At 65.6% G+C, this 115,343-nt stretch carries 92 protein-coding genes and 1 pseudogene; 45 read left to right on the top strand and 48 right to left on the bottom strand.

All coding sequences use genetic code 11. The features are described from left to right. Positions 1-77 precede the first annotated feature (77 nt). The 5 genes from secF to queA form a co-directional block, all read right to left on the bottom strand. The gene (gene secF, locus M3I53_RS02870; protein WP_069268461.1) at positions 78-1,028 is read right to left on the bottom strand and encodes a protein translocase subunit SecF; all 951 of its coding nucleotides are present in this window, start codon (positions 1,026-1,028) and stop codon (positions 78-80) included. 15 nt (positions 1,029-1,043) lie between these two features. Continuing rightward, positions 1,044-3,098 carry a protein translocase subunit SecD gene (secD, locus tag M3I53_RS02865; protein ID WP_254314468.1) on the bottom strand — a complete coding sequence of 685 codons (2,055 nt, stop codon included), beginning with the start codon at positions 3,096-3,098 and terminating at the stop codon, positions 1,044-1,046. A 167-nt stretch (positions 3,099-3,265) separates the two neighbouring features. After that, a complete protein-coding gene (gene yajC, locus M3I53_RS02860) occupies positions 3,266-3,595 on the bottom strand; it encodes a preprotein translocase subunit YajC (protein ID WP_028201984.1) in 330 nt (109 codons plus the stop codon). A gap of 246 nt (positions 3,596-3,841) precedes the next feature. Next, positions 3,842-5,041: a tRNA guanosine(34) transglycosylase Tgt gene (tgt, locus tag M3I53_RS02855; RefSeq protein ID WP_158756992.1), complete on the bottom strand. Its 1,200-nt coding sequence runs from the start codon at positions 5,039-5,041 to the stop codon at positions 3,842-3,844. Between the two features lie 100 nt (positions 5,042-5,141). Then, positions 5,142-6,215, bottom strand: a complete 1,074-nt coding sequence (gene queA, locus M3I53_RS02850) for a tRNA preQ1(34) S-adenosylmethionine ribosyltransferase-isomerase QueA (protein ID WP_254314467.1) — start codon at positions 6,213-6,215, stop codon at positions 5,142-5,144. Positions 6,216-6,374: 159 nt separating this feature from the next. Between queA and recG the strand changes: the two genes are divergently transcribed. The 6 genes from recG (at position 6,375) to ubiA (ending at position 13,640) form a co-directional block, all read left to right on the top strand. Next, positions 6,375-8,744 carry an ATP-dependent DNA helicase RecG gene (gene recG, locus M3I53_RS02845; protein WP_375542461.1) on the top strand — a complete coding sequence of 790 codons (2,370 nt, stop codon included), beginning with the start codon at positions 6,375-6,377 and terminating at the stop codon, positions 8,742-8,744. A 174-nt stretch (positions 8,745-8,918) separates the two neighbouring features. Beyond that, a complete protein-coding gene (locus M3I53_RS02840) occupies positions 8,919-9,878 on the top strand; it encodes a hydrogen peroxide-inducible genes activator (RefSeq protein WP_069268466.1) in 960 nt (319 codons plus the stop codon). A gap of 378 nt (positions 9,879-10,256) precedes the next feature. Continuing rightward, positions 10,257-11,696 (top strand): catalase, encoded by a 1,440-nt coding sequence (locus M3I53_RS02835; RefSeq protein WP_254314465.1) that lies wholly within the window; start codon positions 10,257-10,259, stop codon positions 11,694-11,696. 88 nt (positions 11,697-11,784) lie between these two features. Next, positions 11,785-11,961, top strand: a complete 177-nt coding sequence (locus M3I53_RS02830; protein ID WP_254314464.1) for a hypothetical protein — start codon at positions 11,785-11,787, stop codon at positions 11,959-11,961. Positions 11,962-12,128: 167 nt separating this feature from the next. Then, the gene (locus M3I53_RS02825) at positions 12,129-12,617 is read left to right on the top strand and encodes a Dps family protein (RefSeq protein WP_042262475.1); all 489 of its coding nucleotides are present in this window, start codon (positions 12,129-12,131) and stop codon (positions 12,615-12,617) included. Between the two features lie 159 nt (positions 12,618-12,776). Beyond that, entirely contained in the window at positions 12,777-13,640 is an 864-nt protein-coding gene (gene ubiA / locus M3I53_RS02820) for a 4-hydroxybenzoate octaprenyltransferase (protein ID WP_254314463.1), read from the top strand. Between the two features lie 74 nt (positions 13,641-13,714). Here ubiA and proC read toward each other — a convergent pair whose 3' ends face one another. From proC to M3I53_RS02790, 6 genes are all read right to left on the bottom strand, one after another. Beyond that, positions 13,715-14,530: a pyrroline-5-carboxylate reductase gene (gene proC, locus M3I53_RS02815; RefSeq protein ID WP_254314462.1), complete on the bottom strand. Its 816-nt coding sequence runs from the start codon at positions 14,528-14,530 to the stop codon at positions 13,715-13,717. 22 nt (positions 14,531-14,552) lie between these two features. Then, on the bottom strand, positions 14,553-15,251 hold the full coding sequence (locus M3I53_RS02810) for a YggS family pyridoxal phosphate-dependent enzyme (protein WP_254314461.1): 699 nt from the start codon (positions 15,249-15,251) through the stop codon (positions 14,553-14,555). Between the two features lie 178 nt (positions 15,252-15,429). Continuing rightward, positions 15,430-16,659, bottom strand: coding sequence for a glycolate oxidase subunit GlcF (gene glcF, locus M3I53_RS02805; RefSeq protein ID WP_254314460.1), 1,230 nt, complete (start codon positions 16,657-16,659; stop codon positions 15,430-15,432). A gap of 18 nt (positions 16,660-16,677) precedes the next feature. Next, positions 16,678-17,766 carry a glycolate oxidase subunit GlcE gene (gene glcE / locus M3I53_RS02800; RefSeq protein ID WP_254314459.1) on the bottom strand — a complete coding sequence of 363 codons (1,089 nt, stop codon included), beginning with the start codon at positions 17,764-17,766 and terminating at the stop codon, positions 16,678-16,680. A gap of 141 nt (positions 17,767-17,907) precedes the next feature. Beyond that, positions 17,908-19,413, bottom strand: a complete 1,506-nt coding sequence (locus M3I53_RS02795; protein ID WP_254314458.1) for an FAD-linked oxidase C-terminal domain-containing protein — start codon at positions 19,411-19,413, stop codon at positions 17,908-17,910. 48 nt (positions 19,414-19,461) lie between these two features. Continuing rightward, on the bottom strand, positions 19,462-20,877 hold the full coding sequence (locus M3I53_RS02790; RefSeq protein ID WP_254314457.1) for an FAD-binding oxidoreductase: 1,416 nt from the start codon (positions 20,875-20,877) through the stop codon (positions 19,462-19,464). Positions 20,878-21,071: 194 nt separating this feature from the next. Between M3I53_RS02790 and M3I53_RS02785 the strand changes: the two genes are divergently transcribed. Then, positions 21,072-21,653 carry a cob(I)yrinic acid a,c-diamide adenosyltransferase gene (locus M3I53_RS02785; RefSeq protein WP_254314456.1) on the top strand — a complete coding sequence of 194 codons (582 nt, stop codon included), beginning with the start codon at positions 21,072-21,074 and terminating at the stop codon, positions 21,651-21,653. Positions 21,654-21,913: 260 nt separating this feature from the next. After that, positions 21,914-23,116 carry an NO-inducible flavohemoprotein gene (hmpA, locus tag M3I53_RS02780; protein ID WP_254314455.1) on the top strand — a complete coding sequence of 401 codons (1,203 nt, stop codon included), beginning with the start codon at positions 21,914-21,916 and terminating at the stop codon, positions 23,114-23,116. Positions 23,117-23,233: 117 nt separating this feature from the next. On the opposite strand, the gene M3I53_RS02775 is transcribed toward hmpA, so the two are convergent. The 3 genes from M3I53_RS02775 to M3I53_RS02765 form a co-directional block, all read right to left on the bottom strand. Then, complete coding sequence (locus M3I53_RS02775) at positions 23,234-24,238, bottom strand: GlxA family transcriptional regulator (protein ID WP_254314454.1); 1,005 nt, start codon at positions 24,236-24,238, stop codon at positions 23,234-23,236. Between the two features lie 322 nt (positions 24,239-24,560). Further along, positions 24,561-25,013, bottom strand: coding sequence for a GDP-mannose mannosyl hydrolase (locus M3I53_RS02770; RefSeq protein WP_254314453.1), 453 nt, complete (start codon positions 25,011-25,013; stop codon positions 24,561-24,563). A 190-nt stretch (positions 25,014-25,203) separates the two neighbouring features. Next, positions 25,204-27,162 (bottom strand): hypothetical protein, encoded by a 1,959-nt coding sequence (locus tag M3I53_RS02765; protein WP_254314452.1) that lies wholly within the window; start codon positions 27,160-27,162, stop codon positions 25,204-25,206. A gap of 627 nt (positions 27,163-27,789) precedes the next feature. Between M3I53_RS02765 and M3I53_RS02760 the strand changes: the two genes are divergently transcribed. The 7 genes from M3I53_RS02760 (at position 27,790) to M3I53_RS02730 (ending at position 37,890) form a co-directional block, all read left to right on the top strand. Next, the gene (locus M3I53_RS02760; RefSeq protein WP_254314451.1) at positions 27,790-28,794 is read left to right on the top strand and encodes a GlxA family transcriptional regulator; all 1,005 of its coding nucleotides are present in this window, start codon (positions 27,790-27,792) and stop codon (positions 28,792-28,794) included. A gap of 86 nt (positions 28,795-28,880) precedes the next feature. Next, entirely contained in the window at positions 28,881-30,416 is a 1,536-nt protein-coding gene (locus M3I53_RS02755) for a mannose-1-phosphate guanylyltransferase/mannose-6-phosphate isomerase (RefSeq protein ID WP_375542453.1), read from the top strand. Positions 30,417-30,457: 41 nt separating this feature from the next. Then, a complete protein-coding gene (locus tag M3I53_RS02750; protein WP_254314450.1) occupies positions 30,458-31,849 on the top strand; it encodes an undecaprenyl-phosphate glucose phosphotransferase in 1,392 nt (463 codons plus the stop codon). Positions 31,850-31,911: 62 nt separating this feature from the next. Then, on the top strand, positions 31,912-34,143 hold the full coding sequence (locus M3I53_RS02745) for a polysaccharide biosynthesis tyrosine autokinase (RefSeq protein ID WP_254314449.1): 2,232 nt from the start codon (positions 31,912-31,914) through the stop codon (positions 34,141-34,143). Positions 34,144-34,232: 89 nt separating this feature from the next. Then, positions 34,233-35,351 carry a GDP-mannose 4,6-dehydratase gene (gene gmd, locus M3I53_RS02740; RefSeq protein WP_254314718.1) on the top strand — a complete coding sequence of 373 codons (1,119 nt, stop codon included), beginning with the start codon at positions 34,233-34,235 and terminating at the stop codon, positions 35,349-35,351. A gap of 4 nt (positions 35,352-35,355) precedes the next feature. Next, positions 35,356-36,315 (top strand): GDP-L-fucose synthase, encoded by a 960-nt coding sequence (locus tag M3I53_RS02735; protein WP_254314448.1) that lies wholly within the window; start codon positions 35,356-35,358, stop codon positions 36,313-36,315. Positions 36,316-36,492: 177 nt separating this feature from the next. After that, positions 36,493-37,890 carry a glycosyltransferase WbuB gene (locus tag M3I53_RS02730; RefSeq protein ID WP_254314447.1) on the top strand — a complete coding sequence of 466 codons (1,398 nt, stop codon included), beginning with the start codon at positions 36,493-36,495 and terminating at the stop codon, positions 37,888-37,890. Between the two features lie 58 nt (positions 37,891-37,948). Here the strand turns inward: M3I53_RS02730 and M3I53_RS02725 are convergent, their stop codons facing one another. Further along, the gene (locus tag M3I53_RS02725; protein WP_254314446.1) at positions 37,949-38,602 is read right to left on the bottom strand and encodes a hypothetical protein; all 654 of its coding nucleotides are present in this window, start codon (positions 38,600-38,602) and stop codon (positions 37,949-37,951) included. 227 nt (positions 38,603-38,829) lie between these two features. Between M3I53_RS02725 and M3I53_RS02720 the strand changes: the two genes are divergently transcribed. Then, the gene (locus tag M3I53_RS02720) at positions 38,830-39,549 is read left to right on the top strand and encodes a DapH/DapD/GlmU-related protein (RefSeq protein ID WP_254314445.1); all 720 of its coding nucleotides are present in this window, start codon (positions 38,830-38,832) and stop codon (positions 39,547-39,549) included. Between the two features lie 87 nt (positions 39,550-39,636). On the opposite strand, the gene M3I53_RS02715 is transcribed toward M3I53_RS02720, so the two are convergent. The 3 genes from M3I53_RS02715 to M3I53_RS02705 all read right to left on the bottom strand — a co-directional run bounded on the left by M3I53_RS02715 (position 39,637) and on the right by M3I53_RS02705 (position 43,708). After that, on the bottom strand, positions 39,637-40,773 hold the full coding sequence (locus tag M3I53_RS02715; RefSeq protein WP_254314717.1) for a polysaccharide biosynthesis/export family protein: 1,137 nt from the start codon (positions 40,771-40,773) through the stop codon (positions 39,637-39,639). 311 nt (positions 40,774-41,084) lie between these two features. Next, positions 41,085-42,314, bottom strand: a complete 1,230-nt coding sequence (locus tag M3I53_RS02710; protein ID WP_254314444.1) for a glycosyltransferase — start codon at positions 42,312-42,314, stop codon at positions 41,085-41,087. Then, complete coding sequence (locus M3I53_RS02705; protein WP_254314443.1) at positions 42,311-43,708, bottom strand: sulfite exporter TauE/SafE family protein; 1,398 nt, start codon at positions 43,706-43,708, stop codon at positions 42,311-42,313. The genes M3I53_RS02710 and M3I53_RS02705 overlap by 4 nt, the downstream gene beginning before the upstream one ends. 313 nt (positions 43,709-44,021) lie before the next feature. On the opposite strand from M3I53_RS02705, the gene M3I53_RS02700 reads away from it, so the two are divergent. Further along, on the top strand, positions 44,022-45,185 hold the full coding sequence (locus tag M3I53_RS02700) for an acyltransferase (protein ID WP_254314442.1): 1,164 nt from the start codon (positions 44,022-44,024) through the stop codon (positions 45,183-45,185). A 50-nt stretch (positions 45,186-45,235) separates the two neighbouring features. On the opposite strand, the gene M3I53_RS02695 is transcribed toward M3I53_RS02700, so the two are convergent. Continuing rightward, the gene (locus M3I53_RS02695) at positions 45,236-46,540 is read right to left on the bottom strand and encodes a glycosyltransferase (RefSeq protein ID WP_254314441.1); all 1,305 of its coding nucleotides are present in this window, start codon (positions 46,538-46,540) and stop codon (positions 45,236-45,238) included. Between the two features lie 346 nt (positions 46,541-46,886). Here M3I53_RS02695 and M3I53_RS02690 point away from each other — a divergent pair, with 346 nt between their 5' ends. Then, a complete protein-coding gene (locus tag M3I53_RS02690; RefSeq protein ID WP_254314440.1) occupies positions 46,887-48,134 on the top strand; it encodes an oligosaccharide flippase family protein in 1,248 nt (415 codons plus the stop codon). 41 nt (positions 48,135-48,175) lie between these two features. Here the strand turns inward: M3I53_RS02690 and M3I53_RS02685 are convergent, their stop codons facing one another. Further along, the gene (locus M3I53_RS02685; RefSeq protein WP_254314439.1) at positions 48,176-49,372 is read right to left on the bottom strand and encodes a glycosyltransferase; all 1,197 of its coding nucleotides are present in this window, start codon (positions 49,370-49,372) and stop codon (positions 48,176-48,178) included. A 413-nt stretch (positions 49,373-49,785) separates the two neighbouring features. Here M3I53_RS02685 and M3I53_RS02680 point away from each other — a divergent pair, with 413 nt between their 5' ends. After that, positions 49,786-50,724 carry a glycosyltransferase family 2 protein gene (locus M3I53_RS02680; RefSeq protein ID WP_254314438.1) on the top strand — a complete coding sequence of 313 codons (939 nt, stop codon included), beginning with the start codon at positions 49,786-49,788 and terminating at the stop codon, positions 50,722-50,724. A 57-nt stretch (positions 50,725-50,781) separates the two neighbouring features. Here the strand turns inward: M3I53_RS02680 and aroG are convergent, their stop codons facing one another. From aroG to M3I53_RS02660, 4 genes are all read right to left on the bottom strand, one after another. Beyond that, positions 50,782-51,855 (bottom strand): 3-deoxy-7-phosphoheptulonate synthase AroG, encoded by a 1,074-nt coding sequence (aroG, locus tag M3I53_RS02675; protein WP_254314437.1) that lies wholly within the window; start codon positions 51,853-51,855, stop codon positions 50,782-50,784. Positions 51,856-52,282: 427 nt separating this feature from the next. Next, positions 52,283-53,749 (bottom strand): metalloprotease TldD, encoded by a 1,467-nt coding sequence (gene tldD / locus M3I53_RS02670; protein WP_254314436.1) that lies wholly within the window; start codon positions 53,747-53,749, stop codon positions 52,283-52,285. Positions 53,750-53,908: 159 nt separating this feature from the next. Then, positions 53,909-54,736 carry a carbon-nitrogen hydrolase family protein gene (locus M3I53_RS02665; RefSeq protein ID WP_254314435.1) on the bottom strand — a complete coding sequence of 276 codons (828 nt, stop codon included), beginning with the start codon at positions 54,734-54,736 and terminating at the stop codon, positions 53,909-53,911. A 100-nt stretch (positions 54,737-54,836) separates the two neighbouring features. Then, a complete protein-coding gene (locus M3I53_RS02660) occupies positions 54,837-59,315 on the bottom strand; it encodes a YhdP family protein (protein ID WP_254314434.1) in 4,479 nt (1,492 codons plus the stop codon). A gap of 313 nt (positions 59,316-59,628) precedes the next feature. On the opposite strand from M3I53_RS02660, the gene glnE reads away from it, so the two are divergent. Continuing rightward, positions 59,629-62,448, top strand: coding sequence for a bifunctional [glutamate--ammonia ligase]-adenylyl-L-tyrosine phosphorylase/[glutamate--ammonia-ligase] adenylyltransferase (gene glnE, locus M3I53_RS02655; RefSeq protein ID WP_254314433.1), 2,820 nt, complete (start codon positions 59,629-59,631; stop codon positions 62,446-62,448). Here the strand turns inward: glnE and M3I53_RS02650 are convergent. The 4 genes from M3I53_RS02650 to M3I53_RS02635 form a co-directional block, all read right to left on the bottom strand. Further along, positions 62,445-62,765, bottom strand: coding sequence for a type II toxin-antitoxin system RelE/ParE family toxin (locus M3I53_RS02650; RefSeq protein ID WP_069267793.1), 321 nt, complete (start codon positions 62,763-62,765; stop codon positions 62,445-62,447). The genes glnE and M3I53_RS02650 overlap by 4 nt on opposite strands. Next, positions 62,762-63,043 (bottom strand): type II toxin-antitoxin system Phd/YefM family antitoxin, encoded by a 282-nt coding sequence (locus M3I53_RS02645; protein ID WP_069267792.1) that lies wholly within the window; start codon positions 63,041-63,043, stop codon positions 62,762-62,764. Before M3I53_RS02645 ends, M3I53_RS02650 begins: the two co-directional genes overlap by 4 nt. A 100-nt stretch (positions 63,044-63,143) precedes the next feature. Then, on the bottom strand, positions 63,144-64,823 hold the full coding sequence (gene recN, locus M3I53_RS02640) for a DNA repair protein RecN (RefSeq protein WP_254314432.1): 1,680 nt from the start codon (positions 64,821-64,823) through the stop codon (positions 63,144-63,146). Positions 64,824-64,917: 94 nt separating this feature from the next. Beyond that, positions 64,918-65,829, bottom strand: a complete 912-nt coding sequence (locus M3I53_RS02635; protein ID WP_254314431.1) for an NAD kinase — start codon at positions 65,827-65,829, stop codon at positions 64,918-64,920. A gap of 263 nt (positions 65,830-66,092) precedes the next feature. Here M3I53_RS02635 and hrcA point away from each other — a divergent pair, with 263 nt between their 5' ends. The 7 genes from hrcA (at position 66,093) to pabB (ending at position 75,563) form a co-directional block, all read left to right on the top strand. After that, positions 66,093-67,112: a heat-inducible transcriptional repressor HrcA gene (gene hrcA / locus M3I53_RS02630; RefSeq protein WP_028202023.1), complete on the top strand. Its 1,020-nt coding sequence runs from the start codon at positions 66,093-66,095 to the stop codon at positions 67,110-67,112. 201 nt (positions 67,113-67,313) lie between these two features. Next, positions 67,314-68,381 (top strand): ferrochelatase, encoded by a 1,068-nt coding sequence (gene hemH / locus M3I53_RS02625; RefSeq protein WP_254314430.1) that lies wholly within the window; start codon positions 67,314-67,316, stop codon positions 68,379-68,381. A 47-nt stretch (positions 68,382-68,428) separates the two neighbouring features. Then, complete coding sequence (locus M3I53_RS02620; protein ID WP_254314429.1) at positions 68,429-68,836, top strand: RNA-binding S4 domain-containing protein; 408 nt, start codon at positions 68,429-68,431, stop codon at positions 68,834-68,836. Between the two features lie 548 nt (positions 68,837-69,384). Next, the gene (gene grpE / locus M3I53_RS02615) at positions 69,385-69,987 is read left to right on the top strand and encodes a nucleotide exchange factor GrpE (protein ID WP_254314428.1); all 603 of its coding nucleotides are present in this window, start codon (positions 69,385-69,387) and stop codon (positions 69,985-69,987) included. Between the two features lie 250 nt (positions 69,988-70,237). Continuing rightward, complete coding sequence (gene dnaK, locus M3I53_RS02610; RefSeq protein WP_254314427.1) at positions 70,238-72,196, top strand: molecular chaperone DnaK; 1,959 nt, start codon at positions 70,238-70,240, stop codon at positions 72,194-72,196. 294 nt (positions 72,197-72,490) lie between these two features. Continuing rightward, positions 72,491-73,627, top strand: a complete 1,137-nt coding sequence (gene dnaJ, locus M3I53_RS02605; RefSeq protein WP_254314426.1) for a molecular chaperone DnaJ — start codon at positions 72,491-72,493, stop codon at positions 73,625-73,627. Between the two features lie 52 nt (positions 73,628-73,679). Next, the gene (gene pabB / locus M3I53_RS02600; RefSeq protein WP_254314425.1) at positions 73,680-75,563 is read left to right on the top strand and encodes an aminodeoxychorismate synthase component I; all 1,884 of its coding nucleotides are present in this window, start codon (positions 73,680-73,682) and stop codon (positions 75,561-75,563) included. A gap of 84 nt (positions 75,564-75,647) precedes the next feature. On the opposite strand, the gene panB is transcribed toward pabB, so the two are convergent. The 6 genes and pseudogenes from panB to hda all read right to left on the bottom strand — a co-directional run. After that, positions 75,648-76,463, bottom strand: coding sequence for a 3-methyl-2-oxobutanoate hydroxymethyltransferase (gene panB / locus M3I53_RS02595; RefSeq protein ID WP_254314424.1), 816 nt, complete (start codon positions 76,461-76,463; stop codon positions 75,648-75,650). Positions 76,464-76,530: 67 nt separating this feature from the next. Further along, complete coding sequence (locus M3I53_RS02590) at positions 76,531-77,223, bottom strand: deoxynucleoside kinase (protein WP_254314423.1); 693 nt, start codon at positions 77,221-77,223, stop codon at positions 76,531-76,533. Further along, a complete protein-coding gene (gene folK, locus M3I53_RS02585) occupies positions 77,220-77,759 on the bottom strand; it encodes a 2-amino-4-hydroxy-6-hydroxymethyldihydropteridine diphosphokinase (RefSeq protein WP_254314422.1) in 540 nt (179 codons plus the stop codon). The genes M3I53_RS02590 and folK overlap by 4 nt, the downstream gene beginning before the upstream one ends. 72 nt (positions 77,760-77,831) lie before the next feature. After that, positions 77,832-79,466, bottom strand: a complete 1,635-nt coding sequence (gene pcnB, locus M3I53_RS02580) for a polynucleotide adenylyltransferase PcnB (RefSeq protein WP_254314421.1) — start codon at positions 79,464-79,466, stop codon at positions 77,832-77,834. Then, entirely contained in the window at positions 79,463-80,149 is a 687-nt protein-coding gene (locus M3I53_RS02575; RefSeq protein WP_254314420.1) for an HAD family phosphatase, read from the bottom strand. The genes pcnB and M3I53_RS02575 overlap by 4 nt, the downstream gene beginning before the upstream one ends. 650 nt (positions 80,150-80,799) lie before the next feature. After that, positions 80,800-81,501 (bottom strand): annotated as a pseudogene (hda, locus tag M3I53_RS02570) (DnaA regulatory inactivator Hda); the annotation flags it as partial. Positions 81,502-81,786: 285 nt separating this feature from the next. Between hda and purM the strand changes: the two are divergent. Next, positions 81,787-82,860: a phosphoribosylformylglycinamidine cyclo-ligase gene (gene purM / locus M3I53_RS02565; RefSeq protein WP_069267776.1), complete on the top strand. Its 1,074-nt coding sequence runs from the start codon at positions 81,787-81,789 to the stop codon at positions 82,858-82,860. A gap of 78 nt (positions 82,861-82,938) precedes the next feature. On the opposite strand, the gene kynA is transcribed toward purM, so the two are convergent. Genes kynA through kynB form a run of 3 tightly spaced genes read right to left on the bottom strand, consistent with a single transcriptional unit; the run spans position 82,939 to position 85,841 of the window. Next, on the bottom strand, positions 82,939-83,901 hold the full coding sequence (kynA, locus tag M3I53_RS02560) for a tryptophan 2,3-dioxygenase (RefSeq protein ID WP_254314419.1): 963 nt from the start codon (positions 83,899-83,901) through the stop codon (positions 82,939-82,941). Positions 83,902-83,911: 10 nt separating this feature from the next. Then, positions 83,912-85,162, bottom strand: coding sequence for a kynureninase (kynU, locus tag M3I53_RS02555; protein WP_254314418.1), 1,251 nt, complete (start codon positions 85,160-85,162; stop codon positions 83,912-83,914). A gap of 34 nt (positions 85,163-85,196) precedes the next feature. Further along, complete coding sequence (gene kynB, locus M3I53_RS02550; RefSeq protein WP_254314417.1) at positions 85,197-85,841, bottom strand: arylformamidase; 645 nt, start codon at positions 85,839-85,841, stop codon at positions 85,197-85,199. Positions 85,842-86,015: 174 nt separating this feature from the next. Here kynB and M3I53_RS02545 point away from each other — a divergent pair, with 174 nt between their 5' ends. After that, positions 86,016-86,522 carry an Lrp/AsnC family transcriptional regulator gene (locus M3I53_RS02545; RefSeq protein ID WP_254314416.1) on the top strand — a complete coding sequence of 169 codons (507 nt, stop codon included), beginning with the start codon at positions 86,016-86,018 and terminating at the stop codon, positions 86,520-86,522. 31 nt (positions 86,523-86,553) lie between these two features. Here M3I53_RS02545 and M3I53_RS02540 read toward each other — a convergent pair whose 3' ends face one another. Further along, positions 86,554-87,066 (bottom strand): flavin reductase family protein, encoded by a 513-nt coding sequence (locus M3I53_RS02540; RefSeq protein ID WP_254314415.1) that lies wholly within the window; start codon positions 87,064-87,066, stop codon positions 86,554-86,556. Between the two features lie 192 nt (positions 87,067-87,258). Here M3I53_RS02540 and msrA point away from each other — a divergent pair, with 192 nt between their 5' ends. Then, positions 87,259-87,807, top strand: coding sequence for a peptide-methionine (S)-S-oxide reductase MsrA (msrA, locus tag M3I53_RS02535; protein ID WP_254314414.1), 549 nt, complete (start codon positions 87,259-87,261; stop codon positions 87,805-87,807). 106 nt (positions 87,808-87,913) lie between these two features. Here the strand turns inward: msrA and M3I53_RS02530 are convergent, their stop codons facing one another. The 3 genes from M3I53_RS02530 to pdxH all read right to left on the bottom strand — a co-directional run bounded on the left by M3I53_RS02530 (position 87,914) and on the right by pdxH (position 91,482). Further along, positions 87,914-89,278, bottom strand: a complete 1,365-nt coding sequence (locus M3I53_RS02530; RefSeq protein WP_302057535.1) for a DUF72 domain-containing protein — start codon at positions 89,276-89,278, stop codon at positions 87,914-87,916. 158 nt (positions 89,279-89,436) lie between these two features. After that, entirely contained in the window at positions 89,437-90,651 is a 1,215-nt protein-coding gene (locus M3I53_RS02525; RefSeq protein WP_254314412.1) for a cyclopropane-fatty-acyl-phospholipid synthase family protein, read from the bottom strand. 189 nt (positions 90,652-90,840) lie between these two features. Beyond that, complete coding sequence (pdxH, locus tag M3I53_RS02520; RefSeq protein WP_254314411.1) at positions 90,841-91,482, bottom strand: pyridoxamine 5'-phosphate oxidase; 642 nt, start codon at positions 91,480-91,482, stop codon at positions 90,841-90,843. 209 nt (positions 91,483-91,691) lie between these two features. On the opposite strand from pdxH, the gene tcdA reads away from it, so the two are divergent. After that, a complete protein-coding gene (tcdA, locus tag M3I53_RS02515) occupies positions 91,692-92,564 on the top strand; it encodes a tRNA cyclic N6-threonylcarbamoyladenosine(37) synthase TcdA (RefSeq protein ID WP_254314410.1) in 873 nt (290 codons plus the stop codon). Positions 92,565-92,655: 91 nt separating this feature from the next. Here the strand turns inward: tcdA and M3I53_RS02510 are convergent, their stop codons facing one another. Continuing rightward, on the bottom strand, positions 92,656-93,390 hold the full coding sequence (locus M3I53_RS02510) for a Crp/Fnr family transcriptional regulator (protein WP_254314409.1): 735 nt from the start codon (positions 93,388-93,390) through the stop codon (positions 92,656-92,658). Positions 93,391-94,078: 688 nt separating this feature from the next. Between M3I53_RS02510 and M3I53_RS02505 the strand changes: the two genes are divergently transcribed. Further along, complete coding sequence (locus tag M3I53_RS02505; RefSeq protein ID WP_254314408.1) at positions 94,079-95,617, top strand: mannose-1-phosphate guanylyltransferase/mannose-6-phosphate isomerase; 1,539 nt, start codon at positions 94,079-94,081, stop codon at positions 95,615-95,617. Between the two features lie 45 nt (positions 95,618-95,662). Here M3I53_RS02505 and trxA read toward each other — a convergent pair whose 3' ends face one another. Together trxA and M3I53_RS02495 are read right to left on the bottom strand one after the other, a co-directional pair. Then, a complete protein-coding gene (gene trxA, locus M3I53_RS02500) occupies positions 95,663-96,511 on the bottom strand; it encodes a thioredoxin (RefSeq protein ID WP_254314407.1) in 849 nt (282 codons plus the stop codon). A 93-nt stretch (positions 96,512-96,604) separates the two neighbouring features. Further along, positions 96,605-97,486, bottom strand: coding sequence for a pirin family protein (locus tag M3I53_RS02495; RefSeq protein WP_254314406.1), 882 nt, complete (start codon positions 97,484-97,486; stop codon positions 96,605-96,607). A gap of 223 nt (positions 97,487-97,709) precedes the next feature. On the opposite strand from M3I53_RS02495, the gene M3I53_RS02490 reads away from it, so the two are divergent. After that, a complete protein-coding gene (locus M3I53_RS02490) occupies positions 97,710-98,618 on the top strand; it encodes an EamA family transporter (protein WP_254314405.1) in 909 nt (302 codons plus the stop codon). Positions 98,619-98,700: 82 nt separating this feature from the next. Here the strand turns inward: M3I53_RS02490 and M3I53_RS02485 are convergent, their stop codons facing one another. Then, the gene (locus M3I53_RS02485) at positions 98,701-100,251 is read right to left on the bottom strand and encodes an N-acetylmuramoyl-L-alanine amidase (RefSeq protein ID WP_254314404.1); all 1,551 of its coding nucleotides are present in this window, start codon (positions 100,249-100,251) and stop codon (positions 98,701-98,703) included. After that, on the bottom strand, positions 100,233-100,811 hold the full coding sequence (tsaE, locus tag M3I53_RS02480; RefSeq protein ID WP_254314403.1) for a tRNA (adenosine(37)-N6)-threonylcarbamoyltransferase complex ATPase subunit type 1 TsaE: 579 nt from the start codon (positions 100,809-100,811) through the stop codon (positions 100,233-100,235). Before tsaE ends, M3I53_RS02485 begins: the two co-directional genes overlap by 19 nt. Positions 100,812-100,981: 170 nt before the next feature. Here tsaE and queG point away from each other — a divergent pair, with 170 nt between their 5' ends. The 9 genes from queG (at position 100,982) to M3I53_RS02435 (ending at position 109,374) form a co-directional block, all read left to right on the top strand. Then, on the top strand, positions 100,982-102,238 hold the full coding sequence (gene queG / locus M3I53_RS02475) for a tRNA epoxyqueuosine(34) reductase QueG (RefSeq protein ID WP_309249481.1): 1,257 nt from the start codon (positions 100,982-100,984) through the stop codon (positions 102,236-102,238). A 116-nt stretch (positions 102,239-102,354) separates the two neighbouring features. After that, positions 102,355-102,840, top strand: coding sequence for a methylated-DNA--[protein]-cysteine S-methyltransferase (locus tag M3I53_RS02470; protein ID WP_254314716.1), 486 nt, complete (start codon positions 102,355-102,357; stop codon positions 102,838-102,840). 4 nt (positions 102,841-102,844) lie between these two features. Next, positions 102,845-103,825 carry a site-specific tyrosine recombinase XerD gene (gene xerD / locus M3I53_RS02465; RefSeq protein ID WP_375542452.1) on the top strand — a complete coding sequence of 327 codons (981 nt, stop codon included), beginning with the start codon at positions 102,845-102,847 and terminating at the stop codon, positions 103,823-103,825. A 219-nt stretch (positions 103,826-104,044) separates the two neighbouring features. Continuing rightward, positions 104,045-105,118, top strand: a complete 1,074-nt coding sequence (locus M3I53_RS02460; protein WP_254314400.1) for a transposase — start codon at positions 104,045-104,047, stop codon at positions 105,116-105,118. A 27-nt stretch (positions 105,119-105,145) separates the two neighbouring features. Further along, positions 105,146-105,637, top strand: coding sequence for a Cys-tRNA(Pro) deacylase (gene ybaK, locus M3I53_RS02455; protein WP_254314399.1), 492 nt, complete (start codon positions 105,146-105,148; stop codon positions 105,635-105,637). Between the two features lie 221 nt (positions 105,638-105,858). Beyond that, on the top strand, positions 105,859-106,479 hold the full coding sequence (gene plsY, locus M3I53_RS02450; RefSeq protein WP_254314398.1) for a glycerol-3-phosphate 1-O-acyltransferase PlsY: 621 nt from the start codon (positions 105,859-105,861) through the stop codon (positions 106,477-106,479). Positions 106,480-106,681: 202 nt separating this feature from the next. After that, complete coding sequence (locus M3I53_RS02445; RefSeq protein ID WP_254314397.1) at positions 106,682-108,481, top strand: methyl-accepting chemotaxis protein; 1,800 nt, start codon at positions 106,682-106,684, stop codon at positions 108,479-108,481. Positions 108,482-108,568: 87 nt separating this feature from the next. Then, positions 108,569-108,889, top strand: coding sequence for a helix-turn-helix transcriptional regulator (locus M3I53_RS02440; protein ID WP_254314396.1), 321 nt, complete (start codon positions 108,569-108,571; stop codon positions 108,887-108,889). Further along, positions 108,886-109,374 carry an SRPBCC family protein gene (locus M3I53_RS02435; protein ID WP_254314395.1) on the top strand — a complete coding sequence of 163 codons (489 nt, stop codon included), beginning with the start codon at positions 108,886-108,888 and terminating at the stop codon, positions 109,372-109,374. The genes M3I53_RS02440 and M3I53_RS02435 overlap by 4 nt, the downstream gene beginning before the upstream one ends. Positions 109,375-109,458: 84 nt before the next feature. On the opposite strand, the gene M3I53_RS02430 is transcribed toward M3I53_RS02435, so the two are convergent. Further along, positions 109,459-109,944: a YajQ family cyclic di-GMP-binding protein gene (locus tag M3I53_RS02430; RefSeq protein ID WP_028209548.1), complete on the bottom strand. Its 486-nt coding sequence runs from the start codon at positions 109,942-109,944 to the stop codon at positions 109,459-109,461. A gap of 273 nt (positions 109,945-110,217) precedes the next feature. Here M3I53_RS02430 and murB point away from each other — a divergent pair, with 273 nt between their 5' ends. After that, entirely contained in the window at positions 110,218-111,264 is a 1,047-nt protein-coding gene (gene murB / locus M3I53_RS02425) for a UDP-N-acetylmuramate dehydrogenase (RefSeq protein WP_254314394.1), read from the top strand. Between the two features lie 44 nt (positions 111,265-111,308). Here the strand turns inward: murB and M3I53_RS02420 are convergent, their stop codons facing one another. Next, a complete protein-coding gene (locus tag M3I53_RS02420) occupies positions 111,309-112,136 on the bottom strand; it encodes an EAL domain-containing protein (RefSeq protein WP_254314393.1) in 828 nt (275 codons plus the stop codon). Between the two features lie 254 nt (positions 112,137-112,390). On the opposite strand from M3I53_RS02420, the gene hmgA reads away from it, so the two are divergent. Then, the gene (gene hmgA, locus M3I53_RS02415) at positions 112,391-113,740 is read left to right on the top strand and encodes a homogentisate 1,2-dioxygenase (RefSeq protein ID WP_254314392.1); all 1,350 of its coding nucleotides are present in this window, start codon (positions 112,391-112,393) and stop codon (positions 113,738-113,740) included. After that, complete coding sequence (fahA, locus tag M3I53_RS02410; protein ID WP_254314391.1) at positions 113,740-115,053, top strand: fumarylacetoacetase; 1,314 nt, start codon at positions 113,740-113,742, stop codon at positions 115,051-115,053. The genes hmgA and fahA overlap by 1 nt, the downstream gene beginning before the upstream one ends. Positions 115,054-115,343 lie beyond the last annotated feature (290 nt).

Genomic DNA, 115,343 nt, shown 5'->3' with positions numbered 1-115,343 from the left:
CAGCGCGGCGAAGGCCGTTGCGCAGGCACGAAAAAAAAGCCGGTTCGCAAGAACCGGCTTTTTTGCTGGTGCGCCGCTTAAACCTGCGCGCCCGCGTTCGGATCGTTCGGATCGAACTTTTCCTTCTTGTCCTTGATGAGGTCTTCGCGCTTCACGCCGAGCCACATCGCGAGCGCCGCCGCGACGAACACCGACGAGTAGATGCCGAAGAGAATACCCACCGTCAGCGCCAGCGCGAAGTAGTGCAGCGTCGGGCCGCCGAAGAAGAACATCGAGAGCACCATCATCTGCGTACAGCCGTGGGTGATGATGGTTCGCGACATCGTGCTGGTGATCGCGTGGTTGATGACTTCGGTCACGCTCATCTTGCGCTCGCGCCGGAAGGTCTCGCGAATCCGGTCGAAGATAACGACCGATTCGTTCACCGAGTAGCCGAGCACGGCTAGCACGGCCGCGAGCACCGAGAGCGAAAACTCCCACTGGAAGAACGCGAAGAAGCCCAGGATGATCACGACGTCGTGCAAGTTCGCGATCACGCCGGCCACGGCGTACTTCCATTCGAAGCGGAACGACAGGTAGATGACGATGCCCGCCACCACGCAGGCAAGCGCAAGCAGGCCGTCGGTCGCGAGTTCCTTGCCGACTTGCGGGCCGACGAACTCCACGCGCTGCAGCTGCACCTGCGGTTCAGCCGCCTTGAGCGTGGACATCACCTGGTCGCTCTGCTGCGCCGAGCTCAGGCCCTGCTTGAGCGGCAGGCGGATCAGCACGTCGCGCGAGGTGCCGAAGTTCTGCACCTGAGCGTCGCCGTAGCCGATCTTCGTGAGCGAGTCGCGCAGCGGCTCGAGCGGCACCGCCTGCGGATACTGCACTTCAATGACCGTGCCGCCCGTGAATTCGATCGACAGGTGCAGGCCGCGGTGGAAGAGGAAGAACACCGCCGCGATGAAGGTCAGGAGCGAGATCGCGTTGAAGATCAACGCGTGCTTCATGAACGGGATGTCTTTGCGGATGCGGAAAAATTCCATGGTCTTGACTCCGTATCAGCGGGACGAGCCGGTGTTGTTGCCGGAGCCGCCCTGGGGATCGCGGCGGCGTACGACCGGTTTGGCGCGTGCGGCGCCCTTCGCGCCGGCCTTGGCCGGTTCGCGCCGGGCGGTGCCGGTGGTGGCCGCAACGGCGCGGCCCGTGTCCGTGCCGGCATCGGCGCCGGCGAGCGCGGGCGTGCCTTCATCGGGCTCCGGACGCCACACCTGACCCACCGCGAGCGACTTGAGCTTCTTCTTGCCGCCGTACCAGAGGTTCACGAGACCGCGCGAGAAGAACACGGCCGAGAACATCGACGTGAGAATGCCGATACAGTGCACGATCGCGAAGCCCCGCACCGGGCCCGAACCGAACGCGAGCAGCGCGAGACCGGCGATGAGCGTGGTCACGTTCGAGTCGAGAATCGTCGCCCAGGCGTGTGCGTAGCCGTTCTGGATGGCCAGCTGCGGCGGCGCGCCGTTGCGCAGTTCTTCGCGCACGCGCTCGTTGATCAGCACGTTCGCGTCGATCGCCATACCGAGCGCCAGCGCAATAGCCGCGATACCCGGCAGCGTGAGCGTGGCCTGCAGCATGGAGAGCACGGCCACGAGCAGCAGCAGGTTCACCGACAGGCCGATCATCGAGATCGCGCCGAACAGCATGTAGTACGCGATCATGAACACGGCGATGGCGGCGAAGCCGTAGATCACCGAGTCGAAACCCTTGCGGATGTTGTCCGCGCCAAGGCTCGGGCCAACCGTGCGTTCCTCGATGATGTCCATCGGCGCGGCGAGCGACCCTGCGCGCAGCAGCAGCGCGAGGTCGGCGGCGGCCTGCGGCGTGGGCTGGCCCGTGATCTGGAAGCGGTCGCCCAGTTCCGACTGGATGGTCGCCACCGTCAGCACTTCGCCCTTGCCCTTTTCGAACAGCACCATCGCCATCGGCTTGCCGATGTTGTCGCGCGAGACCGCGCGCACGGCGCGGCCGCCCGCCGAATCGAGGCGGATGTTGACCGACGGACGCTGATGCTCGTCAAAGCCCGCCGAGGCGTCGATGATGCGGTCGCCGGTGAAGATCACCTGCTTGCGCAGCAGCACCGGCGCGGCGTTGCCTTGCGTGAAGAGCTCGTCGCCCGGCGGCACCGGCGCGTTCACGTCCGGATGCAGACCCATCGGGTCGGCGAGGCGCGCTTCGAGCGTCGCCGTGCGGCCGATGATGTCCTTCGCCTTGGCGGTGTCCTGCACGCCCGGCAGCTCGACCACGATGCGGTCGTCGCCTTGCTGCTGGATCACGGGCTCGGCCACGCCAAGCTCGTTCACGCGGTTGTGCAGCGTCTGGATGTTCTGCTTGAGCGCGGCTTGCTGAACCGCCGTCTTCACCGCCGGCGTGAACGTGCCGACGAGCTGCACGCCGCCTTCGGGGTTGTTCTGCGAGGTCCAATGCAGTTCGGTGATGCCGCCCGAGCCCGCGAGGACGTTGCGCGCCTGCTCGGCCGTATCGGCGTCGGCGAAATTGACGACCACCGACTGGTTGACGCGGTTCACGCCGCCGTCGCGGATGTTCTTGTCGCGCAGGAGCGTGCGCACGTCCGAAGCGTCGGAGTCGAGCTTCTTGTTGAGCGCGCCGTTCATGTCGACCTGGAGCAGGAAGTGCACGCCGCCGCGCAGGTCGAGGCCGAGGTACATCGGCAGCGCGTGCAGCGACGTGAGCCAGCGCGGCGAAGCGCTCTGCAGGTTCAGGGCGACGATGTACTGCGGGTCGTTCAGGTCGGCGTTCAGCGCCTTGTTCAGCGCATCTTTCAGGCGCAGCTGCGTGTCCGTGTCGGCGACGCGCACGCGGATATTCGCGTTCATCGACGAGTTGTCGAACGTCACGTCGGTCGCGCGGATATTGTTCGCGGCGACTGCGGCTTCGACCTGGGCGAGCGTGCCCGAGTCGAGCTTGACGGTGGCTTTACCGCTCGACACCTGGACGGCAGGCGCTTCGCCGAAGAAATTGGGCAATGTGTACACGAAGCCGATGACGAGCGCCACCAGCATCACGACATATTTCCAGAGGGGATAACGGTTCATTGGTTGACCCAACGGGGGAGGGGAATGGCCTTAAGCGCTGCGTGCGCGTCCGGCGTTGCCTTCGGGGCGTACCTGCATTGATGTTTGCTGGTCAGTGGCTGCGAGGGCGGGCCGGAGGCGCGAGGCCGTTCTTTCGGAGGCAACGGCCTCGGGGAAACCGTGAAGCTTTACAGCGACTTGATCGTGCCCTTCGGCAGGATGGTCGAGACCGACGACTTCTGCACGGTGATTTCCGTGCCATCCGCGATTTCGACGCCGACGTAGGCTTCGCTGACCTTGGTCACCTTGCCGACGATGCCGCCGCTCGTGATCACTTCGTCGCCCTTGGCCATGGCCGAGAGCATGTTGCGATGTTCCTTCTGGCGCTTCATCTGCGGACGGATCATGATGAAGTACAGCACGGCGAACATCAGAATGAGCGGCAGGAAGCTCATGAGGCTCGATTCGGCACCACCTGCTGCACTGCCTTGCGCGAAGGCATTGGAAATGAACGACACGTTGGTCTCTCCGTTTTTTACGATCAAAAAGCGAGCCGGTTATTCTACCACCGGCATTCATCGCGACGATGACGCAACTTTGGCTTTGCGATCAAGTGCTTATCGCGGATCCGCCCCGACGCGACATGCGTGCGCGTGAAAACCGGGCGGCGCGCGCGGACTGCCTGCGTTGTCGGTGTCATTGTCGCGAAAGGTCATTGTAATGTTTCGCGGCCGGTACGGGACGCACCGTCGTGAGACGCCCTCTCAGTCCACGCCGCGTGCGCGCTGCTCGGCGAAGCGCTGGCGGAACGCCGCGAACGTCTTCGTCTCGATCGCCGCGCGCATCTCGCTCATCAGCTCCAGGTAGTAGTGCAGATTGTGGATCGTGTTGAGCTGCGCGCCGAGGATCTCGCCCACGCGGTGCAGGTGGTGCAGGTAGCCGCGCGTGAAGTTGCGGCAGGTATAGCAGCCGCATTGTTCGTCGAGCGGGCGCAGCGAGTTGCGGTGCACGGCGTTGCGGATCTTGATGTCGCCAAAGCGCGTGAAGATCCAGCCGTTGCGCGCGTTGCGCGTGGGCATCACGCAATCGAACATGTCGACACCCGAGGCCACGCCCGCCACCAGGTCTTCCGGCGTGCCGACGCCCATCAGGTAGTGCGGCTTGTCGGCGGGCAGCTTCGGCGCGATGTGTTCCAGCACGCGCATCATGTCTTCCTTCGGTTCGCCCACCGAAAGACCGCCGATCGCGTAGCCGTGGAACGGCATCTGCGAGAGGCCGGCGAGCGATTCGTCGCGCAGGTCCTCGAACATGCCGCCCTGCACGATGCCGAAGAGTGCATTCGGATTGCCGAGACGGTTGAACTCGTCGATCGAGCGCTGCGCCCAGCGCATCGACATGCGCATCGAATCCGCGGCTTCCTTGTGCGTGGTGGGCACGCCGTTGGTCGCGTAGGGCGTGCACTCGTCGAACTGCATGACGATGTCGGAGTTCAGCACCTTCTGGATCTGCATCGACACTTCGGGCGAGAGGAACAGCTTGTCGCCGTTCACGGGCGAGGCGAAGCGCACGCCATCTTCCGAGATCTTGCGCAGGTCGCCGAGTGAGAACACCTGGAAGCCGCCCGAATCCGTGAGGATCGGCCGATTCCACCCCATGAAGCGATGCAGGCCGCCGTGCGCCTCGATCGTTTCGAGGCCCGGGCGCAGCCAGAGGTGGAAGGTGTTGCCGAGGATGATCTGCGCCTTCATCTCTTCGAGCTCGCGCGGCTGCGTGGCCTTCACGGTGCCGTAGGTGCCCACCGGCATGAAGATCGGCGTTTCGACTACGCCGTGATTGAGCGTGACGCGGCCGCGGCGGGCGAGGCCGTCGGTGCCGAGCAGTTCGAATTTCAGGCCATTTTGCGGGCGTTCGCCCAGATAGGCGCCGTGTTCGGCGCGTGCGTTGTTTTGATGACCGTCGGTCATACGGTTGACTCCTGTGCCACCGGAAAACAGTCCGGCGCAATTGGTGAAACGCCGCCGCGCGTTGCTGGTAGGTCGCGCGACGGCCGGGAAAGCGTGTGTGCTACTTGTTGAGCGCGTCGTCGGTTTTCGTCAACAGCATCGCGTCACCGTAACTGAAGAAGCGATAGCGTTCGGCGATCGCGTGACGGTACGCCGCGCGTATCGTTTCGATACCGGCGAACGCGGAAACGAGCATCAGCAGCGTGGATTTCGGCAGGTGGAAGTTCGTCACGAGCCGGTCGACCACGCGGAATTTGTAGCCAGGCGTGATGAAGATATCGGTTTCCGCCTGCGTTGCCGCGAGCGCGCGGTTCTCGTTCGCGGCGTCGCGCGCAGCGGCTTCGAGCGCGCGCATCGAGGTCGTGCCCACCGCGATCACGCGGCCACCGCGCGCACGCGTGGCCGCGATCTTGTCGACGAGCGATTGCGGCAGCTCATACCACTCGCTATGCATCTTGTGCTCGGAGATGTTCTCCACGCGCACCGGCTGGAACGTGCCCGCACCCACGTGCAGCGTGAGCGTGGCGCGCTCGACGCCTTGCGCGTCGAGTTGCGCGAGCAGGGCGTCGTCGAAGTGCAGGCCCGCCGTGGGCGCGGCCACCGCGCCCGGATTCTGCGCGAACACCGTTTGATAGCGCGTTTCGTCGCTCGCGTCGGCGTCGTGCGTGATGTAGGGCGGCAGCGGCAGACGCCCGTGCTGCTCGATCAGCGTGAGGCAGTCGTCCGGAAAGTGCAGCGTGTAGAACTGATCGACGCGCTCGCCCACCGTCACGTCGAACGCATCGGCAAGGCGCAGCACCGTGCCCGGGCCCGGGCTCTTGCTTGCGCGGATCTGCGCGAGCGCCGTACGCGAGCCGGTCAGGCGCTCCACGAGCACCTCGATCTTGCCGCCGCTGGCCTTCTGGCCGAAGAAACGCGCCTTCAGCACCTTGGTATCGTTGAAGACGAGCAAGTCGCCCGGCGCGATGCACGCGGGCAGGTCGGAAAAGCGGCGGTCGGTCAGACGCGCGGGTTGGCCCGGCAACTGCGTCGTGTTATCGACCTCGAGCAGACGGCTCGCGCTGCGCTCGGGCAGGGCGGTCTGCGCGATCAGTTCTTCGGGGAGGTCGAAATCGAAATCGGAAAGCTTGAACATGCGGCCTGAAGTAACGGAAATGCGCCGGAGGCCCGGCGTGCGGCGGCTTCATGGAGCCGAACCGTCAAGCGGTTGTGCCCCAAAAAGCGGCTGCAATGGCCGATCGTGCGTGACGAAAGGCTATGATTGCGGGACGTGCGCGATAGCGATGCGCGCGGCGTGCCCGATGGCAGAGGCCGTCGCGCTGCACGCGCCGCGCCATGCCGGAAAGCCGATATTGTACTTGCGAAGCTGCCCATGCCCCAATCCGTTAGCCGATTGATGTCCGAAGCCGATTCCGCGAGCGAGGCGCCCGACAACGTGCGCACGCCCGAGGACGGCGAGCGCAAGCGGCAAGCGGACGCGACGCAAGGGGCCGCACCGCCGGCGCGCAAACGCGCCGCGAAGAAGTCGGCGGACCCAGCCGCCGAAAAAGCCGTGGAAAAAGCCGCGGCCAAAGACAAGCCCAAGCTCACCAAAACCGCCGACCGGCTCGCCAAACTCGGTCTGCGCAGCGAGATCGATCTCGTCTTGCATCTGCCGATGCGCTACGAGGACGAAACCACGCTCACGCCCATCGGCGAACTGCTGCCGGGCGGCATCGCGCAAACCGAAGGTGTGGTGTTCGACAACGAGATCGCCTACCGCCCGCGCCGCCAGCTCGTCGTGAAGCTCGAGGATCACAACGGCGATCAGCTGCATTTGCGCTTCCTGAACTTCTACGGCTCGCAGGTCACGCAGATGGCGATCGGCAAGCGCCTGCGCGTGCGCGGCGACGTGCGCGGCGGCTTCTTCGGCATGGAGATGGTGCATCCGGCGGTGAAGGTCGTGGAGGGCGACGCGCCGCTGCCGCAGGCGCTTACGCCCGTGTATCCGTCCACGGCGGGCGTGAGCCAGGCCTATCTGCGCAAGGCGATCGACAACGCGCTTTCGCGCGCGCATCTGCCCGAACTGCTGCCCGATGCGGTCGCGCACGAGTTCATGGAGCCGCTGAACCTGCCGCCGTTGATGGACGCCGTAAAGACGCTGCACCACCCGCCCGTGAACGCCGACGAGCACGAGCTGATCGACGGCACGCATCCCGCCTGGACGCGTATCAAGTTCGAGGAGTTGCTCGCGCAGCAATTGTCGCTCAAGCGCGCGCACGAAGAGCGCCGCACGCGCGCTGCGCCCGCGATGGCTCGCCACATCGCGGGCCGCAAGAGCGATGAGACGCTGCTTGCGCGTCTGCGCGCCGCGCTGCCCTTCAAGCTCACCGGCGCGCAGGAGCGCGTGGTGGCGGAGATCGCCAACGATCTCGAACAGCCGCATCCCATGCAGCGTCTGCTGCAAGGCGACGTGGGCAGCGGCAAGACCGTGGTCGCGGCGCTCGCGGCGGCGCAGGCCATCGACGCCGGCTACCAGGCCGCGCTCATGGCGCCCACCGAAATCCTCGCGGAACAGCACGCGCGCAAGCTGCGCGGCTGGCTCGAGCCGCTCGGCGTGCAGGTGGCGTGGCTCGCGGGCAGCCTCAAGGCCAAGGAAAAGCGCGCGGCGCTCGAAGCTGCGGCGCTCGGCACGGCGCAACTCGTGATCGGCACGCACGCGATCATTCAGGAGGCCGTGGAATTCGCGCGGCTTGGCCTCGTGATCGTCGACGAACAGCATCGCTTCGGCGTCGAGCAGCGGCTCGCGCTGCGCGCCAAGGCGCAGAATGCGAAAGCGCCTGGCGAGACGCATCGCGAGTTCCAGCCGCATCAGTTGATGATGTCGGCCACGCCGATCCCGCGTACGCTCGCCATGACCTACTACGCGGATCTCGACGTCTCTACCATCGACGAATTGCCGCCCGGCCGCACGCCAATCCTCACGAAACTCATTTCCGACGCGCGCCGCGAGGAAGTGATCGCGCGCGTGCGCGCGGCGGCGCTCACGGGTCGTCAGGTGTACTGGGTATGTCCGCTGATCGAGGAGAGCGAGACGTTGCAGCTGCAAACGGCCGTCGAGACTTACGAAACGCTGGTAGCCGCGCTGCCGGAGCTCACCGTCGGGCTCGTGCACGGCCGCCTCGCTTCCACGGACAAGGCCGCCGTCATGGATGCGTTCTCACGCAACGAGGTGCAGCTGCTCGTGGCGACGACGGTGATCGAAGTAGGCGTGGACGTGCCCAACGCCTCGCTGATGGTGATCGAGCACGCCGAGCGTTTCGGCCTCGCGCAATTGCACCAGTTGCGCGGGCGCGTGGGGCGGGGCAGCGCCGCTTCGGTGTGCGTGCTGCTGTACACCGGGCCGTTGTCGCTCACGGGCCGCGCGCGCCTGCAAACCATGCGCGAGACCACCGACGGCTTCGAAATCGCGCGCAAGGACCTCGAAATCCGCGGCCCCGGCGAATTCCTGGGCGCGCGTCAATCTGGCGCGGCGATGCTGCGCTTCGCGAACCTCGAGACGGACGCCTGGCTGATCGAGCCCGCGCGCGGCGCAGCCGATCGTCTGCTGCACGAGTTTCCGCTCGTCGTCACGCAGCACCTGAACCGTTGGCTCGGCGCCCGCGAGCAGTACTTGAAAGCGTGAATAGTCCGACTGCGATTCCAACTGTTAGTCCCTTGCGCGGAACCTGCGCGCGCCTACGCCGTCTGACCCTTTTGCGTTGATCACGCCCCGCATAGGGGTGTTGATTATTGGCGAATCACCGCCATAGGTGTATAACTACAAGCTATTGATTCACCTTTTTTGATTGGTCCCCGAATGACGCTCACTGAATTGAAATACATTGTCGCGGTAGCCCGAGAGCGCCACTTCGGACGGGCTGCGGAAGCCTGCTTCGTGAGCCAGCCGACCCTTTCGGTCGCCATCAAGAAGCTCGAAGACGAACTGAACGTGCAGATCTTCGAGCGCGGTACGAGCGAGGTGAGCGTCACGCCCATCGGCGAGCAGATCGTCACGCAAGCGCAGCGCGTGCTCGAACAGACGCTCGCGATCAAGGAAATCGCCAAGCAGGGCAAGGACCCGCTCGTCGGGCCGCTGCGCCTGGGCGTGATCTATACGATCGGGCCCTACCTGCTGCCCACGCTCGTCAAGCAGATGATCAAGCGCGTGCCGCAAATGCCGCTGATGCTGCAGGAGAACTACACGCTCAAGCTCATCGAATTGCTCAAGCAGGGCGAGATCGACGTGGCGATCATGGCGCTGCCGTTCCCCGAAACCGGCCTCACGCTGCGGCCGCTCTACGACGAGCCGTTCGTCGTGGCGCTGCCGTCGGGCCATGCGTGGGAACAGCGTCCGAAGATCGATCCGGATGATCTCAAGCAGGAAACCATGCTGCTGCTCGGCAGCGGCCATTGCTTCCGCGACCACGTGCTGGGCGTGTGCCCCGAGCTGATGCGTTTCTCGCAGAACGCCGACGGCATCCAGAAGACATTCGAAGGCTCGTCGCTGGAGACCATTCGTCATATGGTCGCGAGCGGCGTGGGCATTACCGTGCTGCCGCGCATGTCGGTGACCGAGGTGAAGCCGCACGCGGGCGGCGTGGATTCCGGGCTGCTTTCCTACGTGCCATTCGACGAACCCGTGCCGGACCGCCGTGTGGTGCTCGCGTGGCGCAAGAGCTTCACGCGCATGCCGGCGATCGAGGCGATCGTCGACGCCATTCACGCCTGCGAGCTGCCCGGCGTGAAGAAGATCGAGGCGCCTGCAGAGGCGGCCTGACGCAAATCGCGCCGTGCGCTTCCGGGTGCGCGGCGCTTTCCTCGCGCGCGCGGCAATCGCCCGCGTCGCCATTCCCCGTCTTACGTTTCTTGCGACCCCAATAACCTGCGTCTATCCGATAGATTTAGTAAATCAAATTACAGATATCGATAGTCGTTGATAAAGTTTCCTCTAACCGATCCCCACCGGAAACCTGGAGGAAACGATGCAAACCACCACCCCGAACACCCCGAGCACCTCGGCACGCGCCCATTCTGGCCTTCGCACCGTGTGGTTCTCGCTGCTCGTCGACAGAGCGCTGTCGGCCTGACGGCCTCGCGCCATCCCGAAGCAGATTTCACCGAATTCCAGAACACACACGCAAGCAAGGAATCCAGCATGACCGACCGTACTCTCACTTCGGCAGCCGGCGCACCCGTCGTCGATAACCAGAACTCGCTCACCGCCGGTCCGCGTGGCCCCGTGATGCTCCAGGACGTGTGGTTGCTCGAAAAGCTCGCGCACTTCGACCGCGAAGTGATTCCCGAGCGCCGCGTCCACGCGAAAGGCTCGGGCGCGTTCGGCACGCTCAAGGTCACGCACGACGTCTCGCGCTACACGAAGGCGAAAGTATTCGGCGAAGTTGGCAAGGAAACGCCGCTCTTCATCCGCTTTTCGACCGTGGCGGGCGAGCGCGGCGCGGCCGACGCCGAGCGCGACGTGCGCGGCTTCTCGATCAAGTTCTACACGGAAGAAGGCAACTGGGACATCGTCGGCAATAACACGCCGGTGTTCTTTATTCGTGATCCGCTCAAGTTCCCGGACTTCATCCACACGCAAAAGCGCGATCCGCGCACCAACATGCGCAATAACGTGGCCGCGTGGGACTTCTGGTCGCGTCATCCGGAGTCGCTGCATCAGGTGACGATCCTCATGAGCGATCGCGGCATTCCGAAGAACTATCGCCAGCAGCACGGCTTCGGCTCGCACACGTTCTCGTTCATCAACGCGAACAACGAGCGCTTCTATGTGAAGTTCCACTTCAAGTCGGCGCAGGGCGTGGAGAACTACAGCGATGCGGAAGCGGCGGAGGTGATTGCTCAGGACCGCGAATCGGCGCAGCGCGATCTCTTCAACGAGATCGAGAAGGGCAATTTCCCGAAGTGGAATTTCCGCATTCAGGTGATGCCCGAGGCCGCTACCGCGAAGGTCCCGTACAACCCGTTCGATATCACGAAGGTGTGGCCGCACAAGGACTATCCGCTGATCGACGTGGGCACGATCGAGCTGAACCGCAATCCGCAGAACTATTTCGCCGATGTCGAGCAGGCCGCTTTCACGCCGGCGAACGTGGTGCCGGGCATCGGCTTCTCACCGGATCGCTTGTTGCAGGGGCGTTTGTTCTCGTATGGCGACACGCAGCGCTATCGCCTCGGTGTGAACCATCACCAGATTCCGGTGAACGCGCCGCGCTGCCCGCTCCACTCGTTCCATCGCGACGGCGCAATGCGCACCGACGGCAACCTGGGCGGCAACGTGAACTATGAACCGAGCCGTTTCGGCGACTTCGCGCAGCGTCCGCAGGCGGGCGAGCCGCCGCTCGCGGCCGGTGCGGTCGATCACTACGATCACCGCGAAGACGACGACTACTACAGCCAGCCGGGCGCGTTGTTCCGGTTGTTCGACGCGGGCCAGCGCGAGCGGCTTTTCGCGAACATCGCGCGGCATATCGACGGCGTGCCCGCGGAGATCGTGCAGCGTCAGATCGAGCACTTCCGCCGCGCCGATCCGGCGTATGGGCAAGGCGTGATCGACGCGATCGCGAAGCTGGCGAAGTAAGGACACGGGCGCGGTTTGTTGTCACAACGTTGAGACAGCGAGCCGCGCCCGAAGCAGGACTTCGAGGAAACACCAAAGGAGCACGATCATGACCCGAACGATGACGATGACCCTCAAGACCATGGGACGCGGCGAGGCCGCGACGATGGCGCGCACGCGCGCAGAAGGTACGCAGCTGGTGCGTCGCGCGGTGGGCTTCGCGACCGTGGCGAGCGGTTTCGTGGCGATCGCCACGCAAGCCTTCGCACATCTTGCAGGACACTGAACGAGCCGGGCACGTTGCTGGACAGTAGGGCCGGATGAGCCGGGTTTCTGATATTTCCAGGCTACACTGACGACCGATCGAGCGTTCGCGCACGGCCGTTGAAATGCGGGCGCGTCGCCACCCGTTCGTCAAGCACGCGTAGTCTCACTGCGACACAAGGAGTCGTCATGGCCAAAAAAGCAACCGTACAGCACGTGAATATCGGCATCAGCGACAAGGATCGCAAGAAGATCGCGGAGGGTCTCTCGCGCCTGCTCGCGGACACCTACACGCTGTATCTGAAGACGCACAACTTTCACTGGAACGTCACGGGGCCGATGTTCAACACGCTCCACCTGATGTTCGAAGGGCAGTACAACGAACTCGCACTGGCTGTCGACGCCATCGCCGAGCGTATTCGTGCGCTGGGCGTGCATGCGCCGGGCAGCTACAAGGAATTCGCGAAGCTCTCGTCGATTCCCGAAGCGGACGGCGTGCCGGCCGCGGAAGACATGATCCGCCAGCTGGTGGAAGGCCAGGAAGCCGTGGTGCGCACCGCGCGCGCGATCTTCCCGTCGACGGAAGCGGCCAACGACGAACCGACCGCCGACCTGCTCACGCAACGCATGCAGACGCACGAAAAGACCGCGTGGATGCTGCGCTCGCTGCTGGCCTGATGCCGATGCGGCGCCTGCGCGCTGCCCCCGAAGCATGATCCAGCACGATGAAAGGCCCGCCAGATGTCCGGCGGGCCTTTGTATTTGCGCGGGTGCGGCTCGCGGCGACAGCGCGCCGCCCTGGCCTACAATAGCGGCATCGCTTTTCCCGCCCCGATCATGTTCGCCCGACTCCCGCTCTATTTGCGGCTCGTCCGCATGGACAAGCCGATCGGCAGCCTGCTGCTGCTGTGGCCGACGCTCAACGCGTTGTGGATCGCCTCGGACGGCCATCCGCCCCTCTCGCTGCTGATCATTTTCACGGTCGGCACCGTGCTGATGCGCTCGGCGGGCTGCGCGATCAACGACTACGCCGACCGCGACTTCGATCGCTACGTGAAGCGCACGGCTGAACGCCCCATCACGTCGGGCCGCATTCGCGCGTGGGAAGCGGTGGCTATTGCCGCGGGCCTCGCGCTCGTGTCGTTCCTGCTGATCCTGCCGCTCAATGCTCTGACGAAGCAGCTTTCGGTCGTGGCGCTCTTCGTGGCGGCGTCGTATCCGTTCACCAAGCGCTTTTTCGCAATTCCCCAGGCGTATCTGGGCATTGCCTTCGGCTTCGGCATTCCCATGGCCTTCGCCGCCGTGCAGGCTCACGTGCCGGCGCTCGCGTGGATCATGCTGGCCGCGAACGTGTTCTGGTCCGTGGCCTACGACACCGAATACGCGATGGTCGATCGCGACGACGACATCAAGATCGGCATTCGCACTTCGGCGCTCACGTTCGGCCGCTTCGACGTGCTAGCGATCATGCTCTGCTATGCGGCCACGCTCGGCATTTACGTGTGGGTGGGCGTGACGCTGGGTTTCGGCTGGCTCTACTGGCTCGGGTGGGCGGCCGCCGTGGGCTGCGCCATTTACCACTACACGCTCATCAGGAACCGCGAGCGCATGCCGTGCTTCGCCGCATTCCGCCACAACAACTGGCTGGGCGGCGCGCTGTTCGTCGGGATTGCGGCCCACTACGCCGTCGCGGGACTCTGAGGCCAGGTCGATAAAAAAAAGCGCCGGGTGCATGACACACCCGGCGCTTTTTCTATCTGGACTGCGCGGCAGACTTACTGCTTGCCGAATTCCTCGCCCATTTCCTTCGCGCGCGCATCGGCCGCGAGCGCACCCTTGACGATGGCGGCCTTCACGCCCGAAGCATCGAACGACGCGAGCGCGGCGGCGGTCGTGCCGCCCTTGGAGGTCACGCGCTCGCGCAGCACGGCGGGCGGCTCGTCCGATTGCAGCGCGAGTTGCGCCGCGCCCGCGAACGTGGCGATGGCGAGCGCGCGGCCTTGCTGCTCGTCCATGCCGAGCTGGCGCGCCGCTTCTTCGAGCGCTTCGATGAAGTAGAACACGTAGGCCGGGCCGCTGCCCGAGATGCCCGTGACCGCGTCGATCTTCGCTTCGTCGTCGAACCAGACCGTTTGGCCCACTGCGCCGAGCACATCCGACGCGAGCTGCCGCCCCGCGGCGTCCACGCCGCTGCTCGCGACGAGGCCGGTTGCGCCCATGCCGATCAGCGCGGGCGTGTTCGGCATCGTGCGCACGACGCGCGCGTGGCCGTTCAGCCAGCGAGAGAGGTCGTCGATGCGAATGCCGGCCATGATGCTGATGACGACCTGATTGGCGCCCAGGTGCGGGGCGATGCCTTCGGCCACGGCCTTAGCGATTTGCGGCTTCACCGCGATCAGAACCGCGTCGTACGAAGCGAGCGCGGCGTCCGCGGCGGCGCCTGTGCGCACGCCGAACTGCTCGGCGCTGCGCTTGCGGGCGTCCTCGTTCGGATCGATCGCATAGAGGTTGTCGGCGGGAACGCCCTTGCGGATCAGGCCGCCGATGAGTGCGGCCGCCATGTTGCCGCCGCCGATGAAGGCAATTTTCATGGTGATGGAATCGTTCAGTGAATCAGTGAGAGTAGTCGCGCGCGCCGAAAATCGCGGTGCCCACGCGTACGATCGTCGCGCCTTCGAGCACCGCGGCTTCCAGGTCAGCTGACATGCCCATGGAGAGCGTGTCGAGCGCGAGGCCATCTGCGCGTAGCGCTTCGAACAGCTCGCGCAGCTGGCGGTGCGGCGCGCGTTGAGCCTCGAGCGAGGATTCCGGCTCGGGAATCGACATGAGCCCGCGCAGGCGCAGGTTGGGCAGGGCGGCGATCTGGCGCGCGACCTGCTGCGCTTCCTGCGGGGTGACGCCGCTCTTGCTGGCCTCGCCGCTCACGTTGACCTGCAGGCAGACGTTGAGCGGCGCCATGCCGGCGGGACGTTGCGCCGAAAGGCGTTCGGCAATCTTCAGGCGATCAACCGAATGGACCCAGTCGAAACGCTCGGCTACGGGGCGTGTCTTGTTCGATTGGAGCGGCCCGATGAAATGCCATTCGATGCTCGCGCGCAAGTCGGCGAGCGTCTCGATCTTGTCCACGGATTCCTGCACGTAGTTCTCGCCGAACGCGCGCTGGCCGGCAGCGTGAGCGGCGCGCACGTCCTGCGCAGGAAAGGTTTTCGAAACCGCGAGCAGCTCCACGCTTTGCGGGTCGCGGCCGGCGTTGCGGGCGGCGGCGGCGATGCGCTCGCGGACCGCTTCGAGATTGTGGGAGAGATCGGTCATCGGGCTCGAGGGCCGGCGCATGAAGTGACGCGCGCCGCCTTTTTGGATCCAAAACGAACTGAACGACGGCCATTATACGGACTGCGCATGGCGCGAAACACTGGCCAGAAAGGCTATGCCGAATGGCAGACTGTTGGCGCGCCTTGCGTCTCGTTATGCTGGTTGCGTTCCCTAGGGCTCAATTCGTCGCCAGCATATGTTCGACCAGCTCAATCCAGTGCGTGACCGGAATCGCCGTGCCGCTTTGCAGGTGGGTAATGCAGCCTATGTTGGCGGAAACGATCAATTGCGGCTCCAGCGCCTGCAGCCGGTCCACTTTCTGGTTGCGCAGCGTATAAGACAGGCGCGGCTGCAGGATCGAATAGGTGCCCGCGGAGCCGCAGCAAAGATGGCTGTCGGTGGGCAGCCGCACGTCGAGTCCGAGCGCGGTGAGCAGTCTCTCCACGCCGCCGCGCAACTGCTGGCCGTGCTGCAGCGTGCAGGGAGGATGCCAGGCCACCGTCTTGATGCCGCGTCGCCTCGTCGCGGCCACGAGCTGTTCCTCGAAGGCGGGCAGCAGCTCCGAAAGATCGCGGGTGAGTTCGACCACGCGGCGCGCTTTCTCCACATAGGCCGCGTCGTCGCGCAGCAGGTGCGCGTATTCCTTCACCGTCGCGCCGCAGCCCGAGGCGTTCATCACGATCGCTTGCGCGCCTTGCTCTATATAGGGCCACCAGGCGTCGATGTTCGCGCGCGCGTCGTCGAGCGCGTCGTCGGCGTAGCCCATATGCAGGCGGATCGCGCCGCAGCAGCCCGATTGCGGCGCGACGATCGTTTCGATGCCGAGCGCGTCCAGCACGCGCGCGGTCGCGATGTTGATGTTGGGCATCATCGAGGGCTGCACGCAGCCTTGCAGCATCAGCATCTTGCGCGCGTGCTTCGCCGTGGGCCACGCGAGCGAGCGTTGGCGCACGGGCACCTTGTCGCGCAGGCGCTTGGGCAGAAGCGGCCGCACCTGCTGGCCGAGGCGCATGGCCGGCGTGAAGAGGGCGCGGCGCGGCAGCAGGCCGGCGAGCAGGCGGCGCATGACGCGCTGGCGCAGCGGGCGCTTCACCATCTGTTCAGCATGTTTGCGGCCCACTTCCACGAGGCGCCCGTACTGCACGCCGGACGGGCAGGTGGTTTCGCAACTGCGGCACGTAAGGCAGCGGTCGAGATGCGTGAGCGTGCTCTTCGTGACCGGCGCGCCTTCCACCATCTGCTTCATGAGATAGATGCGCCCGCGCGGCCCGTCCAGCTCGTCGCCGAGCAACTGATAGGTCGGGCAGGTCGCGGTGCAGAAGCCGCAATGCACGCACTTGCGCAGGATCGCGTCGGCTTCGTCGCCGTCGGGGGTGTTGCGTATGAAGTCCGCGAGGTTCGTCTGCATCGCCGCGTGTGGGTATCGTCAGAAGTCGGAATACAGCCGGCCGCGATTGAAGATGCGGGCCGGGTCGAAGGCGGCCTTCAGGCCGCGATGGATCTTCATGAGCGGCGCGGGCAAAGGCGTGAACACGCCCGCGCTGCGGTCGTAGTCGCGCCCCGTGCGGAACATGGTCGCGTGTCCGCCGGCTTGTTTCGCGCTGATACGCACCGTTTGCGCGTCGGTTTCCGTGATCCACCAGCGCTGCGCGGCGCCCCATTCCATCAGTTGCGCGCCCGGCAGTTGCAGGGGCTCCGCGATCGAGGGCAGCGCGAGCCGCCACAGCGCCGCGTTGGGCGCAATCGACGCAAAGAACGGATCGGTCTGCTCGCGCAGGCCTGCCCAGAAGCGTTCGGCCTCCACGGCGTCCACCACTTCGCCGCCCAGGCTCGCGCGGGCTGTCTTCACCGCGGCTTCCGCGCCCGCGAGGCGTACCGCGAGCGTGCCGTTGCGCCAGGCGCTCGCCGTCATCGGCAGCGGGCGGCCGCCCCATTCGTTGAGCTTGCGCACGGCGTCGGTGCCGTTCATGTCGAATTTGAGCGTGGTTTCCGCTTGCGGCACCGGCAGTACCTTCACCGAAAGCTCCAGCAGCAGGCCGAGCGTGCCGAGCGAGCCCGCCATGAGCCGCGAAACATCGTAGCCCGCCACGTTCTTCACGACCTGGCCGCCGAAATGCAGCACCTCGCCGTGGCCGTTCATGAGCACCGCGCCCAGCACAAAGTCGCGCGGTGCACCCGCGCTCGCCCGCCGCGGCCCCGCGATGCCTGCTGCAATGCAGCCGCCCAAGGTGGCCTGCGCGCCGAAGTGCGGCGGCTCGAACGCGAGCATCTGGCCGTGGGCCGCGAGCGCCGTTTCGATTTCCGCAAGCGGTGTTCCGGCGCGCGCCGTAATCACCAGTTCCGCGGGGTCGTAGGCAATGATGCCGCGGTGCGCGCGCGTGTCGAGAATCTCGCCTTCGAGCGACTGGCCGTACCAGTCCTTGGTGCCCCCGCCGCGAATGCGCAGCGCCCGGCCATCGGCGCTCGCCGCCCGGATGCGTTCGGACCAGTCCGAGACGATGTCGTCCTCTTCCATGTCGTGATGGTCGCGCCCGTTCGTTATATGGTTCGTTCGATTGTACTGAGCGAACCTCGCCTGACAACCCGGAGCGGACCCTCATGCGGGTCACGCGATATGCATAGACGGCGCGCTGCCCGGCGCGTCTTTGCGCGTCTGTCAGAAGCGCGGCAGTTCGGGGTGCGGCAGCAGATTCCCGCGCACATGCATGCGCCCGTACTCGGCGCAGCGCGCCCGCGTGGGGATGCCCTTGTCGGGGTTGAGCAGCCTGGCCGGGTCGAACGCGTGTTTCACCGCATGAAACGCATCGCGCTCCTGCGGCGAGAATTGCACGCACATCGAATTGATCTTTTCGATGCCCACGCCGTGCTCGCCCGTCACGGTGCCACCCAGCTCCACGCAGGTCTCGAGAATGTCCGAGCCGAAGGCCTCTGCGCGGTGCCATTCGTCGAGGTCGTTGCCGTTGAAGAGAATGAGCGGGTGCATGTTGCCGTCGCCGGCATGGAAGACGTTGATGCAGCGCAGTCCATACTGCTTTTCCATCTCGTGGATGCGCGCGAGCAGCGGCCCGATCGCGCGGCGCGGTACGGTGCCGTCCATGCAGTAGTAGTCGGGCGAGATGCGGCCCGCCGCCGGAAACGCATTCTTGCGGCCCGACCAGAAGCGCAGGCGTTCTTCCTCGGTGCGCGAGATCTGGATGCGCGTGGCGCCCTGCTCGCGCAGCACCGTGGTCGTGCGCGCGATCTCGTCGGCGACTTCCTCGGGCGTGCCATCGGCTTCGCACAGAAGGATCGCGGCGGCGTCGAGGTCGTAGCCCGCATTCACGAACTCCTCCACGGCGCGCGTGGCCGGCTTGTCCATCATTTCAAGGCCCGCCGGAATGATGCCCGAGGCGATGATGGCCGCCACGGCGTCGCCGCCTTTCACGACGTCGTCGAAGCTCGCCATGATGACCTGCGCGGTCTGCGGGCGCGGAATCAGCTTGACGGTCACTTCGGTCACGATGGCGAACATGCCTTCGCTGCCGATCATCACCGCGAGCAGGTCGAGGCCCGGTGCTTCGGGCGCGAGCGAGCCGAATTCGACGATCTCGCCGTCCATCGTGACGGCGCGCACGCGCAGCACGTTGTGCACCGTGAGGCCGTACTTGAGGCAATGGACGCCGCCCGAGTTCTCGGAAACGTTGCCACCTATCGTGCATGCAATCTGCGACGACGGGTCGGGCGCGTAGTAAAGACCGAAAGGCGCCGCCGCTTCGGAAACGGACAGATTGCGCACGCCGGGCTGCACGGTGGCTGTGCGCGCGTACGGATCGACTTCGAGGATGCGCTTGAAGCGCGCGAGCGAAAGCACGATGCCGTGCCGGATCGGCATCGCGCCGCCCGAGAGGCCGGTGCCGGCGCCGCGCGGCACGACCGGCACGTCGAGGCGCCGGCAGATCTGCACGATGCGTTGCACCTGCGACTCGGTCTCCGGCAGCGCCACGGCGAGCGGCAGCCGCCGGTAGGCGGCAAGGCCGTCGCAATCATAGGCGACGGTGTCCTCCTCGCGATGCAGCAGGCAATGCGCCGGCAGCACGGCCATCAACGCCTGGACTACCTCGCGCTGGCGTTGCGCGAGCGCTTCGGGGCTCAGCTCGGGCAAGTTCGCCTCGGGTGCGTTCATGTCTCCTCCCGTCTGTTGCGCTTGTGTGCGCTTCTCAGCGCTTGTCGGTTACACCGCCCAGCTGAAGATCTTGCCCGGATTCATCAAGTTGTGCGGATCGAGTGCATGCTTGATCGCGCGCATCGTGTCGATGGTGTCCGTGCCGTGCTCTTCGACGAGGAAATCCATCTTGTGCAGGCCCACGCCGTGTTCGCCCGTGCAGGTGCCGTCCATCGCGAGCGCACGCTGCACAATGCGGCGATTCAGGCGCTCGGCCTCGTCGATTTCCTCGGGCTTGTCCGGATCGATCAGGATCGCCACGTGGAAGTTGCCGTCGCCCACGTGACCGACGATCGGGCAGGGCAGCGGCGAGGCCTTGAGATCGGTTTCCGTCTCGATCACGCATTCGGCGAGGCGGGAGATCGGCACGCACACGTCGGTCGTCACGGCGCGGCAGCCGGGCTTGAGTTGCAGCATCGCGAAGTAGGCGTTGTGGCGCGCGTTCCACAGACGGCTGCGGTCCTCGGGGCGCGTGGCCCACTCGAAGCCTTCGCCGCCGTGCTGCGCGGCAAGCTCCTGCACGAGCTGCGCCTGTTCGGCAACACCCGCCTCGGTGCCATGAAATTCGAAGAAGAGCGTGTGCTTTTCGCGCAGCGTGAGGTTCGAATGCCTGTTGATCGCGCGCACCGCGAGCGAGTCGATGAATTCCACGCGCGCAATCGGCACCCCGATCTGGATCGTCTCGATGACCGTGCGCACTGCCTCTGCCATCGAAGGGAACGCGCACACCGCCGCCGAGACGGCCTCGGGCTGCGGGTAGAGTCGCACCGTGATTTCGGTGATCACACCGAGCGTGCCCTCGGAGCCGACGAAAAGGCGCGTGAGGTCGTAGCCCGCCGACGACTTGCGCGCGCGCGTGCCGGTTTTGACCACGCGGCCGTCGGCGAGCACGGCGGTGAGGCCGAGCACGTTCTCGCGCATCGTGCCGTAGCGCACGGCGTTGGTGCCCGAGGCGCGCGTGGCCGTCATCCCGCCGATGCTCGCATCGGCGCCCGGGTCGATCGGGAAGAACAGACCCGTGTCGCGCAGCGCTTCGTTGAGCTGCTTGCGCGAGATGCCGGGCTCGACGGTCACGGTGAGATCTTCGGCGTTGACCGAGAGCACGCGGTTCATTTGCGAGAGGTCGATCGATACGCCGCCCTGGACGGCCAGCAAGTGACCTTCGAGCGACGAGCCGTTGCCATAGGGAATGATCGGCACGCCATGGCGGGCGCACAGCTTCACGATGGTCTGGATATCCGCGGTGCTCTGTGCGAACACCACGGCGTCGGGCAGTTGCGGGTCGAAGGGCGATTCGTCGCGGCCGTGATGGGCGCGTACGGCTTCGGAGGTGGAGACGCGTTCGCCGAACGCGCTGCGCAGTTGATCGAGGAGTTCGGTGGGGAACGGGCGGCGTGCGAGGGCCGGCGGCGCGGGGTGATTCACGCGAGTGTCTCCTTCGTATGGGTATGACTTCTGACTGGGACCATTTTACGCCCAACGCCCGCGCCGCAAAGCCGCACTCTTTATGCTGCGATGCACGAATCCTATAATGGGGCCGGCAGGCGTGGGCGACCTCCACGCCGCCGGGCGCGCGTGATGCGCGACCTGCGCGAATTTACAGCTTCGGAGAGCACGACATGGGCAATCGCCTGAGCAAGATTGCAACGCGCACCGGCGACGACGGCTCGACCGGACTCGGCGACGGCAGCCGGGTGCGCAAGGACGACGCGCGCATCGCCGCGATTGGCGACGTCGACGAGTTGAACTCGCAGATCGGCGTGTTGCTTTGCGAAACGCTCCCCGCCGACGTCCGCGAGGCGCTCGTTGCAATCCAGCACGACCTGTTCGATCTGGGCGGCGAGCTGTGCATACCGGGCCACACGCTCGTGACCGACGAACACCTCGCGCGGCTCGACGGCTGGCTCGAGCACTACAACGCCACACTGCCGCCGCTCGAGGAATTCATTTTGCCAGGCGGCTCGCGGGCGGCGGCGCTCGCGCATGTGTGTCGCACCGTATGCCGGCGCGCCGAGCGCGCGGTCGTCGCACTGGGCGCGTCGGCAAACTCGGGTCCGCCGCTCGCCGATACACCGCGCCGCTACGTCAACCGGCTCTCCGACCTGCTGTTCGTGCTAGCCCGCGTGCTCAACCGGGCCGCGGGCGGCAGCGATGTGCTCTGGCGGCACGACCGGGGCGCGGGCAAGCGCGAGAGCGAGTAAGGCATAAAAGGGCGCCAGCGCGCACCGTCCGACCGGACGGTGTGCGCTCTTGCGTAAACGTCTACCGTCCAACCGCCCGCATCGCCGAAAAACACTGCTTCGCGCACCGCAAAAGTCCCATCGATGCCCGCCCACGGCCACCCGCCGCGCGTTCACCGCTCGCGCAATCAGGAATTGGCTGAGGTGCGACAAAATGCCTGGGGCGGCCTGTCTCATTAAAGATGTATTGTATGTGCATCTTTAACAAGGAGAAGCCGTAAATGACTGCGCTTACCGCCGACCAGATGGCCCGCGTGAAGGCCACTGCGCCTGTTTTCGCCGAGCACGGCGCCACGATCACCAAGCATTTCTACAAGCGGATGTTCGCCGCTCAACCCGAGCTCAAGAACATCTTCAACCAGACGCATCAGCAAAGCGGCAGCCAGCCCGAAACGCTCGCCCGCGCGGTGTACGCCTACGCGGCGAACATCGACAATCTGGGCGCGCTCGGCGGTGCGGTCACGCACATCGCGCACAAGCACGCGAGCCTGAACATTCGTCCGGAGCACTATCCGATCGTCGGCCGCCATCTGCTCGGCGCAGTCGTCGACGTGCTCGGCGACGCCGTGGACCAGCCCACGCTCGACGCCTGGGCCGTGGCCTACGAGCAACTCGCGAACATCATGATCGGCACCGAGGCGAAGCTGTACGAAGGCGCTTCGTGGAGCGGCTTCCGTCCGTTCAAGGTGATGCGCAAGCAGGTCGAAAGCGACGAAATCACCTCGTTCTACCTCGCGCCGGCCGACGGTGCATCCGCAGGCGGCTTCGAGCCGGGCCAGTATGTCAGCGTGACACGCTTCGTCGACAAGCTCGGCGTGGACCAGCCGCGCCAGTACAGCCTCTCGGACGCGCCCCACGGCAAGTGGCTGCGCATCTCGGTGAAACGGGAGGCTGGCCGCGGCGAAGTGGAGCCGGGCCATGTGTCGAACATCATGCACGACGGCGTGGAAGAAGGCGCGGTGGTGCACGTGAGCGCGCCGATGGGCGAGTTCACGCTCGATCGCAAGAAGACCTCGCCGGTCGTGCTGATGAGCGGCGGCGTGGGCATCACGCCGATGAAGTCGATGCTCTCCACCCTGATCGCCGAGCGCAGCGAGCGCAAGGTGACCTTCGTGCACGCATGCCGCAACACGAAGGTGCACGCCTTCCGTGACTTTCTGCGTCACGCGGTGTCCGAGTACCCGAACGTCAAGCGCGCGGTGTTCTACGAGGAAGTCAGCGCAAACGACCGCCGGGGCGTGGACTACGACTTCGAAGGGCGCATCGATATCGGCCGCATCGAAGCACATGTGCTGCTGCCCGACGCCGACTACTACCTGTGCGGCCCGGTGGCGTTCATGCGCGAACAGCGCGAGGCGCTGATTGCCCGCGGCGTCGAGGCTTCGCGTATCCACACGGAGATCTTCGGCTCCGGCATGCTGTAACGTTGCACACGAGGCGTGTTGAAATTACACGCTGAGCACGCCGAATAAAAAACGCCGCGCGCGAAGCGCGGCGTTTGCGTATGCATCGGTAAAACATGTATCGAAATGCGACCGGCATCACTCGCCCGAAGCTCGCCGGTTTACGGCGCGATACCCCGATGGCGAAATCGACAGCCGGCGCCGGAAGATCCGCGCGAGGCGCTCGCCGCGCGGCACGCCGCAGCGTTGCGCGATCTCGTCGATGGGAAGATTGGTTTGCGCGAGCAGGAGGCAACTGGCATCGAGCCGGGTGCGCAGCAGATATTCGGATGGCGTGAGGCCCGTGTGCGTCTTGAAGTGGCGAAGGAAGTTTCGCATGCTCATCTGCGCGACGCGCGCCGCATCGGCCACCGAGATCGGCTGATGGTAGTTCTCGCGCAGCCAGTGCGCGGCCGAGCTGATCTTCCCGTTCGCGCTGTCCGCCTCACCATCGTCGAGCATGGGGCCGAGCCGCTCCCACGAGCCCGGCATGGAGTCCTCGGATACGCGCTGCGCCAGGGCCACGCCGTGATTGCGCTTGACCACCTTGAGCGCGGCGACGAGCGCCTCGGAAGGCGTCACGACCGAAGCGCCGGCGTTGCGTGCTTCCAGCGCCCGGCGTAGCCGCTGTGCCGAGCTTGCCGTATTGCCGCCCGTGCGCAGGAAGGGCACATCGGCGGCGGCCAGCACGGCGCGTCCCTCGCCCAGTGCGCGGATAATGCGCACTTTCGGCGCGAGCATCTGCAGCCGCGTGATGAGCCGCGCGTTCTCGCGTGCCTCCATCGCACCGGGGCCGCCGGCGATGAACAAGGTATCGAAGCCGCTGCGCAGCGGGCCATGCAGGCTCTCGGACCATATCCGCAGGCCGCAGCCGCTCGCCACGTTGCCGCCGGGCTCGGAAAGCATCACGATCGAATAAGCAGGAAGCGTGTCGGCGCAGGCATCGTTCGCGAGACGAAACACATCGGCGAGCAAGGTCACGTCCCCGAGCGGGAAGCCCTCGAAAACCAGGATGCCTATGCGTTTGGCCACGGGTCCGAATTTCAAGTGAGCGCCGCGCGGCTGGAAAGCGGCTTGCCGGCAGACCACCCTGTCGATGTACATGGCCGGTTCCTCGCGCAGAAAGGATTCGCAGGAGTACGTTGCGTTTTTGCGCCGCGTGCCCTGATCCGGCTGCATCGGGCTGTTACATGCGGTCACATCACGCTTTCGGAATTCATGATAAGCGCGTGGGCTGCTGGCGCACGCCGCAGTCTGAAAATGCCGAGAAGTTGGCAGAATGGCTCGGTATGCGTGGGTAGGCTGGCTCGGCTCCGACCGAGCGGGGCACGCGGGCGCCGCGGGGCAAACAGGCCGTCCCGCGTGGGCGTATTGAAAGCCCCGGGGGACGCGCAAGGCGCGCGCGTGCCTGTGAGATGGGCGCTTTTTAGCAGAAATATTGTTTCGTATTGTTGTGCACGTCGTCGCGCGAGAGCAGCTCTTCGGGCCAGAGCCACGCATACTGGCTATGCTGGTCGAAGCGCCCGACTGGCACCGTGCTCTCCAGCATGAACGCATAGGCAAGCACCACATAGTGCGTGCCGATGCCGTTCTCCGCGGCGAAGTTGTCGGGATAGTGATGCTCGTACACGCCCACGAAGCGTGCCGCGGAGCGCTGCATGCTGGCAATGCCGAGTTCCGTTTCGACGATGCGGGTGAATGCAGCGTCTAGCCGTTCGTCCTTGCGGATGCGTCCACCCGGAACGAACCAGGTCCCGCGTGCGGGGCGGTTGCGCCGCTGGCCCACAAGCACGCGGCCGTCGGCGTCGGCGACGATCAGGTCCATCGCGACGAGCGGTGCGAGCCGCACCACCTCCAGGAATTCTGTAGGTGACAGCATGGACGAGCGTATCCGCGGGGTGTCGGTCGTTTCGATCAGATGGTCCGAAGCGCAGTCGCTGCGCACACGGCGCGTGCGAAGCACGCGACACGTTCATCTGCAGTCTAGGCGGCTCAAAATCGCGATGCACTGTCCAGAGCCGCCTAAGTCTCGCTATCGTGGGCCAATATGCGAGCCCTGGCCCTCGCGCTCAAGGCTTCGGTGCGACGTAGCCCGCGGGCGTGACGGCGTTCGATCTGGCGACTTCGGCGTTCTCCGATACCACATAAACAGGCGATTCGGTCAGGCGCAGCGGGAGCATGCCGTCGTTATAAGTCATGGTGGTCGGATTGCCCATCATGTCGAACACGCTCACCTTGCCCGTGCGCCCGCGCGCGTCCACCTGAAGCGTGTAGTTCGTCGCGCGCGTGGCGTCGAACCCGGTCTTCGCGCTCCAGCGCGCATTGTCGTGGCTCCACAACGCCGTGATCGTCTTGCCGCCGCCCGGACGTGCGAATGCGTAGGCGTAGACGCCTGCGGGCGTGCCGCGCAGCGGCCCGAGCGTATACGTACCGTCGATCAGCCGCGTCATGGTCGCGACCGCCAGCGCGGCCGGCTTCGGGCTAATGTTCGACGCGCCGTACATGCCCTTCGGATGCTCGAGTTCGAAGAACACGCCATAGCCCGCCGTCGTCTCCGGCATGTCTGCGCCATAAAAGACGAACGTGGTGTCCGCGCCTTCGCCGAGCAGGATCAGATGCGCGCGCGCCACGACTGCGCCCTGCGCGTACAGCGTTTGCGCATCGGGATAATTGGCCGCATAGTTTGTCCCGATGTCGTAACTAATACCCGTTTCTGTCACGAAGAGAGGGGCGCCCGGCTTGAGCACGTCGCGCATCGTCGCGCGCAGCCCGCGCATGGCTTCGGGCAGCGAAAGCGTGCCTTTCTCGGGGGCGCCGTACAGACGCTCGGGCGGATGCGAAGGGCTCGTGCCGAAATCGTAGTAGCCGTGGATCGTCACACCATCGAGATATTTAGCAATGCCAAGCGGTGCGAACTTCTTGAGCCACTCTGTGTTGTCCTGCACGCCTGCGTAGGTCGGGCCCATCACGATCGCCGACGGGTCGGTGGCGTGTATTCCCTCGTAGACGGTCTTGAAGAGATCGACGAAATGCGCGTCCGTGTCCTTCCACGGCAGGCCGCCGTCTTTGTCGGGCTCCCAGGTGACCTGATAGTAATTGTGCGCCTGCCGAGGGAAGACGCGCGCGCGGATGCGCGCGGATTCCGTGCCCACGCGCGACATGTAATCGCGCAATTGGGCCAATGAAGCAGGCACATAGCTGTGCGTTTCCTGGCCGTTCGGGCTCGCCCACCCAGGAAAACCGTCGAGCGTGATCAACCGCATGATGTCGCCGGGCTTGAACTGCAGATCGAGCTGGGAGGCGGCAGCGTCGAACGTATTGGGACCTTTGGGCTCCATGACATACCAGCCCCGCTTGTCGTTGGCCCACGCCAGACCGAGGTCCGTGTAGAGCGGACGCAGTCCGTCGCCGCCGCAGCAGTGCTGTCCGGGCGCGATATATGCTGAGCCTTGCCCACCGAAGCGGTGCAGGTCCTGGCGCGCGAAGGTGGGTGCGGGAAGTACTGCGCTCACGTCGGGCAACACGCCGAACGTGGTGATGCCGGCCGGCCGGGTGCCGCGTTGGGGCAAACCCGTAGAGGGCTGCGAAGCCAGCGACGCCGAAAACGCGAAGTAGCCCGCCTGCGGCATCGTGCAGGTGAGCGACGTGACGCGTGGGCCGGCTGCCACCGTGAAGTTGCCGCTTGCCTGCGGGCGGCTCCAGGTATCCGTGATCTGCCATTGCACCTTGTCGTCGCCTGCCGCGCGCGTAGTCACGTCGACACGCACGCTCTGGCCGCGCGGAAAGAGGCGTGTTCCGTCGCTGCCGGGCGTATCGGCGAAGATGGGATCGTCGCCTGCGTCTGTCGCCGCACGGCTGGCGGCGCTCCTGCAAGCGGGCGCGTCGGCGGCGCGACAGCTCAATACCGGGAGCAGCACGCCGAGGACGCCGAGTATGAGCGTTGCGGCCGGCACCCAGAAAAAAGCGCGCGGGCCGTGCGCGGGAGGAGGGTTCACAAGTGCGGACGCAAGGGCTGGGCGCAATGTCATTGGCAGGTTCCTCACAGCATGAAAGGGTAAGACTAGTTGTTCGAGCAAGTCACTTGACGCCAGCGTCCAGGCTTTTCGCGCAATTTCTGCGGGAAGCGCCGCTTGAGAGTTGTGCAGTGCTCGCGGAGCCCAATCCTGTAAAGCGGCTTTTTGTGAATTTTTTTATTGTGCAGCGCAAACAGGATTTAACGGGTTTAAAATGCCATCGCATGCTCGAAATTGGAGCCCAAAGCTTCTTAAACATCATTTAATCAGACGAATCGACTTGCAGTCTTTTATTTCCCGCTTCGCTTCCATCCCATGCGTACGCATCGATCGGAAGGCATCGAATGATTTTGTAGTAACAAAGGCGAAAATACCTGCCTGCAATGGTCTTCCGGCACTATTGCCGAATTGATGTAATCGAACCAATTGTCTTTCAGGCAGTTTGCTTTTTTGTCATTTAACTTGGCGCCCAAGCATCTAATCGGTCCTCGACCGGACTAAATGCGCCAATGTCTCGCCAGTTTCGGTCAGTCGTCGTTGCGGGAATTGTTCTCTGCATATGATGCACTGCACATGGAATGCTATGGATATGCTATTACCGGGACTTTTCGCTTAGTACGGGGGATTGTTTAGGGGAAAAGCATGGCGTACGCAAGTCTGGATTTGCCGTCGTTCAGCCGCCCGCATCTAGTGACCGCGGGCATCAGTCGAGAGGTGCGTCATATCGCAATTCTGCTGTTCGATGGTTGTTCGCTCCTCGGCGCCGGTATTGTGGCTGAAGTGTTTCATGTAGCGAATGAACTCTCGACAGATACCGCTCGCAGTTCGCCTTACGATGTAAGCATCCTTTCGGCCGATGGCGGCAACGTCACGTGCTCGTCGTCGGTGCGGGTCTGGACAGACGGACTCGATGCACGCCACTACGTCGGTTTCGACGCGCTGTTCGTGGCGGGTGGAAAGGGCGCCTTCGCGGCCGCCAACGACGAACGTCTCGTCGCGTGGCTGCGTCGCGTGCATGCGAATACCGGCACTATTCGTCCGATTGGTGAAGGCCGTTCACTGCTCGAAGCCGCGAGCCTGTGCGGCCAGCGCACGCAGCACGAGTTCGGCTCGTATGCGATGCAAACAGGACGCGAGGAAGCGGGCGGCGACGCCGGCGACCGGCTCGAGTCGATGAAGAGCGCGCTCACGCTCGTCAAACGCGACCTCGGCGTGGATGTTGCGCGCGCCGTAACCGAGCGTCTCATGCCTGATTCGGGTGGCAACCTGTTGCCGTTTCTCGGCGATGCGCTTGGCAGCGCACCGGCTGACAAAGTTCGCGCAGCGGCACGTTGGCTGCAGGAAAACTGTCAGCGGGCCATTTCGATAGCGGACGCAGCGCAGGTCGCCGCGATGAGCGAGCGTAACTTTTTGCGCCGCTTCAAGCTGGAGATGGGCATCACGCCATCTGATTACTTACTGCATGCGCGGCTTGCGATTACCTGCAGCCTGCTCACCGATTCGGAGTTGCCGGTCGACAAGATCGCGCGCCGCACCGGCATGGGCAATGGCGATCGCCTCGCCAAGATCTTCCGCAAGCGCATGATGATTTCGCCCACCGAATACCGCGAGCAAAGCCGCCGAGAGGCAGGCGTAGCTGGTTCGTAACGCCACGGTAACAACGGTCGCACTTCGTTACAAAGGGGGTCGCTCGCGCGCCGCGGTGATCCTGCCCGATATGAAGGAGTCCGAAGATGAATGAAAGGTCATCGATTCACGAAGGACAAAGTCAGTCTCGTGCAGAAAGCGAGCCAGGTCCCGCCCGCGAAGACCCTACGCCCTGCACGCGCATCGTGCCTGTGGTGCTCGCAGGTGGTTCCGGTACGCGTTTGTGGCCCATGTCGCGCGAACATTTCCCTAAGCAGCTAATTGGTGTGGTGGGTAGCGATACGCTGCTGCAGGCAACCGTGCACCGTCTCGACGGCTTTTCCTCAGAGTGGCAGGTCGCGAGTTCGCCAATCGTCGTATGTGGCGAAGAACACCGCTTCGTGATCGTCGATCAGTTGCGTGCGTGCGGCATGGACGCGCGGCTCGTGGTCGAGCCGGCGCGGCGCGACACAGCGCCGGCACTCACACTCGGCGCAGCGCTCGCTTGCGCGAACGGCGACGACGCGATTCTCATCGTGATGCCGTCGGACCATGCGATCACCGATCTGGACGCCCTGCAACGCGCGCTCGAATGCGCGGCACGCCATGCGCAGCGCGGGGCGATCGTCACGCTGGGTGTGCCGCCGCGTTCGCCCGAAACGGGGTTTGGTTACATCCGCGTCGGCGAGGCGATTGCCGACGGCGCGCACCGTATCGACGGCTTTGTCGAAAAGCCCGCGCCCGAACTTGCAACGAAGTACGTCACGCAGGGCGGCTACTGGTGGAACAGCGGCATCTTCGTGATGCGTGCGAGCGTCTGGCTCGATTCGCTGCGCGCGCTGCAGCCCGACATGCATGCAGCGTGTCTTGCCGCATTCGTCGATGGCCAGCAAGACGGTCCGGCGTTCCGTCCGGCCGCGGACGCCTTCAAGCGCGCCCCCTCCGACTCGATCGATTACGCGGTCATGGAGCGGCTGTCGGCCAGCAACGGCTGGACGCCCGAGGGCGTGGTGGTGGCGCTCGACGCGGGCTGGTCCGACCTCGGCTCGTGGGACGCCGTGTGGGCCGCGATGGAAAAGGATGAAGACGGCAACGTCGGACGCGGGCGCGTGGTATTCGAAGGCGCAGTGGCGACGTACGCGCATTCCGACGGCAGGCTCGTGGCTTGCGTGGGTACGTCGAACCTCGTGGTCGTCGAAACGGCCGATGCGGTGCTCGTCGCTGACCGCTCGAAAGTGCAGGACGTGAAGGGGCTCGTTGCGCGCATCAAGGCGGAGCGTGCACCCGAGGCGGATTCGCATCGCAAGGTGCAGCGTCCATGGGGCTTCTACGATTCGATCGATTCGGGCGAGCGTTTCCAGGTCAAGCGCATCGTCGTCACGCCGGGCGCGCGGCTCTCGCTGCAACTGCATCACCATCGCGCCGAGCACTGGACAGTCGTGCGCGGAACCGCGCTCGTCACTCGTGGTGAGGAATCCTTTCTTATGACGGAAAACGAGTCGACTTATATTCCACTCGGTGTGCGTCATCGGCTGGAAAACCCGGGCAAGGTGCCGCTCGAAATCATCGAGGTGCAGTCGGGAGCGTATCTGGGAGAGGACGACATCGTCCGTCTCGACGATACGTACGGCCGCTGCGGTTGAGGGTAGCGGTACGGCCTGCAGGGAGAAAAAAGGGAGAAAATATGCGCGAGCTACAAAACTTGATGGCGAGAGTGCTCGACGTATCTGCCGTGATGATCGGCGCCAGCGTGGCTTCGGAGATCCGTTTCGAAGATGTCGTGCCGCGTGGAGTGAACGAAGCCTTCGTGCTGCTCTCGGCGGCCTTCGCGCTCGTGATCTTTCCGGCGTTCGAGCTTTACCAGTCGTGGCGCGGCCGCTCCAAGGCGTTGCTCGCGGGCCAGGTGTCGCTTGCCTGGCTCGTGGTGCAGGGGTGCGCGCTGATCTCGATGTATTCGACGATGCACCATGTCGATGTCGTTTCGCGTCTGTGGTTTGCTTACTGGACAGCGCTCGCAGGCGGCTTGCTCATTACGTGGCGCGTCCTCGCGCACGGCGTGCTGTCGCATATGCGGCGCGCGGGCATGAATCTCCATCAGGTCGCGATTGCGGGCTCCGCTTCGCAGTGCGACGAGATTGTGCGGCGCATCGATGCGGAGCCAGGCTCCGGTTTTCGCGCGAGCGCGCTCTACAACACCATGCCGCATTCGGCACGGCCCGCGTGTGAAAAAGACGCGCCGGTGTGCGACACGATCGAGAAGTTCGCGCAGCATATCCGTGAGCATGACGTGCACGAGTTGTGGCTCGCTCTTTCGCTTGCCGAGGAACGCACGGTGGTGCGGCTCGTGAGCGAGTTTCGCAACGACCTCGTGAACATTCGTTTCATTCCGGACGTGCGCTCGCTGGCCCTGTTCGACACCAGTACGGTGATCGAGTTGCTCGGCGTGCCCGCGATCAACCTCGTCGCCTCGCCGCTGCCCGCGAGCGCGCAGTTCAAGAAGGCTTTGTTCGATCGCGCGTTCGCAGCGCTTGCGCTGGTGAGCCTCATGCCGCTCCTCATCGGCATTGCGGTTGCAGTGAAGTTTTCCTCGCCGGGGCCGGTGCTGTTCAGGCAGCGACGCAAGGGCGCCGACGGCCGCGTATTCACGATCTACAAGTTCCGCACGATGCGCGAGCACAAGGAAGCGCCTGGCACGCTGAGCCAGGCGAAGCGCGACGATCCGCGCGTGACGCGTCTGGGCGCGTTCCTGCGCCGCACGAGTCTCGATGAGCTGCCGCAGTTCTACAACGTGCTGCGCGGCGACATGTCGGTGGTCGGACCGCGCCCGCATGCGCTCGAGCACGACGATCTTTATCAGAGCGTGGTGAAGGGCTACATCCACCGCTATCGCATCAAGCCCGGCATTACCGGCTGGGCGCAGGTCAATGGATTTCGCGGCGAAACCGATCGCCTCGAAAAGATGGAAATGCGCGTAGCGCACGATCTGTATTACCTCGGCCATTGGTCGTTCTGGCTCGACATGCGCATCATCGCGGCCACGATCGTCCACGGTCTGGTTGGCCGCAACGCGTATTGAGCGCTGCGGCGCATTCGAGCAAGCATCACCAGCAAGCAACACCAGGTTTCGGGAGAAGCAAGATGGCGATGAATTATGACGGCGCTTACTACGGCGCAGCAGGCGCCGACGAGCGATATCTAGGCGACTACCTGCAAACGATGGTGGCGAACTGGCGCGCCATCGCGATCGTGACGCTTGCCGTCACGCTGCTCGGCGCGGCCTACGCGTTCCTCGCCACGCCGACCTATCGGGCCGACGTGATGTTTCACCTCGTCGACAAGGGCGACGCGAGCAAGAAGGACAGCAGCCTGCCGCCGCTCACGGGCATGTTCGACGAGAAGTCGACCGCGAACGGCGTGATCGAAATGCTGAAGTCGCGCAACGTGACCGAGGAAACGGTGCGCAAGCTGCACCTCGACATTTCGGCGCGGCCGCGCGAGATGCCCGTGATCGGCGGCATGCTCTCGGGCATTCTGGGCGCGCCCTGGGCGCAGAACCTGCCCGGCTTCCTGCGGCCGTCCGGCTACGCATGGGGCGGCGGCGACATCAAGGTGTCGCGCTTTGATACGCCCGAGGCGATGTATGAGCGCGACTTCACGATCGTGGCGGGCGAAGAGCCCGGCACCTTCACGCTGCGCGACCCCGACGGCATTCCGCTTTTGCAGGGCCGCGTGGGCGAGGACGTGAGCGCCAACACGTCGGTCGGGCCGATCGCGCTGCACGTCGACAGTTTGAGCGGGCCGCCCGGAACGCCCTTCCTGCTCACGCGCGCCTCGACGCTTACCACCGTCGACCGGCTCGAGAATGCGCTGCAGATCCAGGAAGTGGGGCTGCAGTCCGGCGTGATCCGCGCGAGTCTCGAAGGCCACAACAGCAAGATGACGGCCGCGATCCTCAACAACGTGGCGCACGAGTTCATCAAGCAGGACATCGCAAGCCGTTCGGCGGAAGCGGAACACATGCTCGCGTTCCTCGACGACCAGTTGCCGCAACTGCGCTCGCAGGTCGATGCGGCCGAGCAGAAGTACAACAAGTTCCGTAACGAGCACGGCACCGTCGATCTCGGCGAAGAAAGCCGGCTGCTGCTCCAGCAGGTGAGCGACAACAAGATCCGTCTCGAAGACCTGCGGCAGCAACGCGCGGAACTCGCCCAGCGTTTCACCGAGCATCACCCGGCCGTTCAGGCGCTCGACGCGCAGATCGGCACGCTGCAATCCGCGCAGTCGCAACTCACGCGTAATGTGGCGCAACTGCCGGACACGGAACAGTCCGCCGTGCGGCTGTTGCGTGACGTGCATGTGAGCACGGAGCTCTACACGAGCCTCCTGAACAGTGCGCAGCAACTGCGTGTGGCGCGCGCGGGCCAGGTGGGCGACGTGCGCGTGGTCGATTTCGCCGAAGCGCCCGATGATCCCGTGCGTCCGAAGAAGCTGCTCGTGATTGCACTCGCGATCGGCGCGGGGCTCGTGCTCGGCGTGCTCGTCGCGTTCGTGCGCAAGTCGCTGTACGGTGGCGTGGAGCGCCCGGACGAGCTCGAAGCCGCGCTCGGCGTGCCGGTCTTCGCCGTGGTGCCGCGCAGCCCGCAGCAACTGCGTCTGCAGCATCACGTCACATCGCGCCGGCGCGGGCTGCACGTGCTCGCGCAGCAGAATCCGCAGGACGTCGCGGTGGAAGGCGTGCGCAGCCTGCGCACCTCACTGCAGCTGACGCTCAACGACGCGCGCAACAACATCGTGATGCTCACGGGCTCGCGGCCCGACATCGGCAAGTCGTTCCTCTCGGTCAATCTCGCCGCGCTCGTCGCCTCGGTGAACAAGCGCGTGCTGATCGTCGACGGCGACATGCGGCGCGGCGACGTGCACTCGCACTTCGGCATCGCGCACCAGCCGGGTCTCTCCGACGTGCTGCTCGGCGCCGATCTGGACCAGGCGATCCAGCACGAGGTGCTGCCCGGACTCGACGTGCTCGCCAAGGGCTCGCTGCATTCGCATCCGTCCGAGCTGCTGATGAGCCCGCGCTTCGAGTCGCTGCTCGAAGAACTCGGCGCGCGGTATGACCTCGTGATCGTCGATACGCCGCCGGTGCTCGCGGTGACCGACTCGACGGTGATCGGACGCTACGCGGGCACGACGCTTCTCGCGATCCGCCATGGCCGCCACCCGATTTCGGAGCTCGAGGAAACGGTTAAGCGCCTGCGCATCGGCGGGGTGAATCTGCGTGGCGTGCTGCTCACCGACGTGCCGAAGACCGGCGCATTCATCGGCGGCGGCTATCGCGGCGGTTACTACGGTTACGAAAGCATCGCAGGGTAGCAGCAGGTTGACGGGCGGTTTTCGGGCCGCCCGTCGATGACGAAAACCACCGAATCCCATTTCGCGCACGCGAGGAGAGAACGATGGCGATGGCTCGCAAGGTTGCATTGATCACCGGTATCACCGGTCAGGACGGTTCGTATCTGGCAGAACTGCTATTGAACAAAGGCTACGAAGTGCACGGCATCAAGCGGCGCTCGTCGCTTTTCAACACGGACCGCATTGATCACCTGTATCGCGACGTGCACGACCCGGAACCCGGCATCCAGCTGCATCACGGCGAGCTGACCGATTCCACGGCCTTGCTGCGCGTGATCCAGCGCGTTGCACCCGACGAAATCTACAACCTCGCCGCGCAAAGCCATGTCGCGGTGTCGTTCGAGGAACCCGAGTACACCGCGAACGCGGATGGCCTCGGCACGCTACGCATTCTGGAGGCCATCCGCATTCTCGGCCTCGCGCAGAAAACGCGCTTCTATCAGGCGTCGACCTCCGAGCTGTACGGGCTCGTGCAGGAAGTGCCCCAGCGTGAAACCACGCCGTTCTATCCGCGCAGTCCCTATGCGGTGGCGAAGCTGTTCGCGTACTGGACCACGGTCAATTATCGCGAGGCGCACGGCATCTACGCGTGTAACGGCATCCTCTTCAATCACGAGTCGCCGCAGCGCGGCGAGACGTTCGTGACCCGCAAGATCACGCGCGCCATCGCGCGCATCGCGGTCGGCCTGCAGAAGATGCTGTATCTCGGCAACCTCTCCGCCATGCGCGACTGGGGCCACGCGCGCGACTACGTCGACATGCAGTGGCGCATGCTCCAACAGGAGCAGCCCGAAGACTTCGTGATCGCGACGGGTGTGCAGTACAGCGTGCGCGACTTCGTGCGCGCGGCGGCTGAGGAGCTGGGAATCACCGTGCGTTTCGAGGGCAGCGGCGTGGACGAGGTCGGCATTGTCGACCATGTGGAATCGCGCGACATGCGACTCGAACCGGGCGACGTGATCGTGCGTGTCGATCCGCGATACTTCCGCCCGACTGAGGTCGAGACGCTGCTCGGCGACGCCTCGAAGGCCCAGGAGAAGCTGGGGTGGAAGCCGGTTACCACGTTCCAGGCGCTAGTCAAGGAAATGGTGCGAGCCGACTATCAGGCTGCCCGGCGCGACGCCCTCGTCACGCTGGCGGGTTTCAGGGCCCTCGAACATCACGAGTGAACGCATGGACAAGAACTCCCGAATCTTCGTCGCGGGTCACCGGGGCATGGTGGGCTCGGCGCTCGTGCGCGCGCTGCAGGCGAATGGCTACTGGAATCTCGTCACGCGCACCCATGCCGAACTGGACCTCACCGATCAGGCCGCGGTGAACCGCTTCTTCGAAGGCGAGCACATCGACGCGGTGCTGCTCGCGGCGGCGCGAGTGGGCGGCATCCTCGCGAATTCGACGCAGCCCGCACAGTTCGCCTGGGACAACCTGGCGATCGAGACCAACGTGATCCGCGCGTCGTACAACGCGGGCGTGCAGCGCCTCGTGTTCTTCGGTTCGTCGTGCATTTATCCGCGCGAATGCCCGCAGCCGATCCGCGAAGCCTATCTGCTCACCGCGCCGCTCGAGCCGACCAACGAGGCCTACGCGATCGCGAAGATCGCGGGCCTGAAGCTCTGCGAGGCGTACAACCGCCAGTACGGCACGCACTTCGTCTCGCTCATGCCGACCAACCTGTACGGCCCCAACGACAACTACGACCTCGGCAGCAGCCATGTGCTGCCCGCGCTGATCCGCAAGGCGCACGAGGCGCGCAGCAACGGCCAGCGCACGCTGACCGTCTGGGGTTCGGGCAGTCCGCGCCGCGAATTCCTGCACGTCGACGATCTCGCCGATGCGACGATCTTCGTGCTCGAGCACGAGACCGGTGACGGCGTGTACAACGTCGGCGTAGGCGAAGACCTGTCGATCCGCGACCTCGCGCAGCGCGTGTGCGACGTGGTGGGCTTCGAAGGCGAACTGGTGTTCGATTCGACCAAGCCCGACGGCACGCCGCGCAAGCTGCTCGACGTGTCGCGCCTGGGCGATCTGGGCTGGCACGCGCACATTGGCCTCCAGGAGGGCCTCGCCCGCACTTACGACGACTTTCTGCAAACCCATGCCGCGCCTGCGTACGAGGCGGGCATGCGGGCTTGATATGGCCTGCCGGGACCGATTGCTTTCAAGCGATCGGCTCATAGGGACGAAGGGAAGAGGCGTCTGGTTGGTGGCGGGCGTCGTGCGCGGACCGGATGCACGACGCCCGCTTTTTTTCGCTCGGCGCGCGAGACGATTAAAAGCGGCACACAGCAGTTCAGGGACGGAAGCAACGCAATGAGAATCCTGATCTACGGACTGAATTACGCGCCCGAAGTCACAGGCGTCGGCAAATACACAGCCGAAATGGCGGAGCTGCTCGCCGCGCACGGCCATGAGGTGCGCGTGATCTGCGCGCCGCCTTATTACCCGCAATGGCGCGTGCATGAAGGCTATCGCGCGGGGCGTTACCAACGCGAAACGTTGCGTGGCGTGGGCGTCTGGCGTGCGCCGCTGTGGGTGCCGGCCCAGCAGGGCGGCTTCAAACGCATCGTGCATCTGGCGAGCTTCGCGCTCTCGTCGCTGCCGCTTCTTGCGCGGCTCGCGGCGTGGCGGCCTGAGGCTGTCATGCTGATCGTGCCGACGCTCTTCTGCGCGCCTGGGGCGCTCATGCTCGCGCACGCCGTCGGCGCGCGCAGCTGGCTGCATATTCAGGACTTCGAAATCGATGCGGCGTTCGATCTGGGACTTCTGCGCGGCGGCCAGGGGTCGCGACTGGGGCGCGCCGCTTTCGCCGGCGAACGCTGGCTGCTGCGGCGCTTCGACGTCGTCTCGTCGATTTCGGCGCGCATGGTCGAGCGCGCCGTCGACAAGGGTGTGGACGCCGCGCGCGCCGTGTGCCTGCCGAACTGGGTCGACACCCGGGCGATCTTCCCGCTGCCGTATCCGAGCGCGTTCCGGCGGCGCCTCGGCATCCCGCAGGACAACACCGTCGTGCTCTACTCGGGGAACATGGGGGCGAAGCAGGGCATCGAAATTCTCGCGGACGTCGCAACGGCGCTCGCCGCGCGGCCCGATATCAGCTTCGTGTTCTGCGGCGACGGCGCGGCCAAGCGGGAGTTGATGGCGCGTTGCGAGCCGCTCTCGAACTGTCACGTGCTGCCGCTGCAGCCGTCTTCGATGCTCAACGAACTGCTGAACGTGGCCGATATCCACGTGCTGCCGCAGCGCAACGACGCCGCCGACCTCGTGATGCCCTCGAAGCTCACCGGCATGCTCGCGAGCGGCCGCTCGGTGGTCGCCATGGCGCGGCCCGGCACGAGTCTCTTCGACGTGGTTTCGGACCACGGAATCGTGGTGCCGCCAGAGGACAGCGAAGCGCTCGCTGCGGCGATCGTCGATCTGGCCGGCGACCCTGCGCGCCGCGCCGAGCTTGGCCGCGCCGCGCGGCGCTACGCGAAGCGCATGCTGTCACCGCAAGCGATCTTCGACGTGCTCGAAGCGAGGCTTGCCGGGCTCGCGGGCGAAGCTGCCGCGCCGGCGGCGCAGACGCAGGTCGAGGCGCAGACTGCGGCAAGCGGCCCTTCGGCTTCGACACAGCAAGCTGCCGGTCAACCTGCAAATCAGAATCAAGCTCCGAGTCAAGCGGGCAAAGGCGGATCGACGTTGCCGGAGGTCGAGCAGTCCGATGTGTGAGCGACGGCGCCCAGGGCCGCGAGGGTGGTCTTGGGCTGTCCCGGAGCGCTAGCGGAACTTACCAGGGCGACTTGTAGAGTTCCGAGTTGGACTGGTCTGGCGAACCGTACGGGCTGCCATACGGATTGCCGTAGACCTGCGCAGTTGGGGAGGTCTGGCTGGCGCCGTAGTCATAGCCGGCCGCTGAGCGCTTGCTCCCGGCGCCGCTCCCGCCGGTGCTCCTCGCGACCGCATTGCCGGCGCGCGACATGCCGTTTGCGCCGATCCTGCTGTGGTTCGCGGCGCCTCTGCCGCCTGCGCTCGAAGCGCTGCTGCTTCTGTCGCCCCTGCCGCCGTTGGCGCTCGCCGCACTCGCGGCGTAGTCTCCAGGCGGCACGACGTGCATGTGCTTTTCGTTCGTGAGCGCGTCTCGCGCGTCGTCTGGCGAAGCGCCGTTACTGCTGTACGGGGTCACGCTATACGGGTTATCCGAAGTGCCCGGACCGCCGAGGAGGCGCTGTTCGTCGAGTTGCTGGCGCTGCACGGCGTTGGCAGGGGCGTCATCCCGGCCGCTTTGGCTACTCTGGGCGCTCGCGGCAGCGGGCGAGCCACCGGTGGCGGCGCCGTACGTGGCGGCCTGCGCGAACACCGCGCACGGCCACGCCGCGCATGCGGCCTGCAGCGCAGCGGCGAACACATAGGGCCCAAGCTGATGACGATGAGAACTGGACATGGCATTGATCCCGCGCGCCGCCAACGATGCGGCGTCAAGCCTTCATGGTGCCCACGCCGCGTCGCGCCGCTGCGCCAAAACCCCTGCCGTGTCGGCCACGCGTGCGGGGCGCTGCGTTGGCCGCCCGATAATGAAATCGTGGCCTGATGCGTCCCGCTATGTGGGCCGCCAGGCGTGCAACCCGCACGAAGCCAACAGGAATCGACCCAGATGGGCAAGGAGCGTTCATGACGGAAGCGGTCGAAGGTTTAGGAACCCGCAAAGGGAACGCCGACGCGGCTGGGCGCAGGCAAGTGGCGGGCGAAGCGCCGCTTGCAGGCGTCGTGCCGCCACCCGCCGCCAATGACGCACGAGCCGCGGAAATCCGCGTGATCGATTTGAGTCGTGCGGGCAAGGGCAACTTCGTCGCGCGCCGGGGCAAGCTCGTCCAGGCCGCATGGTATCTGGTCGAGACCTGCGTGCTCGACAATCGTCTGCTGCCGCTCTCGGCGCTGCGCGTGGGCCTGCTGCGCCTGTTCGGCGCGAAGATCGGCCAGGGCTGCCGGCTCGTCCATCCCATACGCGTGAAGGCACCGTGGAATCTGGAACTGGGCGAGAACTGCTGGATCGGTGTGGACGTCTGGATCTACAACCAGGCGCCCATCCGCATCGGCTCGAACGTCTGCCTTTCGCAGGGGGCGTTTCTCAGCGCGGGTTCGCACGACATGCGCACGAACATGGATTTGCACGTCGCGCCGATCGTGATCGAGGACGGCGCGTGGGTCTCGTCGAAATGCGTGGTGCAGATGGGGGTGACAATCGGGCGCTCGGCAGTCGTTACCCCGCTCTCAGTCGTGCATCGTTCGCTGGAAGCCGGCGGCGTGTATGGCGGCAATCCGTGCCGCTTTATTCGCTGGCGTTTCGAGGAAAGCAAGCCACCCCAGGCACCCCAGGCGCCCCAAGCATAAGGGCGGCGCGAGGCTGGCTCGTTTCAGGCAGATTCATTGAACGTATGGGCAGGCCCGAAGGCCTGCTCATACTCATGACTCCACCGGCTAGTACCCGCCGTAACCCACCGCCCGGCCCGCCGCGGCTGCCTGCGTGCTCGGCAGGATCAGGTTGATGACGCGGCTCCACTTCACGAGCGCCGACGCATCCACGAACACGACATCGTTCGGCTGCAACTCGAACTCGTCGGCCGTCGCCATGGCTTCCGGCGACGACGCGTCGAGATGGAAGACCTTACGCTGCCCTTCCTTCTGGCCGCGCACCACGTACACTTGCGAGGCGTCGCCCGAACCCTGGCTAACACCGCCTGCGTTGCCTAGCGCGTCGTTCAGCGAGAGGTGGCCGTTATCGAACGGCAAGGGCCCTGGGTGTCCGACTTCGCCCAGCACGAACACGCGGCTTTCGTTCGCCGAATACACGCGTACGAGGTCGCCGTTCTGCAGCAGGATTTTGTCCGGGTTCACGCCTTTTTTGATCATGTCGGGAATGTTCACCATGATCGTCTTGTCGCCGCGCGTGACGCTAACCCGCGAACGGTCGCCCGCCGCCGTGAAGCCGCCCGCGCGGTTGATCGCCTCGGGCAGCGACATCGTCATGTCGTTGAGCACCATGAGGCCCGGCGTGCGCACTTCGCCGTCCACGTACACGCGCCGGCTACGGTACGACTCGATGCGTAGCGTCACCTGCGGCTTGTTCAGGTAGTAGGCGAGCTTCTTCGCCACCAGGTCGCGGGCTTCCATCTCGGTGAGCCCTGCCACGTGGATCGGACCCACGTAGGCCACCTGGATCGCACCCGACGCGTCGACGGTATAGCCCGACTGCACCTGGCTCGCGCTCTGATCCTGCGCGCCGTTGCTGCCACCGCTGCCGTTCGTCGGCAGGTTCATCTCGGGGTGGTCCCACACGACAATGCTCAGCACGTCGCCGGGGCCGAGCGCGTAGGGCTTGGGCGTGCCGAACAGCGTCTCGACGTTGGTCGGGACGGTCGTCGGTCTCGATGCGGCTTCCTTCGCGACCAGGTCGTTATTGATCTCAATGAGCGCGCCCGGTGGCGGTTGATCCCCGTTGCCCGTGCGCGCGGCGCCGGTTGCGGCCTTCGCCTGCGTGACGCTCGACGGCGCCTGCATCCCGGGCGAGAGCCCGCAGCCCGAAATCAATGCCGCGGTCGCGGCCATGGCCACCATCGCCGCCAAGGCCGCCCGTGCGCGGCCCACCGATAATCTGCGCAAACTGCGCGCGGGCTGCTTCACAGGCTGCTTCACAGGCTGCTTTACAGGCTGCGTCGCAGTTCCGTCGACGGTCGCGCCGGCCGAACAATCAGGTCTGCTGTTTAACATAGTGTTGCCCCCTTACTAACAGGATTCGCACATCGCCACGAAAGTGCAACGCGGGCTCATCATTCGACTCGTTATCACGCTTCAGCTGCGTTGCTTCGTCACCCCTGCCAATCCTTACCATTTCCGCTCTCTGATAATCTGACGCCGCCTTTTTTCGCTTATTCAGTCTGCTCCGCGGGCTCGCTCTGCGCCATCGCGCTCAACGGGCGCCCTCGGCGAAATTGGGCGCCAGCGTGCAAAGGATGTTCCTGCAACAATCCCAGCAGCGATCGCACCATGCCGTCCATCGCGAAGCGCGCGTCGAATGTGCGCCGCGCCTGAGCGCGCATTGCGTCGCGCGCGCGCTCGTCGAGTGCCCGCCATGAGGCGAAGTTGCGCTGCGTGCCGGCGACCGTATCGGGCGCAACGAACCCCGCGCCGTCCTCGTCGATCTCGCGCCAGACGCCCACCTTGTCCGAGACCAGTGCGGGCAGTCCGCATGCGAGCGCTTCCGCTACGGAAACGCCGAAGTTCTCCTGGTGCGACGGCAGCACAAACACGTCGCTAGCAAAAAACGCGCCCCACTTCAGGTTGCCCTGCAGCATGCCCGGCCAGCTGATGCGGTGCGTAATGCCGTGCGACTGGGCGATCGCCTGGAGCGCGGGCTGCCAGTTGCCCTTGTCGGGCCCCGCGATCAGCAGATGCGCATCCGGCGTTTCGCGCGCATGGTCGGCGAACGCGTGAACCAGCACGTCGCAACCCTTTTTCGGGTGCAGACGCCCGAGAAACAGCACGATGCGCTTGTTGCGCAAATGCGGCGACTCCTGCAGGAAGGCTTCGCGCAACGCGTCCGGGTCCTCGTTGGGCGCATTGGTGCCGAACGGCACGACGCGTTCGTTGGCGCGGTACAGCCAGAACGATTCGCGCGCGAGCAGGCGTTCTTCGTCGGTCGTGAAAATCACGGCGGAGGCGTCGCGCAGCACGCGGAAATCGGCCCATGGCCAGTACGCCCATTTCTTCAAATGCTTGACGGGATAGGTGGCTTTGAACCACGGGTCGAGCATGCCGTGCGTGTACACGTAGTACGGCACCTGGGCGTGGCGCAGCGCGCGCCATGCACCGAAGCCATGGTATTGCCAGAGCCCATGCACGATCGCCGCGTCGAAGCGCTTCGCGTTCGCGCGCAGCCATGGCACGTAGCCGGGGCAGTATCCGTAGTGCCCGCGGCCCGGGCCCAGCGCGTGCAGCGGGAGCGGGAATTCGCGCACATAAGGCGCGTCGATCGGGTCGAGCGATGCCACTTCGATCTGATGATCGAGCGCGGTCATCGCCAGACCGCTCTGGCGAACGCCCTCAATCGGGCCGCCCGAGCGGGGGTCGACCGTGGAAACGAGGTGCAGGATTTTCATCGGGGCTCCGGAGTCGCATACGTGGTGAGCGGCACCGGCGCCGCCGCGGGCGCCGTGGGTCGGAAGGCAGGCTCGCGCCCATAGGACGGGTGCAGGCGCTGACGCTTGCGTTGCAGGTCAATGCGGTAATGAAGCTGCGAATACAGCGCGACGATGAGCCCGAGCGCGAGGCCGTACACGAGGCCCGAGAAACGCGTGCCGAGCGGATTGCCGCCAATCGACGCGCCCGGCAGCGCGGCTAGCACAAGGAGCGCCATGCTGAGCGGCATGAGCATCGGGTGACGCGGGGCAATGCGGTGCCAACGTCTGAATGCGCGGCCCGCGACGATGAGCGCGACGATCACCGCTAGCGGCATGCAGCCCCCGAACACAATGCCTTCGGCGTAGAGCTGGTACACCCAGAAGTTGTGGCCCGCGACCCAATCGCTGGTGTTGAAGTAGTCGTCCTTGCTGAAGGTCTGGTTCACGTACTGGAAATAAATGGGCGAATAGCGGTAAAGGTGGCCATAACCCTTGCCGAACAGGACCGACTCCACCGATTCGGTGACCTGGTCGTACTGGTCGCGCATCTCCGCAATACGTGTGACCGTTGTCGGATCCCGGTCGGACTCCGCGTTCTGCGCAGCCGTCACGCGCTGCGTCCAGTGTTCCGTGATGGAGGGGAAGAGCCACGCCGTTCCCACGCCCAGCGCTACAACGAACGAAAGCGCGAGCCCCGTGCGAAAAAACGATTTGATCAGATGGCTGAGCGACGGCGAGGCGAGCCACGCCGCGAACATGGCGAGCAGGACGGTCGCAATCAGCAGGCTGCGCGTGACGCTCAACAACTCGACGACGAGCGTGGCGAGGAATACAAGTACCATCGACACGTTGAAGCGCCGGGCGACAATGAACTGATGCAACAGCATCGCCTGCAGCGCGAGCATGGTCGGCGAGACAATGCGAAAGCGAATGTCGGCGAGCGGCCCGCCGACCGCCAGTATGCCGAAGAAGAACGTGAACACGAGACCCAGAACCATCGCGTAATAAAGCGCGCGCTGCATCTGCGTGATGCGAATGGGGTGCCACGGGCGGCACATGGCCCAGTAGCCGAGCGTGAACAGCAGGAATGGCAGGATCACGCGCAGGTATTGACCAATCGGATTGTGCTGCAGCAATTGCGCAATGAGACTGCCGGCGAGGCTCGCCACGAGCGCACCCGTCACGAACGAGCGCAGCCGCGTCCGACGCGCGAAGCGCGGGCCGATCATCGCGAGAATGAGCGCGCCTGCCAGGGCTGGAATGACGGCCAGCCATTGCGCGCTGTGGCCAAACTGGGAGTCCGGTGCCTTGTAGTCGAAAGCGAGAGGCACGAGGCACACCCAGAGCCAGAGTGCAGCATGTTTGTTTCGCATCGGCGTTTCTCCCGGTGCGGTGCATAGGGTCACATACGGCGCGCAAATTACATGCGCGCCGCACGCGTCGGCTCGACTCAATATAAAACGTCGCAAGCCGCTTGCGCATGCGCGTGGCGGGAACCGGCAGGGTTGTGGCGGCAGGAAAAAAATTCTGATTTGACGTGTGGTTTGGCCCACACACCTGGCCGAGAATGGCGGGAACTTGGCGCACGTCGCACGGCGCCTGTGTCCAAGATGGGGCCGGCAGGAGTAAGTTTTTCATCGTTTGCCTTGCGCACGAATCCGGCACGGACGAAGCGAGGGAAGTGTCATGAAGCTACTACACGGGGTGAGACTGCCGATGAAAGGGCGTTCCGTCGAGCTCGACTTCGTGCGTGGCATCGCGATCTTCGTCGTGATGGGTTACCACTTCCACACGGTGCGCACGGGCCATCCCTGGGTGAGAGTGCTCGAGTACCCGCTGAAAAGCTTCGGTCATGAAGGCGTGAATCTATTCTTCACACTGAGCGGCTTCCTGGTGGGCGGCCTGCTGCTGCGCCAATACTCGCAAACGGGCCGCATCGGCGCGCGCCGCTTCGTCGTGCGGCGGATCTTCAAGATCTGGCCCGCGTACTACGCACTGATTTTTTTTCATCTGCTTGCCGGCCGCCATCGTCCCGATACGTTCCTCTGGCAAAACCTCACCCACATGCAGAATTACTTCGGCACCTCCATTGCGCAGACGTGGAGCCTCGCTGTCGAAGAGCACTTCTATCTGTTCCTGCCCGCGCTGCTAATACTGCTCGCGCACTTCCGGCTGCGCGCGAATGCGCTGATCGGTGTGATGGTCGGCCTCTGCGCGATCGTGCTCGGCGCACGTTGCGTCGCGGTATCGCATGGCGATCTCGTCGGGGCGTTCAACTATACGCAGTACCGCATGGACAGCCTGCTCATCGGCGTCATACTCGCGACCGTCTACTGGATGAAGCCCGAACTCTGGCGCACGCTCGTCGCGAAAAAACGCTGGCTGTTGGGCGCGGTGGGGCTGCTTCTCGCCTGGCTCTTGTTCGCGACGCCCGACGTCGCGCTTGACGAGAGCGTCGGCTACACGATTCAGGCCGTCGGCTTCTGCGCGCTCATCATGCTCATACTGGAGCACTCGGGCAGCCTGCGCACGACGTGGCTGTATCGCGGACTGGCGTGGCTTGGCGTCTACTCGTACGGCATCTACCTCTGGCATTCGCTCGCGCTCGCGCCCGCCGATTACCTGATCCACAAGTCGAACGCGCTTGGCGTGCCGCCGCTCGCTGCATGGCCGGTTGTGATCGTCGCGCAGTTCGTCATCGCGGCTGCGCTGGGCTATCTCACCACGCGCGCCGTCGAGTTTCCGTTCCTGCGCCTGCGCGACACGATGTTCCCCGACCGGCGCGGCGCCCTTTCTGCCGAGCGGAGCAACGCGACCGCGGCGGACAACAACGTCGAAGGCGTTGCCTGAACGAACCGGACCGGTTCGCTACGCTGACTAGCTGGCGATGTTTCCCTGCGCTATGCCATCGCGGCCTGCAGCGTGCGCTTGAACTGTTCGAGCGTGTTGCACGCGAGGAGATGTTCGTCCGTGGGCTGCGGGGCGTTCGCGCCTGCGCGCCAACGCTCGGCGAGCACGTCGAGCGCGTGCGCGATCGTGGCGGGCTCGAGGTTGTCGAGCAGGGGGCCGAGTGCGCCGTCGCGGCAATACCAGCCGATCAGGCCGTCGGCGCTGGCCACCACGGGCTTGCGGAAGCGGTACGCCTGCACGAGCACGCCGCTCATGCCGTAGTGCTGCTTGTAGCCGAGCCACACGGCGTCGCAGGCGGAAAAGAGTTCGCGCTCCATCTCGTCGGAGATGAACTGGTTGAAGATCACCGGCGCGCTCGCGAGTTTCGGCGCGTGGGCGTCGATGAACGCGCGTGTTTCGTCGTCCTGCTGGCCGGCGATGATGAGGCAAGGCGCGTCGGGCTTTTGCTCGAGCGCGAGCATCAGTTCGCGAATGCCCTTGCGTTCGCCGATCGCGCCGTATACGAGCAGGTAGTGCGTATGCGCGTCGAGCTTCAGCTGCTCGCGCGCGAACACGGGGTCCATGCCTTCGATTTCGGGAAACGGATCGGCCAGGTAGCTGAGCGGCGCGGCGCGGCGGGGCTTCGTGGTCGCGAACCAGTCGGGCAGCGTCGGGTCGATCGTGAAGAGTTCGCGCAGCCCGCGCGAGCGCATGGCGCGGCGAAACAGCGCCGACTTGGCCAGGTCGACGAAGCGTCGGCGCGGCGTGCGCAAGCCGACTCGCGCCTGATGAAACGTCATGCCCATGACGATCGCGATCCACGGCGTCTCGCCGAATGGCGAGTCGAACCCCGCGAGCGTGTAGAAGAAGTAGTCGGCGTAGGGCGCGATGACGAGCCGCACGTGCCTCGTTTTGCTCACCTCACGCAGCGCTCGCGCATAGAAGTTGCGAAAGCGCATGTACACGCTCGCGACGAAATGCGGGCCGGGGGGAACGCTATGGAGGTCGAGCAGCTCGACACGCAGATCGGACCTCGCTTCGCGCACGATGCGCTGCGCGAGCGGATGATCCTCGTATCCGGTATCGGTAACGACGAGACACCGGTGCCCGGCTTCGACGCATGCCTGTGCGATCCACTCGACGTAGCGCCAGCGGTGGCCCGTGAAGTTCGGCTCGATGATGGCGATCCAGTCGCCGCCAACGGACGCGCGCGCGCCGGGAGGCGCGGAGCTCACGAGCGTGTCGGCCTCGACCTCGCACAGTGCGGCCGAGTCCGGGCTGTTAGGGGCGGCATTGCGATATCTGGCGATCGACACGTTTTCCATGCGGGAGGCCCGATGAGCATTATTACGAACAAAATAGCAGTGCTGCGCAAGCGGCATGCGCCAGATTGCGGGGCAGGCTGGCCGAAAAAGCCTGGGGATATGCGGATCGGTTGAAGATTCATCAATCGACGTGCGCAGGTGGACTATATAAGTCTGCTAACCGCAGGCGCGCCCGCAAAGGGACCGTCTGATTCCACCTGGTAGATGGCGCGTCGTGGACGCTGCCACGCGGTAACGTCCAGAGCGGGTGGCAAAAACGCGTTCCCAAACATGTTTAAAGGGAACTGGGACAAGGGGCGAAAGCTCCGACTCAGAGATCGACAACAGGAGAGGCATTTTGCGCGTCATGCGGCTGCCAGCCATACCGATCAAGGCCGGCTTCGGACCCGGCGCGGCAACCTGGGTGTTGCTGCAGCAGGTCGTCGTGCGGGGCCTCGTGGCCGTCAAGTTCCTCGTGATCGGGCGCATTCTCGGCCCATCCGCAATCGGTCTGGCGAGCGTCGCGCTGCTCGCGGTCGCGATTGCCGAGGCGCTCTCGGACACCGGCCTCGCGCAAGCCGTCATTCAGGGCCAGTCGCCGCCAACGCGCGCGCAAGCCGGCGCCGTCTGGACGACGCTCGCCACGCGGGGCCTGCTGATCGGTCTGTTGCTCGTCGCGAGTGCGCCGCTCATGGACGCGCAGTTCCACCTGGGCGGCGCGATCGGCCTCGTGCAACTCGCCGCGCTGCTCCCGCTCCTGCGTGGACTCGCGTCGCCCGCGTATTTCATTACGCAGCGCGAGCGCCACTTCCAGCATATTGCGGCGATCGAGATCTCGTCCTCGTGTCTCGACTGCGGCTTCGGCATCGGGCTCGCACTCGTCGGTGCGGGGCCATACTCGCTCTTGCTCGGCATGATGATCGGCGAGGCCTTCAAGAGTGTCGTTACGTGGATCGCGCTGTCGCCGCGTCCGCCGATCCGGCTGCGCTGGTCGGGCATCGGCCATTACGTGGGCTTCAGCCGCTGGATCTGGGCGAGCAGCGTGATCATTCTGATCACCAACCAGTTCGACAAGGTAGTGGTGGGCAAACTGCTCGGCCCGACGCAACTGGGCGCCTGGCAGATGTCCTCGAAGCTCGCGCAAATGCTGCTTGCCGACGCCGCGCTCGCTCTGTCGCAGTATCTGTTTCCGACCTTCGCCGCGCATCATCGTGGCGGGCCGCAATCGGCCGCGCGCCTGTTCCGTCTCTATCTCATGGTCGCCGTGGCAGGTCTGGCATGCGTGGTGATCGTGCTGCGCTTCGCCGCCGAGCCGCTCTTTTCGCTCGTTCTCGGCGCCGCGTGGCTGTCGGCTGTGCCGCTCTTTCGCATCTTCGTCATCAACATGGCGATCAGCGCGCTGAACTCGGTGCTCGCCTCGTATCTGCGCGCGGTGGGCGACGCGCGCGCGGTCACGGTAGCGTCGCTGCTCCAGGTGGTGGCGCTTATCCTGTCCGTGCCGCCGTCGCTGCACCTGTGGGGTGTGACAGGCGTTGCATGGTCGATGACCGTCGGGCTGGCCGCGTGTGCGGCATGGATGCTGTATCGCGTCTCGCGGCAGAAATAAGCCGAAAAGCAGTGAGATTGAAGCGGGATTGAAGCAGGGGTTCAGGCGCGCAGCGCCGCTTCGACGATCTCGGCGAGCTGATGTCCGAGCGTAGGCGAGTTGAGCTGGCAGTACACCGCGTGCGCGGCGCAAGCGGCTGCGCGCATTTCGTCGGGCGGCATGGACCAGATGCGCCGCAGCGTGGCAGCAAGCGCTCGCGTGCCGCCGTCGCGCGCGAAGAAAAAGCCGCTGCGGCCGTCCTCGACATAGCCCGGCTCCGGGCCCATGTGCAGCGGTAGCCGGTCGTGCACGATGGGCGGCAGGCTCACCGCGAACATGTGCACGACGCTCAAGCCCGCCGAGCCCGGATAGCAGCCCACGCGGCAGCGCCGGCTGATGGTCGCGATGGCGTCGTCGTCGAACACGGCGCCATACCAGACCACGTAGCTGCGATTGCTGTACTTGCGCTTCAGGCGCTCGCCGTGCTCGCCGTCGCCGATCACGTGGAGCGTGATGTCGTTGCCTTCGGCATGAAGCTGGCCGACCACATCGATGAGCGGTTCAATCTCCGACCCTTCGCGCAGCCTGCCAATGAAGAGGACGCCGCTCTCGGCGCCCGACTTGGCGGCGGGCTCCACACCGCACGAGACGGTGAGCGCGTTGTTCGCGACGACGAGCTTCGCGAGGGGGCAGCCGATGGCGACGAGCGAGCGCCGCGAAGCCTCGGTATAGCAGACGTAGCGCACGGCGAGCGCGACCGCGACGCGGTAGCACACGGTGCGCATGAGCCCCGCGCTCTCGTGCCGGTAGAGCCCCTGGCCATGAATCAGCACGGGCACGCGCATCAGGCGCCCGGCGAGGAGCGCGAGCCACAGCGAGAGATAGCGAACATCTGCAAAGATCAGGACTGCATCGGGACGTTCAAAAACGATGCGGCTCAGCACGCGGCTCTGCATGCGAATACGCCGCGCGGGCAGGCCCGCGAAACTCGCGATACGCGTTTCGACGAATTCGTCGCACTCTGGCCTCTCGCGCGAAAAGCCGTTGGCCTCCACGCCCTCGGAGCACGCGAATACCTTGACGGAGAAAAGACGGTTGAGCGACTCGATGACTTCGATGCGATAGTGCGCGATCAACGGCTGCACGTAGAAGACCACTGGGCGTTTGAGCCGCGCGCCGGATTCCGTTTCGCAAACCGCTGTCCGGGAAGCGATGATCTCGTGTTCCGCTGGCTGGCTCCGACGCGTCGACGCAGTCATGTTGAGAGAATCTTTCCGGTGGGGCGGGTTGGTCGGTCATATTTGCGTAGTCACTTTTAGCAGTTGTAGACGAGTCTTATCAAAAGAGGAATCCGAAAATTGCTATTGGACGAATTCACCGGGTGGTGATCCGCTATGGGCGATGCGTAATCGATAAATGCATAGAAAATGCAATAAAGGTCGATTTAATTAACGGAAAAGAAAAGCGGTAAAACGCCAGTACGCGGCCAATACAGGAGCCGCGCAGATACCACGCGCACCGGGTGCATGTATGTGTGCTCGTTCACAAACAGGTGGAATCAGTCGTTGAATAGATCGTTTCGGACAACTTGAATCCTGCCCGACTGGCGGCGCGGGGGCCTCGTGCTAACCTCGATTCGAGTCGAAACGACCTCCGGAACGCGGAGAATCTGATGACAATGCTCGCTACCGATGATCTCGCATCTTCCATGACGGCCCCCAACGGCGCGAGGGCGCGCATGCGCGTCGCGGCGGTTATCGCGACCAAGGGGCGGCCAACCGCTACCGCATGGGTCGTGCGTCTGCTCGCACGGCAAACGGTGCGGCCGGATCAGATCATCCTCTCGGGCAGCAGCGCTGACGACATTGGACCTTACGATGCCAACGGTCTGCGCGTGAACGAAATCATCGGCACGGCGGGTTCGAGCGTGCAACGCAATCGCGCGCTCGACGCCCTTGCGCCGGACATCGACATCGTGATTTTCCTCGACGACGACTTCGCGCCCGAGTGTCACTGGATCGAGCTGTGTGTGGAGCTGTTCGAGCGCGACGCGAATCTCGTGGGCTTCTCGGGACGCACGCTGCGCGATGGCGCGAACACGCAGCCGATCTCGTGGGAAGAAGCCGTTGCGCTCGTGGATGGCGCACAAGCCGAGGTGATGCGGCGTCCGCCGCTGCGGCCCTGTGTGGAGCTGTATGGCTGCAACATGGCGTGCCGCGCGCAGGCTATCGCCGATCTGCGCTTCGACGAGCGTCTCGTGCTGTACGGCTGGCTGGAGGACAAGGACTTCTCGCGGCGCCTCGCGCGCCGTGGCGGGGTCGTGTACTGCGACTATCTGCTGGGCGTGCACCTCGGGCTGCGAGGCGGACGCGTTTCGGGCCGGCGCTTCGGCTATTCGCAGGTGGTCAACGCGATGTATCTGTGCAACAAGGGCGTCATGTCGCGCAAGGAAGCGACCAGCAATATCCTGCGCGCGCTCAGCATGAACTGCATGAAGTCGGTGCGGCCGGAGGCGCATCTCGACCGCCGCGGCAGGCTCATCGGCAACGTGATCGGGATTGCCGACCTGTGCATCGGCGCGGTGCGGCCCGAGCGCGCGGAGCGGCTGTGAATGCACGCGCGGCGCGGCCTCGAATGACCGCGCCGGGCGCTCCTTTGCGAGCTGCGCTCAATTGCCTGAACCGCGCGCAACGCGACGCTGCTTCACCGCTTGCGCGAGCCCTTCGAGCACGCCCACGCTTTCGTCCCAGCCGATGCACGCGTCCGTGATGCTCTGGCCATAGGTCAACTCGCAGCCTTCCTTCAGGTCCTGGCGGCCCGCCACGAGGTGCGACTCCACCATCACGCCGACGATGCGCTCGTCGCCCCCCGCCACCTGGCGGCCGATATCAGCGCACACCGGAATCTGGTTCTCGTGCTTCTTCGAGCTGTTCGCGTGGCTCGCGTCGATCATGAGGCGCGCGGCGAGACCCGCCTTGCCGATATCGCTGCATGCGGCGTTCACGCTATCCGCGTCGTAGTTCGGCGTCTTGCCGCCGCGCAGAATCACATGGCAGTCCTCATTGCCGGCGGTCGAGACGATGGCCGAGTGGCCGCCTTTCGTCACCGAAAGGAAATGGTGCGGCTGCGAGGCGGCCTTGATTGCGTCCACGGCGATCTTCACGTTGCCGTCCGTGCCGTTCTTGAAGCCGACCGGGCACGACAGCCCCGAAGCCAGCTCGCGGTGCACCTGCGATTCCGTTGTGCGCGCACCGATCGCGCCCCATGAGATCAGGTCGGCGATGTACTGCGGGCTGATCATGTCGAGGTATTCGGTGCCGGCGGGCAGGCCCAGTTCGTTGATCGAGACGAGCAGCTCGCGCGCGGTGCGCAGACCGTCGTTGATCTTGAAGCTGTTGTCGAGGAACGGATCGTTGATGAGGCCCTTCCAGCCCACGGTCGTGCGCGGCTTCTCGAAGTACACGCGCATCACGATTTCGAGCTCGTTCTTGAAGCGCTTGCGCTCTTCGACGAGCTTCTTCGCGTAGTCGACCGCGGCCTTCGTATCGTGAATCGAGCACGGCCCGACGATGACGATCAGGCGGTCGTCCATGCCGTGCAGGATGCGGTGCATCGCGCGGCGCGATTCGTAGATCAGCGTGGAGGCCGCTTCCGAGCAGGGGAATTCGCGGATCAGGTGAGCGGGCGGCGTGAGTTCCTTGAGTTCGCGAATGCGGACATCGTCGGTGTTGTGCGGGGGCATGGTCGTTTTCTCCTGATCCTGGTGCGTAGCGTGCGTCGTTCCGACGGTGCTTCAAATTCGGTTAGAGGAAGGTGCGGCTCAGTAACTGTTGTGGAAACTGCGGGGCGAAAAAAAACCGCCAGGCTTGGCTGGCGGTTTCTCGTGTATTCGGGGTCCTGCGCGTACTATCAACCCTCTCGATCCGCCAGCGGTCTGAGATACCAAAAGAAGTAAAAATAAAACTTCGTGGCGAACATGGCGGTCTTGTCTGAACGTTCGTTACGTCGAAAGGGTGAATGCCTTTATAACCCGGCCTTCTCGTGGCTGGCAAGCGGGGTGCGGTAAAAAAGCGGGCTATCTGCGCAAAAAACGACTCATGTGCAGAAAATCCGCACGGCGATGCGGGATTTCCGCATCGCCGTGCATGGAATGCGCGCAGGCAAAGGTGTCAAACCGTGCCGCCGACCGTCATGCGGTCGATGCGCAGCGTCGGCTGACCCACGCCCACCGGCACGCTCTGGCCCTCCTTGCCGCACACGCCCACGCCCGAATCCAGGCGCATGTCGTTGCCGATCATGCTCACGTACTTGAGCGATTCCGGGCCGCTGCCAATGAGCGTGGCCCCCTTCACGGGGTAGGTGATCTTGCCGTTTTCGATCATATAGGCTTCGGAGGCCGAGAACACGAACTTGCCGTTCGTGATGTCCACCTGGCCGCCGCCGAAGTTCACGGCATACAGGCCATTTTTCACCGAGCCGAGGATTTCCTGCGGATCCTTGTCGCCGTTGAGCATGTACGTGTTGGTCATGCGCGGCATGGGCAGCGCGGCGTACGACTCACGGCGCGCGTTGCCGGTCACGGGCATCTTCATGAGGCGCGCGTTGAGCGAGTCCTGAATGTAGCCCTTGAGAATGCCGTCTTCGATCAGCGTCGTGCACTGCGTGGGGTTGCCTTCGTCGTCGATATTGAGCGAGCCGCGGCGGTTGGGCAGCGTGCCGTCGTCGACCACGGTCACGCCCTTGGCGGCTACCCGCTCGCCAATGCGCCCGGCGAACGCCGACGAGCCCTTGCGGTTGAAGTCGCCTTCGAGGCCGTGGCCGATCGCCTCGTGCAGCAGCACGCCGGGCCAGCCCGGCCCGAGCACGACCGTCATCGCGCCGGCGGGCGCCGGGCGTGCTTCGAGGTTCACGAGCGCGGCGTGCACGGCGTCGTCCACGTACTTCGACAGGATGTCGTCGGTGAAATAACCGTAGTCGTAGCGGCCGCCGCCGCCGCCGTTGCCGATTTCGCGGCGGCCGTTCTGCTCGGCGATCACCGTGACGGACACGCGCACGAGCGGGCGGATGTCGGCGGCGAGCGCGCCGTCGCTGCGGGCGACGAGCACCACGTCGTACTCGCCGGCGAGCGCGGCCATGACTTGCGTAATGCGCGGATCGCGCCCGCGCGCCATCTCTTCGATGCGCTCGAGCAGCTTCACCTTTTCGGTGGCGTCGAGCGAGCTCAACGGGTCGGAGGGCAGATACAGATCGCGGCCCGCAATGCCCGTGAGCGACTTCGCCACCTGGATTTTCTGCTTGCCGCCGCCGGCCTGGGCGATCGAGCGCGTGGCGATGGCGGCCTGGCGGATCGCTTCGGGCGAGAGGTCGTCGGAGTAGGCGAAAGCGGTGCGCTCGCCGGACACGGCGCGCACGCCGACGCCTTGGTCGATGCTGAAGCTGCCCGACTTGACGATGCCTTCCTCGAGGCTCCAGGCCTCGCTGCGCGTGGTCTGGAAGTAAAGATCGGCATAGTCGACGCGATGCGTGAAGATCTCGCCGAGCGTGCGCGTAAGCACTGCCTCGTCGAGGCCGTAGGGCGTGAGGAGCAGGTCCTTCGCGGTCGCCAGATTGCGGATGCCGGGTTCGATGATATTCATGCGCTCTGTGGGATCAACGATAAAGTCTGTCAATGGAGATTCGGGCGCGGTGCTGCGAAATCAAGCGCCTCAAACGTAGAACTCGCGTGGAATTCGATGGTGTTCATTCGCGGTCCACTGGTGGTCGTGTGCATTGCATGCATGACGTGCTGGCGTGCGTCAGGCGCAGTCGAGCACGCGGTGCCGCCACGCCGGAAGGCTCGCGCGCACGCTGGCGATGCGCTCGAGGTCGAGGTCGCCGGCCACCACGCCCGCGCCTTCGTCGCGCACGTCGACGATCTCGCCCCACGGGTCGATCAGCATGCTGTGGCCCCATGTGCGGCGGCCGTTCTCGTGCGTGCCGCCTTGCGCTGCGGCGAGCACGTAGCACTGGTTCTCGATCGCGCGGGCGCGCAGCAGGATCTGCCAGTGTGCGCGGCCGGTGGTGTACGTGAACGCTGAAGGCACGACCATCAGTGCGCAGTCTCCCATCCGCCGGTACAGCTCGGGAAAGCGCAGATCGTAGCAGACCGACAGGCCGACCCGGCCAAACGGCGCCTCGAACGTGCGCACCTCGGCACCGGGGCGGATAGTGCGCGCTTCGTCGAACGATTCGGCGCCTTTTTCGAAATTGAAGAGGTGGATCTTGTCGTAGCGCGCGCGCTCCTCGCCGCTCGGATCGAACACGAGCGTGGTATTGAGCACGCGCGTTTCCTCGGGCGCATTCAGTGGCAACGTGCCGCCGATCACCCACAGATCATGGCGCCTTGCGGCATCGGCGAGAAAACGCTGAATGGGGCCGTCGCCGTGGGGCTCGCGGATCGCAAGCTTGTCGCTGTCCTTGTGACCGATGAAGCAGAAATATTCGGGCAGTAACACGAGGCGCGCGCCCGCGGCGGCGGCTTCGCCGATCAACTGGTCCGCTTCGGCGAGATTGCGCTCGCGATCGGGCGTGCTGACCATCTGCAGCGCGGCGACGCGAAACGGGTCGAGGGGGGGAGCGCTCATCGGCAGATCTTGAATGGGTTCGGGGTGCATGGCGCGCATACCGCGTGCCCATGGCGCAGGGCACTTGGCGGCAACTCAGTGCGTAATTCGGTGCACTGCGTCAGTGCACTGCGGCCGGCGTCTGCGCGTCCATCTTACCCTGATCGCCATGCAGCCGCTCGACGTGCGGTTTCGCCCACGAGCCCGTGATCGCAAAGTCCATCGCGAACGCGTGTTCGAGCGTTTGCGAGAGCACGACGTCGCCGATCAGCGCGCCGAGGCCGAAGAGCGGGTTGATGATGGCCGCCGCGACCACGCCCGCACCCGCGCTGACCGTCGGCACCACGTGTACGCGCAGGTCCTGGGTTTCGTGCGCGAGGTCGACGCTGCCTGCCATCGTCGCGCGCCCGGGGGCGGTGACGAGCTTGAAGTCGTTGGTGCTGCCGATGCCGTTCTGGATCTGCGCGGTGGCCGTCGCGCTCGTGAAGGGCAGGCCTTCGCCGATGACGTCGCGGAAGTCCGTCGTGGCGAAGCGCGCGAGGCTTTGCAGGCTCAGCACGCCGAGCAGCCTTGCCACGCCCGGATCGACCTTGAGGATCTGGCCGTGACGCAGGTCGAGCGCGAGGTTGCCGTTGAGCGACGGGAAGTCGATGCGCGAGGGGCCGCCTTGCCATTCCAGGTTGCCCGAGAGCGTGCCCGAGCCGCTCTTGAGCACGTGCGGCTTGCCGGCGCGTACGAGCAGCGCGCCGGCGTCCTTGATGTCCAGATGGAAGTCGAGCGCCGTGCGACGCGGCGTTTGCATGCCGGCGGCGGCCGAGTCGTCGCCGGCCGCCGTGTCGCCCACCGCGCGCCAGTTTTCCGTGGCGGTCAGGTGGGCGTCCGGGTTGCTGATGTCGAGCTGATCGAGCTGCCAGACCGGCACGCCGTTGTCGTCGAAGTTGTGGGCGTTCACCTGGAGGCGGCCCAGATCGCGGTCGCGCACGATGAGCTGGTTCACGACGAGGTCGATCGACGGCATGTTCTGCGCGGGCTGCGACATCGCCTGGCCGAGCAGGTCGTTTTCCGTGGCGGCGGGCACGGTGAGGCGCGCGAGCCGCGCTTCGAGCGTGCCAGGCGCCCCCGGCACGGCGCCCGGCTTCCACGAGACGTGGCCCGAGACCTGGTTGGAGGCGACGTTGGCCTGCCATTCGTTGCCGCGCTCGCCGACGCGCGACGCGCCGAGCACGACGTTCTCCCAGTGGCGCTTGAGCAGCGTGAGCATGCCGACGTGGACCGCGAAGCGCGACGGCAGGAACTGGCCGACCGCGCCGTTGGGCGCGAGCGGTGACGAGGCGGCGGTGGGCGCGGCCGCCGTGGTGGCCGTGGTGGCCGATGCCGGGCTTTGCGGCGCGGCAGCGGCGGCGCTGGGCACGGCAGATTCGGAGGTTGCGCCCGGGGCCGCGTCTTGATTTTGAGCCATCCGCTCGGCCGCTCTTTCTGCGGCGGTTCGCGGCGGGGGAACCGCCGCCCGGCCGCCGCTTGCCGCCGCGCTCGCAGGTGTCGCGCCCTGGGCCTGGACCGCTGCAGTCCCGCGCAACTGCTGCACCACGGCGCGCCAGGCGTCGGCGTCGAAGGTGGGCAGGTCGACGGCGGCGGCCACGCCTTCCGAGGGCAGGTCGGCCGGGCGGTTCATGCCGATCGCGCCGCGCACCACTTCCGGTACGTGACCCGGATGGCGGCGCAGCACGTAGCGCGCGGCAAGCGGCCCGAGCGTGAGTTCTGCGTGTTCGAAGGCGGCGCCGTCGGCTTTGGCATCGGCGCCGAGGGCGGATTCGGCGGGCGTGCCCGTGCCCGGCTGCAATTCGAAGTTCAGCGGCATCGGCGTGCCGGCCGCCTTGCCGAATGGCGCTGGCAGGTCGAGCGCGAGGCCGGTGAGATCGGCGTTGGCCTTCACGTCGGGCAGACGCCCGCGCTGGCCGGCCACCGAAAGCGAGTAGGGCGCCGCGCCCGACAGGCGCCCGAGCGCCGCCGCCGCCATGCCATGCAGATTCAGGCCGCGCGCAGCGTCGACCGCGACGTCGCCGGCCACGTCCACCTTATAGTGCCCGTCGTCGCGCATGCCGCCGCTTGCGCGCAGGTCGCCGCCGAGAAAGCGCGCCGTGAGCCGCTCGACGTTCGCGCTGTGGTTCGTGAAGCGCACCTGTCCGGTGAGGTTCGAGACGGGCGGCACGTTCTTCGCGGTGAGCGTGTTGTTCTCGAAGCCGATGGCGCCCGCGAGCAGCACCTTCGGCATCGGATGGCGCGGGATCGTGAGCTTGAGCGCGAGCGTGGACTGCCCCTGCGCGCGCACCTTCGCGGTGGCGTGCTTCGAGATGTAGCCGATCGAGCTGTTGTCCGCGTAGTCGAGCAGATCCGCGAGCGGCCCGCGCCCGCTGCCCTCGATCACGATATCGGAGCCCTTGATGCCGAGTTCCTCGATCCGGCCGCTCACGTTGCGCAGCACGAAGTTGCGGTAGTGGCCGCGATCGACATCGAAGCGCAGCTTGTTCTCATGCAGCTTGAACACGCCGTCGATGCCGTCGAACGCCGGCCAGACGTTCGGCGCGCCATTGCGCATCTTGCGCGGCGGGAACGGAGACGGGTCGAAGCGCCCGCCCGTGAACGGCGCGACGATGCGGAACTGGCCCGCCTCGGGGTCGCGCGAGTACGGGAATTTGGTGAGGTCGCCGTGGATCTCGATCGTCGCGCCCTTCGACAGGCCCGCCTGCAGGCCGTGGCCGAGGTAGGTGCGCGTTTTCTCCGAGATGCTGGTGGGCAGGTAGCGCGAGATGGCCTTGACCTTCGCCTCGTCGAAGCGTGCGACGAGATCGAGCGAGCCGCGTCCCTTGCCTGGGTTCGTGTAGTGCGCGGTCATCGTCGCGCGCGCGTCGGCGTTCTCGATGCCCAGCTTCGCGACATCGACCGTGAAAGCCTTCAGCCGGTTGCCGGGCTCGCGCCCGGCGGCCACGGTCCATTTCGCAGCGCCGTAGAGCCGGTCGAACGTGAGGCGCGGATTGTCGAATACGCCGGGCAGCGTGATAGCCACGCTGGACGTATCGAGGTCGATGGTGCCGTGCGACTCGTCGGCGTCGATGTGCCCCCAGAGGTTCTCGACCCCCGGCAGGCCCGCGCGCGGGTGGCCGCGCGGCGTGAGGCCCGGCCCCGGCTCCTGCGCATTCATGCTGATGCCCTGCAGGTCGCCCTTGAAGCGATAGTGCGTGACCGGCTCGACGCTCGTGGAGCGCTGCTCGGCGGCCGCTTCGCCCGACTCGGGCTTCGCGCGCTCGAGCGAGAGATCGTAGTTCGCCACCAGCCCGCGCGGATCGAAGCGCACGAGCGCGCCCTGCACGCGCCCGGGCAGCGGCAGCGCGCGCATGAACTCGGCGAGGATGCCGAGATCGATGCGATCGCCGCGCACGCTCATGAGCTGGCCGTGCTGGAGCGTTGGCTGGCGAAAGCGCGCGTCGAGCGTCGTGAGCGCGAGCGAGCGCGTGAGCGGCGTGCCGTCGTCGAGCGGCGGCTGGCCCAGTTCCGCGTGAAAGTCGCGCAGCTGGAGCGCGTAGTCGCCGGGCTGGATGCCCAGGCTCCAGTGGAAGCTCGCGACCGGCATGTCGAGCAGCGGCTGCGTGGGCCGCGTGCGCAGCGAGATGTTTGCGCCTTCCAGCGCGCCGCTCGCCTCGAGAATGCGTCCGTTCGAGAAGTGCGCCCAGATCGAGTTGTCGATGCGCCCCGCGTAGGTGGCGATCGGAAAGTTGATGTAGCGCGCGAGCGTGGGCAGATCGACGGGGCCGGTCGAGAGATAGGTGTCGCCCGTCCAGCTGATCGGCTTGCCGGCCTGCGCGAAGTGCGCGTGCGTGAAGTGCGCGCGGAAGTCGAGCGGGCCGTGCAGCACGGTGCCCTCGGCCGGCGCCTGGAGCGCGACGCGGTGATCGTAGCCGTCGTTGAGAATCGCGAGGCGGATGTGCGAGAGCGCGAGGTCGGGCACGTCGCGTGTGGCGTCGCGCCAGCGCAGCGTGCCGCCGCGCAGCACGATGGCCTGCTGACGCATGAGCCAGGTCGTGAAGGTGGCGTTGCCCGTGTGCGCCGTGGGCACCGGCACGCCCGCCACAGTGAGCGTGCCGTCGTCCTCGCGCGCGATGTGCACGTCGGGCTGCTCGACCACGATGCTCGAGAGCAGCGGTTCGAGCAGCACGACCGAGCGCCACGACACCGAGGCCGTTGCGTGCGGCACGTCGAGCGCGATGTTGCCGTGGCGGTCGCGAATCGTCAGATCAGTGACGTCGATGCCGGGCTGGAAGCCCGACCAGTGCGGTGCGAGCTTGCCGATGCGGAACTCGGCGTGAATCTTCGAGGAGACGAGCTGCTCGATGCGCGGACGCAAGTTGTCCACGTATGGCAGCACGACGTAGCGCAGACCGAGCAGCAGGACAGAGACAAGGAAATACAGGACGAGCGCGATGATCGCCAGCACGCGCAGTGTGTGGCGCAGGACCGGGTGATGATGGTGCGGACCCCCTGGCTCGGTAGCCTGGCTGGCATGTCCAGATTGGGGTAGGCCGGCGTGATCGTTTCGCTCGGACATGCTGCGGCGGGTGGGGTATGGTAGCGTTGCGTTCTAACGACGAAATGTATCACAGAGGGCCGCCAGAGCGCCCATCCGGGGAAGCCGGGATGGCCATGCGGCGCGTGTCCCGCATGGTTTTTTGCACTGCAGTCGCGGCTATGCCTAACGCATCGGCGAGGCGGTCCGCGAGAGCCGGTGGGCGGGGCTCGCGTGGCGCGGGGCGAACCCTCGCGGTCGAGTCATCGGTATCGATATCGGCATCGTCACACTGGCATCGTCTTCAACCCAGGCGCGCGACACGACAGCGAACCTTCCCGGCAAGCAGCACTTCATGACCGACATCCCTCTTCTGAGTTCCAGCTATTCCCGTTATGCGGCACGTGCTTATGCCGCGCGCCCTGGCCTCGCAGCGCAGGTCGAGGCGCTGGCGGCCGCGCCGCTCTCGCGCGAGCGCATCGTCGCGCGGCTCGACGCGCTGAGCGGGCAACTGCTCGCCGCAGCAAACGCCGCACCCGCCGCACCGCTCAACGACGAGCGGTTGAAGACGGTCCTGCGCCAGTTGCGCGTGGAAGTGATCTGCGCCGTGATGGAACGCGATCTCGGCGGCGTGGCCGACGTCGCCGAAGTGACCGGCAGCATGACCGATCTTGCCGAAGTCACGATCCAGCGCGCGCTCGCCTGCGTGAGCGCCGACCTCGAGACGCTCTTCGGCGAGCCGCGCGGCCCGGCCGGCGAGCGCCTCACGCTCGGCGTGGTGGGTATGGGCAAGCTGGGCGGGCGCGAGCTGAACGTTTCGTCCGACATCGACCTGATCTTCGTCTACGAGGACGACGGCGAAACCACGGGCGGCCAGCGCTCACCCATCGCCACGCAGGACTTCTTCACGCGCGTGGGCAAGCGCCTGATCGCCGCCTTGAGCGACGTGACGGCCGATGGCTTCGTGTTTCGCGTCGACATGCGCCTGCGCCCGAACGGCGACTCCGGGCCGCTCGTGTGCAGCCTCGGCATGCTCGAAGAGTACTTCTACGTGCAGGGCCGCGAGTGGGAGCGCTACGCGTGGATCAAGGGGCGGCTCGTTTCCGAGGACGAGAGCGACAGCGCGTTGCGCCTTGCACGACAGCTCGATTCACTCGTGAAGCCGTTCGTTTATCGGCGCTACCTGGACTTCGGCGTGATAAGCGCGATCCGCTCGCTGCACGTGCAGATTCGCCAGGAAGCGCAGCGTCGCGCCATGATGCGCCCCGACAAGGCCGACGACATCAAGCTCGGGCGCGGCGGGATTCGCGAGATCGAGTTCAGCGCTCAGGTGTTCCAGCTCATTCGCGGCGGCCAGGACGCAGGCTTTCGCGTGCGCCCCACACTGGCCGTGCTCGGCTACGCTGCCGCGCGCGGACTGATCGCGCCCGAGGTGTGCGGCGAGCTCGCGCGCGCCTACAACTTTCTGCGCGACCTCGAGCATCGCCTGCAGTATCGCGACGATGCGCAAACGCATGCCATGCCCGTCGACGCCGAGGAGCGCGCCGCACTCGCGAGGTCGATGGGCTTTGCCGACTATGCCGCGCTGATGACGACGCTCGACGGTCACCGCAACAACGTCGAGCGCCAGTTCGTGCAGATCTTCTCCGACAAGATGGGCGGCGAGGGCGGCTGTGGCGCCTCCGAAGACGGCGCGGCGGCATGGGTCTGGAGCGGCGCGCTCATGGAAGAGGGCGCCGAAGACTCATTGCTCGAAAGCCTCACGGAACTCGGTATCGACGACCCGGCGCCGCTGCTCGCGCGCCTGCGCGGACTCTGGCAGTCGTCGCGTTACGCGGGGCTGCCCGAGAAGAGCCGCGAGCGCTTCGACAGCGTGGCGCAGCGCGCGCTCGAAGCCGCGCGCACGCTCGAGCCGCGCGAGCGGCGCGGCGACACGCTCGCGCGCATGTTCGATTTGCTCGAAGCCGTGATCCGGCGCGGCGCGTACCTCGCGCTGCTGTGCGAATACCCGGATGCGCTCAGCCGCGTGCTCAAGGTGCTGGGCGGCTCTCGCTGGGCGGCCGGCTATCTGATCCGCCATCCGCAACTGCTCGACGAACTGCTCGACGACGAAGCCGTTGCGTCGCCGTTCGACTGGCCCGAGTTCTCGCGCCTGTTGCGCGCGCGGCTCGCCTCGGCCGCCGACGTCGAGCAGCAGATGGACTTGCTGCGCCACGCGCACCAGGCCGAAGTGTTCCGCATCCTGCTCAACGACCTGGCGGGGCGGCTCTCAGTGGAGCACGTGAGCGACCGGCTCTCCGAGCTTGCCGACGCCGTGCTCGACGTGACCATCGAGACTGTCTGGAAGCAGTTCGCCAAACGCCATCGCGAGGTGCCGCGCTTCGCGGCGATCGCTTACGGCAAGCTGGGCGGCAAGGAGCTGGGCTACGCGTCGGACCTCGACATCATCTTTCTGTACGAAGACGAGGACGAGCGCGCCTCGGAGATCTACGCGACCTTCGCGCGCCGGCTCATCACGTGGCTCACCACGGCCACTGGCGCGGGTACGCTGTTCGACGTCGATCTGCGCCTGCGGCCGAACGGCGAGTCGGGGCTGCTCGTGACCGACCTCGACGCGTTCCGCCGCTACCAGCTGCGCGAAGGCGACGCCGCGAACACGGCGTGGGTGTGGGAGCACCAGGCGCTCACGCGCGCGCGCTTTTCGGCTGGGGACGCGGCGATCGGCAGCGCCTTCGAGGCGATCCGGGTGCAGGTGCTGACCACGCCGCGCGACGCCGCGCCGCTCGCGAAGGAAATCGTGGAGATGCGCCAGCGCGTGGAAGACGGCCACCCGAACCGCACCGAACTCTTCGACCTGAAGCACGACCGCGGCGGCATGGTGGACATCGAGTTTCTCGTCCAGTACTGGGTGCTGCTGCATGCGGCGCAGGACCCCGAGCTGATCCGCAACACGGGCAATATCGCGCTGCTGCGCGAGGTGTCGCGCTTCGGGCTCATGAGCGAGGAGGAGGCCGAGACGATAGGTTCGGCGTACCGGCTGTACCGCAAGCTGCAACACCAGTTGCGGCTCGACGGGATGGAGAAGGCGCGTGTCGATCCGGCGCGTGTGGAGCGTGAGCGCGAGGCCGTGCTGGCGTTGTGGAAGCGCGTGTTCGGGGAGCGCGGGGAGGCTTAGGGCCGCAGCAAAAGCCTGGCCAGAACGTCCTTCAGGTCTCTGCGGGTGTCGACGATCAAATGGATATAGATCATCGGATCGTCAATCTCGTAGATGATGCGGTTCATGCCGCTTACTATCTGCCGATAGTTCGTAGAGCCCAGTTCCGCGAGCTCAGGAGGAACGTGCCCATTTCGGGGAAATGCCTCGAGTTGTTCAATATCGTCGCGAATCTTCGCCGATGTTTCACGCCAGGCCTTCGGGCCGAATTTGGCGATCACGTAACGTCGAATGTCTTGCATGTCGGTCCGCGCCGACTGGAGGAAGACGGCCTTCATGCAATACCGTCGTCCTTGTCCATCTGCTCCAGTTCAGTGAAAACATCACTCGCCGGAATGTAGCGACCGGCTTCGATGTCTTTGCGCCCTAGCGTCAGAATCTTCAGAAGTGCTAACGTTTGTTGCATATCCTCGTAGGATTGTGCGTCCTGCACGACGACCCGGGCTTCACCGTTTTGGGTGATCAGCATCGGCTCGCCACTTTCCGTGATCTCGCGGACGATCTCAGCGGCGTGGCTCTTCAGATAGCTAATGGGCTTCACCTGGCTGGGCTTCATCTCCGTTCCTCGGGCTGGCATGTCAATAGGACTAAATATAGACCTAAATTCGGACTGATTGGAGGCAATATTTAGGGTTGTATCAACGAGGCAGGGAAGCTCAAGCCGCTAGCATCTCCTTCGCATGCCGCCTGGTCGTCGCGGTAATCTCCAGCCCGCCCAGCATGCGCGCGACTTCCTCCACCCGGCCGCCCCTGTCGAGCGGCGTGACGGCCGAGACCGTGCCGCCGTTGCCGTCGCCGGACTTCGCCACCTGGAAGTGGTGATCGCCGCGCGCCGCGACCTGCGGCAAGTGCGTCACGCACAGCACCTGGCGCGCGCGACCGAGCTGGTGCAGCAAACGTCCCACCACTTCGGCGACCCCGCCGCCAATGCCCGTATCCACTTCGTCGAAGATCAGCGTGGGCGTGGGGCTCGCCGCGCTCGCGATCACGGCAAGCGCGAGGCTGATGCGTGCGAGTTCGCCGCCGGAGGCGATTTTCGCGAGCGGGCGCAGCGGCACGCCGGCATGGCCCGCCACCCGGAATTCGATCTGCTCCAGACCATGGGCCCCGCCGATCGGCTCGCCGGTCGAGCTGCTGCCGAGCGCCACGAGCGCGACTTCGAAGCTGCCGCCGGCCATCGACAGTTCCTGCATGCCTTGCGTGACCGCCGAGCCGAGCGCCTTCGCCGCCTTGGCGCGCGCCTTCGAGAGCTGGCGTGCCTGCACGAGATAGGCTTCCTGCGCCTTCTGCTCGGCGGCGCGCAGGCCGTCGAGATCGGATGCGGCATCGAGTGCCGCGAGCTGCTGGCGGCGCGACGCGTGTTCCTCAGGTAACGTTTCGGCCGGCAGGCGGAACTTGCGCGCCGTCGAATGCAGCGCGTCGAGGCGCCGTTCGACCTGCGCGAGATGTTGCGGATCGAGATCGAGACGTTGCGCGTAATGCGAGAGCGAGTACGCCGCTTCCTGGATCTGGATCGCGGCCGGTTCGAGCGCGGCGAGGGCGTCGTTGAGCTCGGCGTCGACCTCGGCGAGAGAGCGCAGCTTCGAGACGATCGAGTTCAGCTGCGAGAGCATCGCCTCGTCGGATTCGGATAACGCCGCGAGCGCGCCTTGCACGCCTTCTATCAGGTTGGCCGAGTTCGAAAGCCGCACGTGCTCCGCGTTCACTTCCTCCCATTCGCCCGGCTGCGGCGCTAGCTTGTCGAGTTCGGCGAGCTGCCACGCGAGGCGCTCGCGCTCGAGCTGCAGCTCGCGGTCGCGCGACATGGCGCTCTGCAGGGCGAGACGCGCGTCGCGCGCGTCGCGCCATGCGCGCGTGACGGTGGCGGCGAGATCCGTGAGGCCTGCGTGCGTGTCGAACAGTTCGCGTTGCGCGTCGGGGCGCATGAGCAGTTGGTGCGCATGCTGGCCGTGGATGTCCACGAGCATTTCGCCCAGCTCGCGCAGCTGCGCGAGCGTGGCGGGCGTCCCGTTGATGAAGGCTCGTGAGCGCCCGCCGCTGTCCACCACGCGGCGCATCATAACCGTGTGCTCGCCGTCGCCGTTCGTGAGCGCCTGCTCGTCGAGCCAAAGCGCGGCATGCGCGGGCACGTCGAACTCGGCGGTGATGTCGGCGCGGCTCTCGCCCGTGCGCACCACGCTCGCATCGGCGCGCGTACCGAGCGTGAGGGCGAGGGCGTCGATCAGGATCGATTTGCCCGCGCCCGTCTCGCCGGAAAACACGGTGAAGCCGCTGTCGAATTCGAGGTCGAGCGCGGCGACGATCACGAAGTCGCGAATCGAGAGATGGCGAAGCATGGCGTCTGATTCTGCTTTTTTTGGGTTGGCTTTGATTACCGTGGGACTGCTGGCTGCATGGCAACGGCCGCGCGCTTCACGCGAAGACGCGAATTTAGCCCTCCGGATCGCCCTGCAGCGAGGGGTGCTCGTTCCAGTGCAGCTTCTTGCGCAGCGTGCGGTAGTAGCTGTAGCCGACCGGGTGCAGGAAGGGCACGGTGTGGCGCGAGCGGCGCACCTCGATCACGTCGTTCAGCTCCAGCGCCGTGAACGACTGCATGTCGAAGTTCACGTTGACGTCGCGGCCCGCCACGATCTGGATGCTCACCTTGCAGTCGTCGGGCAGCACGATCGGTCGGTTCGAGAGCGCGTGCGGCGCGATCGGCACGAGCACGATGCCTTGCAACTGCGGATGCAGGATCGGCCCCTGCGACGAGAGCGCGTAGGCGGTCGAGCCCGTGGGTGTCGCGACGATCAGACCGTCGGAGCGCTGGTTGTACATGAAGCGGCCATCCACGTTTACGCGCAGCTCTGCCATGCCCGAAAAGCCGCTACGGTTCACGACCACGTCGTTGAAGGCGAGCGCGTGGTAGATCGGGTCGCCGTCGCGCGTGATGCGCGACTCCAGCAGCGAGCGTTCCTCGCGCTCGAACGAGCCCGCGAGCAGTTGCGGTACGACCTCCTGCATCTCGGAGAACGCGATGTCGGTAATGAAGCCGAGCCGCCCGTGGTTGATGCCGATGAGCGGCGTGCGATAGGGCGCGAGCTGCCGGCCGATGCCGAGCATCGTGCCGTCGCCGCCGAGCACGACGGCCACGTCCGCGCGCGCGCCGATTTCGGCCGGCTGCAGCGCGGGGTAGCCTTGGGCGCCGATTTCCTCTGCGGTTTGCGCTTCGAACACGACCTCGAAGCCGCGCTTCGAAATGGTCTGGGCGAGCGCCGTCAGCGGCTCGGCAATGCCTGGCGTATTGCTGCGCCCAACGAGCGCAACCGTCTTGAACTGGCTCTGGATCTTCTGGATCTGCATGCCGGCATTACACCATAGTCAGGTCGCGAAAAGAACCTGGCGCCACGCCGGGCGGGGCCCGCCAGGCCTTGCGCGCCGCGACCTCCAGCCCGAAGCCGGTGACACGGCGATGACAACGCGCGGGGGAACGGGCGATGTGCAGTGCAATGCGCCCGGCGACGGCGGCCGAAACCGGGCCGCCCAGCGCGCTGCGGGCCGCCCCGCTGTGGCCGGCCTGGCGGCGCACTCGCGGGCAAAGCGCCATTAGGCTAAAATTTTGAGTCATGCTAGATCCTCGCGCACAAACCCTCCTCAAGACGCTGATCGAGCGCTACATCGCCGAAGGTCAGCCGGTCGGCTCGCGCACGCTGTCGCGCTATTCCGGCCTGGAGCTGAGCCCGGCGACGATCCGCAACGTCATGTCGGACCTCGAGGAGTTGGGTCTCGTGTCCAGCCCGCATACCTCGGCGGGGCGTGTGCCCACGCCGCGCGGCTACCGCCTGTTCGTCGACACCATGCTCACCGTCGAGCCCAGTTCGGACGACGACGCGCTCACGCGGGCGGTGAAGACCACGCTGCGCCCCGGCGAGCCGCAGAAAGTGGTGGCGGCGGCCGCCAGCGTGCTCTCGAACCTCTCCCAGTTCGCGGGTGTGGTGCTGACACCCCGGCGCAGCCACGTGTTCAAGCAGATCGAGTTCATGCGCCTGTCGGACAAGCGCATTCTGCTCATCATCGTGACGCCCGAAGGCGACGTGCAGAACCGCATCATGGCGACGCAGCGCGACTTCACGCCTTCCGAGCTCATCGAAGCCTCGAATTACATCAACGCGCACTTCGCGGGACTGTCGTTCGACGAGGTGCGCCGCCGCCTGCGCGAGGAAATCGACGCGCTGCGCGGCGACATGACCACGCTCATGCACGCGGCCGTAACTGCGAGCACCGAAGAGCCCGAAAGCGGCGACACCTTGCTCATTTCCGGCGAGCGCAATCTGCTCGAAGTGGCCGACCTTTCCTCGGACATGGCGCGCCTGCGCAAGCTCTTCGACGTGTTCGACCAGAAAACCAGCCTCCTGCAGCTGCTCGACGTCTCGAGCCACGCGCAGGGCGTGCAGATTTTCATTGGCGGCGAGTCGCAACTCGTGCCGATCGAGGAAATGAGCGTGGTGACGGCTCCCTATGAAGTGAACGGCAAGATCGTCGGCACGCTTGGCGTGATCGGGCCGACGCGAATGGCGTACAACCGGGTGATTCCGATCGTCGACATCACTGCGCGCCTGCTCTCGCTCACGCTCAGCCAGAACTGAGCGCCGCATCGGGCACCGGGCCTCGGACCACCCTCTTTCCGACGATCATCCCCGAAAGGCGTGGCGCGCGCCATCGGCCGAATGGCCATCGTGCGGTGAGTCGCTGCGTCGCGGGTCGGGTTTGGCCTGCCAGGACCGCCCGCTATAATGCTTCTTTCACGCAACCGTTGCTGCGCATGCGCGCGGCGCCACTGATCGCCTATGCGTTTCGACCTGGAGCGGCCTTCGCAGTCCGCCGCGGCGCATCGCGTCGCCGTGCTGCTCATCAACCTGGGCACGCCGGACGCGCCCACGCCGCGCGCCGTGCGCCGCTACCTGGCGCAGTTTCTTTCCGATCCGCGCGTGGTCGAGATTCCCGCGCCGGTCTGGCAGGTCATCCTGCGCGCGCTGATCCTGCCGTTTCGCGGCCGCTCGTCGGCCAAGAAGTACGCGGCGGTCTGGACGCCCGAAGGCTCGCCGCTGCGCGTGCACACGCAGAAGCAGGCCGACGGCCTGCGCCATCTGTTGCAGATCAACGACTACACGGTCCTCGTCGACTACGCGATGCGCTACGGCACGCCCGACATCCCGGCGATGCTGAACCAGCTCAAGCTGGCGGGCGCGGAGCGCATCCTTCTCATGCCGATGTACCCACAGTACTCGGCGTCGACCACGGCCACGGCGTTCGACGCGGCTTTCGCCGCGCTGCGACGCATGCGCAACCAGCCGGAAATCCGCACGGTGCGCGGCTATCACGACCATCCGGCGTATATCGCGGCGCTCGCGGCCCAGGTGCACCAGTACTGGCACGCGCACGGCAAACCCAATTTCGCGGCGGGCGACCGGCTCGTGCTGAGTTTTCACGGCGTGCCGAGCCGCACACTCGATCTGGGCGACCCCTACCACGATCAGTGCCAGCAAACGGCCGCGCTCCTCATGCACGCGCTGGAACTGACGCCGGTCGAATGCCGGGTGACTTTTCAGTCGCGCTTTGGGCGGGCGCAGTGGCTCCAGCCGTACACGGCGCCCACGCTGCGGGAACTGGGCGCGGGCGGCGTGCGCCGTGCGGACGTGTTCTGCCCCGGTTTCACGGCGGATTGCCTGGAAACTATCGAGGAAATCGGCATGGAAGTGCGCGACGAATTCCTGCACGGCGGCGGCAAGGAATTTCACCGCATCGCGTGCCTGAACGCCTCGCCCGCGTGGATCGCGGCGCTGGGCGAGATTGTTGCGCAGCACCTGCAGGGCTGGCCCGTGCAGGCCGCGGCCCCGGCTGGCGCAGTGGCCTGATACAGCGAACTGAGCGTGAACTGGGCGGTGCATCTGGAAGGCTTCTGATGAACTACAAGATTTCGACTGAACCTGGCGCGCGCCTGCGCATCGACAAGTGGTTATGGGCAGCGCGCTTCTTCAAGACGCGCTCGCTAGCCTCCGACGCCGTCGGCAAGGGGCGCGTGCGCATTGGCGGCGACGCCGTGAAGGCGTCGAAGGACGTGCGCGTGGGCGACCTCGTCCAAATCGAGATCGAACACGTGGTGTGGGAAGTGCAGGTGCTGGGGATTTGCGAGTTGCGCGGACCCGCCAGCATCGCGCAGACGCTCTATGCGGAAACCGAAGCCGGGCGCGAGCGGCGCGCGGCGGAGCAGGACCGGCGCCGGCTCTTTCGCGAACCGGCTGCCGTGTTGCAGGGCAGGCCGACCAAGCGCGACCGCCGCACTATCGACAAATTTTCGCGTGAGGGTTGAAGAGCGCTTCCATCGTAGCGTGCACGCCCCCGTATTCCGTCGTGTTTTCGTTCACGGCGCCCGACATGCAGATGGTCGTAGTTCCGGCGATGAGTACCAGCGCGACCACCGATATGGCAAAGGTCAGTTTCACGGTACTCCCCTTGGGACCGCAGCAAAACAGCCAGTTTCGAGGCCCGGCCAGCGTTTTTATGTGCGGCGATGCCGCTAAAAAATGTGCTGTCCGCGGGCCCGTTCGGTGCGGTGCCGGACTCAGGGTAAACGCGTCATGAGCAGCACCTGTTCCTGAGTGTAGGTCAGGGATGTCCCTTACTCAATTTCATTTTTGCGGCGCTGCAGTAATGATTGTTACGGGCGATTTCGCGGCTTGATTTTTGTATAAAAAAGCCACAGAGCCTCTTGAAACAAGCGATCCGGCACCCATGTGCTGTCGCAATCACCGAAGCCTCTGTCGTGCTGGCGCAACGGCCGCAGGCGCAGCAGGGTGGGCCGCGTGATGGCGCCCGAAGCTTCGTTCCTTTTTTCACTATTCAACCACGTTCAGCGACATGGAAAACACGCAAGAGAACCCGACGAGCCAGAACCCCACGCCCGCGGACGAGGCGTCGCCGGCAGCCCAGCCCCAATCGGGTGAAGCAGCCGGGCAGGCAGCCCAAGGCGGCGTGGACCAGAACGCTGCGGCGCTTGCCGAGGCCGCACTGGCCGAAGCCCAGCTTAACGAAGCCCGAGCGAAGGTCGCCGAATTGCAGGACGCCTTCGTCCGCGCCAAGGCCGAGACCGAGAACGTGCGCCGCCGCGCGCAGGAAGACGTCGCCAAGGCGCACAAGTTCGCGATCGAAAACTTCGCCGAGCATCTGCTGCCGGTGATGGACAGCCTCGAAGCCGCACTCGCCCATAACTCGGACGACCTCGCCAAGGTCAACGAAGGCGTCGAACTCACGCTCAAGCAGCTGACCGGCGCGCTCGAAAAAGGCAAGGTCCTCGCCATCAACCCAGTGGGCGAGAAGTTCGACCCGCACCGTCACCAGGCCATCTCGATGGTGCCGTCCGAGCAGGAAGCGAACACGGTGGTCAGCGTGCTGCAAAAGGGCTATGTGATCGCCGACCGCGTGCTGCGTCCGGCGCTCGTGACCGTTTCGGCACCGAAGTAAGAAAAACGTAAGTAGTGGCGGCGGCCTGAAGGCATCCAGGGAACCCCTAAGGCCGTGCGATTGAAAAAAATGATGGAACGCATAGCCCAAACCCCTTGAAATCGCCGTAACGGCACTTATTTGGGCAGCAGTTCCGTATTGAAGTGGGCGCCAGCCGCGCACAAGGGAAAACGCGGCTCGAGCATGTAGTTACCTGCGCAGCGCGAAAGCGGCGTCCGCACAGCGACCAAATTCTGGAGATTTGACAAAAATGGGCAAAATCATTGGTATTGACCTCGGCACCACCAACTCGTGCGTGGCGCTGATGGAAGGCAATCAGGTCAAGGTGATCGAGAACTCGGAAGGCGCCCGTACGACGCCGTCGATCATCGCCTACATGGACGACAACGAAGTGCTGGTCGGCGCACCGGCCAAGCGCCAGTCGGTCACCAACCCGAAGAACACGCTGTACGCGGTCAAGCGCCTGATCGGCCGCCGCTTCGAAGAGAAGGAAGTGCAGAAGGACATCGGCCTGATGCCCTACAAGATCGTCAAGCACGACAACGGCGACGCATGGGTCGAAGCGCACGGCTCGAAGCTCGCGCCTTCGCAGGTTTCGGCTGAAGTGCTGCGCAAGATGAAGAAGACCGCTGAAGACTACCTCGGCGAGCCGGTCACCGAAGCCGTGATCACGGTTCCCGCGTACTTCAACGACAGCCAGCGTCAGGCCACCAAGGACGCAGGCCGCATCGCCGGTCTGGAAGTCAAGCGCATCATCAACGAGCCTACTGCAGCCGCGCTCGCGTTCGGTCTGGACAAGGCCGAAAAGGGTGACCGCAAGATCGCCGTGTTCGACTTGGGCGGCGGCACGTTCGACATCTCGATCATCGAAATCGCGGATGTCGACGGCGAAATGCAGTTCGAAGTGCTCTCGACCAACGGCGACACCTTCCTCGGCGGTGAAGACTTCGACCAGCGCATCATCGATTACATCATCGGCGAGTTCAAGAAAGAGCAGGGCGTCGACCTCTCGAAGGACGTGCTCGCGCTGCAACGCCTGAAGGAAGCCGCTGAGAAGGCCAAGATCGAACTGTCGTCGGGCCAGCAGACCGACATCAACCTGCCGTACATCACGGCGGATGCGTCGGGTCCGAAGCACTTGAACCTGAAGTTCACGCGCGCCAAGCTGGAAGCGCTGGTCGAAGACCTGATCGAGCGCACCATCGAGCCGTGCCGCGTCGCGATCAAGGACGCAGGCGTGAAGGTTGGCGACATCGACGACGTGATTCTCGTCGGCGGTCAAACGCGTATGCCGAAGGTGCAGGAGAAGGTCAAGGAGTTCTTCGGCAAGGACCCGCGCCGTGACGTGAACCCGGACGAAGCCGTGGCCGTTGGCGCCGCGATCCAGGGCCAGGTTCTGTCGGGCGACCGCAAGGACGTGCTGCTCCTCGACGTGACCCCGCTCTCGCTCGGTATCGAGACGCTCGGCGGCGTGATGACGAAGATGATCAACAAGAACACCACGATCCCGACCAAGCACGCACAGGTCTACTCGACGGCGGACGACAGCCAGTCGGCCGTGACGATCAAGGTGTTCCAGGGCGAACGTGAAATGGCAGCGGGCAACAAGCTGCTGGGCGAGTTCAACCTCGAAGGCATTCCGCCCGCACCGCGCGGCGTGCCGCAGATCGAAGTGACCTTCGACATCGACGCGAACGGCATTCTGCACGTGGGCGCGAAGGACAAGGCCACCGGCAAGGAAAACAAGATCACCATCAAGGCGAACTCGGGTCTGTCGGAAGCCGAAATCGAGAAGATGGTGAAGGACGCCGAAGCGAACGCGGAAGAAGATCACCGTCTGCGCGAGATTGCCGACGCGCGCAACCAGGGCGACGCGCTGGTTCACAGCACGAAGAAGGCCGTGGCCGAGTACGGCGACAAGATCGACGCTTCCGAAAAGGAAAAGATCGAAGCCGCGCTCAAGGACCTCGAAGAAACGCTGAAGAGCTCGTCGGCCGACAAGGCGGCGATCGAGGCGAAGGTCGAGGCGCTGTCGGCAGCGTCGCAGAAGCTCGGCGAAAAGATGTACGCCGACATGCAGGCGCAGCAGGCAGGTGCGGCCGGTGCAGCCGGTGCGGGTGCCGCAGGTGCCGGTGCTGCCGAGCAAGGCGGGCAGAACAACGCCGACGACGTGGTCGACGCCGAGTTCAAGGAAGTCAAGAAGGACTAAGTCGGTTCGTGGCGGTCACGACCGTTCCGCCTGATCGGCAGACGGTCGTGATCCGATGAAAGCGGCTACGAAAGCGGCCGCATCGGTTACGATGCGTGTCAGCATTGCAGCGCCTGGCGAGCCATCCGGCTCTCCGGGCACATTTGTTTTATGGAGGCCGTTCTCTCTTAGGGGCCGCCGCGGCGCGAGAAGCGCCCGTGCGGATGTTCAAGGGAATGGCAAACGGGTCACGAGATCCAGCATTCAAGAGGAGCCGGCGCGCGCCGTGAAGCGCGAGGCCGGCGTTGAACCGATATGGCGAAACGGGATTACTACGAGGTTCTGGGCGTCGCGAAGAACGCGAGCGACGACGAAATCAAGAAGGCGTATCGCAAGCTCGCGATGAAGTACCACCCCGACCGCAATCCGGACAACAAGGATGCGGAAGAGCATTTCAAGGAGGCCAAAGAGGCCTACGAAATGCTGTCGGACTCGCAAAAGCGCGCCGCTTACGACCAGTACGGCCACGCCGGTGTCGATCCCAACATGGGCGGCGCGGGCGCGCAGGGCTTCGGCGGGTTCGCGGACGCTTTCGGCGACATCTTCGGCGATATCTTCGGCCAGGCCGCTGGCGGCGGCCGCGGCGGCCAGCGCGGCGGCCCGCAGGTGTATCGCGGCGCGGACCTGCGCTACAGCATGGAAATCTCGCTAGAGCAGGCGGCGCACGGCTACGAGACGCAGATCCGCGTGCCGGGCTGGACCGGCTGTGAAGTCTGTCACGGCTCGGGCGCGAAGCCCGGCACGAAGCCCGAAACCTGCCCGACCTGCCATGGTTCGGGTTCGGTGCGCATGTCGCAGGGCTTCTTCAGCATCCAGCAGACTTGCCCGAAATGCCACGGCACGGGTTCCTACATTCCCGAGCCATGCACGAACTGCCACGGCGCAGGCAAGGTCAAGGAAACCAAGACGCTCGAAGTGAAGATTCCGGCGGGTATCGACGACGGCATGCGCATCCGCTCTGCCGGCAACGGCGAGCCGGGCATCAACGGCGGACCGTCGGGCGATCTGTACGTCGAGATTCACATCAAGCAGCACGCGGTGTTCGAGCGCGACGGCGACGACCTGCACTGCCAGATGCCGATTCCGTTCACCACGGCGGCGCTGGGCGGCGAGATCGAAGTGCCGACGCTGGCGGGCCGCGCGAGTTTCACGGTGCCCGAAGGCACGCAGTCGGGCAAGACGTTCCGCTTGCGCGGCAAGGGCATCAAGGGCCTGCGTTCGAGCATCGCCGGCGATCTGTATGTGCATGTCCAGGTGGAAACGCCGGTCAAGCTCACCGATCACCAGCGCGAGATGCTGCAGCAGTTCGAGAAGTCGCTCGTAGAAGGCGGTTCGCGCCACAGCCCCCAAAGCAAAAGTTGGTTCGACCGCGTGAAGAGCTTCTTCGACTGACGCGCTTTTCCGGCGTCACCATGCAGCAGGTAAGCAGCAGGTAGTGATCGCAATGGCAGTCAATGCTGGCGGCGCGACTTTCGCGCTGCTCGACGATGGCGACTCGACGGCGGCTAGCCGCTCGAGCCGCCTCTATACGGGGTTCGTGCGCGAGCTCGCATGCGAGCTCGCCGCGGATCTCGACGCGGTGTGCACGCAAGTGAATGCCGAACTGGGCAAGGGACTTCACGCCCTCGTGATCGGCGACTACGAGTTCGGGCGCACGCTCGAATTCGCAAAGCGCGACACGACCTCATCCATCGAAACGCAGCACGGTCACGCCGCGCTGCGTTTTTTATTGTTCGAACGCTGTGAAGCGCTCTCGCGCGAGGAAGCCGACGCTTGGCTCGCAACGCAGGAGGACAGTGAAGCGCCTGCGCCAGCGGGCGTGGCGGGTGTGACGATCGGTGTCGATCGCGAGCGCTTCGAGCAGGACATCGCCGCCGTGCAGGACGCCTTGCGCGCGGGCGACTCGTATCAGATCAACTACACCTACCGGCTCGGCTTCGAGGCATACGGTTCGCCGCTCGCGCTTTACAGGCGCTTGCGCGAGCGTCAGCGCGTGCGTTACGGCGCGCTGATCGCGTTGCCGGGCGACCGCTGGGTGCTTTCGTGCTCGCCGGAGCTGTTCGTGGAGAAGCGCGGCCAAACGTTGCGCGCGAAACCGATGAAGGGCACGGCCGCGCGCAGCGCCGATGCGCAGCAGGACGCCGCCGCCGCGCGCTTTCTCGCCAACGATCCGAAGAACCGCGCCGAAAACGTGATGATCGTCGATTTGCTGCGCAACGACCTCTCGCGCGTCGCGCAAACCGGCTCGGTGCGCGTCCCGGCGCTCTTTAGCGTCGAGCCCTACGCTTCCGTCTGGCAGATGACTTCGACCGTGGAAGCCACGCTGCGCCAAGGCACGACATTCGCCGGTGCCATGCGCGCGCTTTTTCCGTGCGGCTCGATTACGGGTGCGCCCAAGCACCGGACGATGGAATTGATCGAAGCGCTCGAGCACGCGCCGCGCGGACTTTACACCGGCACGATAGGCTGGCTCGAAGCGCCCTCGGCAGGTGAGGCTTGCGGCGACTTTTGTCTCTCCGTCGTGATCCGCACGTTGACGCTCGATGCGCCCTCGCGGGGCACGGGCGCCACGCGGCGCGGCGAAATGGGCGTCGGCGCGGGCATCGTGCTCGACAGCGTGGCCGCCGACGAATACGAGGAGTGCCGCTTGAAAGCCCGTTTTCTGACCGATGCCGATCCGGGTATCGAATGCTTCGAAACGATGTACGCGACGCGCGCTGGTGGCGTGCGGCACGTGGAGCGCCATCTCACGCGGCTCGCCGCAAGCGCGGCGTGGCTCGGCTTCCCGTGCGACGTTCGAGCGTTGCGAGCGCGCATCGACGAAGCCTTGGCCAAATTTGCTGACCAAAATGCGCCGCACCGTCTGCGTCTCGCGCTCGGCAAGAGCGGGGCAGCGACGATTACCAGCGCACCGCTTGCGCCGCTCGCGCAAGACACCGTAGGCGTGCTGCTGGCATCAGACTACGGCTTTGCGCCGGTCGAATCCGCCGACGCGCTGTTGCTGCGCAAGACCACGCGCCGCGCCGAATTCGATCGCGCGTGGCGCGAAGCCGAAGCGCAGGGCGGCTTCGACATGCTGTTCTTCAACGAGCGCGGCGAGCTGACCGAAGGCGGCCGCTCGAACGTGTTCGTGAAGCTCGACGGCAAGTGGTTGACGCCGCCGCTCGCCTCGGGCGTGCTGCCGGGCGTGATGCGCGGCATGCTGCTCGACGACGAAGCGTTCGGCGCACAGGAGCGCGTGCTCACGCGCGACGACGTGCTTAACGCCGAAGCCTTGATGCTCGCGAACGCGCTGCGCGGCGCAGTGCCAGCGCGCTTGATTCGATGAGATCACGGCCGTAGCCCACCACAAAAACAAAGCGCGCTCCCAACGGAGCGCGCTTTGTTGATTCCGCGACGCAAAGCTGCCGACTCAGAACACGTGCTCGGGCCCCGGGAACGTGCCTTCCTTCACGGCCTGTACATACGCGCGCACCGCCGATTCGATATCGGGTTGGCCCGTCATGAAGTCCTTCACGAAGCGCGGCCGCTTGCCGGGGAAAATGCCGAGCATGTCGTGCAGCACGAGCACCTGGCCCGAGCAGTCGACGCCCGCGCCGATGCCGATGGTCGGAATGCGCAACTGCTTCGTCACTTCCGCGCCGAGCGTCGCGGGCACGGCCTCGATCACCACTAGCTGTGCGCCCGCGTCCTGCAGCGCCAGCGCGTCACGAATCATCTGCGTGGCGGCCGCATCGCTCTTGCCCTGCACCTTGAAGCCACCGAACGCATGCACCGACTGCGGCGTGAGGCCGATGTGCGCACACACGGGCACGGCGCGCTCCACCAGCATCTTCACCGTGGGCGCGAGCCATTCGCCGCCCTCGATCTTGACCATCTGCGCGCCGGCGCGCATGAGCTTCACCGAGTTTGCGAACGCATCTTCGGGTGTGCCGAAGCTGCCGAACGGCAGGTCGGCGATGATCAGCGCCTTGGTTTGCGCGCGCGCCACGCAGGCCGTGTGATAGGCGATGTCGTCGATGGTGACGGGCAGCGTCGTGGTGTGCCCCTGGAGCACGTTGCCGAGCGAGTCGCCGATCAGCACCGTATCGACGCCCGCGCGATCGCACAGCGCCGAGAAGCTCGCGTCATAGCACGTCAGCATCGCGATGCGTTCGCCTGCATCGCGCATGGCCTGGAGTTTGGGCACGGTGACCGCGCTGCGGCTCGTTTCCTGCAGGTAAGTCATGGGGAAATCCGTTGGGAAAGGGAAAAACGGGGAGGGGCTGCGCCGCTCGATCGCGCCGATGAGGCGGTTATAGCGACGTGCCCTTGACGAAGGATTCCTTGCGGCCGCGCATCGTCTCGATACGTTCGGCGACGAGCGCGAGGTCCGCGTCGGAACCTGCCAGATCCAGATGCTCCGCGCCGACGGTGAGCACCGGCGCATGATCGTAATGATAGAAAAAATCGTTGTAGCTGTCGCAGAGCGCACTCAGGAACGCACTCGAAATGGTCAGCTCGCGCGGCAACGCCCGCTTCTGGATGCGCGCGTACAGCGCCTCGGGGCTCGCCTGCAGATAGACGACGAGGTCGGGCGCGGGCGCGGACGAACTCAGACGGGAGGCGAGCGCGCGGTAGAGCGGCAGTTCGTCTTCGGCGAGTGTGAGGCGCGCGAACAGATCGTTGCGCTCGGCAAGGAAATTCGTCACGAGCAGCACGCCCGCTTCGCGGCGCGCGGCCACATCGCGCGAAAGTTGCTCGCGCTGCAAGGCGATATGCAGTTGCGCGGCGAGTGCATGCGACGAGGGCGCAGTGTCGCGATACACGCGCTCCAGAAACGGATTGTCGGCATTCGATTCGAACAGCGTCTGCATCGACCAGCGTTCGGCGAGACGTCTCGCGAGCGTGGTCTTGCCCGCGCCGATCGGCCCTTCGATCACGATGTACTGGAGCGCGGCCGGCCGCGTGGCGCGCGCGCTGACGACGGGCAGGGGTGTCGTGCTCATCGGCAGTTGCCGGAGGGCGGCGTGTCCGGCGCGGGGACCGCGCCCATGCACTGGCACAACGGCTTGACCTTCTCGATGCGCTGGTCGGCCACGGCGGCGAGGAACGCGCTGGCGGGCCCGAGGCCCGGAATCACGAGTTCGGGATCGATCTCGACGAGCGGCACGAGGGCGAACGCGCGGCCCGTCATGCGCGGATGCGGCACGACGAGGTCGGTTTCGTCGAGGGTGGCGTCGCCGTAAAGCAGAATGTCGATGTCGAGCGTGCGGGGCGCGTTGCGAAAGGGACGCTCCCGGCCGAAATGATGCTCCACGCGCTGGCACAGGCCGAGCAGCGCGTGAACGTCGAGACTCGTCTCGATCTTCACGACGCAGTTGTAATAGTCGTCGCCGCCCGCGTCGATGGGCGCGGTGCGGTACAGACTCGATTTGGCGACGACGGTGAGGGTGTGCTGTTGTGCGAGGCACACCACCGCGTCTTTGAGGGTCTGGCGCGCATCCCCCAGATTCGCGCCGATTCCCAGCCAGGCAACCGTCATGGCTTCACTTCCTGCGACTTTTGTTGCGGTTCGACGCATGTGCGCCGCGGCAAGCCGCGACGCCGCACGGCGTCAGTCCTCGTGCGGACCGGTGTGGCCGTCATAGTCCGCACTGCTGGCTTCATGCACGTCACCGGCCGCGCCGGCTTCCGATACAGCACCTTCGCCCGTTCTGCGGCTCTTCGCGCCGCCGCGGCGGCGGCGTTTGCGCGGCGCGCGTTCCTTGCCGCCCTGCGCGAGAAGCGTCTCGCGCTCGGCGATGTCGCCGGAAATGAAGTCCGTCCACCATTGGCCGACTTCGGCGTCCAGCTCGCCCGATTCGCAGCGCAGCAGGAGGAAATCATACCCCGCTCTAAATCTTTGGTGTTCCAGCAGCTTGATCGCGCCGCGGCCACGTTTTTCCAGGCGCAGCTGCAGGCCCCAGATCTCGCGCATGTCCGACGAAAAACGACGGTGAATCGCCAGTTTTTCCGTTTGGGCGTCGATGACGTCGTCCATCGCGCGATGCAGCGCCGGCACGGGCAATTCGCCTTCGGCCGTGTATTGCTGCCAGCGTTGCTGCACGTCGTGCCACAGCAGCGTGGCGAACAGGAAGCCCGGCGACACCGGCTTGCCTGCACGCACGCGCGCGTCGGTGTTCGAGAGCGCGAGCGTGATGAAGCGCTCGCCTTGCGGCTGTTCGAGCACCACGTCGAGCAGCGGCAGCAGGCCGTGATGCAGCCCTTCCTTGCGCAACCACTTGAGGCACTCGAGCGCGTGGCCCGAGAGCAGCAGCTTGAGCATTTCGTCGAAAAGACGCGCGGCCGGTACGTTGTTGATGAGGTCGGCGAGCTTCACGATGGGGTCGCGCGTGTGCTCTTCGATCTCGAAGCCGAGCTTCGCCGCGAAACGCACCACGCGCAGCATGCGCACCGGATCTTCGCGATAACGCGTGGCCGGGTCGCCGATCATGCGCAGCAGACGCGCGCGCATGTCGGCCATGCCGTTGTGGTAGTCCAGCACGGTTTGCGTGGCCGGATCGTAGTACATCGCGTTGATCGTGAAGTCGCGGCGCGTGGCGTCTTCGTGCTGTTCGCCCCAGACGTTGTCGCGCAGCACGCGGCCACTCGCATCCACGTGGTGCGTCTTGCGGTCGAGTTCGTCGCGGCGCATGCGCTTTGCGGGCGCCGGAGCGGGCGCTTCGGCGTCGGCGGCCGGCGCATCCACGAGCGCGCGGAACGTCGAGACCTCGATGATTTCCTGGCCGAACTGCACGTGCACGATCTGGAAGCGCCGGCCGATGATGCGCGCGCGGCGGAACAGCTTCTGCACCTGGTCGGGCGTGGCGTCGGTGGCGACGTCGAAGTCCTTGGGCGCCACGCCGAGCAGCAGGTCGCGCACCGCGCCGCCGACGATGAAGGCCCGGAAGCCCGCCTGCTGCAGACCTTCGGTCACGCGCACGGCGTTGCGCGAGATCAGCGCGGGATTGATGCCGTGGACGTCGGCGGAAAGGATGACGGGCGTGGCCGGATCGGGCGCGCCCTTGCCGCCGCGCGGCTTCGAGGTCTTCTGCGCGCTGGCCGGCTTGCGGCGCGCGCGGGTGCTGCCGGCGACGGCGGCAGCGCCTTCATGCGAGGCCGTGTCCGGATCGGCGGCGGGGGCTTCGGTGTCTTGCGCCGCTTCGGCGTCGTCGTGGCCGAACAGCTTGCGGATGAGTTTCTTGATCACTGGGCTTGGAACAAATCGAGAATGCGCCAGCCCGCTTGTTGCGCGTGAGCGCGCAGGGTGTCGTCGGGGTTGGTGGCGATCGGGTCGGTGACTTTTTCGAGCAGCGGAATGTCGTTGTGCGAGTCGCTGTAGAAGTAGCTGTGCTCGAAGTCCGAAAAGTGCTTGCCGAGCGAGGCGAGCCATTGCTCGACGCGCACGATCTTGCCTTCGCGGTAGCTGGGCGTGCCCATCGGGCGGCCGGTGAAGGCCGAGGCCGGATGGCCGTCCACGGTTTCGACTTCGCACGCGATCAGCTTGTCCACACCGAACACCTCGGCGATGGGCGCCGTGATGAACTCGTTGGTGGCCGTGACCACGCAGCAGAGATCGCCCGCTTCCTTGTGCTTTTTCACGAGCTCGACCGCGCTCGGCAGGATGGTCGGCTTGATCACCTCGTGCATGTACTGGTCGTGCCACTGCGTCAACTGCGCGCGCGAATATTTCGCGAGCGGCGTGAGCATGGCGACGAGGTACGCGTGGATGTCGAGCTTGCCGGCCTTGTAGTCGGCATAGAAGCGGTCGTTTTGCTGCGCGAAGCGCTCGCCGTCGACAATGCCGAGCCTCACCATGAAGCGGCCCCATTCGTGGTCGCTGTCGGTGGGGATCAGCGTGTGATCGAGATCAAAAAGTGCAAGGTTAGCCATGGGCGCTCATTTTACTTGAAGCGGGAGACGCCGTTGCCGCCGCCGGCGGGCGGCGCGGGCGCGGCGGGGTCCGCGGGGGATTCGGGGCCTGCAGGCGCGTCGTTCTGCGCGGGCGCGTTGTTCTCTTGCGATGGCGACGTAACCGACGTATCCGACGTATTGGGCGTATCCGACGTATCGGGCGTGGGCGTTGACGGTGGCAGTCCCGGCCTCTCGCCTGTCTGCGCCTCGGGTGCGGCGGTGCCGGCCGGCGGATCGAGGTCGCCGCGCAGCTCGCCGGTCATCTCGTTGCTGACGTCGGCCTCGACTTCGCCCTTGAGGTCGGTGCCCAGCTCCTTGTGGACGACGTGACGATATTTGGCCCCCAATTCGCCCTCGACGTTGTCGGTCGGCTTGTCGAACGGCACGTTCGCCTGCGGGCGCGCCTGCAAGGCCGGTGGCTTCGGCGCCTCGTAGGGCTGCGCGTTGTCGGGCCCGGCGGCGGGGGCTTCCGGCTCGCTGGGGAAGAGCGACGGCTCCTCGCCTTCTGCGGATGGCGTGGGGGCCACCGCGTTGCCGCTGGGCTCATCTTCGCGCGCGTCACTCGCGTCGTCCGTTTCTGCCGGCTCTTCGGCGGACAATTCTTCGTCCGTCGGCAATGCGCTCGCGACGCTCACCAGATCGCCCACGTCCTTTGCGAGCATCGCGCGCAACAGCGGCAGCGTCACCGCGCGCTTCTGTTCGAGCGAAAAGCGGTCGAGGGCGTCGAGCAAGCCCATCAGGCTCGGCATGTCGCGCCGGAAATGCGTGAGCAGGTAGGCGGGCACGTCGTCGGCGAGCGCAATGCCGCGCTCGCGCGCCGCGAGCTTGAGGATGGCCGCCTTGCCTTCGTCGGAGAGCGGCGCAAGGTGGAACACGAGGCCCCAGCCGAGGCGCGTGCGCAGATCCTCCCGCACGGCCAGACCCATGGGCGGCGCGTTGCCCGTCGCGACGAGCGCGCAGGCGGGGTACGAGCGCACCTCGTTGAACAGGTTGAAGAGCGCGATCTGCTGGGCGCCCGAGAGCGAATCGCAGTCGTCCACTGCGTAGATCGTCACGCGCGGATCGAACGTGAACGCCGCGAGCGCGCTTTGCGGACCCAGATAGCGCACGTGGCCCGGCGGCGCTTCGTCGGCGAGCGCGTGCAGCAGATGGCTGCGCCCGTTGCCGGGCTCGCCCCAGACATAGAACGTGCGATCGGCGATCGGGCCCGCCATGAGCGCCGCGTCCAGACCGCGCAGGCGCGCGACCAGCTCGGCGTTGGCGCCGATATGGAAGTTGTCGAAGGTCGATGGCGGCGGGGTGCCGAGATCGAGCGTTAACTGTCGCTGCACGGTGTGTCTGGACGAAAGTCGGTTCTAGTAAAGCGTGCTCTCGTGAGAATCGCGGAGATCACTGGGCCGCGGACGCCGCAGCACGTTGCCGAGGGCGAGCGCGATCCCGGTCCAGATTACGGCCCGACGCCGGTACGGTGCGAAATACGGTTTGTTGTGCGGCAAAACTCGGTTTCCGGTTGTGGGGCGCCAGGCGAGGCGCGTTCCAGATCTCGCTCCACCCGCGGCGGCGAGGCGCCGTCAATCGGTTAAAATCGCATTTTACCGACCTTCTGGCGCTTCCCCATGAATCAACCGAAATCCGGCCCCGCTAATCAGGCACAGTCGCAGGACCAAGGCCTCTCCTACGCCGATGCTGGCGTCGACATGGTCGCGGGCGACGCGCTCGTCGATCGCATCAAGCCGTTTGCGAAGAAGACCCTGCGCGAAGGCGTGATGGGCGGCATCGGCGGATTCGGCGCGCTTTTCGAAGTGCCGAAGAGGTACAAGGAGCCCGTGCTCGTTTCGGGCACCGACGGCGTGGGCACCAAGCTGCGCCTCGCGTTTCATCTGAACAAACACGACACGGTCGGCCAGGATCTCGTCGCGATGAGCGTGAACGACATCCTCGTGCAAGGCGCCGAGCCGCTGTTCTTCCTCGACTACTTCGCTTGCGGCAAGCTGGATGTCGACACGGCGGCCACGGTCGTGAAGGGCATCGCGCAAGGCTGCGAGCTGTCGGGCTGCGCGCTGATCGGCGGTGAAACGGCCGAAATGCCGGGCATGTACCCCGACGGCGAATACGATCTCGCCGGCTTCGCGGTTGGCGCAGTCGAAAAGAGCAAGATCATCGACGGCAGCACGATCGCCCCGGGCGACGTGGTGCTGGGTCTCGCCTCGAGCGGCATTCACTCGAACGGCTTCTCGCTCGTGCGCAAGATCATCGAGCGCGCGCAGCCGGACCTCGCCGCCGACTTCGACGGCCGCTCGCTCGCCGACGCGCTGATGGCGCCCACGCGCATCTACGTGAAGCCGCTGCTCAAGCTGATGGAAACCATCACGGTGAAGGGCATGGCGCACATCACCGGCGGCGGCCTCGTCGAGAACATTCCGCGCGTGCTGCGCGAAGGCCTGACGGCCGAACTGAACCACGCGGCATGGCCGCTGCCGCCGCTCTTCACGTGGCTGCAGAAGCACGGCGGCGTGGCCGATGCGGAAATGCACCGCGTGTTCAACTGCGGCATCGGCATGGCCGTGGTCGTGGCGGCGGATCAAGCCGATGCGGCGGCTTCCCTGTTGGCCGCAGCGGGCGAACAGGTGTGGAAGATCGGTGTGGTGCGCGAAAGCAAGGAAGGCGAAGCGCAGACCGTGGTGGTCTAAGCCTCGCGCGCGTTGCCGCGAAAAAAATGCCCGCCATCGATTGGCGGGCATTTTTGCTTTTGGGCGCAGCGGTTTGCGTTACAGCACCGTGCGCACGTGCCACAGCTCGGGAAACAGCACGACATCGAGCATCTTGCGCAGATACGGCGCGCCATTCGTGCCGCCCGTGCCCTGCTTGAAGCCGATGATGCGCTCGACCGTCGTCACGTGGCGGAAACGCCATTGACGGAACGCGTCTTCGAGATCGACGAGTTCTTCGGCCATCTCGTACAAATCCCAGTACTCCGAAGGATTGCGGTACACCTCTAGCCACGCCGCCTCGACCGTGGCGTCATGTTCGGTCGGCAGGGTCCAGTCGCGGTTCAGCCGCTCGGGCGCGATCGCAAAGCCGCGCCGCGCGAGCAGGCGAATGACTTCGTCGTAGAACGAGGGCGCTTCGAGCGTCGCTTTCACCTGCTCGAAAATCTCGCCCCGATGCTCGTGCGGCTTGAGCATCTGCACGTTCTTGTTGCCGAGCAGGAACTCGATCTGCCGATATTGATACGACTGGAAGCCCGACGACGCACCGAGATACGGCCGCATGGCCGTGTATTCGGAGGGCGTGAGCGTCGAGAGAACGCTCCACGCCTGTACGAGCTGCTCCATGATCCGCGAGACGCGCGCGAGTTGCTTGAACGCGGGCGGCAGCGCGTCGCGGTGCACGTTGGCGAGCGCTGCGCGCAGCTCGTAGAGCGCGAGCTTCATCCACAGCTCGCTCGTTTGATGCTGCACGATGAACAGCATCTCGTTGTGGTCGGGCGAGAGCGGATGCTGCGCACCCAGCACGGCGTCGAGCGCGAGGTAGTCGCCGTAGCTCATCGACTTCGAGAAGTCGAGCTGTGCGTCGTGCCAGCCTTCGCCTTGTACCTCAGGCGCTTGTGCAGCCGGCGCGGGCGCGGCGGCGCCGTGCCCGAACGGGCAGCCGCCACGTGCGGCGCCGTGGGTCTCACTCGTGGTTTCACCCGCGTCGGGCATGCCCGGGATTTGCATGTGATCGTTCATCTGCCGCTCCTCAGGTCACCGCGCCGCGCTCGGCGAATTCGGGCTTGCGCCAGGACTCGGTGGCAAGCACCTCGCGCAGCGTCTCGACGGCGTCCCACACGTCGACGTAACGCAGATACAGCGGCGTGAAGCCGAAGCGCAGCACGCGCGGCTCGCGATAGTCGCCGATCACGCCGCGCGCGATCAACGCCTGCATCACCTCATAGCCGTGCGGGTGCTCGAAGCTCACGTGCGAGCCGCGCTCCGCATGAGCGCGCGGCGTGACGAGTGTGAGGCCGTATTCCTCGCAGCGCGTCTCCACCAGTTCGATGAAGAGGTCGGTGAGCGCGAGCGACTTGCGGCGGATCGCCTGCATGTCGGTTTGCAGGAACACGTCGAGACCGCATTCGACGAGCGCCATCGAGACGATCGGCTGCGTGCCGCAGAGAAAACGGCCGATGCCGTTGTCCGGACGATAGACAGGGTTCATCTCGAACGGCGACTTGTGGCCCCACCAGCCCGAGAGCGGCTGCGAGAACGCATCCTGATGGCGCTTGGGCACCCACACGAAACCGGGCGAACCGGGGCCGCCATTCAGGTACTTGTACGTGCAGCCCACGGCGTAGTCGGCGTTCGCGCCGTTCAGGTCCACGGGCACGGCGCCCGCCGAGTGTGCGAGATCCCACAGCGCGAGCGCGCCCTGCGCGTGAATATGGTCGGTGAGCGCGCGCATGTCGTGCATCTCGCCCGTGCGGTAGTTCACGTGCGTGATCATCGCGACGGCCACGTCTTCGCGGATCGCGCCGCGCAACTCGGAGGGATCGTCGACGAGGCGCAGTTCATAGCCGCGGTCTAGCTGCTCGATGAGCCCTTGCGCAATGTACAGGTCGCTCGGAAAGTTGGAGCGCTCCGAGACGATCACGCGACGCTTCGGGTCGCGCGCGTTCTGCACGCGCAGCGCGGCGGAGAGCGCCTTGAAGAGATTGATCGAGATGGTGTCGGTGATGACGACTTCGTCGTCGGCCGCGCCGATCAGCTTCGCGAGCTTGTTGCCCAGACGCCTGGGCATGGCGAACCAGCCCGCCGTGTTCCAGCTGCGGATGAGGCCTTCGCCCCATTCGCCGCCGATCACGGCCTGCGCGCGCGCCGCCGACGCCGAAGGCGGCACACCGAGCGAGTTGCCGTCGAGATAGATGGTGCCGGCCGCGAGCGTGAATTGCTCGCGCAGGGCGGCGAGCGGATCGGCGCGATCGGCTGCCAGGGCTTCGTTGCGGTCGTTCATGTCTACGTTTCTGTGTCTGGCTAATTGAGGGGGTTCAGTTGTCGGCGGCCGCAGGCAGTTCGCGTAGCACGGCGCGCACGGGGCTGGCGTCGAGCGTCGCGAACTTCAGCGGCAGTGCAATGAGTTCGTAGTCGCCGGGCGCGATGGCGTCGAGCACGACGCCTTCGAGGATCGCCATGCCATGTGCGCGGATGCGGTGATGCGCGTCCATCGTCTTCGATTCCTGCGGGTCGAGCGAAGGCGTGTCGATGCCGATGAGACGCACGCCGTGCGCGGCGAGCAGATCGATCGTTGCCGGCGCGACGGCGCAGAACTTGCTGTCCCAGCGGTCCTGCGGCGCGTGCGCGTAGGTACGCAGCAGCACGCGCGGCGGGATGCCGGGCAGCGCGCCTTCCACGTGTTCGGGCAGCACGAGCGGCGCGGCGCCCACGCAATGAATCACGCGGCACGCGCCGATATACGTGTCGAGCGGCACCTCGCCGATCGGCGCGCCTTGGGCGTCGTAGTGCAGCGGGGCGTCGGTGTGCGCGCCGGTGTGCGGCGACAGCGTCACGCGCGCGACGTTGACCGGCGAGCCCGCCTCCATGCGCCACACGCGCTCGACGCCAACGCGCGTATCGCCGGGCCAGACGGGCGTTTCGGGATGAATCGGCGGGGAAATGTCTTTGATCTGGGTCATGTCAGTGGCGTCTTGCGTTTGCGTTGTCTCCTGTCGGCCGCACTTATTGCGGCCCCATGCAAGGCTGATGCTTCGAATGATAGGCAACCCCGCGTGAAATGTGCTTGCAAAAAAACGCCGCAAATTGCGGTTGTTGGCACATAATTTGTCTCAAGACGGGAATGGAGACCAAATATGAACGCAATCTCGCTTGATGCTACCGATTGCCGTATTCTCGCCGTGCTGCAGAACGAGGGGCGGATCAGCAATCTCGATCTGGCGGAGCGCATTTCGCTTTCGCCATCGGCGTGCCTGCGCCGTTTGCGGCTGCTCGAGGAGCAGGGCGTGGTGGAGCGCTACCGCGCGAGTCTGAACCGGGAGATTCTCGGCTTCGAGATGGAGGCGTTCGTGCAGGTGTCGATGCGCAACGACCAGGAGAGCTGGCACGAGCGCTTCGTCACGGCGCTGCGCGACTGGCCGGAGGTGGTGGGGGCGTATGTGGTGACGGGCGAGACGCACTACCTGCTGCGCGTGCTCGCGCACAACCTCAAGCACTACTCGGACTTCGTGCTCAACAAGCTGTACAAGGCGCCGGGAGTGATGGACATCCGCTCGAACATCGTGCTCAGGACGCTCAAGGTGGAAGCGGGCGTGCCGGTGGACCTGATCGCGCAGCGCGAGCCCAAGAGCGCGCCGGCATAAATTCGAACGACGTGGCGCGCGCCCGGCCGGGTCAGAGCGACTGGAGCTGGTGGAACGCGCCGCCGTGGAACACGAGCGGCGAAGCGTCGGTGCCGTCCTCGCGCACGCCGCAGCGTTCCACTTCCCCGACGAAAATCACGTGATCGCCCTCGTCGTAGCGGCTGCGGTTGTGGCACTCGAACCACGCGATCGCGCCGTTCAGCACGGGCATTCCGGTGTCGCTGGCCGCGTGCGAGACGCCCTCGAAACGGTCGCCCTTCACGGTCGCAAAGCGCTTGCACAGGTCGAGCTGCGACGCGGCGAGCACATTGATCACATAATGGCTGTTCGAGCGGAAGACGGGCATGGACGCCGAGCGCGTGGCGAGGCTCCACAGCACGAGCGGCGGATTGAGCGAGACCGAGTTGAACGAGCTGGCCGTGATGCCGATGAGCGTGCCGTCGGGCGCGCGCGTCGTGATCACGGTCACGCCGGTGGCGAACTGGCCAAGCGCGCGGCGGAATGCGCCGTCGTCGAAATTGGGCGGGCTGGCGCGGCGGGTCATCGGTGCAGGCCTTCACGGGCCGCGCGCGTGGCGGCGGGAGCAGAAATCGGGATCAACGTCATGTGGAAATTCGGCGAATTGTCACAATTTTAGCGGAAGCGGCGGATGGCGGGTCGCGTGGGGCACCGCGCAGTGGTGTCCGCAGTGAGGTCCGCGATGGCGTCCGCAGTCACGATCAAAGGAGCAAACAGCATGAGTCAGACAGTCGAAACGGCCACCCTGGGCGGCGGATGCTTCTGGTGCCTGGAGGCGGTGTACCTGCGCGTGGAGGGGGTGAACGCGGTGGAGTCGGGCTACGCGGGCGGCCACGTGACAAACCCAAGCTATGAGCAGGTCTGCGACGGCGACACCGGCCACGCCGAGGTCGTGAAGGTGGAGTTCGATCCCGCCAGGATCACGTATCGCGAGATTCTCGACATCTTTTTCGCGATTCACGACCCCACGCAGCTGAACCGCCAGGGCAACGACGTGGGCACACAGTACCGCTCGGCGATCTTCACGCACTCCGAGGCGCAGCGCGAGACGGCTGAGCAGGCGATTCGCGAGCTGGCCGCAGAAGGCGTCTACGACGGCAAGATCGTCACCCAGGTGCTACCGCTCGACGGCAACTATTTTCCCGCCGAGGCGTATCACCAGAACTACTTCGCGCAGCACCCAAACCAGGGCTATTGCTCGTTCGTCGTGGCGCCGAAGGTCGCGAAGTTCCGCCAGAAGTTCGCGCACCGGCTCAAGGCTGAATAAGTCTGCGGGAGGCGCGCGGGCGGTTTCGATACCTGCTTTCGATGCCCGGTTTTGATGCCGGGTTGGATGCCGGTTTTGATGCCCGGTTTTGATGCCATTGCGCGCTTCAGTTTTCCTTTTCCTCTTCTGCTTGCGCGCCGGGCGGCGCTTCTTTCGGCGTCGCGTCGCGCGCGGCGTCCAGCGCCGTTTCCCCGCGAAAGCGCTCCATCTCGTCCGCAATCGCCCGCGCGAGCTTCGCGCAGGTTAGCGGCGCCGATCCCTCCGCCTTGTTGTTCGTCGTGATCAGCACGGGCTGGCCCGCCATCGCGTAGCGCGCGGCCAGTTCCGCGAGCGTGACGCGCGTATGCGGATCTTCGTCCACCAGTTTGTCGAACGGCTCGTAGCGCGCCTTCGCCTGCTCGTACTTGAAGCCGCTGTGCAGGCTCCAGCGCACGATCAGCGGCCCGGCCGGGGCCTCGCCGTCCATCAGTGCGAGCGCGGCGGCCTGGCGCAGCGGGTCCGGCATGCGGGCGTGCAGGCCGACGCAGTACCGCACCCCCGCGGCGCGCAGCGTGCGTACGAAGCGCGGTGTGAGCAGGATCGCGTCGCGAACCTCGACGGCGTAGCACGGACCGTCGCCGGTTGCGGCAGGCTCGGTCGACTGGGGCAGCGGCGGCAGCGCGGCGAGGAAGGCGGTCAGCCGCTCGACGAATGCCGCCGGGTCGGCCAATAACTGATCGGGCAGCGGCGGGAACTGGAACACGAGCGCGCCGGCCTTGCTGCCCAGGCCCGCGAGGCACGGCTCCACGAATTCGCGCGCGGCCAGCTCCGCGTTGAGAAAGCACGGGTTCGCGGAAACGGGCTCGCCGCGCACGCCGCGCACGCTGGCGTCGGTAACGAGCGCCGGCGCCTTCACGATGAAGCGGAAGTGCTCCGGCACCTGCTGCGCGTAGCGCAGGTAATCGGTGACGGTGAGCGGCGCGTAGAACGAGCGGTCGATGCTCACCGAGCGCAGCAGCGGATGCGCGCCGTAGGCCGAGAGGCCGTCGCGGGCGAGCTTAGACTGGCTGTAGTCCTCGCCATAGACGATGCCGCGCCAGCCCGGAAACGACCACGACGAGGTGCCAAGGCGCACGCTCGCGGGCAGCGCGGCGGCGACGTCGAGCGTGTCTTGCGTGGCTACGGCGGGCAGCACGCCGCGGCCGCGGCGTTTCGGGGCGTCGGGGTTGGGGGCGGCCCTTTTCGGCGGTTTTTCGCGCGGTATGGCATCTTCGCGCGCTTCAGATTCGGCGTCGTTCTCGCGCGCGGCGTGGGCGGGGCGCTGGGAGGCTGGCTTCGTCGCAGGCGCTGCGAAGCCGAACAGATCAGGCTGCGGCTCGGCGCGGCGGGCTTCGGCCTTCGGCGCGTTGCGGCGCGCAGCGGGGTGGGCGGCTGAGTGGGCGGCCGAGTGGGCGGCGTCAGGGCCGGAGTCGTTGGCCGGCCCGTGCGTCATGTCGCCAAACAGGTCGTGGCCGTCGTCGCGTTCGTTCATGCAGTGGCGTCGCGCTGTGGCGTCGTGATGGCGGTCGTAGGGCGAAGCCGCCTCGGCCGGACGCAACTGCTGGAACAGTTGATACGCGGGCGGCGCGGCGAACCGCGCCGCCGCCTGCGTCAGAGCGGCTTCTCGTACATGTACCGGCGCGACCACGGCAGCGTTGTCGCGCTGCGGCCGGCCTTGCGGCAGACAATCTGGAAGATCGACACGTCGTCGTGCTCGAACGCGTACGCGCAACCTGCCAGATAAACGCGCCAGATGCGGAACTTCTCGTCCTCTACGAGCTGTTTCGCTTCCTCGGCGCGCGCCTCGAAATTCTCCGCCCACAAATCGAGCGTGTGCGCATAGTGACGGCGCAGGCTCTCCACGTCAACCGCTTCGAGGCCGCCACGCTGCGCCGCTTCGAGCGCGAGGCCGATGTGCGGCAGCTCGCCGTCGGGGAAGACGTAGCGGTCGATGAATTCGCCGCCGCCCAGCGCCGTTTCGCCCGATTCGGCGTCCGACGAGGTGATGCCGTGGTTCATGGCGACGCCGTCGTCGGCGAGCAGGTCGTGGACCTTGCGGAAATAGCCCGGCAGATTCTTGCGCCCGACGTGCTCGAACATGCCCACGCTCGTGATGCGATCGAACTGGCCTTGTATGTCTCGATAGTCCTGCAGGCGGATCTCGATGCGGTCTTCGAGGCCTGCCGCCTTCACGCGTGCCGTCGCGAGATCGAACTGGTTCTGCGAGAGCGTCACGCCCACGCAGCGCGCGCCGAACTTCTGCGCCGCGCGCAGCACCAGCGCGCCCCATCCGCAGCCGATGTCGAGCAACGTGTGACCTTCCTTCACCTGGATCTTCGTGAGGATGTGATCGATTTTCTTGAGTTGGGCGGTGGCGAGGTCTTCGTCGCCGTTTTCGAAATACGCGCACGAATAGACCATGTTCTCGTCGAGCCAGAGCTTGTAGAACTCGTTCGAGACGTCGTAGTGGTACTGGATGGCCTGCTTGTCCGTGGACTTCGAGTGCGTGAAATAGCGGCGCACGCGGGCGAGCTTGCTGGCGCTCGTGACAGTGTTGCGCGCGAGCGAATAACTGATGTTGATGATGTCGGCGAGCTTGCCTTCGATGTCGATCTTGCCCTTCACGTAGGCCTCGCCGAGGTTGTCGAGGCTCGGCGTGAGCAGGAGCGGCAGCGCCGACGCGCTATTGACCTTGAGCGTGACGGCAGGCGCGGCGAAGTGGCCAAAGTCGTATTGCTGCCCGCTCCAGAGCACGAGGCGAGCGGGCAAGTCGGCCTTGCTGCGCACTTCTTCTACCCACTGTGCGAGTTTTTTCTCCCAGAACATGCGTTTCTCTCCGTGTCAGATGAACAATTGAAGCCCAATGACAAAAGCGAATTGCGATGCAGGTTTTTGGCAACAGCGTTACGGCAACAGCGAGGTACTGAACGATATACAACGAAAGCGGTGAGACGAAAACCCGGTTGACGCGAGGTAAGTGCTCGTAACGTGCGTTGCGTCGCCGCGCGCATGCGCTCAGGGCGCGAGACGCTCGATGCGCCAGGCCGCATCCGCGCTTTCACGCGTGTAGCGGATCCGGTCGTGCAGGCGCGACGGGCGGCCTTGCCAGAACTCGATGGCCTCCGGCACGAGCCGGTAGCCGCCCCAGTGCGGCGGGCGCGGCGGTGTTTCGCCATACTGCGCGGCGATTTCGCGCTCGCGGGCTTCGAGCGTCTCGCGGTTCGCGATCACCGTGCTTTGCTCCGAGGCCCACGCGCCAATGCGCGAGCCGAGCGGACGCGAGTTGAAGTAGGCGTCGCTTTCCTCGGCGCTCGTGAGTTCGACCTTCCCCTCGATGCGGACCTGACGCTCCAGCTCGATCCAGTGAAAGAGCAGCGCCGCATGCGGATTCGCGCTCAGCTCACGGCCCTTGCGGCTCTCGTAGTTCGTGAAGAACACGAAGCCGCGCTCGTCCACGCCCTTGATGAGCAGGATGCGCGCGGCGGGGCGGCCCTGTGTGTCGACCGTGGCGACCGTCATGGCATTGGGCTCGGGCAGCTTGGCGTCGAGCGCCTGCGCGAACCAGGTCTGGAACTGGCGGATCGGATCGGGATCGACGTCGGCGGCGTCGAGCGAGCCGAGCGAGTAGGTCTTGCGGAGATCGGCGAGGGAGGTCATCTTTTAGGCAGACGCTTCAATGCGGACAAGTATATCGAACAGGCGGGGAAACAGGCGCGCCCGGCAAGGGGCGCCCGGCTAGGGGTGGCCGGCCAGGCGCGCCCGGCTTGAGGCCGCCCGGCCTCATTCGGCGCGATCAGGCAAAATACGGGTCTTGCGAGGACTGGGACAGCAGCGTGCGACCGGTCCGCTTACGATTGCCTACCGTCATGTCCAGTACTCCGATTTCCCCTGCCGCCGGCTCCGTCGATCTTACCCCGAGCCCTGCCGACGATGTCGCCGACCGCGCCCGCCGATTCGGCGGAATCGCGCGGCTTTATGGCGCACCCGCGCTCGACGCGTTCGAGCGCGCCCACGTCGCCGTTATCGGCATTGGCGGCGTCGGCTCTTGGGCCGCCGAGGCGCTCGCGCGCAGCGCGATCGGCAAGCTCACGCTGATCGACCTCGACAACGTGGCCGAGAGCAACACCAACCGCCAGATCCACGCGCTCGACGGCAACTACGGCAAGCCCAAGGTCGAGGCGATGGCCGAGCGCATCAAGCTCATCGACCCGGCCTGCGACGTGCGCCTAGTGGAGGATTTCGTCGAGCCGTCGAACTTTGACGCGCTGCTGGGCGGCGGTTTCGACTACGTGATCGACGCCATCGACAGCGTGCGCACCAAGACCGCGCTGATCGCCTGGTCCGTTGAGCATCGCGTGCCGCTGATCACGGTGGGCGGCGCGGGCGGGCAGCTCGACCCCACGCGCATTCGCATCGACGACCTCGCGCTCACGATCCAGGACCCGCTGCTGTCCAAGGTGCGCGGCCAGTTGCGCAAGCACCACGGCTTTCCGCGCGGGCCGAAGGCAAAGTTCAAGGTGAGCGCGGTGTATTCGGACGAGCCGCTCATTTATCCCGAGACGGCTGTGTGCGATATCGACGCCGAGGCCGAGCACGTCACCACGTCACCGGGGCATCACGGCCCGGTGGGGCTGAACTGCGCGGGCTTCGGTTCGAGCGTGTGCGTGACGGCGAGCTTTGGTTTCGCGGCGGCTTCGTATGTGTTGCGAACGTTGGCGCATCAAGCCAGCGAGCGTTGAAGCCCAGCGCCGGAAACGCAAGAAAGCGTGCCTGACAAGGCACGCTTTCGTATCGCGCTGGAAAGCGAACGAACCGCGCGCGTCGGTGGCCTTATTCGACCGCTTCCGCTTCGTGCAGGCGCGGCAGCAGACGATCGAACTCGCGGCGCACGAGGCCGTAGCACTCGCATGCGCGCGCTTCGAGGCGCTTGCGGTCGAGTACGCGGATCTTGCCGCGGCTGTGATGGATCAGACCTTCGTCATGCAGCTTGCCGGCTGCTTCCGTGACGCCTTCGCGGCGCACGCCGAGCATGTCGGCGATCAGTTGCTGCGTCACGCACAGATCGTTCGAGTCGACGCGGTCCACTTCGATCAGCAGCCATCGGCATAGCTGCTTGCTCAGCGAATGGTGGCGGTTGCAGGCGGCCGTCTGTGCGACCTGCGTGAGCAGTGCATGCATGTAAAGCAACGTAATGCGGCGCAGGAGGTCCGAGCGCGCAAACTGCTGCTTGAGTGCCTGTGCGCTTATGCGATAGGCGAAGCCCGAACTTTGCACCTGCACGCGGTTCGGCATCGTCTCGCCACCGGTCAGCACCGGAACGCCGGTCATGCCTTCCCGGCCCACGGCGGCAATTTCGACGGAACTGCCGTCTTCCATTGTCGAGAGCATCGAGATGACGGCGGTCGTCGGAAAGTACACGTGATGAATACGCTGGCCGCAATCGCAGAGCAGTTGTTCAGTACGCAGTTGAACAAGTTCGAGATGCGGCGCCAAAGCCTGCCACTCGTTTGACGGAAGTGCGCCAAGCAGATGGTTGCCGTGCAGATCGGATTGAAGGGTCAACATGATCGGTCCTCGCGTAAAGCGGCGTGCGCCGCCTTCTGTTTTTTTCTGTTTCCGACTGCCGAACTCTTGTTATCGCCGTTACCCGTACGGCTATACGTTCGTTGCGCCGGCCTCATACGCCCCGTTAGCGTTTTGCGATCTCGTTTGTCGGCATCTACGCTGTGTGGCGAACTCTACTTAGCAGGGGTTGTGCCAGCGGGCGCGAAAGTGAGGACGCGTGCGGTTCTGCGCGGCGCGAGCTATTTCCGCCGCGACGCAAAGCCGCATTATTGTTTCAGTTTTGTACAGCGCCAGTGCGGCGCCGTCTGCGAAGTCGCTTGAGTTTGATGTCGCCAATGCGTTGATTTATATGACTACTTTCGCTGCGCACGCAGATGCGCGGAAATGAGTCCTCGCTGAAACATCGTCGGGACATCGCCCTGGATGCGTTGTGCGCCTGCCTCTGAAGCGACGCGGTTTTAATTCACGTCTGTTGGGGGGCTACCGACACTGTCGTAAAAACGTTCGGATGTGAAACATCACCTTGCGCGGCCCTCTTCGTGCTTCGTGTGCTGCCGCACATAACGATGACCGCCGTGCGTTCAATGTGGCTGCGCGTACAGATTCGCGCGATACGTATTGTTCAAATGTCACCCGTACGCCAATCAATAACGAGACTCGGTGCATGACTTCGGGGGGAGTGACGCGAATGAACAACGATGTGACATCTGCCGGCCTGATAGCCGCGATCAACGAAGGTGACGCCGACCTCATCGTTCAGCCCGTTGTGCTGGCGGGCGGTTCGGGCACGCGGCTATGGCCGCTTTCGCGCGAACACTGCCCCAAGCAACTGATCGACCTGATCGATGGCGAGTCGCTGCTCGAGGCGACTGTGCGGCGCCTCGATAGCGTGTTCCTGCACGCCGGCGCCACACTGCCTGAAGCGCACACAGCCGTTCGCAAGGCTGCGCCGTTTGTCGTGAGCAGCGAGGACTTGCGCCACCTGAGCGCCGACCGCCTTGGTCGCAGCGGCATGGCCGCCCGCTTCGTGCTCGAACCGCTCGCGCGCAACACGGCGCCCGCGCTCACGGCAGTGGCGCTTGCCGCCTGCGGCGACGGGGATCCGGTGCTCGTTGCCATGCCCGCCGACCATCTGATCGCCGATGGCGCCGCGTTTGCCGCCGCGCTCGAAGAAGCCGTGGCGCACGCGGCGCGCGGCGCCATCGTCACACTTGGCGTGCCGCCGCAGCGCGCCGAAACGGGCTACGGCTACATCGGCGCGGGCTTGCCGCTTGGCAGCAGCGGAGCGCGCAGCATCGAGCATTTTGTCGAGAAGCCCGATGCCGAGCGCGCTGCAAGCTATGTTGCTTCGGGGAACTATCTTTGGAACAGCGGGATTTTCGTTGTGCGCGCATCGGTCTGGCTCGCAGCGATCGCGCACAGCCGGCCGCTCATCGCGGCGCAGTGCGCGGCGGCCTTCGAGAATGCCTGCGTCGACGCTGACGGCACTGTCCACTTGAACCGCGATGCACTCGCCGCCTGTCCGTCCGATTCGATCGACTATGCGGTGATGGAGTCGGTCGGCGTGAACGCGCGGCTCGCGGGCGTGGTTGTGCCGCTTCGTTCGGGCTGGTCGGATGTCGGGGCGTGGGACGCCCTGTGGCAGGTCTCGGAGAAGGACGAGAACGGCAACGTCGCGCGGGGGCGCGTGTTGTTCGAGGATGCGACGGATACCTTCGTGCATTCGGACGGCAGGCTCGTTGCCTGCGTGGGCGTGCGGGGCATGGTGGTGGTCGAGACAGCGGACGCCGTGCTCGTTGTGGCGAAGGACCGCGTTCAGGACGTCAAGGCGGTGGTTACGCGGCTCAAGGCGCAGCACAGCGAGGTGGCGCGGCAACACAGGCGCGTGGAGCGCCCGTGGGGCTGGTACGACTCGGTCGATCAGGGCGAGCGCTTTCAAGTCAAGCGCATCGTTGTAAAGCCGGGAGGGCGGCTTTCGTTGCAGATGCATCACCACCGCGCGGAGCACTGGACCGTGGTGCGCGGAACGGCGCGCGTCACGCGCGGCGACGAGGTGCTCCTGCTTTCCGAAAACGAATCGACCTATATCCCGCTTGGCATGACGCACCGGCTCGAGAATCCGGGCAAGACGGCGCTCGAGGTCATCGAGGTGCAGTCGGGCTGTTATCTCGGCGAAGACGACATCGTGCGCTTCGACGACCAGTACGGTCGTGTTCAGCAGGCGTAGCTGACTGAATGCGAGGACGCCTGGGGCGTCCTCGGCCGCTCGATATCAGTTCAGCGTCGCGCTCAGCTTGCGCCGCCACTCGCTCACGAGCTGCGGCTGATGCGCCGCGAGATCGAACACGGAAAGCATGGTCTTGCGGCCCACGTCGTCGCGGAAGGCGCGGTCGCGCTTGACGATCTCCAGCAGATGCTCGAGCGCGCCCGCGTATTTGCGGCGCGCGATTAGTGCGTTCGCCAGATCGAAGCGCGCTTCGAGGTCGGCGGGGTTGGCGGCGACCTGGGCTTCGAGCGCGTCGGTGGGCGGCAGGTCGGCGGCGGCGTCGAGCGCGTCGAGGCGCGTCTTGAGCGCGTTGAAGCGCGCGTCGATGCCCTGCGTGGTCTTGGGCGAGAGCAGCTCGACTTCCTTTTGGGCGTCGTCGGCGCGGTTGTCGGCGAGCAGCATCTCGATCAGGTCCATGCGCACTTCGTCGTTGCCCGGATCGAACGCGAGTGCGGCCTGCAGCGCTTCATAGGCTTCGTCGCGGCGGCCCTCGGCCAGCGCTTCCTGTGCGGCCCGGCGCGCGGCATCGGCGCCATCGGGGATCAGGCCGTCGAGGAACTGGCGCAACTGGCCTTCGGGCAGCACGCCCACGAACTGGTCGACCGCCTGGCGGTCCGCGAACGCCACGACGTGCGGAATGCTGCGCACGCCGAAGTGCGCCGCGAGCTCCTGGTTCTCGTCGACGTTCACCTTTACGAGCTTCCATTTGCCCGCATAGTCGGCCTCGAGCTTCTCGAGCATCGGGCCGAGGCTCTTGCAAGGGCCGCACCAGGGCGCCCAGAAGTCGACCAGCACCGGCGCGAGCGCCGACGCTTCGATCACGTCTTTTTCGAAAGTGGCGAGAGTGGTGTCCATTGCGTCCTCGTTGAGATAACCGTTATGCGGGTAGTTGGGGACGAAACGCCCAGGTTTCAATCATCCCCCTCGCGGCGAGCCGTTAGCGAGGCCTTAGCGCGGCTTCTTTTCCGGCAGCGGAATCCATTCCGTTTCGCCGGGAACATGCCCCATTTCCTGGCGCGTCCAGGCTTCCTTCGCGGCTTCGATCTTCTCGCGCGAGCTTGCCACGAAGTTCCATTCGATGAAGCGCTCGCCTCCGAGCTTTTCCCCGCCGAGCAGCATCACGCGTGCCCCATTCGCGCTCGAGAGCGTGGCGGTTTCGCCCGGCACCAGCACGGCCATGGTGTGCTGTTCGAGCGGGGTGCCGTCGATCGCTAGATCGCCTTCCACGAGGTAGACGCCGCGCTCTTCGTGCTCCGCGTCGAGCGCGAATGCGCTGCCCGGCGCGAAATCTGCGGCGACGTAGAGCGTGCCGGAGAAGGTCTCGACCGGCGAGGTCTCGCCGAACGCTGTGCCCGCGATCACGTGCATCGTGACGCCGTTGCGCTCGATTTCGGGCAGCGTGGCGGCGGTGTGATGGAAGAACGACGGTTCCGTGTCTTCGTGATCGAGCGGCAGCGCCACCCAGGTCTGGATGCCGTGCATGGTGAGGCCGGTGGCGCGGTCCTCATCGGGCGTGCGCTCGGAGTGGACGATGCCGCGCCCGGCCGTCATCCAGTTCACGTCGCCGGGCACGATCTTCTGGCTGGAACCGATGCTGTCGCGATGCATGAGCGCGCCGTCGAACAGATAGGTGACCGTCGCCAGCCCGATATGCGGGTGCGGGCGCACGTCCACGCCCGAACCCGGCGCGAGCGTGGCGGGGCCCATGTGATCGAAGAAGATGAACGGGCCGACGAGGCGTGCGGCGAGCGCGGGCAGCACGCGTCGCACATAGAGATTGCCGATGTCGCGTTGATGAGGCTTGAGAACCGCTTTGATCGATGAGGACATGATGCTTCCTGGATGAGTCGTATGGCACGCGCTGTGGGCCAGCTGGTGGGCGAAATCGGCACGCGGGCACGCCGCGCGCGAGGCTGGCGCTCATTCTAACGCCGGCTTTGCCGGCGTGCGGCTAAGGCAACGGCCCGGCGCTGGCCGCACGGCACGCCGCCGCGCGAGGGGGTAAGATCGCCGCTTCGAAGTACAGGTGTGACGCAAAAAGGGGAGAAAGGGGATGTCGCCGAAGGACTTGTTGCTCGCGCTGGTAGTGGTGCTCGCGTGGGGCGTGAATTTCGTCGTGATCAAGGTGGGGCTGCACGACGTGCCGCCGCTCCTGCTCGGCGCGCTGCGCTTCATGCTGGCGGCGTTCCCCGCGGTGCTGTTCGTGAAGCGCCCGCAATTGCCGCTGCGCTGGCTGCTGGCCTACGGCGCGACCATCTCGCTCGGCCAGTTCGCGTTCCTCTTCACGGCGATGTACGTGGGCATGCCCGCGGGCCTCGCGTCGGTCGTGCTGCAGGCGCAGGCGTTCTTCACGCTCGGTTTTGCGGCGGTGTTTCTGCGCGAGCGCTTTCACGCGCAGAACGTCATCGGCCTGTTGATCGCCGCGGGCGGTCTCGCGCTGATCGGTGTGCAGTCGATGGGCGGTGCTGCGGGCCACAGTGCGCAAGGCATGACCATCGCCGGCTTCGTGCTCACGCTGTGCGCGGCTTGCATGTGGGCGCTCGGCAATATTGTCACCAAGAAGGTGGGCAAGGTGGATCTCGTCGGCCTCGTGGTGTGGGCGAGCCTCGTGCCGCCGCTGCCGTTTCTCGTGCTGTCGTACTGGATGGAAGGTCCGCAGCGCATCGTCGCCGCGCTCTCGGGCATCGGCATGACGTCGGTGGGCGCGATCGTTTATCTAGCGTTCGTCGCGACGCTCATCGGCTATAGCCTCTGGAGCCGCCTGCTCTCGAAGTATCCCGCCAGCCAGGTGGCGCCGTTCTCGCTGCTCGTGCCGATCGTCGGGCTGGCCTCGGCGTCGCTGCTGCTCGGCGAACAGTTGAGCGCGGCCGAGATCGGCGGCGCCGTGCTCGTGATGGGCGGCCTCGCCGTCAACGTGTTCGGAGGCTGGGTCAAGCAGCGCCTCGGGGCCGTGCGCTCGTAACGCCTGCGCACCACGAAAAAACGCCGCGCGAGCCCGAAGGCATGCGCGGCGCTCCTGAAGCGCCCGATGCGCCACGCGGCGCTCAGGTCATGCGGTTCTTCGCAAGCGGCGGATTGGCCGCGAAATAGCGCTTGATGCCCTTGAGAATCGCGTTCGCCATCTTGTCGCGATAGGCGTCGTCGTTGAGCCTGGTCTCTTCTTCGGGATTGCTGATGAAGGCCGTCTCCACGAGGATCGACGGAATGTCGGGTGCCTTGAGCACCGCGAAGCCCGCCTGCTCGACTGAGCCCTTGTGCAGCTTGTTGATCTCGCCGACCTCGTTGAGCACGAAGCCGCCGTAACGCAGCGAGTCGCGGATCTGCGCCGTAGTGGACATGTCGAAGAGCGCGCGGTTCACGGCGGCGTCGGCTGTCTGCACGCTGATGCCGCCGATCTGGTCCGACGAGTTTTCCTTGTTCGCCATCCAGCGCGCCGCGGCGCTCGTCGCGCCGTGCTCCGACAGCGCGAACACCGACGAGCCGCGCGCCTCGGGCGTCGTGAAGGCGTCGGCGTGAATCGAGACGAACAGGTCCGCGCCCACGCGGCGCGCCTTCTGCACGCGTACGTTCAGCGGCACGAAGAAGTCGGCGTCGCGCGTCATCATCGCGCGCATGTTGGGCTGGCCGTCGATTTTCGCGCGCAGCTTCTTCGCGATGTCGAGCGCGACGTGCTTCTCGTAGGTGCCCGCGCTGCCGATCGCGCCGGGGTCCTCGCCGCCGTGGCCCGGATCGATCGCGACCGTCAAGAGGCGCGTGGTGCCGCCCCTGGTGGTCTTCGGCGTGGTGAAGCCGTAGTTGTCGTCGGCGCTGGCATTGTCGTCATCGCTGTTGCGCTGGGCGACGACGGGCGGCTTCGGCGCGGCAGGCTTCGGCGCACGCACGGAGGGCGCGGGCCGCGGCGTGCCGGGCGCGGCGCCCGCGTCGTTCTGCGCGTAGCGCTCGAAAAATGCGTCGCTGTTGTCGTGCGCGGGCGGCGCGCTGATTCCGGCATTGGGACCGGCGAGCGTAGGCGGCGTGGAAGGCGGCGCGCTGTCCTTCATCGCTTCGTGCGCGTCGAGCTGCTGCTGCTTGCGCTCGGTTTGCGCCAGCAGGTCCATGAGCGGGTCGGGCGCAACCGCCGGATAGAGGTCGAACACGAGCCGGTACTTGTACGAGCCGATAGGAGCAAGCGTGAACACCTGGGGCTTCACGCCGCCCTTGAGGTCGAACACCATGCGCACCACGTGCGGCTGGTACTGGCCCACGCGCACGGCCTGGATCTGTGGATCGTTCGGCGTGATCTTGGAGACGAGGTTCTTGAGTGCGTCGTCGAGATCGAGTCCGGTGAGATCGACGACGAGACGATCCGGGCCCTGCAGCAGTTGCTGCGTGTTCTGCAGCGGCTGGTCCGATTCGATGGTGACGCGGGTGTAGTCGCGCGCGGGCCAGACGCGCACGCCGACCACCGAAGTGGCCCACGCGAGGCGCGGCACGGCAAGGCCGAGGACGAGCGTGGAAGCGCCCGCCTTCAGGATCTGCCGGCGACGCCAGTTGTGCGTGGCGGTGGCGGCCGATTCGATCGAGCGGAACGGTTTGATTAACATCTTTCTAGACATGCCTTTCCTGATGCGCTGTATGCGTATGCGGTGAGCACGCGGCCTTCGCCGCTTGCATCCGGCTCGAGCGAAAACACGAGATCGGGTACGCCAAGCAGGCCGCCCGCGCGTTGCGGCCATTCGACGAGGCACACCGCATCTTGCGCAAAATATTCGCGAAAGCCCGAGTCGGCCCATTCGGCCGGATCGCTGAAACGGTACAGATCGAAGTGATAAAGCTGGAGTTCCCCACGGGGCGTGGCGACTGTGTACGGTTCGACCAGCGTGTAGGTGGGGCTGCGCACGCGGCCCGTGTGGCCGAGCGCGCGCAACGTGGCGCGCACGAGCGAGGTCTTGCCCGCGCCGAGGTCGCCGTGCAACTGCACGTGCAGGCCGTGAAAGGGCGGTGCGTCGTGATTTTCCGCACGATCTGCGCGCAGCGAATCGAGCGCGTGCGCGAAGCGTGCGCCGAAGGCGTCAGTGGCGTCGGCGTCTGCGAGATCGAAACGGCGTTCGAGGAGAACGGCGGCGGATGGATCAAGCGAAAGCGGCGCGTGGTCGTGACCGGGCGTGTCGGGCATTCTCGTAAAATGACGTGATGAACCCCACGCATTCCCCTTCCAACTCGGCGCCAGATGCGCGCGCGTCTTCGGAGGCGCTCGACCCAACGTCCGCTCAGGCGGGCGCGCGAGCGCATGCTCGAGCTAACGCGCCGCAAGATTCGTCTGCGCCAGACGTCGAGCAGGCCACGCTGCTCGATGAGGCGGCGCTTGCCGCGCTCGCGGCGCGCATCCGGACCTGGGGGCGCGAGCTGGGGTTCGGTGCGATCGGTATCAGTGACACCGACCTTTCCCATGCCGAGGCGGGCCTCGCCGCGTGGCTCGAAGCAGGCTGCCACGGCGAGATGGATTATATGGCCAAACATGGGATGAAACGCGCGCGGCCCGCCGAGCTTGTGGCCGGCACGCGACGCGTGATTACCGCACGCATGGCCTATTTGCCCGTCGATACGCTCGCGCCGAATGCAGCGGGAAAGACGCTCGAAAGTGCTTCGCAAGGCGGTTCGGATCGCAGCGGGAGCGCTGGCGCTGCGGTTGGCAACGAAGTTGGCACGAACGTTGCACACCAGGGCGTTCACGCCGACTGGCGTCTGCGCGAACACGCGCGTCTCGCTGACCCGCATGCCGCTGTCGTGTCGATCTACGCGCGCGGCCGCGACTACCACAAGGTGTTGCGCGCGCGTCTGCAGCAGCTTGCCGAGCGCATCGAGGCCGAGATCGGCCAGTTCGGCTTTCGCGTGTTCACCGACTCCGCGCCGGTGCTCGAAGTCGAGCTCGCGCAGAAGGCTGGCGTAGGCTGGCGCGGCAAGCACACACTGCTCCTGCAGCGCGACGCGGGCTCGCTATTCTTCCTCGGCGAGATCTACGTGGACGTGCCGCTGCCTATCGACGCCGACGACCCGGCCAGCACCGCGCCCGAAACGCCGGGCGCGCATTGCGGCAGCTGCACGCGCTGCATCGACGCGTGCCCGACGGGGGCGATCACCGGGCCGTATCGCGTGGATGCGCGCCGCTGCATCTCCTATCTCACGATCGAGTTGAAGGGCAGTATTCCCCTGGAACTGCGCGAGCTGATCGGCAATCGTGTGTATGGCTGCGACGACTGCCAGCTCGTGTGCCCATGGAACAAGTTCGCCAAGGCCGCGCCCGTGGCGGACTTCGACGTGCGTCATGGGCTCGATCGCGCGAGTCTCGTCGACCTGTTCGGCTGGAGCGCGGCGCAGTTCGACGAGCGCATGCAGGGCAGCGCGATACGGCGCATCGGCTACGAGAGCTGGTCGCGCAACATCGCGGTGGCGATGGGCAATGCGCTGCGCGCCACGCGTGAAGGCGCGGATAGCACCCGCGACGCCGCGCGCGCCGCGATCGTAAAGGCGCTGCGTGAGCGCGAGCATGACGAGTCGGCGGTCGTGCGCGAGCATGTGCTCTGGGCGCTCGAAGCGGCTTGATGCGGATGAAAATGGCAGAGGCTGGCATGGACCCGAAACTGAACGACGGCGCGCTGGAAATCGCGCGCACAACGCGGCACCATGGCGTGCAACGTTCGCGCGCGAAGGAGACGACGATGTTCAACGCAGTGATCGACGCGCCATTCGGCAAGGTCGGCATCCGCGCCGTCGGCCAGGCGCTGCGCGAGATCGTCTATTTGCCGGGACACACGGCGAGCGTCGAGCCCGATTGCGAACTCGCCGCGCGCGCGGCTGAGCAGATCGGCCAGTATTTCGAGGACGCCGACGCCGGCTTCGACCTGCCGCTCGCCCCGCTCGGCACCGAATTCCAGCGGCGCGTGTGGGACGGCATCTGCGCAATCGAGGCCGGCGAAGTCCTCACCTACGGGGAACTCGCGAAGCGCATTGGCGGCGTCAGCCCGCGCGCCGTGGGTCAGGCGTGCGGCGACAACCCCTTTCCGATCGTGATTCCGTGTCATCGCGTGGTGTCGGCGAACGGCCTCGGCGGCTTCGCGCATCACGGCGGCGAAGGCTTCTTTCGCGACGTGAAGCGCTGGCTGCTCGCACACGAATGCACGTCGAACCGATTTCAACTGCGCTGACACGATGACGATGACGACGAATCCTCCGCCGCTTGCCGCAAGCGATGCCGCCGACGAGGCCGAGCAGGCGCTCGAGCCCGCCGCCGCCGAAGCGCTGGCGTCGAGCCTCACCGCCATCGACACGTTCTGCGACGCCATGTGGCTCGAGCACGGGCTCTCGCGCAACACGCTCGACGCCTACCGACGCGATTTGCGCCTCTTCGCGCAATGGCTTGCGGGCGAGCGCGCCAATGCGCTCGATACGACCCGCGAAGACGACTTGCTCGCCTACAGCGCGCGCCGCAAGGACGACAAATCCACCTCGGCGAACCGGCGCCTTTCGGTGTTTCGCCGCTACTACGGCTGGGCGCTGCGCGAGCAGCGCGTGCATTCGGACCCGACCGTGCGCATCCGCTCGGCGAAGCAGGCGCCGCGCTTTCCGTCCACCTTGAGCGAGGCGCAGGTCGAGGCGCTGCTAGGCGCGCCCGATGTCGAGACGGCGCTCGGCCTGCGCGATCGCACGATGCTGGAACTGATGTACGCGAGCGGCCTGCGCGTGACCGAACTCGTCACGCTCAAGACCGTCGAGGTGGGCCTGAACGAAGGCGTCGTGCGGGTGCTCGGCAAGGGCTCGAAGGAGCGGCTCATTCCGTTCGGCGAGGAGGCGCACGCGTGGATCGAGCGCTACCTGCGCGAGTCGCGGCCGGCGCTGCTCGGCGCGCGCACGGCCGACGCGCTGTTCGTGACCGCGCGCGCCGAAGGCATGACGCGCCAGCAGTTCTGGCACATCATCAAGCGTCACGCGGCGGCGGCCGGTGTGCATGCGCCGCTCTCCCCGCACACGATGCGCCACGCGTTCGCCACGCACCTGCTCAATCACGGCGCGGACCTGCGGGTCGTGCAGCTTCTGCTCGGCCACAGCGACATCTCCACGACGCAGATTTATACGCACGTCGCGCGCGAGCGGCTGCGTCTGTTGCACGAGAAGCATCATCCGCGCGGGTGACCCTGGCAAACCCGTCTGGCGCGGTCGTTTCAGACGCTGCGATTACCCGAAGCGCGCGGAAAGCTCATTCCTTCAGGGCGGAGATGAATAGCGCGTCCGCCGGGAGGTCGCCATCTATTTGTTAACCAAACTGTGTTAACCTGTTTAAAAATAATTTCCTCTCCTTGAATGCCTCGACGCACAAAAGTCGACCCGAATCTTTCAACCCGCGTCCTTCGCGTGCGGTTGAAAGACAAACACGCAGCGTGGTTGCGGGAGTCTGCATTTCACGTCAATCAGGTATTCAACTACGCCAATGAGCTGAGCTACAAGGTCTGGCAGCGCGAGCGTCGTTTCATCGGTTCAGATGAAATTGACCGGTACACCGCAGGTGCGACAAGGGAAGGCTTGCCGCTACATTCCCAGACTGTTCAGGCGGTCACCCAGGAGCTTGTTGCCCGGCGCAAGCAACACCGCAAAGTCAAGCTTCGTTGGCGCGTGTCTAACGGACCGCGCCGCTCTCTTGGCTGGATTCCCTTCAAGGCTAGCGCCATCAGGTATCGGAACGGTCAGGTTTTCTTTTCAGGAAAACCTCTGTCACTTTGGGACAGCTACGGCCTGGCTGACTACGAGCTTGGTACAGGGAACCTCAGTGAAGATGCCCGAGGGCGGTGGTACCTGAACGTGACCATCAAGGTCAAAAAGAGACCCAAGCCGCCCACAGGGCTGGTAGGGCGCTCGGTCGGTATTGACCTTGGGCTGAAAGACTTCGCCGCGACGAGTGACGCGGAGGTTTTTTCACTCGACAAACCCTATCGGAAATACGAGGAGGCACTTGCAGTCGCACAGCGCGCGGGCAAGAAAGAGCGCGTGCGTGCGATTCACTCAATAATCAGGAATTCACGGAAAGACCAGTTGCACAAGCTTTCCACGGCATTCGTAGAGGAATACGATGTCATCTTCATCGGCAATGTGAACGCTTCGGCACTTGCGAAAACGCGGATGGCGAAGTCCGTGCTTGACGCAGGCTGGGGTATGTTCCGAACCATGGCTCAGTACAAGTGCGATGACGCAGGAGTCTGGTTCGATGAGGTCGATGAAGCGTTTTCAACCCAGACCTGTAGCTGCTGTAAAAGGCGCACAGGCCCGAAGGGCCTGGAAGGTCTTGGAATAAGAGAGTGGGCTTGTCTTGAATGTGGCGCGTATCATCATCGCGACATCAATTCAAGCGAGAACATTCTCGCGGCGGGACGTCGCCGTCTAGCAGAAGGAATCCCCGTCCTTCCCGCGCCCTGCGCGGCAACCGTTGGCTGAGGTCGGGGAAGACGTCAAAATGCGCCGATGAGCAAAACGAAACATGTGTCCGAAACGCCCGCCACGCAGATGCTGCGCCGCGCGGGCGTCGCATTCGGCGAGCATCCCTACGAGTATGTCGAGCACGGCGGCACCGAAGAGTCCGCGCGCCAGCTCGGCGTGGACGAGCATCGCGTCGTCAAGACGCTCGTGATGGAGGACGAGCACGCGAAGCCGCTCGTCGTCCTCATGCATGGCGACCGCAAGGTGTCGACGAAGAACCTCGCGCGGCAGATCGGCGCGAAGCGCATCGAGCCGTGCAAGCCCGAAGTCGCGAACCGTCATTCGGGGTACCTGGTGGGCGGCACGTCGCCCTTCGGCACGAAGAAAGCCATGCCCGTGTACGTCGAATCGACCATACTCGAACTCGACGAGATCTGGCTCAACGGCGGCCGTCGCGGCTATCTCGTGAGCCTCGCCCCCGCGGTGCTCACGACGCTCCTGAACGCGAAGCCGGTTCAGTGCGCAAGCGTCGAATAACGGTCAAATAAGGCGCGCCGCGCGCCGAGCGGATGCTGAGCGGATCCCCCGGCAGTTGCCGTTGCTTCCCTGATTTACCCTGGTTTGTGCGTGCTTGTGCCGCCTGCGCGGGCAGGGCGCGCCCGCGCTTCGGTAGAATGAGCGCCGTCGCGCGTTGCCGGGCGGCGATGACCATCGCCAGCTCCCGGCGCGCATCGTTCCACTTCCTCCGGGTTTCGTGCATGTACAACCTGTTCGTCGCCGTTCTCGCCTATCTGATCGGCTCGGTTTCGTTCGCCGTGGTCGTGAGCGCCTTCATGGGCCTCGACGATCCCCGCTCCTACGGCTCCGGCAATCCCGGCGCGACCAACGTGCTGCGCAGCGGCAACAAGAAGGCTGCGGTCCTCACGCTGATCGGCGACGCGTTCAAGGGGTGGCTCGCCGTCTGGCTCGTCGCGCACTTCGGCCCGCGTTACGGTCTGGGCGACGCCGCCGTCGCGCTCGCGGCGATCGCGGTGTTTCTCGGCCACCTGTATCCAGTGTTCTTCCGCTTCAAGGGCGGCAAGGGCGTCGCCACTGCAGCCGGCGTCCTGCTCGCCGTGAATCCGATCCTCGGTGTCGCGACGCTCGCCACCTGGCTCATCGTCGCATTCTTCACGCGCTACTCGTCGCTCGCGGCGCTGGCCGCCGCCGTATTCGCGCCGCTCTACTACGTCTTCATGTTCGGCCCGCGCATCGTCGCGCTCGCCATCCTCGCCATGAGCGTGCTGCTGTTCTGGCGGCATCGCGCGAACATTTCCAAGCTCATCGCGGGCAGGGAAAGCCGCATCGGCGAGAAGAAGGCGGCGGGCGCCGGCAAGTAAGCTGGTTTGACGGGTCAGGTCGCCACCGGCTATTTGTCTGATAATTTCAGATAACGTCTGTCATCTTCTGTTAAGTAAGTGATTAATTGCGCATCTTCTCAGTGTGCGCCCTCAAGAACGCTGGGTGGTTTGCCGTAATCCCTGATAGCTCCAGATCAGGCTTTTGCGGCTTTCCTCCTTCGATCCCACACGGCATTCCCCCATGTTTTCCTCCATCCGCGCGCGCATCGTCGCGCTATGCGTCGTCATCGTCGTGAGCGCGCTTGCCGCGAATACGGCGCTCAATTATTTCGTCGCCGACTCGCAAAACAAGGATTCGATCGACAGCACGCTCGCGGCGCTCGAAGAGAGCCACGCGCAGGGCATCGCCGACTGGGTCGCGACCCACGGGCGGATGATCGATTCGCTCCAGGAAGCCGTGCTCGGGCCGGATCCTGTGCCGGCGCTCAAGCAGATCGCGGCAGCGGGCGGCTTCACCAACGTCTACGTGGGTTATGCCGACCGCACGGCGAAGTTCTCCGACGCCACCGGCATCCCGCCCGACTACGACCCGACCGGGCGCCCCTGGTACAAGCAGGCCGTCGCGGCGGGTAAGGCGGTCGTCACGCCGCCCTATGTGGACGTGGGCACGGGCAAACTCGTAGTGGCGTTCGCGGAGCCCGTGATTCGCGACGGCGCCGTGAAGGGCGTCATCTCCGGCGACGTGGCGATGGACAGCGTGATCGCCAACGTCCGCTCGATTCATCCGACGCCCGCGAGCTTCGGCATGCTCGTCGACGCGAGCGGCGCGATCGTTGCGCACCCCGACGCGCAGCTCACGCTCAAACCCGTCGCGGAACTCGCGCCCGGGCTCGCCGGCGATCGCCTGAACGCGCTGTTCGCGGCGAGCGAGCCGTTGAAGGTGGACGTGAAGGGCGACATCAAGCTGATGCGCGCGCAAACGATTCCGGGCACCGACTGGCGCGTGGTCGTCGCTTTCGACCGCGCCGATGCGACGGCGGCCATGCGCTCGCTGCTCACAGCGTCGCTCATCGCGCTCGTGGTGATCGCGGTGGCGGCCGCGGCGATCGTGGCCGCTGCGACGGCCGTGTCGTTCCAGCGCCTCTCGCGCGTGCGCGACGCGATGGACGCGATTAGCGCCGGCGAGGGCGATCTGACGAAGCGCCTGCCCGCCGTGGGCAACGATGAAGTCGCGCAGATCGGGCGCTCGTTCAACGCGTTCATGGACAAGCTGCGCGACGTGATGCGCCACATCCGCGACGCGAGCGAATCGGTGCGTACCGCGAGCGATGAAATCGCGGCGGGCAACGTCGATCTTTCGGGCCGCACCGAATCGGCGGCGGCGAGCCTCGAAGAGACAGCCGCCTCGATGGAGGAAATCACGGCGACGGTCGCGCAGTCGGCGAACGCGGCGCAGCAGGCCGACGTGACGGCGGCCACGGCTTCGCAGGCGGCTTCGCGCGGCGGCTCGGTGATCGGCGACGTGGTGCACACGATGGGCGACATCGAGAAGGCGTCGGTCAAGATCGCCGACATCATCGGCGTGATCGACGGCATCGCGTTCCAGACCAACATTCTCGCGTTGAACGCCGCCGTGGAAGCGGCGCGCGCGGGGGAGCAGGGACGCGGCTTCGCGGTGGTGGCGGGCGAGGTGCGCAGCCTCGCCCAGCGCAGCGCGCAGGCGGCGCGCGAAATCAAGGCGCTGATCGAAGCGACCGTTTCCAGCGTGACTTCGGGCTCGCAGCTCGTGCGCCGTGCCGGCTCGACGATGGATGAGATCGTGTCGAATGTCGCGAACGTGACGACCATCATCGCCGAAGTCACCAACGCCGCCGGTGAGCAGACGCGCGGCATCCAGGAAGTGAACCGGGCGGTCAGCCAGCTCGACGAGATGGTTCAGCAGAACGCGGCGCTCGTCGAGCAGTCGACGGCTGCCGCGGCGGCGCTGCGCGGCCAGGCAGCCAATCTCGCGGATGCGGTTGGCCAGTTCCGGCTCGATTGAGGCGAAGGCACGGTGAACTGGGAAGACGGCGCTACGGCGCCGTTTTTTGTACCTTGACATGCAACCATATGGTTGCATAATAAATGCATGAACGACGACGCCGTATTCCGCGCGCTGGCGGACGCGAGCCGCCGTCAACTGCTTGACCGCCTCCACGCAAAAAACGGCCAGACGCTGACCGATTTATGCGAGGGGCTGGCCATCTCGCGCCAGGCGGTCACGAAGCATCTCGCTGTGCTGGAAGAGGCGAATCTCGTCGCGACGCAGCGGCATGGGCGCGAGAAGCGGCATTTCATCAATCCGGTGCCCATCGGCGAGATTGCCGCGCGCTGGATCGGCAAGTTCGAGCACGAGCGCGTGGGCGCGCTCCTCGACCTCAAGCGATCACTCGAAGGAGACAAGCCATGAGTAGCGACAAGCACACGCAAGGCAGCGCCGTCGGCGACTCGACGTTCGTCTACGTCACTTTCATCCGCACCACGCCGCAGGCGTTGTGGACGGCGCTCACGAGCCGCGAGTTCACCGAGCGCTACTGGTTCGGCATGCATCACGAGTGCGACTGGCAGACGGGCTCGTCCTGGTCGCTGCGCTTCGCCGACGGCCGGATCGCCGACTCGGGCGCGGTGCTCGAATCCGATCCCCCGCGCAGGCTCGTGCTGCGCTGGCGCAACATGTTCCTGGCCGAACTCCATGCCGAGGGCGACTCGCTCTGCACGATCGACATCGAACCCGTCGAGCACGCGGTCAAGCTCACGATTACGCATAGCGTGGCGCGGCCGGGATCGATCTTCATCGAGAAGGTCTCGGGCGGCTGGCCGCGCATTCTCTCGAATCTCAAGACACTGCTGGAAACCGGCGAGGCGCTCATGCCGGTCGTGGTGACGGCGGAGTGAGCGCGAGAGAGTGAGAGCGAGCGGGGACGTGTGAAACGAAACGGGGCGGCCCGAGCCGCCCCGCAGTGCGCTGGACTTGCCGCGTTAATCGCGGAAGTTGTTGAAGTCGAGCGGCGTGTCGGTCACGTCCTTGCGCAGCATGGCGATCACGCTTTGCAGGTCGTCGCGCTTGGCGCCTGTCACGCGCACGGCGTCCCCCTGGATGCTCGCCTGGACCTTGATCTTGCTGTCCTTCACGAGCCTCACGATCTTCTTTGCGAGGTCGCCCGACACACCCTTCTTCACGGTGATGACCTGCTTGACCTTGTCGCCGCCGATCTTCTCGATCTTGCCGTAGTCGAGGAAGCGCACGTCCACGTTGCGCTTGGCCATTTTCGACACGAGCACGTCCTTCACCTGGCCGAGCTTGAAGTCGTCGTCGGCGAACGCGGTCAGCTCGCGCTCTTTCTGCTCGACGCGCGAGTCCGAGCCCTTGAAGTCGAAGCGTGTGGAGATCTCCTTGTTGGATTGCTCCACGGCGTTCTTTACTTCGATCATGTTGGCTTCGCTGACGACGTCAAACGATGGCATTGCGTTCTCCAAAAAGTACGAGGTGCGCAAACGGCGGTGCAAAAGCTATGCAAGCTAAATGCCCGCGGGTCGCAGCCGTATTCCGCAACCCACTGTGGCATTTTCAGGCAGCGGTTCGCGCACTCGCTATAATCACGGACCGACGCCATTCTACCGGCGCTGTTGCGTTTGCCCAAGGCGGCTTGCCGCAGCCCGGAGCCGAGTCCGCGGTGCGCAGGTGCCCGCCGGCGGCCTTTCCGGCCATTTTTCGTCTCCATGTTCCGTTCTTCCTCGATGCCCGTCGTCCAAACGCCTGTCACTACGTGGTTCGCCGCCGCCTTTTCGCTGCGCGCGCACAACACGTTCGGTTTCGACGTGCGCGCGCGCTATGCGTGCCGGGTCGAAAGCGAGGCCGATCTCGCCGCCGCGGTGCGCGATCCGCGCGCCCAGGGCTTGCGCACGCTCGTGCTGGGCGGCGGCAGCAACGTCGTGCTCACGCGCGACTTCGACGGTCTCGTGCTACTGATGGCGCTGGCCGGCAAGCGCGTTGCGCACGAAGACGGCCACGCCTGGTACGTGGAAGCGGCCGCGGGCGAGAACTGGCACGATTTTGTGTCCTGGACGCTCGAAGCGGGCATGCCCGGCCTCGAGAATCTGGCGCTGATTCCCGGCACGGTGGGCGCGGCGCCCATTCAGAACATCGGTGCGTACGGGCTCGAGATGGCCGAGCGCTGCGTGTCGGTGCGGGCCATCGAGATGGCGACCGGCAAAGCCGTCGATTTCGACGCGGCCGCCTGCCGCTTCGGCTATCGCGACAGCTTCTTCAAGCGCGAAGGGCGCGATCGCTTCGTCATTACCTCGGTCACGTTCCGCCTGCCGAAGGTCTGGCAGCCCAACGCGGGCTACGCCGATCTCGCGCGCGAACTGGCGCAGCACAACGCCGGCAAGACGCCGCATGCGCGCGCCGTGTTCGACGCCGTGGTCGCGGTGCGGCGCGCAAAGCTGCCTGACCCGCTCGAACTCGGCAATGCGGGCAGCTTCTTCAAGAATCCCGTGATCGACGCGCAGCAGTTCGACACGCTCGTCGTGCGCGAGCCGCAGATCGTTTCTTACCAGCAGGCCGACGGGCGCGTGAAGCTAGCGGCGGGCTGGATGATCGACCAGTGCGGCTGGAAGGGCCGCGCGCTGCGGGCGGCGGCGGTGCATGAGCGTCAGGCGCTCGTGCTCGTCAATCGCGGCGGCGCGACCGGCGCGGACATTCTCGAACTCGCGCAGGCGATCCAGCGCGACGTGCTCGCGCGTTTCGGAGTGGAGCTGGAGCAGGAACCCGTCAGCCTCTAAGGCCTCTCAGGCGCCGCCCGGCGCCTTGCTTGCCTCACACACGCTTAAATCACTTTGTCCTGGGCCGCGAACACCGGCCCCTGCACGAAGCGCACGTCGTACTGCTGCAACTGCTCGAACTGCGCCGCATCGGTCACGCGGTTGAAAATGAGCGGAATACGCAGCCGCGCAGCATAGCTCACTAGCGGCTTCACCATCGAATCGCGCAGCGCGGAGCCCGCATCCATCTTCACGAAGTCGGGCCGAGGCACGTCCGACACCGAAAGAATCTGCCCGGCATTGGGCAGATTGCCCGCCACCTTGAACCCGTACCGCTGATAGCTCTTCGTGAGATAGCCGAGAAACGTGCGGTGCGCGACCGCCGCCGCCGGCAGCTCGATCACGATGCGCCCGGGGTTGAGCCCGAACGACACGAGCACGTTCGAGAAATGCCGTCCATGGTCGTACTTCACGCTCTTTAAGAGCCGCTCGTGCACGCGCAGGAAAAGCAGCCCGTGCTGCTGGCCGCCCAGAAAATTGATGGCGTGCAGCGCGCGCACCATGCGGTCGACCGCGACGAGGTCGGGATCGTCGAGCGCGTCGCTGAACGCGTCGCAGGGCGCGAGCTGGCCGTCCTGCTCGCGCAGCGTGACCGCCTGGTAGCCGAGCTCGTCGCCAAAACGCGAGGCCATCGCGAGATCGGCGGTGAGCGACTGCGCCCCGCTGTGCACGCTGATGTCGTAAATCGGCTCGTAGGCGCTCAATAGCTCCACGCCGCGCCGCCGCGCCACGGCCTCTTTGGCGTGCGCGCCGCTGCCCATCGCCAGGTGCTCGCCGAGAAACGGATGGTCGGCGGCGCGGGCAACGAGTTCGGGAATGGTGGGAGCAATCATGGTGATGTAGCGGGAAGCGGGTGAAAACCGGTGAAAAGCGCGAGACCCACACGGGGTCGCATGACCCGATGGTAGCAGCCCGCAGCCCCGCCGGATGGACTGTTTGGTCATAACGTTATCGACCATTCGCGGCAGTTCTGGAGGCGCCCGGCTGCTCGCCAGGGTATACGCCTAATTTCACTAATCGTAATTAGTTTTACCATCCGTAAATCGCGTGACGTCATGTCATGACCCGAGAACGTGGAGAGACAGCAATGAACGCACCTTTGCGGCACCCGACCGAAGTCCAGCACGGCTACATGAGCGGTTTCGCCAACGAATTCGCGACCGAGGCGCTGGCGGGCGCGCTGCCCGCCGGCCAGAACTCGCCGCAGCGCTGCGCCTATGGCCTCTACGCCGAGCAACTCTCGGGCACCGCGTTCACCGCGCCGCGCTCGCACAACCGCCGCACGTGGTTCTACCGGATCCGTCCGGGCGCCGTGCATCAGCCGTTTGCGCCGGTCACGGCGCGCCTCGATATGAATGGCGCGCCGCGCCTCGTCGCCGATTTCGGCGACGTGCCGCCCACGCCGCCCAACCAGCTGCGCTGGGATGCGCTGCCCATGCCCGCGGAGCCCACCGATTTCATCGACGGCTGGGTGACGATGTCGGGCAACGGCTCGGCGGCCTCGATGAGCGGCTGCGCGATCCACCTCTACGCGGCGAACCGGCCGATGGTCGACCGCTTTTTCTACAACACCGACGGCGAGCTGCTGATCGTTCCGCAGCAAGGGCGGCTTGCCATCCGCACGGAGATGGGCCGGCTCGACGTCGAGCCCTTCGAGATCGTCGTGATCCCGCGCGGCGTGCGCTTCACGGTGGACTTGCCCGACGGCGACGCACGCGGCTACATCTGCGAGAACTTCGGCGCGCTCCTGCGTCTGCCCGATCTCGGCGTGATCGGCTCGAATGGCCTCGCGAATCCGCGCGACTTCCTCACGCCCGTCGCCGCGTATGAAGACCGCGAAGGCGAGTTCGAGCTCGTCACCAAGCTGGGCGGCCAGCTCTGGCGCGCCGACATCGGCCACTCGCCGCTCGACGTGGTGGCGTGGCACGGCAACTACGCACCCTACAAGTACGACCTGCGCCGCTTCAACACCATTGGCTCGATCAGCTACGACCACCCCGATCCTTCGATCTTCCTCGTGCTGCACGCGCCCACGGACACGCCGGGCGTCGACTCGATCGACTTCGTAATCTTCCCGCCGCGCTGGCTCGCGGCCGAGAACACGTTCCGTCCGCCCTGGTATCACCGCAACGTGGCGAGCGAGTTCATGGGCCTCGTGCACGGCGTGTACGACGCCAAGGCCGAAGGGTTCGTGCCGGGCGGCGCGAGCCTGCACAACTGCATGTCGGGCCACGGGCCCGACGCTGAGACCTTCGAGAAGGCATCGAACTCCGACACGACCAAACCGCACAAGGTCGGCGACACGATGGCGTTCATGTTCGAGACCCGCACGCTGATCCGCCCGACGCGCTACGCGCTCGAAACGAGCCAGCTGCAGGCGCATTACTACGAGTGCTGGCAAGGCCTCACGAAACACTTCAATCCGGAGCAGCAGTAATGAACAGCACCATGACGGACGAACTCAAGGCGACGCTCGACGCGGGGCGCAAGAGCTGGGTCGAGAGCGCGAACGACGCCCAGTGCGATTTCCCGATCCAGAACCTGCCTTTCGGCGTGTTCAGCGACACAAACAACGCAACGGTGCGTGTGGGCGTGGCGATCGGCGACCTCGTCGCCGATCTTGCGGTGCTGCACGAAGCCGGGCTGCTGCGTCTGCCCGCGGGCGCGCAGCAAGACGTCTTTGCGCGTGCCGCGCTGAACGACTTCATCGCGCTAGGCCGCGAGACGTGGCGCAGCGTGCGCGTGCAGCTTTCGTCGCTGCTCGCGCGCGAATCGGCCACGCTGCGCGACGACGCAGCGTTGCGCCAGCGCGCCTTCGTGAAGCTCGCCGACGCGAAGCTGCATCTGCCGGTGCAGATTCCGGGCTACACCGACTTCTACTCGTCGAAGGAACACGCGACGAACGTCGGCTCGATGTTTCGCGATCCGAAGAATGCGTTGCTGCCGAACTGGTCCGAGATGCCGATCGGCTATAACGGGCGCGCGTCGTCGGTGGTGGTGAGCGGCACGCCGGTGCGCCGTCCGAGGGGCCAATTGAAGCTGCCCGATCAGGATCGTCCGGTGTTCGGCGCGTGCCGCAAGCTCGATATCGAGCTGGAAACGGGCTTCATCGTCGGGCGCGGCAATGCGCTCGGCGAGCCGATCGCGTGCGAAGACGCCGAGGACCACATCTTCGGCATGGTGCTGCTCAACGACTGGAGCGCGCGCGACATCCAGCAATGGGAGTACGTGCCGCTCGGGCCGTTCAACGCGAAGACCTTCGCTTCCACGATCTCGCCGTGGGTCGTCACGCTCGACGCGCTGGAGCCGTTCCGCGTCGCGCAGCCGGTGCAGGAACCGCAGCCGCTCGAATACCTGCGTCACGAGGGCGACCACGCGTTCGACATTTCGCTCGAAGTGCTGATGCAGCCCGAAGGCGCGGCCGAGGCGACGACCATCGCACGCACGAATTTCCGCCACATGTACTGGTCGATGGCGCAGCAACTCGCACATCACACCGTGGCGGGGTGCAACACACGCGTGGGCGACCTGATGGGTTCGGGCACGATCTCGGGCCCGACGCCGGACTCGTTCGGCAGCCTGCTCGAACTCACGTGGAATGCGAAGAATCCGCTCGAACTGAAGAGCGGCGGCACGCGCGGCTTCATCGAAGACGGCGACGAACTCACGCTCGCGGGCTGGTGCCAGGGCGATGGTTATCGGGTGGGGTTTGGTGCCTGCGTCGGCAAGATTTTGCCTGCGGTGAAGTGATTTTTTTGGGGCTGCGTGTGGCGTTGGCCTTTCCTTGTTTTCGCGTCGGTATGCCTGGGTTGCCCCTGTGCGGGGCGGCACCTACTTTCTTTGCGGCGGCAAAGAAAGCAACTGTATTGAAGGTCAAGGGGCAAGCCCCAAGAAATCACGCTTTGGGGGGATTCCAGGGAATGGCATCCCGCATCATGGCGTTGAGTTGGGTGAGCAGCTTGCGCATGCCGGCGATGAATGCGACCTTGGTCTTTTTGCCTCTGGCGCGTAACTGATCGCAAAACGCCTTGATCTGGGGA

Origin of the sequence: Paraburkholderia sp. CNPSo 3272 (assembly GCF_024206495.1) — a bacterium.
In the GTDB taxonomy this organism is placed as follows: domain Bacteria; phylum Pseudomonadota; class Gammaproteobacteria; order Burkholderiales; family Burkholderiaceae; genus Paraburkholderia.
This window is presented reverse-complemented; position numbering and strand designations above follow the sequence as displayed.

Coding starts and splice junctions, on each gene's coding strand:
- M3I53_RS02445 (WP_254314397.1), top strand. CDS start 106,682: ATGTTTTCCTCCATCCGCGCGCGCATCGTCGCGCTATGCGTCGTCATC.
- M3I53_RS02485 (WP_254314404.1), bottom strand. CDS start 100,251: ATGTCTAGAAAGATGTTAATCAAACCGTTCCGCTCGATCGAATCGGCC.
- trxA (WP_254314407.1), bottom strand. CDS start 96,511: ATGGACACCACTCTCGCCACTTTCGAAAAAGACGTGATCGAAGCGTCG.
- recN (WP_254314432.1), bottom strand. CDS start 64,823: ATGCTTCGCCATCTCTCGATTCGCGACTTCGTGATCGTCGCCGCGCTC.
- M3I53_RS02685 (WP_254314439.1), bottom strand. CDS start 49,372: ATGACTGCGTCGACGCGTCGGAGCCAGCCAGCGGAACACGAGATCATC.
- M3I53_RS02505 (WP_254314408.1), top strand. CDS start 94,079: ATGAACAACGATGTGACATCTGCCGGCCTGATAGCCGCGATCAACGAA.
- panB (WP_254314424.1), bottom strand. CDS start 76,463: ATGACTTACCTGCAGGAAACGAGCCGCAGCGCGGTCACCGTGCCCAAA.
- grpE (WP_254314428.1), top strand. CDS start 69,385: ATGGAAAACACGCAAGAGAACCCGACGAGCCAGAACCCCACGCCCGCG.
- hrcA (WP_028202023.1), top strand. CDS start 66,093: ATGCTAGATCCTCGCGCACAAACCCTCCTCAAGACGCTGATCGAGCGC.
- M3I53_RS02590 (WP_254314423.1), bottom strand. CDS start 77,223: ATGAGCACGACACCCCTGCCCGTCGTCAGCGCGCGCGCCACGCGGCCG.
- M3I53_RS02720 (WP_254314445.1), top strand. CDS start 38,830: ATGACGGAAGCGGTCGAAGGTTTAGGAACCCGCAAAGGGAACGCCGAC.
- gmd (WP_254314718.1), top strand. CDS start 34,233: ATGGCTCGCAAGGTTGCATTGATCACCGGTATCACCGGTCAGGACGGT.
- M3I53_RS02830 (WP_254314464.1), top strand. CDS start 11,785: ATGACCCGAACGATGACGATGACCCTCAAGACCATGGGACGCGGCGAG.
- tsaE (WP_254314403.1), bottom strand. CDS start 100,811: ATGCCCGACACGCCCGGTCACGACCACGCGCCGCTTTCGCTTGATCCA.
- M3I53_RS02725 (WP_254314446.1), bottom strand. CDS start 38,602: ATGTCCAGTTCTCATCGTCATCAGCTTGGGCCCTATGTGTTCGCCGCT.
- glcF (WP_254314460.1), bottom strand. CDS start 16,659: ATGCAGACGAACCTCGCGGACTTCATACGCAACACCCCCGACGGCGAC.
- M3I53_RS02715 (WP_254314717.1), bottom strand. CDS start 40,773: ATGGTGGCCATGGCCGCGACCGCGGCATTGATTTCGGGCTGCGGGCTC.
- aroG (WP_254314437.1), bottom strand. CDS start 51,855: ATGCCCCCGCACAACACCGACGATGTCCGCATTCGCGAACTCAAGGAA.
- tgt (WP_158756992.1), bottom strand. CDS start 5,041: ATGACCGACGGTCATCAAAACAACGCACGCGCCGAACACGGCGCCTAT.
- xerD (WP_375542452.1), top strand. CDS start 102,845: ATGACGATGACGACGAATCCTCCGCCGCTTGCCGCAAGCGATGCCGCC.
- fahA (WP_254314391.1), top strand. CDS start 113,740: ATGAACAGCACCATGACGGACGAACTCAAGGCGACGCTCGACGCGGGG.
- M3I53_RS02730 (WP_254314447.1), top strand. CDS start 36,493: ATGAGAATCCTGATCTACGGACTGAATTACGCGCCCGAAGTCACAGGC.
- hemH (WP_254314430.1), top strand. CDS start 67,314: ATGCGTTTCGACCTGGAGCGGCCTTCGCAGTCCGCCGCGGCGCATCGC.
- M3I53_RS02835 (WP_254314465.1), top strand. CDS start 10,257: ATGACCGACCGTACTCTCACTTCGGCAGCCGGCGCACCCGTCGTCGAT.
- pabB (WP_254314425.1), top strand. CDS start 73,680: ATGGCAGTCAATGCTGGCGGCGCGACTTTCGCGCTGCTCGACGATGGC.
- M3I53_RS02490 (WP_254314405.1), top strand. CDS start 97,710: ATGTCGCCGAAGGACTTGTTGCTCGCGCTGGTAGTGGTGCTCGCGTGG.
- M3I53_RS02785 (WP_254314456.1), top strand. CDS start 21,072: ATGGGCAATCGCCTGAGCAAGATTGCAACGCGCACCGGCGACGACGGC.
- dnaK (WP_254314427.1), top strand. CDS start 70,238: ATGGGCAAAATCATTGGTATTGACCTCGGCACCACCAACTCGTGCGTG.
- M3I53_RS02420 (WP_254314393.1), bottom strand. CDS start 112,136: ATGATTGCTCCCACCATTCCCGAACTCGTTGCCCGCGCCGCCGACCAT.
- M3I53_RS02665 (WP_254314435.1), bottom strand. CDS start 54,736: ATGAGCGCTCCCCCCCTCGACCCGTTTCGCGTCGCCGCGCTGCAGATG.
- M3I53_RS02620 (WP_254314429.1), top strand. CDS start 68,429: ATGAACTACAAGATTTCGACTGAACCTGGCGCGCGCCTGCGCATCGAC.
- M3I53_RS02540 (WP_254314415.1), bottom strand. CDS start 87,066: ATGACCCGCCGCGCCAGCCCGCCCAATTTCGACGACGGCGCATTCCGC.
- M3I53_RS02705 (WP_254314443.1), bottom strand. CDS start 43,708: ATGCGAAACAAACATGCTGCACTCTGGCTCTGGGTGTGCCTCGTGCCT.
- msrA (WP_254314414.1), top strand. CDS start 87,259: ATGAGTCAGACAGTCGAAACGGCCACCCTGGGCGGCGGATGCTTCTGG.
- glcE (WP_254314459.1), bottom strand. CDS start 17,766: ATGGAAGAGGACGACATCGTCTCGGACTGGTCCGAACGCATCCGGGCG.
- dnaJ (WP_254314426.1), top strand. CDS start 72,491: ATGGCGAAACGGGATTACTACGAGGTTCTGGGCGTCGCGAAGAACGCG.
- M3I53_RS02795 (WP_254314458.1), bottom strand. CDS start 19,413: ATGAACGCACCCGAGGCGAACTTGCCCGAGCTGAGCCCCGAAGCGCTC.
- kynB (WP_254314417.1), bottom strand. CDS start 85,841: ATGACCCAGATCAAAGACATTTCCCCGCCGATTCATCCCGAAACGCCC.
- M3I53_RS02645 (WP_069267792.1), bottom strand. CDS start 63,043: ATGAAGCCCAGCCAGGTGAAGCCCATTAGCTATCTGAAGAGCCACGCC.
- M3I53_RS02750 (WP_254314450.1), top strand. CDS start 30,458: ATGCGCGAGCTACAAAACTTGATGGCGAGAGTGCTCGACGTATCTGCC.
- M3I53_RS02735 (WP_254314448.1), top strand. CDS start 35,356: ATGGACAAGAACTCCCGAATCTTCGTCGCGGGTCACCGGGGCATGGTG.
- ybaK (WP_254314399.1), top strand. CDS start 105,146: ATGAGCAAAACGAAACATGTGTCCGAAACGCCCGCCACGCAGATGCTG.
- M3I53_RS02710 (WP_254314444.1), bottom strand. CDS start 42,314: ATGAAAATCCTGCACCTCGTTTCCACGGTCGACCCCCGCTCGGGCGGC.
- M3I53_RS02840 (WP_069268466.1), top strand. CDS start 8,919: ATGACGCTCACTGAATTGAAATACATTGTCGCGGTAGCCCGAGAGCGC.
- M3I53_RS02760 (WP_254314451.1), top strand. CDS start 27,790: ATGGCGTACGCAAGTCTGGATTTGCCGTCGTTCAGCCGCCCGCATCTA.
- M3I53_RS02510 (WP_254314409.1), bottom strand. CDS start 93,390: ATGTTGACCCTTCAATCCGATCTGCACGGCAACCATCTGCTTGGCGCA.
- M3I53_RS02440 (WP_254314396.1), top strand. CDS start 108,569: ATGAACGACGACGCCGTATTCCGCGCGCTGGCGGACGCGAGCCGCCGT.
- tcdA (WP_254314410.1), top strand. CDS start 91,692: ATGTCCAGTACTCCGATTTCCCCTGCCGCCGGCTCCGTCGATCTTACC.
- pdxH (WP_254314411.1), bottom strand. CDS start 91,482: ATGACCTCCCTCGCCGATCTCCGCAAGACCTACTCGCTCGGCTCGCTC.
- M3I53_RS02525 (WP_254314412.1), bottom strand. CDS start 90,651: ATGTTCTGGGAGAAAAAACTCGCACAGTGGGTAGAAGAAGTGCGCAGC.
- kynU (WP_254314418.1), bottom strand. CDS start 85,162: ATGAACGACCGCAACGAAGCCCTGGCAGCCGATCGCGCCGATCCGCTC.
- glnE (WP_254314433.1), top strand. CDS start 59,629: ATGACCGACATCCCTCTTCTGAGTTCCAGCTATTCCCGTTATGCGGCA.
- plsY (WP_254314398.1), top strand. CDS start 105,859: ATGTACAACCTGTTCGTCGCCGTTCTCGCCTATCTGATCGGCTCGGTT.
- M3I53_RS02810 (WP_254314461.1), bottom strand. CDS start 15,251: ATGACCGATCTCTCCCACAATCTCGAAGCGGTCCGCGAGCGCATCGCC.
- hmgA (WP_254314392.1), top strand. CDS start 112,391: ATGAACGCACCTTTGCGGCACCCGACCGAAGTCCAGCACGGCTACATG.
- purM (WP_069267776.1), top strand. CDS start 81,787: ATGAATCAACCGAAATCCGGCCCCGCTAATCAGGCACAGTCGCAGGAC.
- M3I53_RS02430 (WP_028209548.1), bottom strand. CDS start 109,944: ATGCCATCGTTTGACGTCGTCAGCGAAGCCAACATGATCGAAGTAAAG.
- M3I53_RS02575 (WP_254314420.1), bottom strand. CDS start 80,149: ATGGCTAACCTTGCACTTTTTGATCTCGATCACACGCTGATCCCCACC.
- M3I53_RS02770 (WP_254314453.1), bottom strand. CDS start 25,013: ATGCTGTCACCTACAGAATTCCTGGAGGTGGTGCGGCTCGCACCGCTC.
- M3I53_RS02745 (WP_254314449.1), top strand. CDS start 31,912: ATGGCGATGAATTATGACGGCGCTTACTACGGCGCAGCAGGCGCCGAC.
- murB (WP_254314394.1), top strand. CDS start 110,218: ATGCCCGTCGTCCAAACGCCTGTCACTACGTGGTTCGCCGCCGCCTTT.
- proC (WP_254314462.1), bottom strand. CDS start 14,530: ATGAAAATTGCCTTCATCGGCGGCGGCAACATGGCGGCCGCACTCATC.
- folK (WP_254314422.1), bottom strand. CDS start 77,759: ATGACGGTTGCCTGGCTGGGAATCGGCGCGAATCTGGGGGATGCGCGC.
- M3I53_RS02755 (WP_375542453.1), top strand. CDS start 28,881: ATGAATGAAAGGTCATCGATTCACGAAGGACAAAGTCAGTCTCGTGCA.
- M3I53_RS02775 (WP_254314454.1), bottom strand. CDS start 24,238: ATGTACATCGACAGGGTGGTCTGCCGGCAAGCCGCTTTCCAGCCGCGC.
- M3I53_RS02435 (WP_254314395.1), top strand. CDS start 108,886: ATGAGTAGCGACAAGCACACGCAAGGCAGCGCCGTCGGCGACTCGACG.
- M3I53_RS02680 (WP_254314438.1), top strand. CDS start 49,786: ATGACAATGCTCGCTACCGATGATCTCGCATCTTCCATGACGGCCCCC.
- M3I53_RS02660 (WP_254314434.1), bottom strand. CDS start 59,315: ATGTCCGAGCGAAACGATCACGCCGGCCTACCCCAATCTGGACATGCC.
- tldD (WP_254314436.1), bottom strand. CDS start 53,749: ATGAATATCATCGAACCCGGCATCCGCAATCTGGCGACCGCGAAGGAC.
- M3I53_RS02825 (WP_042262475.1), top strand. CDS start 12,129: ATGGCCAAAAAAGCAACCGTACAGCACGTGAATATCGGCATCAGCGAC.
- M3I53_RS02495 (WP_254314406.1), bottom strand. CDS start 97,486: ATGTCCTCATCGATCAAAGCGGTTCTCAAGCCTCATCAACGCGACATC.
- M3I53_RS02765 (WP_254314452.1), bottom strand. CDS start 27,162: ATGACATTGCGCCCAGCCCTTGCGTCCGCACTTGTGAACCCTCCTCCC.
- ubiA (WP_254314463.1), top strand. CDS start 12,777: ATGTTCGCCCGACTCCCGCTCTATTTGCGGCTCGTCCGCATGGACAAG.
- M3I53_RS02545 (WP_254314416.1), top strand. CDS start 86,016: ATGAACGCAATCTCGCTTGATGCTACCGATTGCCGTATTCTCGCCGTG.
- M3I53_RS02700 (WP_254314442.1), top strand. CDS start 44,022: ATGAAGCTACTACACGGGGTGAGACTGCCGATGAAAGGGCGTTCCGTC.
- kynA (WP_254314419.1), bottom strand. CDS start 83,901: ATGAACGATCACATGCAAATCCCGGGCATGCCCGACGCGGGTGAAACC.
- secF (WP_069268461.1), bottom strand. CDS start 1,028: ATGGAATTTTTCCGCATCCGCAAAGACATCCCGTTCATGAAGCACGCG.
- hmpA (WP_254314455.1), top strand. CDS start 21,914: ATGACTGCGCTTACCGCCGACCAGATGGCCCGCGTGAAGGCCACTGCG.
- M3I53_RS02650 (WP_069267793.1), bottom strand. CDS start 62,765: ATGAAGGCCGTCTTCCTCCAGTCGGCGCGGACCGACATGCAAGACATT.
- M3I53_RS02530 (WP_302057535.1), bottom strand. CDS start 89,278: ATGACGCACGGGCCGGCCAACGACTCCGGCCCTGACGCCGCCCACTCG.
- queA (WP_254314467.1), bottom strand. CDS start 6,215: ATGTTCAAGCTTTCCGATTTCGATTTCGACCTCCCCGAAGAACTGATC.
- M3I53_RS02635 (WP_254314431.1), bottom strand. CDS start 65,829: ATGCAGATCCAGAAGATCCAGAGCCAGTTCAAGACGGTTGCGCTCGTT.
- secD (WP_254314468.1), bottom strand. CDS start 3,098: ATGAACCGTTATCCCCTCTGGAAATATGTCGTGATGCTGGTGGCGCTC.
- M3I53_RS02470 (WP_254314716.1), top strand. CDS start 102,355: ATGTTCAACGCAGTGATCGACGCGCCATTCGGCAAGGTCGGCATCCGC.